We start from the raw sequence: 90678 nt of genomic DNA, 5'->3' as shown, positions 1-90678 counted from the left end.
TAGATATTCGTCGAACGAAGATTCCCAGTCCATCACTTCCTCATGCAAAGGATGAAGAAGTACCTATAATGACATGAATTTTATGACACAGTAAGACTATGCATCAGTCAACAAATCCTTCGATCCAAATTATTCGTATGGGCGCTTAAATAGTCAATCTAATATTCTGGCAAACCTTGCCCAAAGACATTACTCATAACATTTGCTCATTTTTTAATCACACGGCCGACGCGATCACGCCTAGATCACTTCGCACCACGCGAATGATTAGTAGGTCAAGACAATTATCGAAAGACTCTGTTGAAGGGATCCGGTTGAAGCACCGAATTGGGGATCACTCGAAAGCATTGCAGCCGAGAGCCAGCGGGCGAGGGCTGACTTTTCCTAACCGCTAAATGATGCGCTTACCCGGAAGGCGTGCAGACTATATATTTAGCGTGCGTGGTTTACCACGAAGCAAGCGAAGACTGAAACGAATTGCGTCGCGTCGTCAACGAAAGGGGACTAGACCTTCTTGCGAAGACTATCGTCGTCAGTATCCGTGGTCAGATGGCTGACATCCCCCCACGAAACAACGGTCGCACCGCCGCCCTCATACTCCACCACATTGACGCTGCAATTGAGCAGCGGCCACATGCGCGGTTCCTGCAGCGACAGCTTCATCGCGAATCTATAGATGCAATCGAGCACGCCGCCATGCGCGACGAGCGCGATACGCCCGCCCGGATGCGCGGCAACGATCGGTTCCATCGCATGCACGACGCGGTGATAAAACACGCGCTGCGATTCGCCGTCGCCGGGCGGTGAAAAACCGGGATCGCGCGTCTGCCATTCGACGTATTCAGCGGGAAATTTATCGTTGATTTCGTCGCTGTCGTGGCCTTGAAACGCGCCGTAAAATCGCTCGCGCAATTTTTCCGACAAACGCAATTCGAGCCCCAAAGCATCCGCGAAAGGACGCGCCGTTTGCTGCGCGCGTTGCAGATCGCTCGAATAAACCGCGTCGATACGGTTTTCGCGAGCAAGGCGCGCTCCGAGCTGTTCGGCTTGCAGGAAGCCGTGCTCGGACAACGGAATGTCGATATGCCCCTGAATGCGCTTGATGCGATTCCAGTCGGTCTCGCCGTGCCGGATGAAAAGGACCTGAGTCGTCATGGACGCACCTGAAGCCAGAAAGTAACCGGCCCGTCATTGACGAGCGACACCTGCATCTCCGCACCGAATTCGCCCGTCTCGACGATCGGATGCTTCGCGCGCGCCTGCTCGACGAAGTAATCGAAAAGCCGCTTGCCTTCGTCGGGCGGAGCGGCGGGCGTGAAACTCGGGCGCAGGCCGCTCGACGTATCCGCGGCAAGCGTGAATTGCGAGACCAGCAACACGCCGCCCGCGCGGCCCGCGCCATCCATGTTCTGCACCGGGAGGTTCATCTTGCCCGCGGCATCGCTGAACACGCGATACGCAAGCATCTTGGCGAGGAGCTTGTCGGCGGCGGCTTCGTTGTCGCCCCGTTCGGCGCAGACCAGCGCGAGCAAGCCCGCGTCGATCGCGCCGGTCACGCGCTCGCCCACGCGCACATCGGCGCGCTTCACACGCTGTATGAGCGCAATCATCGGCTTAAGCGGTCAGCGTGACGCGCGCGAAACGGCGCTTGCCCACTTGCACCACGAACTCGCCCGCCTCGATCTTCAGGCCCTTGTCGGAGACGGTCGCGCCGTCGATCTTCACGCCGCCCTGCTCGATGTTGCGCAGCGCCTCGCTCGTCGACGGCACGAGGCCCGCCTGCTTCAGCAACTGGCCGATCGCGAGCGGCGCGCCCGCGAGCGTCACCGTCGGAATGTCGTCCGGCACGCCGCCCTTCGCGCGATGGTTGAAGTCGTCGAGCGCGCGTTCCGCATCCGACGAAGAGTGAAAGCGCGTCACGAGCTCCTGCGCGAGCATCACCTTGAAGTCGCGCGGATTGCGGCCGCCCTCGGCCTCTTTCCTGAAACGCGCGATTTCCTCGATGCTGCGGAACGACAGCAACTCGAAGTAACGCCACATCAGCACATCCGAAATGCTCATCAGCTTGCCGAACATCTCGGTCGGCTTTTCGCTGATGCCGATGTAGTTGTTCTTCGACTTCGACATCTTCTCGACGCCGTCGAGACCTTCGAGCAGCGGCATCGTCAGGATGCACTGCTGTTCCTGGCCGTACTGCTTCTGCAATTCGCGGCCGACAAGCAGGTTGAACTTCTGGTCGGTGCCGCCGAGTTCGAGATCCGCGTTCAGCGCGACGGAGTCGTAACCCTGCATGAGCGGATACAGGAATTCGTGGATGGAAATGGGCACGCCGCCCTGAAAGCGCTTCGTGAAATCCTCGCGTTCGAGAATGCGCGCGACCGTGTAACGCGACGCGAGCTTGATCATGCCGTCGGCGCCGAGCGGCATCGACCATTCGCTGTTGTAGCGGATTTCGGTCTTCTCGCGATCCAGCACGAGCGCAGCCTGCTCGAAATACGTCTTCGCGTTGCTTTCGATCTGCTCGCGCGTGAGCGGCGGGCGCGTCGCGTTGCGGCCGGACGGATCGCCGATCAGCGAAGTGAAATCGCCGATCAGGAAAATGACCTGATGGCCGAGATCCTGCAACTGGCGCATCTTGTTCAGCACGACCGTATGGCCGATGTGGATGTCGGGCGCCGTCGGATCGAGACCGAGCTTGATGCGCAGCGGCTTGCCCGTCGCCGCGCTCCTTGCGAGCTTCTGCGCGAATTCGTCTTCGATCAGCAGTTCGTCGCAGCCACGTTTGGCGATGGCAAGCGCGTTTTTCACATCGTCGGTGATCGGAAAGCTCTGCGCGGCGGCGGGCGCGGAAGAAGCGTTGGAATCTGTGGTCATGCTTGCGGCTTGTGAAGTCAAAAGGGTTCGATGACTGGCGAACGGCGGCGCGATCTGGCCTCGATGCCGTCGCAGCGGTCCGGCGTGGCCGGATGGGACGCCGCGCGTCGAAACGCGGCGCGCGCGGAAAATGACGAAATCTCGCGCAATTGCTTGTTCAGGCTCAGGATTTTACGCGATGACGCGGTCATCCGCGCCGTTTCATGTCTGATGAGGCGTGTTTGACGCGGTCATCGGCGTGTCGGAATGCATTCATCGATCCAAGGCGGCGGCAGACGCGTCTTAACGATTCGACCCATAACGCGGATAATCGCCGCTTGAGCGAAACCCGGCAACATGGCATCGAAGAGGAGAGCAGCGTGCCCAAGAAAACCGAAGCAATCGAAACCGGCAAGGCGGATGGCGTGTACTTCGGTTTGATGTCCGGAACCAGCATGGATGGCGTGGACGGCGTCGCGGTGCAATTCGCGACGGGCAAGCCGCCTGTCGTGATCGGCGAAGCGCATGTGTCCTTTTCGAAAGGCTTGCGCGATGCGCTCTTCGAACTTCAATCGCCCGGCGACAACGAGCTCGAACGCGAGGCGCTCGCCGCCAATGCGCTCGCGACGCGTTACGCCGTCTGCTGTCACGAATTGCAGAGCATGAGCGGCTGTTCGGCGGCAAAGGTGCGCGCGATCGGGGTTCACGGCCAGACGGTGCGGCATCGGCCGGAGAAGGGCTACACGCGGCAGATCAACAATCCGGCGCTGCTCGCGGAGATGACCAGCATCGACGTGATCGCCGATTTCCGCAGCCGCGATGTCGCCGCGGGCGGTCAGGGCGCGCCGCTCGTGCCGGCGTTTCACGCGACGCTCTTCGGCGAAAAGAACGAGACGCGCGTCGTGTGCAATCTGGGCGGCATCAGCAATATCACGATTCTTGCGGCAAGCGGCGAAGTGCGGGGCTTCGATTGCGGACCGGCGAACGCGTTGATCGACGAATGGGCGTTGCGTCATCTGCAACGAGCCTACGACGATGGCGGGCAATTCGCGGCGCAAGGCGCGGTCCATCCGGCGCTGCTCGATGCACTTCTCGACGAGCCGTTTTTCGAGCTGCCTCCGCCGAAAAGCACGGGCCGCGATCTGTTCAACCCGGCATGGATGGACGCGAAGCTCGCCGCCTTCGCGAGCCTCGCTCCCGCCGACGTTCAGGCGACACTCACCGCGCTCACCGCATCCACTGTCGCCCGTGAGATCGCGCGTCACGCGTCGGATGTGCGCGCCGTGTACGTGTGCGGCGGCGGCGCGCGCAATCCGGTTTTGATGAAGATGCTCCAGCAGGCACTGGAAGACGGCGGCGTCGCGGGCGTGCCCGTCATGACGACCGAGGCGCTCGGCGTGCCGCCGCAGCAAGTCGAAGCATTCGCGTTCGCGTGGCTCGCGATGCGCTGTGTCGCGCGCGAGCCGGGCAATCTGCCCACGGTGACGGGTGCGTCGGGTTCGCGGGTGCTCGGCGCGATCTATCCGCACTGAAGCGCGCCCGCAAACAAAAACGGAGCCCGAAGGCTCCGTTTCGCTCACATCGATTGATTCGTGCTCAGACCGAGAACGACGAACCGCAACCGCAAGTCGTGGTGGCGTTGGGGTTCTTGATGACGAACTGCGCGCCGTTGATGTCGTCCTTATAGTCGATTTCCGCGCCGACGAGATACTGATAGCTCATCGAGTCGACCAGCAACTGCACGCCTGCCTTGTCCATCACGGTGTCGTCTTCGTTGACTTCTTCGTCGAACGTGAAACCGTACTGGAAACCCGAGCATCCGCCGCCTTGCACGAACACGCGCAGCTTCAGATCCGGATTGCCCTCTTCATCGATCAATTGCTTGACCTTGTCTGCAGCCGCGTCGGTGAAGACGAACGGCAACGGCATTTCGGTCGTGGGGGTGTCGCTGACAGCGCTCATTCGAACTCTCCAATTAAGCTTCTAACCGCTATTGTAGGGCTGATCTCAATATCGTGCCGAATGTCCATGAAATCAATGGGCTATATGCAAATTCGACATGATCCTGTTTTCGCGCGCCAAAACGAAAAAGCCGCCGGCACCAAGGTGCAGACGGCTTTTGCAGCAGTTTCGCCAGGAGCCGGTGTCCGACAACGGCGAAACGCCGAAGCGCTTAACGCTTCGAGAATTGCTTCCTGCGGCGTGCCTTGTGGAAACCGACCTTCTTACGTTCCACTTCACGCGCGTCGCGGGTGACGAAGCCTGCGTTCGACAGTTGCGACTTGAGCGTTGCGTCGTAGTCCATCAGCGCACGCGTGATGCCGTGGCGAACCGCGCCCGCTTGACCCGTCTCGCCGCCGCCATTCACGTTGACCTTGATGTCGAACGTGGTGCCGTGGTTCGTGAGTTCGAGCGGCTGACGCACGATCATCAGCGACGTTTCACGCGAGAAATAGTCGGCGATGGGCTTGCCATTGACGATGATCTCGCCCTTGCCCGACTTGATGAAGACGCGAGCGACGGCGCTCTTGCGGCGGCCCGTACCGTAGTTCCAGTTACCGATCATGTGGGCTCCCCTTAGATCTCGAGCGCTTTAGGCTGTTGAGCCGTATGCGGATGCGTTGCTTCGGCGTAGACCTTCAGCTTCTTGATCATCGCGTAGCCGAGCGGACCCTTCGGAAGCATGCCCTTGACAGCCTTCTCGAGCGCGCGGCCCGGGAAACGCTCTTGCATCTTGCCGAACGTCGTTTCGTAGATGCCGCCCGGGTAACCCGAGTGACGATAGTACTTCTTGTCCGTGGTCTTGTTGCCGGTGACCTTCAGCTTGCCGGCATTGACGACGATGATGAAATCACCGGTGTCGACGTGCGGGGTGAATTCAGGCTTATGCTTGCCGCGAAGACGGCGTGCCACTTCGCTGGCGACACGGCCGAGAACCTTATCCGTCGCGTCAATCACGTACCATTCGCGCGTCACCTCTTCGGCTTTTGCGGAAAACGTCTTCATGATCGATCCAAAAAATTGATCTGCCCTTGAACTTTGCGTTGTTCGGCCCTGCTTATATGAGTGCGTTCGAGACGCGTGCAGGCTCTCACAAGCCTCTCTCCGCGGGCGTGTAGCGAAGAGAACTTTGAATTATAAAGGGAATTTGGCTGCTACGTCAAAGATTTGCTTTGCGCGACGCGAGGACGAAAAAAAGCCCGGGCAGCTGAGGCTCGGGCTTAATCCACCAAGGAGGAGGTGGAGGAGACAGAACCGAGTATAGGCACGGTCATGCTGCAAAGCAAGAAGATTTGCATCGTGAAAGCGAATTTCACTATTTGAAATATAAAGAAGATGAATGTCGCACAGGATTCTCTCTAATTTTCATATACTTACGAAAGTTTCGCCTCGATCATCCGGCATGTTTCGACTTTAGAGGCCATCCTCAACTTGAAATCTTGTCGTCGACCGACGAACCGCCTCGCCGATTTTCGCTTCGTCAACCCGTGGATGCTCGTAAGCAGTGACCCGTCGAGAATCCCTGAACCGCTACAATAAAGTCTCTGTAACGACGCGCTGAGCAGCTGGAGCCTGAGCATGGAATGCAAAGTTAGCTGGATGGGACAAGACGGCATGGCCTTCGCCGCCGAAGCGGGAAGCGGCCATCTCGTCAATATGGATGGCGCACCGGAAGGCGGCGGCCGCAATCTCGCGCCGCGCCCGATGGAAATGGTGCTGCTCGGCACCGGCGGCTGCACGGCCTACGACGTCGTGATGATTCTGAAGAAGAGCCGCCAGGAAATCCAGGGCTGCTCGGTCACGCTCAAGGCGGATCGCGCGAGCGAAGATCCGAAGGTCTTCACGAAGATTCATTTTCATTTCACCGTGACCGGCAAGAACCTGAACCCGGCGACGGTCGAGCGCGCGATCAATCTGTCGCACGACAAATATTGCTCGGCGTCGATCATGCTGGCGAAGACCGCGGAGCTCACGCATTCGTTCGAGATCGTCGAAGCGTAAGTCCAAGCGCAAGCCGAAACGAAAAGAGCCGACGTCGCGAGACGCCGGCTCTTCTCTTTTGAATGACGACAAAGCGGGCCGATAAGCCGGATTCTGTGCACGCGCCGACCGAAACCGAACGCGCGTGGCAATCATTCCTCTAGACGCGCCATTGCTGACGCGCTCAAGCTTCCTACCCGCAGACGGACGGGGGCCCCGTCCTGCATCGCGTGGATGCGCGCCTGCCTATTTGGAATTGCTCCGGGTGGAGGTTACCGTGCCGGATCGTCTCGCGACGTCCGCGGTGCGCTCTTACCGCACCGTTTCACCCTTACCTGATCTCCGGACTTGCGCCCGGAGCCATCGGCGGTTTGCTTTCTGTTGCCCTGTTCCGCGTGTTGCCACGGATGGCCGTTAGCCATCACCCTGCCCTGTGGAGTCCGGACTTTCCTCGCCCTCTTCGGCCGAAGCCGTCGAAGCCGCGATTGCCTGGCCCGCTTTGCGGCATCGATTCTAACATTGGCGATTACGGCGGCCCGGGCGAAACACGGAGACATCGTCGTAGAAATCGGGCGATGCGTTCGCCGTCCACCAGCCCGGCACGCCCAGCACCGGCAGCGGCGCGAACGCGCGGCTATCCAGCGGCCCTGCGTTCAGGCCCCGCGCCACACGTTCGTCGATCAGTGCGCGGCGCGCGGCATCGTCGAGCGTGAAATAGTCGGCGGGAACGTCGACGATCCACGCGTGCCCCGTGCACGCCTTGTACGGCGCGACGAGCTTCTCCAGCAACGCGTGCCCGAAGATGCGCGCCTCGCAGCGCCTACCCCACGCCGCGCGCTCGTCGACGAATAGCTTGCGCCAGCCGAAGCCGCGCAGCGCATCCGCGAGCGATGCATCGGCGCAGGCGAAGAGCACTGCGTTTTCGTCGAAGAGCGTGAGCGCGTCGCGCACGCCGCCGCGCGTCGGACCGACGCCGAGCGCATCGATTTGCTGCGCCTGTCGCGCGTTGAGCGTCGCCTTGATGCGCGGATACGCGAACCACATCGAGGCGTTGAAGAAATCGTGGAGATTGTGGCGGGTGGGCACGCGGCCGGTCTGCGCGATATGCCCTTCGTACGAAGCGCCGATTGGCAGCTCTTCCTGTGCGATGAACGCGAGCGGCTCGCCGCGCCCGGTCACGAGCGAGGCCGACGCCGCGTCTTCGTTGAGCGTCGCGAGGTATTCGTCGTAACCGGCGAGCGCCGCCGCCTGCCAGCGCCTGCCGCGCGCTTCGATCGACGCGAGCCAGGGTCGCGCCCAGTCGATATCCGCGAAACCCGCGCTCACGTTCGCGGCGTCAATGCGCGTCGGAGAAGCGCCAGTTGATCGAGTCACCGCCGCGCAACGGCACGATGGTCGAGTCGCCGGCGGTGAATTCGGCGGGCAGCGTCCAGGAGCCGCGTTCCAGCGTCACCGTTTCCGCACTGCGCGGCAGGCCGTAGAAGTCCGCGCCGTGGAAGCTCGCGAAGCCTTCGAGCTTGTCGAGTGCGCCGGCCTTGTCGAAGGTTTCGGCGTAGAGTTCGAGCGCGTGCAGCGCCGTGTAGCAGCCCGCGCAGCCGCACGCGTGTTCCTTCAGGCCTTTCGGATGCGGCGCGCTGTCCGTGCCGAGGAAATAGCGCGCATTGCCGGACGTCGCCGCTTCGACGAGCGCCACGCGATGTGTCTCGCGCTTGAGCACCGGCAGGCAGTAGTAATGCGGCCGCATGCCGCCGACCAGCATGATGTTGCGGTTGTAAAGCAGATGATGCGCGGTGATCGTCGCCCCGATCGGACCTTCGGCCTCGCGCACGTAATCCGCGGCGTCCTTCGTCGTGATGTGCTCGAACACGACCTTCAACGCCGGAAAATCGCGGCGCAGCGGCGTCATCACGCGGTCGATGAAGACCTTCTCGCGATCGAATACGTCGATGTCGCCATCGGTCACTTCGCCGTGCACCAGGAGCGGCATGCCGGTTTCCTGCATCGCTTCGAGCGTCTTCGCGCACTTTCCGAGGTCCGTCACGCCCGCGTCGGAATTGGTCGTCGCGCCCGCCGGATACAGCTTCACGCCATGCACGAAGCCGCTGTCTTTCGCGCGACGGATCTCGTCGGGCGGCGTGTTGTCGGTGAGATAGAGCGTCATCAGCGGCTCGAAGCGCGCGGCCGCGCCCTCTTTCGGCAACGCCGCCAGGATGCGCTCGCGGTACGCCGCGGCCAACGCGGTCGTCGTCACGGGCGGCTTCAGGTTCGGCATGATGATCGCGCGGCCGAACTGGCGCGCCGTGTGCGGCAGGACGGCCGCGAGCGTCGCGCCGTCGCGCACGTGCAGATGCCAGTCGTCGGGACGCGCGATCGTGAGCGAATTGGGCGAGGATGAGTTAGCGGACATGGCGTGATGACGGGGAACGTTGGAATGGCGCAAGTCCACGCGAGGAGGAAAAAAAACCGCCGTGGGAATTCCACAACGCGCGCCGTTATGAGCGGTTGCGCGATTTTTTCGGCCCGACCTCGGTGATATGCTTGTCGTACGTATTGTAACAACAGGCCATAAGCCGCCCGCCCCAGCATCATGTGCCAACTTCTCGGAATGAATTGCGCCGAACCGACCGACGTGACGTTCTCGTTCACCGGTTTCGCGGCGCGCGGCGGCGTCACGGATCATCATGCCGACGGCTGGGGTATCGCGTTCTTCGAGGACAAGGCCTGCCGGCTCTTCATCGATCATCAGTCGTCGGCCAGCTCGCCGCTCGCCGATATGGTGAAGCGTTATCCGATCAAATCGAAGAACACGATCGCGCATATCCGCAAGGCGACGCAGGGGCATATCCTGCTCGAGAACTGCCATCCGTTCATGCGCGAATTGTGGGGCCGTCACTGGATCTTCGCGCACAACGGCGATCTGAAAGGCCATTCGCCCGAACTCACCGGCGTGTACCAGCCGGTCGGCACAACCGATAGCGAGCTCGCGTTCTGTGCGCTGCTGCAAGGCCTGCGCCGCGCGTTTCCGTGCTCGCAGCCGCCGCTCGACGAACTCTTCGACGCGCTCGCCGGGCTCACCCGCGACATCACGCAATACGGCGTCTTCAATTTCCTGATGTCGAACGGACAGGCGCTCTTCTCGCACTGTTCGACGCATTTGTACTATCTGGTGCGTAGCTGGCCGTTCTCGACGGCGCATCTGATCGACGCGGACATGTCGATCGACTTCGCCAAATACACGACGCCGGAAGACCGCGTCGCCGTGATCGCCACGTCGCCGCTCACCGACAATGAAACCTGGACGCGCTTCGCCCCCGGCGATCTCGCGATGTTCCAGAAAGGCGATCTCTCGCGCACGGTGAATATTCCCGTGCCGGAGGAGATCGCGAAGAAGGCGGCGGAGCCGCTCGCGAAGGCGTGCGTCGGGTCGGCGCTGAAAATCGGTGAGATTCAGACGACAGCGGCGGTGGAATCGGAACTCGGAATCGAATAAAAAAACGGCGCTTCTTTTCGGAAGCGCCGTTTTTCTTTCACGACAGGGTCAGTGCAGGATCTTCGCCAAGAAGTCCTTCGCGCGATCCGACCGCGGATTCGCGAAGAACGCTTCCTTCTGATCATCCTCGACGATCAATCCCTTGTCCATGAAGATCACGCGGTTCGCCACCTTCTTCGCGAAGCCCATTTCGTGCGTCACGCACATCATGGTCATGCCTTCCTGCGCGAGTTCGACCATCACGTCGAGCACTTCGTTGATCATCTCCGGATCGAGCGCGGACGTCGGCTCGTCGAAGAGCATCGCGATCGGGTCCATCGACAACGCCCGCGCAATCGCCACGCGCTGCTGCTGACCGCCGGAAAGCTGACCCGGAAACTTGTCGGCGTGCGCACGCAGGCCGACGCGATCCAGCAGCTTCAAACCCTTCTGCATCGCTTCGTCGTTCGAGCGGCCGAGCACCTTGATCTGCGCGAGCGTCAGGTTCTGCGTGATCGTCAGATGCGGAAACAGCTCGAAGTGCTGAAACACCATGCCGACCTTCGAGCGCAGCTTCGACAAGTTGGTCTTCTTGTCCGTGAGCGATTGCCCGTTGATCGTGATCTCGCCCTTCTGGAACGGTTCGAGGCCGTTCACGGTCTTGATGAGCGTCGACTTGCCCGAACCCGACGGGCCGCACACCACGACGACCTCGCCCTTCTTCACTTCGGTCGTGCAGTCCGTCAACACCTGGAACTGCCCGTACCACTTGGAAACATTCTTGATAGAGATCATCTTGCGACCTTTTTCTGAAGACTTTTGACGAGGGCCGACGCCACCACGCAGATCACGAAATAGCACGCACCCGCGAACAGGACCATTTCGACGGACGTGCCGTCGCGATCCCCGATGTTCGTCGCCGTGCGGAAGAAGTCCGCGAGACTGATGACGTAGACGAGCGACGTATCCTGAAACAGCACGATCGCCTGCGTGAGCAGCAGCGGCACCATCGCACGGAACGCCTGCGGCAGCACGACGAGCTGCATCGCCTGGCCGTACGTCATGCCGAGCGCGAAGGCCGCGTTCACCTGACCGCGCGGCACCGCCTGAATGCCCGCGCGAATGATTTCCGAATAGTACGCGGCCTCGAAGAGCGAGAACGCGACCATCGCCGAAGCGAGACGAATGTCGATGTCCGCCGACAGCCCGAGCACGTTCTGCAGCAGTTGCGGCACGATCAGGAAGAACCACAGCAGCACCATCACGAGCGGGATCGAGCGGAACAGCGTGACGTACGCGCTCGCGAACCATTGCAGCGGCTTCACGCCCGAGAGACGGAACAGCGCGAGCACGGTGCCCCACACGATGCCGACGACGATCGCGAGCACCGTGATCTGCAACGTGATCTTGGCGCCCGTCATCAGCGTGGGCCACTGCGCAAGAATGTCACTCCAGTTGAACTGATGCATCACTTGCCTCCGATGTAGCCAGGCAGCCGCGTCTTCGCTTCGACCCAGCGCATCAACTGCATCACGACCAGATTGATGAGCATGTAAGCGACCGTCACCGCGATGAACGACTCATAGGTCTGCGCCGTGTAGTCGACGAGCTGGCGCGCCTGTGCGGACAGATCCAGCAGACCGATGGTCGACGCCACCGCCGAATTCTTGAAGACGTTGAGAAATTCCGACGTGAGCGGCGGCACGATGATGCGGTACGCGACCGGCATCAGCACGTAACGATACGTCTGCCATTGCGTGAAGCCCATCGCGAGACCCGCGTTGCGCTGTCCGCGCGGCAGCGCGTTGATGCCCGAGCGCACCTGCTCGCATACGCGCGCGCCGGTGAAGAGCCCGAGACAGATGATCGACGACGAGAAGAACTGCGCGCTGGGCGGCAGTTGCTTGAACCAGTTGCCCATGGAAGGCGGCAGCAACTCCGGTATCACGAGATACCAGACGAAGAATTGCACGATCAGCGGAATATTGCGGAAGATCGCGACGTAGACGGTGCCGATGCCCGCCAGCGTGCGATTCGGGACCGTGCGCAAGATGCCGAACAACGAGCCGACCACGAGCGCGATCACCCAGGCCGCGAGCGACACGGTAATCGTCACCCAGAAGCCGGAGATCAGCCAGCCGAGATAGGTCGTGGGCTCGCCGGTCGAAACCGGACTCAGCAGGACGCCCCAGTTCCAGTGATAAGACATGGACTCACTCCAAAAAGAAACGGAAGAAGCAAGCTCCTTCCGTTTCGTTCGTTCGAGACTCGAACCGGTTAGTCGATTGCCTTGTCATTCGGGCTCTTGTAGAGAGCCTTCATGTCTTCACTTTCGGGGAAGTTGAGGTTGAGACCCTTCGGCGGGATCGGGCTTTCGAACCACTTCTTGTAGATCTTGTCCGCGTCGCCCGACGTTTCGACCTTGGCGATCGCGTCGTCGACGACCTTCTTGAACTCCGGATCGTTCTTGCGGATCATGCAGCCGTACGCTTCATGCGATTGCGGCGCGCCGACGATCACGAAATCGTTCGGGTTGTTCGACTTGGCGCGCTCGCCGGCGAGCAGTGCATCGTCCATCATGAACGCGACCGCGCGGCCCGTCGACAGCGTCAGGAACGACTCGCCGTGGTCCTTCGCGCTGATGATGTTCATGCCCATGTTCTTGTCCTGATTCATCTTGCGAAGCAGGCGCTCGGACGTGGTGCCGGCCGTGGTCACGACGGTCTTGCCCTTCAGATCGGCCCAGTCCTTCACGCCCGAATCCTTCTTGGTCATGAGGCGCGTGCCGATCACGAAGATCGTGTTCGAGAAGGAGACTTGCTGCTGGCGTTCGGCGTTGTTCGTGGTCGAGCCGCACTCGATATCGACGGTGCCGTTCTGCACGAGCGGAATGCGGTTCTGCGACGTGATCGGCGTGAGCTTGACCTTCAGGTCCTGCATGCCCAGCTTCTGCTTGACGGCTTCGACGACCTTCAGCGCGAACTCGTGCGAGTAGCCGACGACGTTCTGCTTGTCGTCATAGTAGGAAAAGGGAATGGACGATTCGCGATGCCCCAGCGAGATCACGCCCGTGTCCTTGATCTTCTTCAGCGTGCCGGCGTCTTGCGCATACGCGCCGGTTGCGAGAAACCCGAGCGCGGCGACGAGCAGCGCAGCCTTTTTAACCTTCATGTGTTCGATCTCCTGTGGCGAAAAACCGGGGCAAGTTTAGCAGGGTAATTATTCTGAAAGAATGATTGTTAACCCAAGCCGTCTTATTTGTGAGACGCCCGATTGCAGTAGGGTTGCAACTGGTTGCGACCGCGCATATTACTGTCGTTTTCGCGCGGATGCTTGACCGAATACAACTAGCCGGTCGACTTGTAGCTTTCATGCAAATGCGGGCGGCATTTCCGACGAAATGCCGCCCGCATCGTTCAAAGGGCGCGAACGCCGTCCGCATCTCGCGGACCGTTGTGACGAACGCGCCGTCGCATCGGATCAGGGATAGAGGCCGCGCATCTCGCGCGCCTGCAGAATCCGCGTACACGCGACGATAAACGCCGCCGTGCGCACCGACACCTTGTGCTCGCTCGCGACCTGCCACACGCCGGCGAACGCTTCGCGCATCACGCGTTCGAGACGCTGATTGATCTCGTCCTCGGTCCAGAAGAAGCTCGAGAAGTCCTGCACCCACTCGAAGTACGAAACCGTCACGCCGCCCGCGTTCGCGATGACGTCCGGAATCACGAGCACGCCCTTGTCGGTCAGGATGTCATCGGCCGCGGTCGTGGTCGGGCCGTTCGCGCCTTCGACGACGATCTTCGTGCGAATCTTCGATGCGTTCTTCTCGGTGATCTGGTTTTCCAGCGCGGCCGGAATCAGGATGTCGCTTTCGATCATCCAGAACTCTTCGGCCTGCACGGGATCCGCGCCCGCGAAGCCGCCGACGCCGCCGTTCTTCGCGACGTGATCGAGCAGCGCGACCGCATCGATGCCTTTCGAGTTGTGAATCGTGCCCGTGTGATCCTGCACGGCGATCACGCGCGCGCCCGCTTCCTGGAACAGCTTGGCCGCGATGCCGCCCACGTTGCCGAAGCCCTGCACCGCGATTCGCGCGCCTTCGATATCCATGCCGATGCGCCGCGCCGCCTCCGTGCCGACGACGAACACGCCGCGGCCCGTCGCTTCCTTGCGGCCGAGCGAGCCGCCGAGCGAGATCGGCTTGCCGGTCACGACGCCCGTTGCCGTCTGGCCCTGGTTCATGGAGTACGTGTCCATCATCCACGCCATGATCTGCTCGTTCGTGTTGACGTCCGGCGCGGGAATGTCCGTGTTCGGCCCGATGATGATGCCGATCTCGCTGGTGTACCGGCGCGTTACGCGCTCGAGCTCGCCGCGCGACAGCGTGCGCGGATCGACGCGGATACCGCCCTTCGCGCCGCCGTACGGCACGTTCACGGCCGCGTTCTTCACCGACATCCACGCGGACAGCGCCATCACTTCGGAGAGCGTCACGTCCTGGTGATAACGAACGCCGCCCTTGCCCGGGCCGCGCGACGTGTTGTGCTGCACGCGATAGCCTTCGAAGTGCGCGACGGTGCCGTTATCGAGTTCGATCGGGCAATCGACGATGAGGATGCGCTTCGGGCGCTTGAGCGTTTCGAGCCAGCGGGAGAGAGAACCGAGATACGGGGCGACGCGATCGACCTGGCGAAGATAGTTTCCCCAGGGACCGAGATCATCGGCATGGAGATACGACGGGATGGCGTGTTTTGCGTCCGGCGCTTGCACAGGTTGCTTCGAGGCAGACATTGATGCTCCAGCGGTGAAGGGATGGGCACATTGTCGAAAAACGCCGATTCCAAATCCAATGCCGTTTCCTTATCCCATCATGCAATTTCTGCATAACGTCGCCGAGCCTTACACCACGGGCTTCCCGGGCGATGCCTTCAACAGTTCTTCACCGACCGCGTCCCATAGCGCGCGCATCAGCGCCTGGCGCGGCTCCTCGCCTTGGGCTGCGAGCTTGTCGCGATAGAGGCGGATTTCCATCGTCAGCGTGAACTGGCCGGCGGGCGTGCCGCGCGTGCCGCGATCGAGGCGGATGAGCCGCCCTTCCTCCACCGCGTCTTCCACGGCGCTGTGCGGCAGGAACGCGACGCCGTGCCCGGCCAGCGCCATCGCCTTGAGACCTTCGGCCATGTCGGTTTCATAGACCTTGTCGAGATAGAGCCGCGTCGGCGCGGTCGCAATGATGACTTCGGTCATGCGTCCGAGATACGCATTAGGCGTGTACGACAGATAAGGAACCGGCGATTCGGCGGTCGCGGGCAGCGTGAAGCGCGCGCGTACGCCCTTGGTGACCGCGGAGAACGGACTGATCGGTTCGGCGCCGAGTGTGAGCATGTCGTAGCGCGCGGGATCGAGCGCGACCGGATGGCTCGGATGGTGATAGCCCATCACGAGATCGCAGCCGCCTTCGACGAGCGAGAGCACCGCATCGTGAACGTTGAGCGCGCGCAGTCGTGTGCGGATGCGCCCGAGCCGCGCCTCGATATGTTCGAGCCAGCGCGGAAAGTACGTGAGCGAAAGCGTGTGCGGCACAGCGAACTCGATGGTCGCCGAGGGCACGCCGCCCTGTCCGCGCAGCAGCGTGCGCGCTTCGTGGAACTGCGAGAGCATCGCGAGCGCCTGCTCGTAGAACACGTTGCCGGCTTGCGTGAGCCGCGTCGGATACACGGACCGGTCGATGAGCTCCGTGCCGAGCCACGCCTCCAGCGCCTGGATGCGCCGCGAGAAAGCGGGCTGCGTGATGTGCCGAAGCTCGGCCGAGCGGCTAAAGCTGCGCGTCTCCGCTAGCGAAACGAAGTCTTCCAGCCATTTCAGTTCCATTCGATTTCGGGCGCGAGGCGCGTGTTCTGCGAAGAACGCATTCTAGCGGGCGCATGAACCGCGCGAAGGCGCAGCGCACCATTCGCATGCGGTCGCGCACGGACGCGGTGCCGTCGGCTTGTGGGCCGGGCCGCGCCGACGTTCCTGTGTGCGCCCGAATTCCGCGTCCACATTCGCTCTGCGCGATGCATCGATTAAACATGCACACGATTGGCATGATGCTTGCAATTTCCGGGGCCGTCGCGTGCTCATCCGACAGCACGCGCGTACACGGAACCCGCAATGTCCAATCTGATCGCGTCGCTCAGGAGCGGCAACTGGCGCTCGCTGCTCGCCTGCTTCCTTTACTTCGATACGGGTTTCACCGTCTGGGTGCTCTACGGACCGCTCGCGCCGTTCATCGGCCGCGACGTGACGATGTCCGCCGCGCAACAAGGCTTTCTCGTCGCGGTGCCGGTGCTGGCCGCGGCCATCCTGCGCGTGACGCTCGGCAATCTCTATCAGTCGACCGATGGAAGACGCGTCGCGCTGATGGGCGTCGTGCTCTCGTCGATTCCGTCGATCGTGCTGCCGCTGCTGCCCGGCGTGCCGTCGTATGCGCTGCTGCTCGTGCTCGGCGTGTTCCTCGGCATGGGCGGCGCGAGCTTCGCGGTCGCGTTGCCGATGGCCGGCAGCAACTATCCGCCGAAGGTGCAAGGGCTCGTGCTGGGTCTCGCCGCCGCGGGCAATATCGGCGCGGTGCTCGACGGCTTCCTGTTCCCGCATCTCGCCGATGCCTTCGGCTGGCAGATGTCGACCGCCGCCGCGCTGCCGCTGCTCGCGATCACGGCGGTCGCGCTTTTCGCATGGGCCTCCGATGCGGGCCAGAAAGCCGGCAGCACGATGCGCGCGCTGGGGAGTTTCGTGGTGACGCTCGTCAGCCTGATCGTGCTGGTGCTCGCGGTGAACGGCGGCGTGTTCGGCGGCGGCAGGACCGGCGTGCTGCTATTGCCGGTGATCGGCGCGCTGATCGCGATCGCGGTGCTGCCGCGACATTATCGATCGGTGCTCGGCGAGCGCGACACGTGGATCATCATGCTGATCTACAGCATCACGTTCGGTGGGTTCGTCGGCATGTCGTCGTATGTGACGCTGCTGCTCACGTCGCTTTATCAGATGCCCAAGCTCGAAGCGGGGCTTTTCATGTCGCTGCTCGCGTTTCTCGGCGCGATCGTGCGGCCGTTCGGCGGCTATGTCGCGGATCGCGTGACCGGCGTGCGCGCGTTGCTCGTGCTGCTCGCGGCCATCGCCATCGGCGACTTCGCGTTCGCGATCTGGATGCCGCCGGTGGCCGGCGGTCTCGCGATTCTGATCTGCCTGTACATCGCGTTCGGTCTCGGCAACGGCTCGACGTTCCAGCTCGTGCCGCATCGGTGGAAGGGCAAGACGGGACTGCTGTCGGGGATCGTCGGCGCGGCGGGCGGCATCGGCGGGTTTTATCTGCCGGTGATCATGGGCATCGCGAAAGAAAGCACGGGCAGCTATCAGATGGGCTTCGCGACCTTCGGCGTGCTCGCGACCTGCGCGTTCGGCGCGTTGTTCCTGCTGCGGGGGCAGTGGCTGCGGTGGTCGTCCACCGCATCGCAGACGCATGATGGCATCGCGATCGGTGGCGCTCACGCGATTGAGTGACGGCAGCGGATTATGGCCGGCGGTCGCCGTCGAGCGCCGGCCATCGCACGAATGCGAAAGCCCACAACATGGCCAAGTTGAGCACTGGAATGACCCCTGCAAGAATCCACCAGCCCGAATGGCCGGTACGTTGAATGATCCTCACATAAGGATAGATCGTGACGATCGCAATCACGATGACGACGAGCCAATGAAATATGCTGAGACTTCCCATTTCTGCCTCTAATTGCTTCTTGTTGTCTAACGAAACTACAGTACCGGAGTACGCACGTAACCAAGGCATTTAACAAGTTATCCTTATTAAATGACACTAGAGAGTATAACTACTCGGCTAATGCAAGGCGGCGTAAGTCGGTACCAAACCTCTCAGCTCATTCCACTTTAGGAATTTTCTTCGTCAAACCCCCGCCGTATCCCGCTGATCCACCGCCGACTCTTCCGCCCGCTGCTGCTGCAACGCCCACATCTGCGCAAACAGCCCGCCCGCACGCAGCAACTCGGCATGCGTCCCCCGCTCCACGATGCGCCCGTGATCCATCACGATGATCTGCTGCGCATGCACGACCGTCGACAGCCGATGCGCGATGATAAGCGTCGTCCTCTCACGCGCGATCGAATCGAGTTCGCGCTGAATCGCGCGTTCGGACTTCGAATCGAGCGCCGACGTGGCTTCGTCGAAAATCAAGATCGGCGGGTCCTTCAAAAGCGTGCGCGCGATTGCGACGCGCTGCTTCTCGCCGCCCGAAAGCTTGAGTCCCCGCTCGCCGACAGGCGTGTCATAACCCGCCGGCAACGTCTCGATGAACTCGTGGATATGCGCCGCGCGCGCCGCCGCGATCACTTCGTCGCGGCTCGCGGAAGGACGCCCGTACGCGATGTTGTAGTAGATCGAATCGTTGAAGAGCACGGTGTCCTGCGGCACGATGCCGATCGCCGCGCGCAATGAATCCTGCGTCACGTCGCGAATGTCCTGTCCGTCGATCCTGATGCCGCCGCCCTGCGCGTGATCCAGATCGTAGAAGCGGAACAGCAGCCGCCCGAGCGTCGATTTGCCCGATCCGCTGTGCCCGACCACGGCCGTCGTCGTGCCTGCCGGAATCGTGAAATCGACGTCATGCAGAATCGGCCGCGCCTTCTCGTACGCGAAGCTGACGTTCTCGAAATGCACTTCGCCGCCGCGCACGGCGAGCGGCTGCGCGTTCGGCGCATCGGGAACTTCGCGGCCCGCGCCGAGCAGCGTGAACATGCGGTCCATATCGGTCAGCGCCTGCTTCAGCTCGCGGTACACGACGCCGAGAAAATTCAGCGGGATATAAAGCTGCAGCATGAACGTGTTGATGAGCACGAGGTCGCCGAGCGTGAGCCGTCCGGCCATCACGCCCTGGGTCGCGCGCCACAGAATGAACACGAGCCCGATGCCGATGATCATCTGCTGCCCGAAGTTGAGCATCGACAACGAGCGCTGCGACTTGATCGCGGCCGCGCGATAGCGCTGCAAATTCTCATCGTAGCGACGCGTCTCCCATTCTTCGTTGCCGAAGTACTTCACGGTCTCGTAGTTGAGCAGCGAATCGATTGCACGCGAGTTCGCCTTCGAATCGAGATCGTTCATCGTGCGACGAAAATGCGTGCGCCACTCGGTGACCTTCACCGTGAACACGATATACGTGGCGAGCGCGACGAGCGTGACGATCGCGTAATACGCCTCGTACTTCGTCACGAAGAACGCGAGCACGAGACCGACTTCGACGAGCGTCGGCAGGATGCTGTAGAGCGAATACGAAACGAGTTGCTGGATGCCGCGCGTGCCGCGTTCGATATCGCGCGACATGCCGCCCGTCTGCCGCTCCAGATGAAAACGCAGCGACAGCGAATGCAGATGCCGGAACACTTGCAGCGCGAGTTGCCGCACGGCGCTCTCGGTGACCTTCGCAAAAAGCAGTTCGCGAAGTTCGGTGAAGAGCGAGGTCGAAAGCCGCGCGCCCGCATAGGCGATCACCAGCAGGCCGATGCCACCGATCAGCACGATGCCCGGCGCGTCGTCCGCGCGTCCGAGTGCGGTGAGATGCTGCACGGAAGCGAGGCTATCGACGATGCGCTTCATCACGATCGGCACGCCGAGGTTCGCGACCTTAGCGCCGATCAGGCACGTCAGCGCGAACGCGACCCGCCATTTGTACGTGGTGAGATAGGGCAGCAACGAGCGAATCGTCTGCCAGTCGTTGCGCGGACCCTGGGCCATCGGGCCGGGCTCGCTGCTGGAATAGCGGCGCATGAGTCGTATCGTGTGAGCGCGTCGCTTGGGCGCGGCGTGGGGACGCTGTTATCGGCGAAACGGGCGCACGTCTCTCGCATGCTTTCCCGTACAATTTACTGCAAGCCCCGGCGTAATCGAGGTTTCCGCTCGCGCGCGGTGGGCTCATTCATAAATATGCATTGTCGCAGAAGGTTCAAGGGGCCGCTCGCGCCCGCCAGCCTTCCCGCCCCATTGCAAACCGGAACGCCTTCCATGACCGACCATTCCAGTCTTCCCGAGAAGCACGTCGCGCTGCGCGTCGTGCCGCAGCCCGCCGACGCCAACGTCCACGGCGACGTCTTCGGCGGATGGATCATGGCGCAGGTGGACATCGCCGGCTCCATTCCGGCGAGCCGCCGCGCGAACGGCCGCGTCGCGACCGTCGCGGTGAATTCGTTCCTGTTCAAGCACCCGGTGTTCGTCGGCGACCTGCTGAGCTTCTACGCCGATATCGTCAAGACCGGCAATACGTCGGTCACGGTGTCGGTCGAGGTCTGGGCGCAGCGCATGAACCTCGCCGAAGAAGTCGTCAAGGTCACGGAAGCGACGCTCACCTACGTCGCGACCGACCGCGATCGCCGTCCGCGCGTGCTGCCGTCGCGCGACTAGACACGCGACGCGATCAGTGGGGCAGCACGCCCTGCCGCAGCAAGCCCGGAATCGCTTCGTGCGGCATCGGACGCGAGAACAGGTAACCCTGCATTTCGTCGCAATCGCGCTCGCGCAGGAAGTCGTGCTGCGCGTGCGTTTCGACGCCTTCCGCGATCACCTGCAATTCCAGCGAATGCGCGAGCGCGATGATCGCCGACGTGATCGTTTCGTCATCGCCCGACGAGCCGATATCCGCGACGAACGAGCGATCGATCTTCAAACGATGCACCGGAAAGCGCTTGAGATACGACAGGCTCGAATAGCCGGTGCCGAAGTCGTCGATCGCAATGCCGATGCCGAGCGCCGATAGCTCCGAGAGCATCGTGATCGCTTCCTCGGCGTTGCGCATGATCGCGCTTTCCGTGAGTTCGAGTTCGAGATAGCGCGGTTCCAGTCCGGTCTCTTCGAGCACGGACGTCACGAGCCGCGCAATGTCGCGTTGCTGAAAATGCCGCGCCGACAGATTCACCGACACGCGCGCCGGCGGCAAACCGGCATCCTGCCACGCCTTGTTCTGCCGGCATGCTTCGCGCAACACCCACTCCGACAGCGGCCCGATCAACCCGCTCTCTTCCGCCACCGGAATGAACGATGCCGGCGACACGAGCCCCTGCTCCGGATCGCTCCAGCGCACGAGCGCCTCGATGCCGACGATCGCGCGCGTCGTCATGTCCACCTGCGGCTGATAGTGCAGCAGGAACTCGCCGTCGCGCAGCGCGCGTCGCAAACGGCGTTCGAGATTCATGCGCGCGCCGACGCTCGCGTTCATCTCCGGCTGATAGAACTGGTAGTTGTTGCGGCCCATGTCCTTCGCGCGATACATCGCGAGATCGGCCTTCTTCATCACGGTTTCGGCGTCGTCGCCATCTTGCGGATAGAGACTCGCGCCCATGCTGCAGCCGACATAAAGCTCGGTGTCGTCGAGCCATACCGGCTCCGAAATCGCCGCGCGCGTGCGCTCCATCCACGCGATCAGCCCGGCTTCGTCGGTGAGATCGGGCAGCACGACCACGAACTCGTCGCCGCCGTGACGCGCGACCGTATCGCTCGATCGCGCCGAACGCGCGAGGCGCTCCGCGATCACCGCGAGCAGGCGGTCGCCGACGCTGTGACCGAGACTGTCGTTGACGTTCTTGAAGCCATCGAGATCCATGAAGACGACGGCGATCTTCGTCTCGCGCCGCCGCGCCGTCTCGATCGCGTGCTGCAAGCGGTCGCGCAGCAGATTGCGGTTCGGCAGGCGCGTGAGCGTGTCGTAATTCGCCTGATATTCGAGCTCTTCCTGATAGCGCATCAGATCGGTCACGTCGTTGATGATGCCGATGTGATGCGTGGTCATGCCCTGCGCGTTCGGCACCGGCGCGACGAAGAGCTGATTCCAGAAGAGCGCGCCGTCCTTGCGATAGTTGCGCACCACGACGCTCGCCTCCATGTTCACGGCGAGCGCGCGGCGGATCGCGGTGAGACCGTCCTGATCGCCGTCCGGGCCGTGCAGGAAGCGGCAGTCCTGGCCGATCACCTCGCTCGGGTCGTAGCCCGTGATGCGCTTAAACGCCGGATTCGCATACTCGATCACGTTCGCGCCGTCCACGACGCCCGTGATCAGAATCGCGTTCACGCTCGCGTCGAGCGCGCGGCTTTGCAGACGCAGCGCGAGTTCGGCGCGCTTGTGATCGGTGACATCGTGATACGAGCCGAGCACGCCGATCGTCTGCCCTTCGCCGTCGAGCAAAGGCAGCTTGCTCGTGACCACGGTGCGCAATTGCTCGCCCATCACGATGTCGCGCTCGTGATGCATCTTCGGCACCGTCGTGACGATGACTTCCTCGTCGTCCGCGCGCACGATGTCCGCGAGCGCGCTCCACGGCAGGTCGAAATCCGTCTTGCCGATCACCTGTTCGTTGTAGGCGAGACCCGCATCGCGCGCGAACGCGTTGTTGCAGCCGAGATAGCGCAAGTCGCGGTCTTTCCAGAAGACGCGCTGCGGAATGTTGTCGATGACCGCTTCGAGCATCTCGTTCGATCTTCTCGCTTCGGCTTCCGCGTTGATGCGGTCGGTCACGTCGTTCGCCAGCATGAAGATGCCCGGACGATTCGAATACGTGAGCGAGTGATGCGAGACATCCGCGCCGACGATCGCGCCATCCTTGCGCCGATAACGCCACACGCCCGCCGATCCCTGCCCCGAGGCGGCACGCTCGCCGCTCTCGCCGACGCTGCGCGCGAGCCGTGCGGCGAAGCTGTCGAAGTCGTCCGCATGGTGCAGATCGCGCAGCGTCATGTTCATGAACTCCGGCTCGTTGAAACCGAAGTGTTCGATTGCGGCCTGATTCACGGCGACGAAGCGCATCGTCTCGCGATCGACGATCCACATCGGCACAGGATGCGCCTCGAACATGCCGCGAAAGCGTTCGTTGCTGCGCTGTCTCGCGCGCACGACGCCGAGCTTCTCGCGCGGTTGCCGCTCATGGCTCGCGAACAGATAGATCAGCACGGCGCTGCCGGCGAGCATCGTGAACACGAGCAGCAGCATCGCGCCGCTCGATGCCTGCGCGGACTGATCGAGCGCGATGATCGTCGCGTTATCGATGCGCGAGCGCACGAAGTCGAGTTCATCATCGACGCTCTGCTGATCTTCGCCGAGCGTGACGAACGCGGCGTCGGCCCATGCGCGGGATTCGTCGGGCGCGGCGTGTTTCGCGCGCTCGAACGCGAGATCGGCGTCGCGGCGCATTTCGGCGGCGCGCGCGGCGAGCGCATCGAAGGCGCCCGTCATGCCCGGCTCCATCGCGATCTGCGCGCGCAGTCCGCTTTCGAGCGCGTCGAGATGGGCTTCGCGCTCCTGATGGCGTGCGTCGGTTTCGGCGATGCCGGTGGCTTCGAAACGGCTCAGTTGCGTGAGCGATTCGCCGAGCGCGCCGCGCCAGGCCGCGAGATCGCGCAGGAGGCTCATCGAGCGCAGCGTGCGCGCGTCGCTTTCGCGCAGCCCGCCGATGCGCTCGCAGGCGACGAACGCATTCGCGCCGAGCGCGGCCAATACCACGGCGATATTGACGAGCAAACCTCTGGAGAGGAATCGGGTCATGAGCGGCGGGCTGAATCCTTGAATGCGCGTCGGATGCGCATCGAGGCAACGCGCGTCCACGCGAATGCGCGGCGTGAAACACGTACACGCCGCGATTAATGGATAACGCCCAATAACGGCACCGCTCGCCCTATATTTAGGGCTTGTCCGCAAATAATCCGATTAAAGCGCGCGCTTAACGTTTGCGCGCGCCTAGCCTTCAGTCGACCAGGCCGAATTCCTTCATCGCAGGCAGGAAATCGTGATTCACCTTGTCGGTGTTGCGCGAGAGTTTTGCGAGCGCATAACGCTGGAAACGGTCGAGCGCGCCCCAGCGATCGAGACTCGGCGCGCTCACGCCCGACAGGCTGCTTTGCCGGATCACCGTTTCGGGCACGGCATCGGCATGCATCCACACGGGGTCTGGGTCGCGTCCGATCTTCTCGGGCGCAGCGTTCGCGTGGGTCTTCATCATCTCGTCGAGCGCGAGGTCGAAGTTCTTCTCGAGTTCGGCATCGTCCTCGACGGGAAAGCGTGCGAGTAGCGCGCGATCGTCGTAGGGAAGCTGCTGCCATTGATCGAGCGTGATGCGCATGCCGAAGCGATCGAGATTGAAGCGCACCGCAAGCGGAATGAAGCGCAGATTGTCAGAGGATTCGACTTCGAATCCGAAGAGACGGGCGGCGTCGTAAAGTCCCATGGCGAAGCCTCGTTGGATTGAGCGGAGGTGCGCGACGCGCATCGCCCGCTTAAGTTATTGTAGGGCCTTGGATCTGGCTGGAACCATTGCAATCTAGCCGCTGTTCGCGTCGCAAAGCGTGCGAACAGCAACGATAGGCAGCAAATCACATACCCGACTTTACTCGAAGTGAGCGGTCAGGAGCATTGAAGTGAATCAACTCGAAACCGACGACCAACCGGGCTTCGTCGAGCGTCAGGTGCGCAGGCATCGCAGAAACGAGAGCGTGATCGCCGCGGACAACGTCGGTCAGGAATGGCCCGTCGCGCTCGTTTTCAACGGCATCTCGCACGCGGTGATGATGTGCACGCCGCGCGATCTCGAAGCGTTCGCCGTGGGCTTCTCGCTGACGGAAGGTATCGTCGAGCGTGGCAGCGACATTCACGACATCGAGGTCTACTTTCGCGATGACGGCGTCGCGTTGCCGCATGCCGAAGTGCATCTCCAGGTCGTGCAGCAGGCGTTCGCGTCGCTCAAGGACAAGCGCCGTGCGCTCGCCGGGCGCACGGGCTGCGGCGTGTGCGGCATCGAAAGTATCGAGTTGCTCGATCTTCAGCCCGAGCAGGTGCCGGATACGGGCTTTCTTGCGCGTCTTGCGCCCGACGCGACCGAGCGCGCCGCACGGGAATTGCCCGCGCATCAGCGGTTGACGAAGCTGACGGGCGGACTGCACGCCGCCGCGTGGTGCGACGAAACCGGCGCCGTGCGCTACGCCTTCGAGGACGTCGGGCGGCACAACGCGCTCGACAAGCTCATCGGCCATCTGATCCTGCGCCGCGAGGACACGACGCAAGGTTTCGTGTTTCTGTCGAGCCGCGCGAGCTATGAACTCGTGCGCAAGTCGGCGCGCGTCGGAATTCCGATGGTCGCGACGATTTCCGCGCCGACATCCCTCGCCATCTCGATCGCGAAGCAGGCGGGCTTGCGGCTCGTCAGCTTCGCGCGCGAAAACAGCTTCGTCGAATACGACGTCGAGTGAAGCGTCTTATTCGAACTGGCTGAAGTTCGGCTTGCGTTTCTCGAAGAACGCCTGAAAGGCTTCGCGTGCTTCGTGCGCGACCAGCATCCGCGCGAAGTGCGCAGCTTCGTCTTCCATGCGCGCGCTCACTTCATGCGTTTGCGCGCCCTTCATCAACGACTTGGTCACGCGCAGCGACGATGCCGGCAGCATCGCCAGCCGCTTCGCCTTGTCGAACGCGTAGGCGTCGAGCTCGGCGGCATCGATCGCGCCGTTCACGAATCCCATGCCGATCGCCTCGTTCACGTCGAACGCTTCGCCGAGCAGGAGCTTTTCCGCGGCACGCTGATAACCCGCCGTGCGCGGCAGCAGCAGACTCGACGCCGCTTCGGGACACAATCCGAGTTGCGAGAACGGCAGCGAGAACTTCGCGTTCGTGCTCGCGTAGACGATGTCGCAGTGCAGGAGCATCGTCGTGCCGATGCCCACCGCCGTGCCCGCGACCGCCGCCACGATCGGCTTCGGAAAGGCGCTGATGCGGCGCAGGAACTGGAACACGGGCGCATCGAGGCCTTTGGGCGGATCGTTCAGAAAATCGTCGAGATCGTTGCCCGCGCTGAACGTGCTGCCCACCGCGCGAATCAGCACGGCCCGCACGGTCGGGTCCATCTCGGCTTCGTAGAGGCCGTCGGCCATTTCCTGATACATCGCCGCGGTGATCGCGTTTTTCTTCTCCGGACGATTGAGCACGATGCTCAGCACGCCGTCCGCGCGTTCGATCTGAATTTCCATCCGCTGTCTCCTTCATGTCGGTCCGCGAGAAACGACACTCGCGGACCATTCGCGATCAAAGGCGTTCGATGATGCCCGCCGCGCCCATGCCGGTGCCGACGCACATCGTCACCATGCCGTACTTCAGGTTGCGCCGGCGCAGACCGTGCACGACCGTCGATGCGCGGATCGCGCCCGTCGCGCCGAGCGGATGGCCGAGCGCGATCGCGCCGCCGAGCGGATTGACCTTCGACGGATCGAGGCCGAGATCGCCCATCACCGCGAGCGCCTGCGCCGCGAAGGCTTCGTTCAGCTCGATCCAGTCGATGTCGTCCTGCTTCAGGCCCGCTGCCTTCAACGCGGCCGGAATCGCTTCCTTCGGCCCGATGCCCATGATCTCCGGCGGCACGCCGCGCACCGCGAAGCTCACGAAACGCGCGAGCGGCGTGAGGTTGAACTGCTTCAGGACCTTTTCCGACACGACGATCAGCGCGCCCGCGCCGTCCGACGTCTGCGAACTGTTGCCGGCCGTGACCGAGCCCTTGTTCGCGAACACGGGACGCAGCTTCGCCAGCCCTTCCAGGTTCGTTTCGCGCGGGCCTTCGTCGAACCGGATTTCGCGATTGTTCGTGCGCACTTCACCCGATGCGAGGTCCGGAAAGCGCTCGTTCAGCGTGTAGGCCGCGATTTCATCGGCGAATTCGCCCGCCTGCTGCGCGGCCAGCGCACGGCGATGCGACTCCACCGCGAATGCGTCCTGCGCCTCGCGGCTCACCTTCCAGCGCTCCGCGACCTTCTCCGCCGTCAGGCCCATGCCGTAGGCGATGCCCACGTCCTCGTTGCGATCGAAGATATGCGGCGACAGCGACGGCTTGTTGCCCATCATCGGCACCATGCTCATCGATTCGCAGCCGCCCGCGATCATCGCCTCGGCTTCACCGACGCGAATGCGGTCCGCCGCCATCGCGAGCGCGGTCAGACCCGACGCGCAGAAGCGGTTCACCGTCACGCCGCCGACCGTGTTCGGCAGGCCCGACAGCAACGCGCCCATGCGCGCGTCGTACAGACCTTGCTCCGCTTCGGGAATCGCGCAGCCGACGATCGCATCTTCGATCACGCTCGTGTCGAGTCCCGGCACTTGCGCGACCGCGGATTTGATCGCGTGAACGAGCAGTTCGTCGGGGCGCGTGTTTTTGAACACGCCACGCGGCGCCTTGCCGATCGGCGTGCGGCTCGCGGCGACGATGTATGCGTCTTGAAGTTGTTTGCTCATTGATTGCTCCGCGATTAGTTGCGAACCGGCTTGCCGGTCTGCAGCATGCCCATGATTCGCTCTTGCGTCTTCTGCGTGCCGAGCAGTTCGACGAACGCGCGGCGCTCCAGCGCCAGCAGCCATTCTTCGTCGACGAGACTGCCCGCTTCGACGTCGCCGCCGCACACCGCTTCCGCGATGCGGCTCGCGATCAGATAGTCGTGATCGCTGATGAAGCGCCCGTCGCGCATGTTCACGAGCGACGCCTTGATCGTCGAGATCGCCGAGCGCCCCGCCACCGGCACCTGCTTCACGCGCAACGGCGGACGATAGCCCGACGCGCTCAATGCACGCGCCTCGTTCTTCGCGATGTCGAGCAGTTCGTGCACGTTGAAGACGATCGTGTCGGACGGCTTCAGATAACCCATCGCGCGGGCATCGAATGCGGACGACGAGACTTTCGCCATCGCCGCGCTTTCGAAGGACTTCTGCAGGAACTTGAGCAGATCAGTCGTCGCATTGACCGCGCTGGCCGCTTCCGCCGCGCGCAACGCGGCTTCCTTCAGACCGCCGCCCGCCGGCACCAGACCCACGCCCACTTCCACGAGACCGAGATAGCTCTCGACATGCGCGACACGCTTCGCCGAATGCAGCAGCAGTTCGCAGCCGCCGCCGAGCGCGATGCCCGACACCGCCGACACCACCGGCACGTTCGCGTACTTCACGCGCAGCATGCCTTGCTGGAACTTCTTCACGAACGGATCGACGCCTTTCGCGCCGCCCATCATGAACGCGGGCATTGCTTCTTCGAGGTTCGCGCCCGCCGAGAACGGGCCGCCCGGCGCGCCGAGTTGCAGCGACGTCGGTTGCCAGATCACGATGCCGCGATACGACTTCTCGGCAAGCTCGATGGCTTGCGTGAGGCCGTCGATCACGCCAGCGCCGATCGTGTTCAGCTTCGTCTTGAACGAGACGATCACGATGTCGCCGTCGTCGCGATCGAGCCAGGCGCGCACGCTCTCGGTTTCGAACAGCGTCTTGCCGAAGGTCTTCGGATCGGCGCCCGTCTCACCGACGAGCGGCGCGCGGAACACCTGCTTCTCGTAGACGGGCAGCGTCGAGCGCGGCTCGAAGCGCTTCGATTTCGGCGACCACGAACCTTCGTTCGTGTGCACGCCGTTCTTCTCGGCGACCGGGCCGTCGAGCACCCACGCGGGCAGCGGCGCGTTCGATAGCGCCTTGCCTGCATCGATATCTTCCTGCACCCACTTCGCGATTTGCTGCCAGCCCGCCGCCTGCCAGCTTTCGAACGGCCCCTGGTTCCAGCCGAAGCCCCAGCGGATCGCGAGATCGACATCGCGCGCGTTGTCCGCGATCGATTCGAGATGCACCGCGATGTAGTGGAACACGTCGCGGAAAATCGCCCACAGGAACTGCGCCTGCTTGTTGTCGGTTTCGCGCAGGAGCTTGAAGCGCTCGGCGGGCGGACGCTTCAGAATGCGTCCGATGAGTTCGTCGGCCTTCGCGCCGCCATCGACATACGAAGCCGTCTTCGGGTCGAGCACCTTGATCGCTTTTCCTTCCTTGCGATAGAAACCCGCGCCCGTCTTCTGGCCGAGCGCGCCGTTCTTCACCAGTGCGTCGAGCACGGGCGGCGTCTTGTAGACGGAGAAGAACGGATCGTCGGGCAGGTTGTCCTGCATCGTCTTGATGACGTGCGCCATCGTGTCGAGACCGACGACATCCGCCGTGCGGAACGTCGCGGACTTCGCGCGGCCGAGGCGCGCGCCGGTGAGGTCATCGACTTCGTCGAAGCGCAGGCCGAACTTTTCGGCTTCCGCGATGACCGCGAGAATCGAAAATACGCCGACGCGGTTCGCGATGAAGTTCGGCGTGTCTTTCGCGCGCACGACGCCCTTGCCGATCACGCTCGTCAGGAAGGTTTCGAGCTGGTCGAGGATTTCGGGCTTCGTGGATTCGGTCGGAATCAGCTCGACCAGATGCATGTAGCGCGGCGGATTGAAGAAGTGCACGCCGCAGAAGCGCGATTTCAGTTCGTCGGAGAAGCCGTGCGACAACTCGGTGATCGACAGGCCCGACGTGTTGCTCGCGAAGATTGCTTGCGGCGCGATGTGCGGCGATACCTTCTTGTAGAGATCGTGCTTCCAGTCCATGCGCTCGGCGATGGCTTCGATCACGAGGTCGCATTCGGCGAGCTTCGCGATGTCGTCGTCGTAGTTCGCGGGCTCGATGTATTGCGCGTCGTCCTTCACGCCGAAGGGCGCGGGCGACAGCTTCTTCAGGTTCTCGATGGCCTTCAGCGCGATGCCGTTCTTCGGACCTTCCTTCGCGGGAAGATCGAAGAGCAGGACAGGGACGCGGGCGTTGATCAGATGCGCGGCGATCTGCGCGCCCATCACGCCCGCGCCGAGCACGGCGACTTTTTTGATGTTCAGGGTGCTCACAGGTTTGTCACTCCGGGGTTGGGTTGTTCGGTTGCTTTTGCTGCTTTTTTTTTGTGGAATCCTGAGTTCGTGTCGGTCTATTTGCTCTGCCCCTCCCCGGGGCGGGGGTCACTTTCTTTGCTGCTGCAAAGAAAGTAACCAAAGAAACAGCTTTCCCCAGCCGAAGCACTTCACACCGGCCGCGGCACAGGCGATTGGCCTAATGGCCCGGCAATAGCGAGTGCCCCCACAAGCAGAAAAGGGCTTGGACCGCGCACGGTCTGGCACATCGCGTCGCCTGCTTCACTGGTTCAGCACCAAATAGCTCCGGCCCGCTTCGCGGCCGATGGGTCAATCGGGCGCGCGCGCCCCCCTCTTCGGTTTCCCTTGCATACCCAACGGCAGCGCGAAGCGCTGTGCCGAAGCTATTTGGTGCTGAACCAGCGCCCTAAAACTTCTAGCTCGTCAGACCGTGCGCGATCCAAGCCCGATTGGGCCTTTGGGGGCGACACTTAGGCGAGTGCCACCGCGGGCTGGCAAGCATGGCCAACGTGCGTGTGACCGCGGGCCTGAACGAGCTGCTTTCTTTGGTTACTTTCTTTGCAGCAGCAAAGAAAGTGACTGCCGCCCCGCACAGGGGCAGTGCTAATAGACCACCACGAAAACGGGATCCGGCGGCGCACAAGCCAAAAAAATCAGAAAAGCGCTTCGTCGAAATCCATCATCGGCTTGGCTCCGGCACGAGCGGCACGAATCGTCGAAGCGGTCTCAGGCAGCAGCTTGGCAAAGTAAAACCGCGCGGTGCCGAGCTTGGCCTTGTAGAAGGCATCGTCGGAAGCGGCATTGTCCAAAGCAACCCGCGCCATCCGCGCCCAGAAATACGAAAACACCAGATGTCCGACCGTACGCAAATACGGCACGGCCGCAGCGCCGACCTCATCAGGATTCTGCATGGCCTTCATGCCGATCTCCATCGTGAGCTTCTGCACCTTGTCGCCGATATCGGCAAGCGGATTGATGAACTCCTGCATCTCCGGCTTCACGCCTTCCTGCTCGACAAAATCGGCAACGAGCTTGCCGAAGCGCTTCAGCTTCGCGCCCATGTCGCCGAGAATCTTGCGGCCCAGCAGATCGAGCGCCTGAATGGAGTTCGTGCCCTCGTAGATCATGTTGATGCGCGCATCGCGGACGTGCTGCTCCATGCCCCACTCGGAGATGAAGCCGTGGCCGCCGTAGATCTGCATCGCCATATTGGTGCCTTCGAACGCGTTGTCCGTCAGGAATGCCTTGATGACCGGCGTGAGCAGCGCGACGAAATCGGCGGCCTCCTGACGCACGGATTCGTCCGCGTGCGAGAGTTCCTTGTCGATGTTGAGCGCCGCCCAGTACGTGAACGCGCGGCCCGCTTCGGCATAGGCCTTCTGCGTGAGCAACATGCGGCGCACGTCCGGATGCACGATGATCGGATCGGCAGCCTTCTCCGGCGCCTTCGGGCCCGTGAGCGAGCGCATCTGCAGACGCTCTTTCGCATACACGAGCGAGTTCTGATACGCGACTTCGGTCAGGCCGAGTCCCTGCATGCCGACGCCCAGGCGCGCCGCGTTCATCATCACGAACATCGCGTTCAAGCCCTTGTTCGCCTCGCCGACGAGCCAGCCCGTGGCGCCGTCGAGATTCATCACGCAGGTCGCGTTGCCGTGGATACCCATCTTGTGCTCGATCGAGCCGCACTTGATGCCGTTGCGCTCACCGATCGCACCGTTTGCATCGGGGACGAACTTCGGCACGATGAAAAGCGAGATGCCCTTCGTTCCCATCGGCGCGCCCGGCAGACGCGCGAGCACCAGATGAACGATGTTCTCGGCCATGTCGTGCTCGCCGCTCGAGATGAAGATCTTCGTGCCGGTGAGCGCGTACGAACCGTCGGAATTCGGTTCGGCCTTCGTGCGCAGGATGCCGAGGTCCGTTCCGCAATGCGGCTCGGTCAGGCACATCGTGCCGGTCCACTCGCCCGAGACGAGTTTCGAAAGATAGGTCGACTTCTGCTCCGGCGTGCCATGCGCATGCAGACACTCGTACGCGCCGTGCGAGAGCCCGGGATACATCGTCCAGGCCTGATTCGCCGAATTGAGCATTTCGTACAGCGCGTTGTTCACGAACGCAGGCAGACCCTGACCGCCGTACTCGGGATCGCAACCGAGCGCGGGCCAGCCCGCATCGATGTACTGGCGGTACGCCTCTTTGAAGCCGGCCGGCGTTTTCACGACGCCATCGCCTGCGTAGGTGCAGCCTTCGCGGTCGCCGCTCTGGTTGAGCGGGAACACGACCTCGGAGCAGAACTTGCCGGCTTCCTCGAGCACCTGATTGATGGTGTCGGCATCGAGATCGGCATGCTTCGGCATGCTCTTCAATTCGGCTTCGACGTTCAGCACTTCGTGCAGCACGAACTGCATGTCGCGAAGGGGGGCGGCGTACTGTCCCATGAATCTCTCCAGTTTCTTCAAGCGTCTGGTTGCGCGCCGCCGAACCACCTTCGATTCGACGGCGCCGCTAACGGCTGTCGGTGTGTTGCGATGTCAGGTTCGTCGCCGCATTCGGCGTCGGCTGAGGGATGGCCGTTGCGGGTCCCGCATTCGACGTCTGATACGACACGATCGTCTTGTCCAGCGCGTCCCGCGTCAGTTGCACGGCTTCCGGAAGATGCAGGAAGCGGGCATCGTGATGCAGGCCGAGCGTAAAGCTGTACAGCTCGAACAGCATCAGATGCGGGTCCGTCTCCGCCTTCAGATGCCCTTCGTCCTTCGATTGGCGGATCGCGCGCAACAGCGCCTCGCGCCACATGCTCACGCTGTGCACGAGCTGCTCGCGCACAGCGCTCGCGGCGCGGTCGTCGTACTCCACCGCTCCGCTGATGTAGATGCAACCCGTGGTCACTTCCTGGATGCGCTTCTCCATCCAGCGATTCATCATCGCGCGCAATCGCGGCAGGCCGCGCGCTTCGCGCAGGCTCGGAAAGAACACTTCATCTTCGAAGCGCCGGTGGTACTCGCGCACCACCTCCACCTGCAAATCCTCTCGCGACCCGAAATGCGCAAACACACCGCTCTTGCTCATTTGCATCCGCTCGGCCAACAGGCCGATCGTCAGCCCTTCCAGCCCGTCCCGACTTGCCAACTCCAGCGCTGCGTCGAGAATCGCGGCCCGCGTCTGTTCGCCTTTTCGCATGATGTCCCTACCGTTCTTATGTGACCCGTAAAATCGAACGGCCGTTCTATTATTATGGCCGAACGCTGGTGATACAAGCAGATTTTTAGATATGCGTTTCTAAAACGCCAAGACTCGTCTATAGGATAAATCTCAACGATGTCCGCGCCCATTGTCGCGTTTTATGTACGGACTGCCTGTAAGTGACTGCCCGAGTTCCCGATTCGTGGGAACCTTTCTCTAATGATGCCTGCTGACCAGCATTTTTACGCAATCGATGCGAATTGGCAGGTTAATCGTACTGACCGATGGTGATCATTTTCATCATCACGCGGTAAGTGTTGTAGGCCAGCCAATTAAGCGCTCGCTCCGTAACAGGCCGCGATGCGTAGTGTTTTTCATCGATCGGGCGGCCTTCGTCAAACGCCTGAAGAATGGCGTCGTGTAATCCGGCGATTTCGGGATGATTCACGAGCACCATGTTGGCCTCGTTGTTGAGCACGAGCGAAAGCGCGTCGAGGTTCGATGAACCGATCGTCGCCCAGTCCGCATCCACGACCGCGACCTTGCCGTGAAGCATCGTCTTCTCGTACTCCGCGATCCTCACGCCGTGCTTCAGCAGGTTGCCGTAGAGAAACGGCGTCGCGTAATCCAATGCTACGAATTCCTTACGACCGATGACGAGCGACACGCGCACGCCGCGCCCGGCCGCGTTGACCAGCGCGCGTCGCAACCTGCGCCCCGGCATGAAGTAAGGATTCGCGAGCAACACCTCGCTCTCTGCGTGCGCGATTGCACGAAGATACGCCTTTTCGATCGCGCGCCGATTGAGCAGGTTATCGCGCGCGACGAACGCAACGCACGGCTGATCGACCGCGTGAATTTCACCGAGCCGCGCGCGCCGGCGCGCCAGCATCGCGCGGCGGGCGTTCCATCGGCCGGGCGCGCGTGCGCTTTCGCTTTCCTGCTGCTCGCAGCTTGGCTGCGTCGGCTGACGCGGCTTCACGCCGAGCCGAATCCGCTGCCATTGCAGGTCGAACGCTTCGCGCACGTCCTTGACGACGGGGCCTTGCGCCTCCATCGCGAAATCCCAGCGCGGCCGTTCGAGACGCGTGCCGTTCTGATCGTAGTCATCGACGATATTGATGCCGCCGCAAAACGCGTAGGTTTCATCGATCAGCGCGAGCTTGCGATGCGTGCGCGAGAAGCCGAGCGGCCCGAACAGCAGATGCGGGTTGTAGATGCGATGATCGACGCCGCGCTCCTGCCAGAGCTTGAACATCGGCAGATTGCTGTCCGTGCCGATGCCATCCGTGATCACACGCACCTTGAGGCCGCGTTCGGCCGCGCGCACGAGCGCATCGGAGACGGCGCGACCGATATCGTCGTTGGCGAAGATGTAGGTTTCCAGCGACACCGACTTGCGCGCGTTGTCGATCCGCTCGATCAGCGCCGGGAAAAATTGCACGCCGCCCTTGAAGAGCCGCACGTGATTGCCCGACGTGAAGCAAAAGCGCGGCGGGCGGCGGCCCGAGAACAGCGCCTGGCGCAACCGCTTGAAACTGCGCCGCGGACGCAGTCCGATCATCGGCTATGCGCCGCGAGGCGCTCGGGCAATTGCAGGATGGCTTCCCGGTTCGACCACGAGAAGCATCGGTCGGCTGCCTCGCGAAACGGCAGCCACAAGTGTGCGGTGTGTTCGCGCGGCGCGAGTGTCACTTCGAGACAATGTGGCACGAGCAGGCTGAACTGATGTTCGGTGTTGCGCGTGATGCCTTCCGCGTAGCGATGCCGCCATTGCGGATAGATCTCGTACTCGATGGTGTGATGCCAGTCGAGCAGCGCGTTCTCGGGCACGAGCGCGCTGCCGATCACGATGCCCGTCTCTTCCTGCACTTCGCGCGCGGCGGTCTCGACGAGCGGTTCGTCGATGCGATCCTTCGAGCCCGTCACCGATTGCCAGAAGCCTTTGTGATCCACGCGTTCGATGATGAGCACATCGAGCTCCGGCGTATGAATGACGACCAGCACGGATTCGGGGATTTTTGGCGGCTTCTGCATGTCTTGGTGAACGCGCGTTTCATTATTTGTCGGTGCCCAAAGACTGTAACGCAAAAAACGAAAAAGGCGCACTCGGCGCCTTTTTCATCACATCGACAACGAAAGCTGCTTAGTGCGCCTTCTGCTCCGGCTGACGCAGACGGATGTGCAACTCGCGCAACTGGCGCTCGTCCACTTCGCTCGGCGCCTGCGTGAGCAGATCCTGCGCGCGCTGCGTCTTCGGGAACGCGATCGTGTCGCGGATCGAATCGGCGCCGGACATCAGCGTGACGATGCGGTCCAGACCGAACGCGATACCGCCGTGCGGCGGCGCGCCGTACTGGAGCGCGTCGAGCAGGAAGCCGAACTTCAGACGCGCTTCTTCCGCGCCGATCTTCAGCGCGCGGAACACCTTGCTCTGCACGTCTTCCTGGAAGATACGCACCGAACCGCCGCCGATTTCCCAGCCGTTCAGCACCATGTCGTAGGCCTTCGCGAGGCAACGGCCCGGATCGGTTTCGAGATATTCGAGGTGCTCGTCCTTCGGGCTCGTGAACGGATGATGCGCGGCCACGTGACGGTTCTCTTCCTCGTCGTACTCGAACATCGGGAAGTCGATGACCCACAGCGGCTTCCAGCCGGTTTCGAGCAGACCGGTCGTCTTGCCGAATTCCGAATGGCCGATCTTCAGACGCAGCGCGCCGAGGCTGTCGTTCACGACCTTCGCGCGATCCGCCGCGAAGAAGATGATGTCGCCGTCTTGCGCCGCCGTGCGCTCCATGATCGCCGCGAGCGCCGCGTCATGCAGGTTCTTGACGATCGGGCTTTGCAGGCCGTCGCGGCCACGGGACTTGTCGTTGACCTTGATCCACGCGAGGCCCTTCGCGCCGTAAATGCGCACGAATTCCGTGTAACCGTCGATGTCGCCGCGCGACAGCTCGCCGCCCTTCGGCACGCGCAGCGCAGCGACACGGCCGTCCTTCGAGTTGGCCGGCATGCTGAACACCTTGAAGTCGACGTCCTTCACGGCATCCGTGAGATCGGCGAATTCGAGCTTCACGCGCAGATCGGGCTTGTCCGAACCGAAGCGGCGCATCGCTTCCGAATACAGCATGACCGGGAATTTCGCGGGCAGCGTGACGTCCATCGTCTCCTTGAAGACGTGGCGGATCATCTCTTCGAACAGATCGCGGATTTCCTGCTCGGTCAGGAACGAGGTTTCGCAGTCGATCTGCGTGAATTCCGGCTGACGGTCGGCGCGCAGGTCTTCGTCGCGGAAGCACTTGGTGATCTGGTAGTAACGGTCGAAGTTCGCGACCATCAGCAGCTGCTTGAACAACTGCGGCGACTGCGGCAGCGCGAAGAACTGACCCGCGTTCACGCGCGACGGCACGAGGTAATCGCGCGCGCCTTCCGGCGTGCTCTTGGTCAGCATCGGCGTTTCGATGTCGATGAATCCTTGCGCGTCGAGATACTTGCGCACTTCCATCGCGACGCGATAGCGCAGGCGCAGATTCTTCTGCATTTGCGGACGGCGCAGGTCGAGCACGCGATGCGTGAGACGCGTCGTCTCCGACAAATTGTCGTCGTCGAGCTGGAACGGCGGCGTGACCGATGCGTTCAGCACGGTCAGTTCGTGGCACAGCACTTCGATCTTGCCGCTCGTGAGGTTCGCGTTGACCGTGCCTTCGGGACGGTCGCGCACGACGCCTTTCACCTGCACGCAAAACTCGTTGCGCACGCCTTCGGCCACCTTGAACATCTCGGCGCGGTCCGGATCGCAGACGACCTGAACGAGCCCTTCGCGATCGCGCAAGTCGATGAAGATAACGCCACCGTGGTCGCGGCGGCGATGCACCCAGCCGCACAGCGAAACGGTTTGGCCCAGGCGGGCCTCGGTCACCAGACCGCAGTATTCAGATCGCATCGACATGATGTTGTGTCTTTCGTTGTTCGTTGATCAACGGCTCGCGCGTTCGGGCCTCGCTCTTTGGTTCGGCGGACTCCTGGCTCGCGCGCGCCGGCATTACATCGGCGGCTCGGTGGGGCGGCGTGCGGGCGCGACCGGCGCCGGCGCGCTCGGGGCGGGAGCCACCACGCCCATCGAGACGATGTACTTCAGTGCGGCGTCGACGGTCATGTCCAGTTCGACGACTTCGCTTTTCGGCATCATCAGGAAGAAGCCGGATGTCGGGTTCGGCGTCGTCGGCACGTAGACGCTCACGTGCTCTTCGTCGAGGTGGTTCAGCACGTCGCCGCCCGGAATGCCTGTCAGAAAGCCAATGGTATACGAGCCCTTGCGCGGATATTCGATCAGGAGCGCCTTGCGGAACGCGTTACCGCTCGAAGAGAGCAACGTGTCCGACACCTGTTTGACGCTCGTGTACAGCGGCCCGACCACCGGAATGTGCCTCAGGATGGCGTCCCACCATTTCACGAGCTTCTGGCCGACGAAGTTCTGGGTCAGCAGTCCGACGATGAAAATGAATGCGATCGTCAGCACGGCGCCGACGCCCGGCAGATGGAAGCCCACGACGCGCTCGGGTTGCCACGATTCCGGCAGGAGCAGGAGCGTCTGGTCCATCGTCCCGATGACGAGGCCCAGCACCCACAAGGTGATCGCGAGCGGCACCAGCACGAGCAGGCCGGTGAGGAACACGGATTTCAGCGTAGTCTTTTTTGTCGTCATTTCCACGGGGCGGAGGCTGCGCCGGCTCGACTGTGTCGAAGATCCGGCTTGGCAGGCGAGCCGCGCCCAATTGCGCGGTCGGCGAGGTCATCTACGCGACATATGGCCAGGCGGACGTGGCGACCCGGCGTTTCAGGCTGCGTCCGACGATGCGGACGCGCCCGCCGCAGGCTTGGCGGCATCCGACGATGACGTAGTACTGGCCGGGGTTGCGTCGCCCGAATTCGAGCTGCCGGAGCCAGACGAAGAAGCGTCATCCGATTTCGCTGCCGGCGCGTTTGCCGCGTTGCCCTTCGCGCCGGTGTTGCCGCTTCGAAAATCGGTGACATACCAGCCGGAGCCTTTCAACTGGAATCCGGCGGCGGTCACCTGCTTCGAGAAAGCGTCCTTTCCGCAGGCGGGACATTGCGTGAGCGGCGCATCGCTCAGTTTCTGAAGCACGTCTTTTTCGTGGCCGCAGTGTGCGCAGCGGTACGCGTAAATCGGCATGGCACTCTTCCTACAATGATCTGTCGACGCTTGCAAAGCCTTGAATTATAGCCGCAAACTCGACCCGCCAATCTCGGGACGACGCGCGCAAGCTTGAGCCCCCTATATCGGGGCGCTGTCGAAGGATTTCAAGCCGGTCGGTTCAGATACGTCGCCAGGTCATCCAACGTTCGCGGCCGGCGAATACGGGAATCGAGCCGCTCACCTCGCGGTCTTCGATCAATTCGAAGTGCGGCGTCAGGAGCGCGCCCAGTTCGCCGCGCTCGATGCCGAACGGCGGCCCTTTCGGGGTCGATCCGATGAAAAAGAAACCGGCGAGCAGCGCGCCCGGTTTCAGCAACGCGGCCATCCGGGTGGCGTAATCCTGCCAGCGGACTTTCGGCAGTGCGCACAGAAACGCCCGCTCGTAGATCCAATCAGGCGAAAAAGGCGGCTCATAGGCAAAAAAATCCGCCTCTTCGACAACGCCCGCATGCGCGCCGAGTTGGGCGCGCGCCGCCTCGACGGCGCCTGCGGAGAAGTCGATCGCGCGCACCGGCCAGCCGCGCTCGGCCAGATAGAGCGCTTCGTACGCGCTGCCGCAGCCGGGAATCAGCACATTCTGCGCATTCCGCGGCGCGACGAAGGTCTTGAACGCCTCCGGCACGCCAGCCTGATCCCACGGCGTGAACTGCTGGCCGAAACGCTCGTCCCAGAAGCCCGGCGAATTCGGATCGCGGTTTTCGAAATCGGGAACATCGGGATTCGTCGGATCGCTCATGATGTCGGCCTTCAGGGATGAAGAAAGAACTGCGCGACGACGACACCCGCGCCCGCCATCGCGACCAGACCAGCGACGAGCAGCGTCACGAGCAGGCGGTTCGTGCGCTTCTGCTCGGCGAGAAGCATCCGCATGAGTTCGTCGCTGCCGCTCTTCGGCGAATCGTGCTGCTCCGCCAGGATATGGTGAATCAGCCGCGGCAACTGCGGAATGGTCTTGCTCCACTGCGGCGCTTCCATTTGCAGGCGCTCGTACCAGCCGCGCCAGCCGATCTGCTCGTTCATCCAGCGTTCGAGATACGGTTTGGCCGTCTTCCACAGATCGAGTTCGGGATCGAGGGAGCGCCCGAGCCCTTCGACGTTGAGCATCGTCTTTTGCAACAGCACGAGTTGCGGCTGGATCTCGACATTGAAGCGGCGCGAGGTCGAGAACAGGCGCATCAGCACCTGCCCGAGCGAGATGTCCTTCAGCGCGCGATCGAAATACGGCTCGCAAACCGCGCGAATCGCGCTCTCCAGTTCCTCGACGCGCGTACTCGGTGGCACCCAGCCGGATTCGAGGTGCAGCGTCGCGACACGGTGATAGTCGCGCTTGAAGAACGCGAGAAAGTTCTGGGCGAGATAGTTCTTGTCGAAGTCCGACAGCGCCCCGACGATACCGAAGTCCAGCGCGATATAACGCCCGAAGGTCGCCGGATCGAGGCTCACCTGAATGTTGCCGGGGTGCATGTCGGCGTGGAAGAAGCCGTCGCGGAACACCTGCGTGAAGAAAATCTCGACGCCTTCGCGCGCGAGCTTCGGAATATCGACGCCGGCCGCGCGCAAGGTCTCCACCTGGCTGATCGGCACGCCGACCATGCGCTCCATGACGAGCACCGTCGGCGCCGACAAATCCCAGTACATCTCCGGCACGAGCAGCAGATCGAGTCCCTGAAAGTTTCGGCGCAACTGGCTGCCATTGGCGGCCTCGCGCATCAGGTCGAGCTCGTCGTGCAGATATTTGTCGAATTCCGCCACCACTTCGCGTGGCTTGAGGCGCCGGCCGTCCGCCCACAGACGCTCGGCCCACGTCGCGATATCGCGCAGCAGCGCGAGGTCGGAGTCGATCACGGGAAGCATGCCCGGGCGCAGCACTTTCACCGCGACGGCCTTTCCCGCATGCTCGCCGTTCCTGATCTTCGCGAAATGCACCTGCGCGATCGACGCGCTCGCCACCGGCACGCGCTCGAAATCGTCGAACAATTCGTCGATCGGCGCACCGAGCGACTTTTCGATGATGGACACCGCCACCGCCGAATCGAACGGCGGGACCTGATCCTGAAGTTTGGCGAGTTCATCGGCGACATCGACGGGCAAAAGATCGCGCCGCGTCGACAGCACCTGCCCGAACTTCACGAAGATGGGTCCGAGGCTCTCCAGCGCGAGCCGCAGGCGGATGCCGCGCTCGATGTCGAACCTGCGGCCAAAGGTCGTGATGCGCATGAGAAAGCGCACGCGACGATCGTCGATGCCGCTCATCACCAGCTCATCGAGCCCGAAGCGGACGATCGTGAAAAAAATCTTGAGAAAACGCAGAAAACGCATGGTTCGAATTCGCTTCAGCTCGTTATTCGTGCGAGTCGCGCACTGACTCGCCGCCGGATCGCGCTGAGGCGCCGCTCGCCGGCCGTGATTGTCCGGATGGTTGTCCGGTTTGTTGTTCGATCCTCTCGATGCGCTTTTCGACGCGCGCAAGCGCATCGCGCGCTCTCGAAAGCTCGGCGTTGAACGCGTCGAGCGCGCCCTTGCGCACGAGTTGCGGGCGCTCGTCGAGGAAATATTCGGTGAAAGTGTCCAGCAGATTCCGCCCGGTGCGCTGCGCCTGCTCCTGCACCGCCCGCGCGACGAGTCCCACGCGATGCGCGGGTGCGTCACCGATCACGCGCGCCAGGTCTTCTTCGGGATCCCAGCGCAGATGCTCCGCGAGTTTTGCAAGAGTCGTGGCGAACTCCGCGTCGCCTTCGATGCGGACATGCTTCATCACTGCCGCCTGGCCGCCCTGCAGAAACACAGGCAGAGCATCGATCGGCACGGCGATCGTCACATCGAATGCGCCTGCCTCGGCGTCGGTGGTTGCCGCGAAGAGGCCGTCGGGTTGCACCACGAGCGCGATCGAAACCGGCGTGCACGACAATTTCACTCGCTTGCCTGCATACGGCTTAAGGCGCTCGAGCGCCCACGGCTCGCGCACGAGCAGATGATTCACGGCGGCCGCGAATCCTCTGGACACGGTCTTCAAGGCGGGATTTGCTGCGGGACGGGCGGATTCGTCTGCGTTCGTCATCGGCTGTGAGATGAAAAAACCCGCGCGAGACGCTTCTCGCGCGGGTTTCTATTCTACCGCCGCAACCGGCAAACACACTGACGGTTGCCGGCACCCTGCCATTCGGCCAAGGGCGCGGTCAGGCTCAACTGACCTGCTGAATTCCTGCCAGCAGCCAGCCTTCGTTGCCGGACTTCTGCTTCGACAGGTTCCATACCTCGACGAACGGCTCGGCCGCCGCACCTTCCGACTCGCGGATGAGCCCGTGGAAGCGCACGCTCGCGAGATACTCGTTCGCGCGATCCTCGACGCCGAGCAGATCGGCGTTGAGCTGCACCACATCCGTACGATTCGGCGCACTGCCGCGGGCATCGACGTCGAGCTTCACTTCGGCGAACATTTCGGGCGTCGTGAATTCGCGGATGTCGTTGACGTTGCCGCGATCCCACGCGTCCTGCAGCCGCACGAAGTAGACCTTCGCGTTGCGCACGAATGCGTCGGTGTCGAAGCCAGCCGGCACGTTCGGATTCACGGCCTGTTGCTGCACCGGAGATTCGATGTAATTCGCGCCGAAGCCGGTCGGCTGCTGCGGCACTTGCGGCGGATCCTGATTCAGGCTCGTGCGCGTGGTCGCGCCGTACGGCGAACCGGAAGTCGCGCCGGCGCCAGCGTATGCAGGCGTGTTATTGCCCTGACGCTTGCGCATGATGAAGCGGAACAGCATGACGGCCGCCAGCACGATCAAGGCGATCATGATCATGTTGGCCATCGCGCCGGCGAACGCCTCGCCCAGCCCGAAGTGCGACAGCAGCGCCGCGATACCCAGACCCGCCGCGAGACCGGCGATCGGCCCCAGCCAGCGGTTACGCGCGGGTTGCGCGGCTGCCGGCGCAGCCGGTGCGGGTTGCGCGCGCTGAGCCTGCGCCGCCTGACCGGCCTGCCCCTGCTGCATGGATTGCGACGGCGGCGTCGCCTGATGCTGCTGGGTCGCCGTGGCCGACTGCCGGCCCATGCTGCGGCCAGCGCCCATGCGCTTGGCTTCCGCCGTTTCCGCGAAGATTGCGCCGGCCGCAATAACGCCAGCCAGCGCCAAGATTCCGGCCTTCCTGAAGAAGAGGTTCAGGAAACCCCGGGATTGGGGTTTGCGCGAATCGAACATATCGAATCCTTTTGAGAGTGGAACATCAAAATTTTGTCCCGACGTGTAACGCTACCACGCCACCTGACAAATTGTAATATTCGACTCGATCCAGGCCCGCTTGTTCCATCATTGTTTTCAAAGTTTCCTGGTCCGGGTGCATGCGAATAGACTCCGCCAGGTACCGGTAGCTGTCCGCATCTTTGGCCACTTTTTCGCCAAGCCACGGCAAAATCTTGAAACTGTAGATATCGTACGGCTTTTTGAGCGGTTCCCACACTTTCGAGAATTCCAAAACCAGCAATCTTCCGCCCGGCTTTAGGACGCGCGTCATTTCTGCCAACGCACGATCCTTGTGCGTCATATTACGAAGCCCGAAAGCAACCGTAACGACATTGAAATAATTGTTCGGGAACGGGATCTTCTCGGCGTCGCACAGCAGCGCGGGCGTCAGCACGCCTTTGTCGATCAGCCTGTCGCGGCCCACGCGCAGCATCGATTCGTTGATGTCCGTATGCCAGACTTCGCCCGTCTCGCCTGCCTGCTTTGCGAAGGCCATCGCCAGATCGCCCGTGCCGCCCGCGATATCCAGCACCTTGTAGCCCGGCCGCACCTTGGCCTGCCCGATCGTGAAATGCTTCCAGATCCGATGCAGTCCGCCGGACATCAGGTCGTTCATCAAGTCGTAGTTGCCCGCCACGGAGTGGAACACGCCCGCCACTTTCTTCGCCTTGTCCTGCTCGTCGACCGTTTCGTATCCGAAGTGGGTCTTGCTCATCGCGCTCTTTCCTCGCCTGTTGTTCGTTCTATGTATGCGCAATCGTCGCGCCGGCCGTGCGGCGTTATGCCGCGGCGTTGATGCTCAATGGCAGTGGCCGCCGGACGGCTTGGCGGCCATCGGCGTGTCGCGGTCCACGCCCGCGGCTTCCAGTTTCGCCAGATACTCGCGCCACAAGTCTTCCTGCCGCGTCGCCAGGTCGTGCAGGATGTCCCAAGAATAGATGCCCGTATTGTGACCGTCCGAAAAATTCAATTGCAGCGCGTAATGCCCGACCGGATCGATGCCGATGATCGTCACCTCGCGCTTGCCGGTCTGCAGCGTTTCCTGGCCCGGTCCGTGGCCCTGGACTTCGGCGGAAGGCGAGTAGACACGCAACAGCTCGAACGGCACGCGATACGACTCGTCGCCGTATTGCAGTTCGAGCACGCGGGATTTCGAATGCACGACGACGCCGGTGGGAATCGGCGTCGTTGAAGTGAGTCCGCTCATGGTCTTGCCTTATTGATGGCCGAACGCCTGGTTCAGTTCGTTGCGCACCTGCTCGCGCAACAACGTCGCCTGCGCGCGGCGCTTCGATAGCTGCGATTCGGAGACCGTGCGCTGGCGCGGCGCCCAGATCGGCAGAGGGAAGCGGGAATCGTTGGAAAAGCGTGGAATGATGTGCCAGTGGACATGCGGCACCTGATTGCCGAGGCTTGCGAGATTGATCTTCTCCGGCACCAGCACGCGGCGCATCGCGCGCTCGACGCCGTTCACGGCCGTCATCACGCGCGCGCGGTCGCCATCCGACAAATCGGACATTTCGGCGACATGCGCACCCCAGATCACGCGGCACAGGCCCGGCCAGTCGGGCTCATCGGCGAGGACGACGCGCAACGCGTCGTCCGACCAGAGTACCTCGCCGCCGTCTTCACGACAAAACACACAGTCCATCTCAAACCTCTAGCGAATCAACCTCGATTTCGCTATTACACCAGCACGCGCTCGATACCGCCATTGTTCGCGTGTTCGACATACTGTTCCATCCAGTTCTCGCCGAGCACCTTGCGCGCCATTTCCACGACGATATAGTCCGCCTCGATGTTGGCGTCCTCGTTGTAGCGCGACAGGCCTTGCAGGCACGACGGGCAGCTCGTGAGAATTTTCACGTCCTGACCATTCGGCTGCGGACCGTCGCCGGCCTTGAGCACCGAACCCGGTTGCGCGCCCGCCGCGCCGGCCGCTGCGTTCGACATGTTGATCGCGTTCGCGCCCGCTTCCGCGACGAGCGGAATGCCGCGCAGCCTCGCCGCGCCCTTGCGGATCTCTTCTTCCTTGCGGAAACGCACCTGCGTCGAAATATCGGGCCGCGTGACCGCGAGCGTCCCCGACTCGCCGCAGCAGCGATCGTTCTTCTCGATCTTGTAGCCGTCGTTTTGCGAACCCATCAGATCGTTGACGAGCTTGACCGGGTCCATCGTCTTGATCGGCGAGTGACACGGGTCGTGGTACATGTAGCGTGTGCCCGTCACTCCGTCGAGCTTGATGTTCTTCTCGAGCAGGAATTCGTGAATGTCGATGATCCGGCAGCCCGGGAAGATCTTCTCGAATTCATAGCCCGCGAGCTGGTCGTAGCAGGTTCCGCACGACACGACCACGGTCTTGATATCGAGATAGTTCAGCGTGTTCGCGACCCGATGGAACAGCACGCGATTGTCCGTGACGATCTTCTCGGCCTTGTCGTATTGCCCGGAGCCGCGCTGCGGATAACCGCAGCACAGATAGCCCGGCGGCAACACGGTCTGTACGCCCGCTTCCCACAGCATGGCCTGCGTCGCGAGCCCGACTTGCGAGAACAGACGCTCCGAACCGCAGCCGGGGAAATAGAACACGGCTTCCGAATCGACGGTGGTCGTCTTCGGATTGCGGATGATCGGGACGATCTTGTTGTCTTCGATATCCAGCAGCGCGCGCGCCGTCTTCTTCGGCAGATTGCCCGGCATCTTCTTGTTCATGAAGTGGATCACCTGCGTGACCACGGGCGGCTTGCCGACCGTCGCGGGCGGTTTCGCCGTCTGCTTCTTCGTGAATTTCTTCAGCACGTCGTTGCCGAAACGCTGCGCCTTGTAGCCGACACCCATCATCGCGGTGCGCGCGAGATTGATGGTCTGCGGATTGGTCGCATTGAGGAAGAACATGCCCGCCGCGTTGCCCGCGTTGAACTTCTTCTTGCCCATCTTGCGCAGCAGATTGCGCATATTCATCGTGACATCGCCGAAGTCGATCTTCACCGGGCACGGCGTCACGCACTTGTGGCAGACGGTGCAGTGATCGGCGACGTCGTTGAACTCGTCCCAATGCTTGATCGATACACCGCGGCGCGTCTGCTCTTCGTACAGGAACGCCTCGACCAGCAGCGAAGTCGCGAGAATCTTGTTGCGCGGGCTATACAGCAGGTTCGCGCGCGGCACGTGCGTCGCGCAGACCGGCTTGCACTTGCCGCAGCGCAGGCAGTCCTTGATCGAATCGGAGATCGCGCCGATATCCGACTGCTGCATGATGAGCGACTCGTAGCCCATCAGCCCGAAGCTCGGCGTGTACGCGTTGCGCAAGTCCGCGCCTTCGAACAGCTTGCCCTTGTTGAAACGTCCGTGCGGATCGACGCGCTGCTTGTACGCGCGGAAATCGCCGATTTCCTCTTCGGTCAGAAACTCCAGCTTGGTGATGCCGATGCCGTGCTCGCCCGAGATCACGCCGTCGAGCGAACGCGCGAGCTTCATGATGCGCGCCACCGCGTGATGCGCGTCCTGCAGCATCGCGTAGTTGTCGGAATTGACGGGGATGTTGGTGTGCACGTTGCCATCGCCCGCGTGCATGTGCAGCGCGACGAACACACGGCCGCGCAACACCTGCTTGTGGATGGCCTGCGCTTCGTCGAGGATCGGCTTGAATTCGCCGCCGTTGAAGATCTGGCGCAGTTCCCCGCGAATCTCCTGCTTCCACGAGATGCGCACCGTGCGGTCCTGCGCAACGTGGAAGATGTTCGCGTCCGGCTGCACGTCGACGCGATCCGCAAATTTCTCCGCAAGCGCCGCGTAGCCGAGATTGACGAGATAGTGCTGCGCCTCGCGCAAAGGCATGTCGAGCTTTTCGCCGACGAAGGTCCAGCGCTCGCGCACGCGCTTCAACAGATCGAGCGCCTGTTGCACGCGGTCTTCGAGCAGCTCGGCGCTAGGAATTTCGTTCGCGTCGTCGGTCTTGCCGAGCGGCAGCTTGCCGGTGCGGAAAAACGCTTCGAGCGCATCGACGAGTTGCAGCTTGTTCTTGATCGACAGCTCGATATTGATGCGCTCGATGCCGTCCGTGTACTCGCCCATGCGATTGAGCGGAATCACGACGTCTTCGTTGATCTTGAACGCGTTCGTGTGCTTGGCGATCGCCGCCGTGCGCGAGCGGTCGAGCCAGAAACGCTTGCGCGCCTCGGCGTTCACCGCGACGAAGCCTTCGCCGCTCTTGCCGTTCGCCATGCGCACGACTTCGGAGGTCGCGGCGGCGACGGCATCGGCGTCATTGCCGACGATATCGCCGATCAGCACCATCTTCGGGAAAGCGTTGCGCTTGCTCTTGGTCGCATAGCCGACCGCGCGCAGATAGCGTTCGTCGAGATGCTCCAGACCGGCCAGGATCGCGCCGCCCTCTTTCGACGTTTCGAACAGATAGTCCTTGATCTCGACGATGCTCGGAATCGCGTCCCGCGCCTGGCCGAAGAATTCGAGGCAGACGGTGCGCGTGTGCGCGGGCATCTTGTGCAAGATCCAGCGCGCGGACGTGATCAGCCCGTCGCAGCCTTCCTTCTGCACGCCGGGAAGACCGGCGAGGAATTTATCGGTGACGTCCTTGCCGAGCCCTTCCTTGCGGAACGTGCGGCCGGTGATGTCGAGGTTTTCGCTGCGTAGCAGCTTCTCGCCCGGCGGACGATTGCCGTCGAACCAGTCGAGCCGGAAGCGCGCCACTTCGACGTCGTGAATCTTGCCGCAGTTGTGATCCAGACGCGTGACTTCGAGCCAGTTGCCTTCCGGATCGACCATGCGCCACCAGGCGAGGTTGTCGAGCGCCGTGCCCCACAGCACGGCCTTCTTGCCGCCCGCGTTCATCGCGACATTGCCGCCAACGCAGGATGCATCGAGCGAAGTCGGATCGACGGCGAACACGAAGCCCGCCTGCTCCGCCGCTTCCGTGACGCGCCGCGTGACGACGCCCGCGCCAGAGAAAATCGTCGCGACCTTGTGATCGACGCCCGGCAGATCGGTCATTTCGACGGGACCGAGCTGTTCGAGCTTTTCCGTATTGATGACAGCGGAGAACGGCGTGAGCGGAATCGCGCCGCCGGTATAGCCGGTGCCGCCGCCGCGCGGAATCACGGTCAGGCCCAGTTCGAAGCACGCCTTGATCAGACCGGCGATTTCACCTTCGGTGTCCGGCGTCAGCACGACGAAGGGATATTCGACGCGCCAGTCGGTCGCGTCGGTGACGTGCGAGACGCGCGACAGGCCGTCGAACTTGATGTTGTCCTTCTGCGTTTCGCGGCCCAATACCCGCGACGCGCGGCGGCGCAAGTCGGCCATGCGGCCGAACTCGGCGGCGAAATCATCGACGGCGCGGCGCGCGGCGGCAATCAGCAACTGCACGCGCCCGGCGCGCTCGCGGCTGCCGGCTTCGTCGCTGTGGGCGGTGAGATCGGCGCTGCGGCGCTTTTCGATTTCCGCGAGCCGGTGATTCAGCGCCTCGACCAGCAGCGCGCGGCGCTTCGGATTGTCGAGCAGGTCGTCCTGAAGATACGGATTGCGGCGCACGACCCAGATATCGCCGAGCACTTCGTACAGCATGCGCGCCGAGCGGCCCGTGCGGCGCTCGTTGCGCAGTTCGTCGAGCACGGCCCAGGCTTCGTCGCCGAGGAGCCGCATCACGATTTCACGATCGGAAAACGACGTGTAGTTATAGGGAATTTCGCGCAGACGGGGCTCGGCATCGAGCGCCAAGGCGGCATGGGCGCCGTTCGGATCGAAGGCTTGAGGTGCGTTCATGTTCGACGGTTCGGTGTGCCGACGCTCGCGCTTCGAAAAGCGGAAACGCCGACGATGCGCGTGGGGGCGCAAATTTTCGAATGAAACTTATCTTGGCGAAGGCCGCCGGGTCACGCAGCGCGGAACTCAGCGAGGTGAACTCCAATCACGGCGCCTTCGATGTGCCCTGGATCAACGCCACGATCGCGCGTGGCGCGCATGCCGCTCGGCCGCCGGGTGCGACGCGCGGGAGACATGCGCCCAAAAATCGATCCGAAGCTGCCGGTGCATCTGCCGATCCTGATTGCTGATTCGTAAAAGGAAATTCTAACCCATCGCGGTGGTTGACGTTCGCGGTAGCTAGCAGCGAGAAGGGGCTTTTGCATGCGCATTCGCGACGCGTTCGTGTCATTTTCGACGCTGTTTTGCACGACCGTCCGGACGGTCGAAACGCATGGCGTGCCCGGAAAGCGCGCGGTTGGCGCTATGATTGATGCTTTCGCCCTCAAAAACCCGCGCGCACCATTGCCGCGTGACGATTCCTCGCATGACACATCCCGACTACCTGAAGAAAGTGCTGACCGCGCGCGTGTACGACGTCGCGCGGGAGAGCGAGCTCGAACCCGCGCGCATCCTGTCGGCGCGTCTGCGCAATTCCGTGTTCCTGAAGCGCGAGGACAACCAGCCGGTGTTCTCCTTCAAGATTCGCGGCGCGTACAACAAGATGGCGAATCTGTCGGCGGACGAGCTTGCGCGCGGCGTGATCACGGCGTCGGCGGGCAATCATGCGCAGGGCGTGGCGCTGTCGGCGGCGCGTCTCGGCTGCCGCGCGGTGATCGCCGTGCCGACCACGACACCGCAAGTCAAGATCGACGCGATCCGCGCGCACGGCGGACCGACGGTCGAAGTGGTGCTCGCGGGCGAGTCGTACAGCGACGCATACGCGCGCGCCGTGCAGCTTCAGGAAGAGCGCGGCCTGACCTTCGTGCATCCGTTCGACGATCCGGATGTGATCGCCGGACAAGGCACCATCGCGATGGAAATCCTGCGCCAGCACCAGGCTCCGATTCACGCGATCTTCGTGCCGATCGGCGGAGGCGGGCTCGCGGCGGGCGTCGCGGCCTACATCAAGGCGGTGCGGCCGGAGATCAAGGTGATCGGCGTGCAGACCGAGGATTCCTGCGCGATGGCGAAGTCGATCGAAGCGGGCGAGCGCATCACGCTGAGCGAAGTCGGCCTGTTTTCGGACGGCACGGCGGTGAAGCTCGTCGGCGAGGAAACCTTCCGGCTGTGCAACGAACTGCTCGATGAAGTCGTCACTGTGGATTCCGACGCTCTCTGCGCCGCGATCAAGGACGTGTTCCAGGACACGCGCAGCGTGCTGGAACCGGCCGGTTCGCTCGCCGTCGCGGGCGCGAAGCTCTATGCGGAGCGCGAAGGCATCGAGGGCAAGACGCTCGTCGCGGTGACGTCGGGCGCGAACATGAATTTCGACCGCATGCGCTTCGTCGCGGAGCGCGCGGAAGTCGGCGAGGCGCGCGAAGCCGTGTTCGCCGTGACGATTCCCGAAGAGCGCGGCAGCTTCCGGCGCTTCTGCGAGCTCGTCGGCACACGCAGCGTAACCGAGTTCAACTACCGTATCGCCGATCAGAGCGCGGCGCATATCTTCGTCGGCGTGCAGATCAAGTCGCGCAAGGAAACGGCGCAGATGATGACGTCGTTCATCGAGCATGGTTTTGCGACCGTCGATCTGTCCCACGACGAACTCTCGAAGCAGCACATCCGCTACATGGTCGGCGGCCGGTCGCCGCTCGCGCAGGACGAACGCCTGCTGCGCTTCGAATTCCCGGAGCGCCCGGGCGCGCTGATGAAATTCCTGTCGTCGATGGCGCCGGAGTGGAACATCAGTCTGTTCCACTATCGCAATCAGGGCGCGGACTATAGCTCGATTCTCGTCGGCATTCAGGTGCCGCAGTCGGACAACGCGGAGTTCGAGCGCTTCCTCGCGACGCTCGGCTATCCGTGGTGGGACGAAGGCGCGAACCCCGTGTACAAGCTGTTCCTGGCGTAAGCGGCAATGCCGAAGTTCACGCTCGAAGACAAGCTCGTCGTCGCGATTTCGTCGCGCGCGCTCTTCGATTTCGAGGAAGAGAACCGCGTCTTCGAGACGGGCGATCTCGCGCAATACGAAGCGTTGCAACGCTCGCGGCTGGAGACGCCCGCGAAGCCGGGCGTCGCGTTCGGGCTGATCCGCAAGCTGCTCGCGCTGAACGCGGACGAGCAGCGCGTCGAAGTGGTGATACTTTCGCGCAGCGATCCGATCAGCGGTCTGCGCGCGTTTCATTCGTGCCGCGAGCATGGTCTCGCGATCGAGCGTGGCGTGTTCACGCGCGGCCGTTCGCCGTTCGCGTATCTGAAGCCGCTGCGTGCGTCGCTGTTCTTGTCGGCGAATCCGGACGATGTGCGCGACGCGCTCACCGCCGGTTTTCCCGCCGCGCGCGTGCTGCCGGAAACGCCGCGCGCAGCGAGCCGTTATGCGGACGAGATTCGCATCGCGTTCGATGGCGACGCCGTTCTGTTCTCCGACGAAGCCGAGCGCATATTTCAGAGCGAGGGGCTCGGTGCGTTCGTCGGCCACGAAACGCAGAAGAAGGATTCGCCGCTTCCTGGCGGACCGTTGAAGCCGCTGCTGGCGGCGTTGAACAAGCTGCAGCGCATCGCCGACGACAACGAAAGCCGCTCGCCGATGCACATCCGCACCGCGCTCGTCACCGCGCGCTCCGCGCCCGCACACGAACGCGCGATCCGGACGCTGATGGCCTGGGACATCGAAATCGACGAAGCGATGTTCCTGGGTGGCCTCGACAAGGGCGAATTCCTGCGTGAATTCGAGCCCGACTTTTTCTTCGACGATCAAATTCGCCACTGCGAATCGGCTCGCGTCGTCACTGCGACGGGGCACGTTCTCAGCGGCATTGCGAACGCATCATGACACCCGACCAATCTCCGCTCGGCAAGCCCGTCCACTACACCGAACAGTACGACGCATCGCTGCTGTTTCCGATCGACCGCAAGCGCGCGCGCGATTCGATCGGCGTGCCCGAGCGGCTGCCGTTCTTCGGCACGGATATCTGGAACGCCTATGAATTGTCGTGGCTGAACCGGCGCGGCAAGCCGCAGATCGCGGTCGCAACGTTCTTCGTGCCGGCGGACTCGCCGAATATCGTGGAGTCGAAGTCGTTCAAGCTGTATCTCGGCTCGTTCGCGCAGACGCCGTTCGATTCCATCGACGATGTGCGCGCCGCCATCAAGCGCGATGTGTCCGCGATCTGCGGCGCGACGGTGTCGGTGCAGCTCGCGGCGCCGGGCGACTTCGGCAAGCTGGCGATGGAGGAATTCGAGGGTTTGTCTCTGGACAGGCTCGATCTCGATTGCGATGTTTTCTCGCCGGATCCTTCTTTGCTGAAGGCGACTCATGACGAAGCGCCGACGGATGAGACGCTGTTCTCGAATCTGTTGAAATCGAATTGTCCGGTGACGGGACAGCCGGATTGGGGCAGCGTGCAAATCCGCTATTACGGCGGGCAGATCGATCACGCGGGGTTGTTGCGGTATATCGTTTCTTACCGCGGACATACCGGGTTCCATGAGCAATGCGTGGAGCGCATCTTCATGGACATCATGCGGGAGTGCAAGCCGGAGCGGCTTGCGGTGTATGCGCGTTATACGCGGCGCGGTGGGCTGGATATCAATCCGTTTCGGACGAACTTCAATTTGCCGATGCCGGATAATGCGCGGCTCGCGCGGCAGTAATTCTGCGACGGGTACGACGCAAATCGGCTTTCGCCGGATCCCGTTAGCGTGTTGGTTTATTGGCGTTGCCCCTCCCCGGGGCGGGGGTCACTTTCTTTGCTGCTGCAAAGAAAGTGACTGCCGCCCCGCACAGGGGCAGTGCTAATAGACCGACACGAACACGGGATCCGGCCCAAAAACCCCGGCTCGCGTCGATGCGCTTTCGCCATAAAAAAACGCAGCGATCGCCCTCACCCCTTCTTATAAGCCACGCAATCCACCTCGACCTTGCAGTCGATCACCATCGACGACACCACACAAGCCCGCGCCGGCGGATTCGCGCCGAAGTACTCCTTGAACACCTTGTTGAACGACGCGAAATCGCGCGGATCGTCCAGCCACACGCCGCAGCGCACGACATCTTCCGTGCCGTAGCCCGCTTCCTTCAAAATCGCGAGCACGTTCTGAATCGCCTTGTGCGATTGCTCGACGATGCCGCCGTTGATCACCTCGCCGTTTTCCATCGGCGTCTGGCCCGACACGAACAGCCAGCCATCCGCCTGAACCGCGCGTGCGAACGGCATGTGCGCGCCGCCTTGTCCCTTGCCACCTTCCACGCCATAACGCTTCATCGTCCTGCTCCTTTTTCAATAACCCAAGAATTCAAAACGCGCCCTGCGCATCGAGCTTCGATGCCGCCCCGCGCGCCACGAAACGTCCCGCGCGCGCGCCGGTCACGGCTTGCTCGCGATACGTCAAAACGCCATTCACCCAAACCGCGTCGATGCCGTCCGCCGCCTGCTGCGGCTTCGCAAACGTCGCGGCATCGCGCACACGCTCCGGATCGAACACGACCAGATCCGCGTGATATCCGACCTTCACCTCGCCGCGCTCGGCAAGACTGAAACGCCGCGCCGTCAGACTCGTCATCTTGCGCACCGCTTCTTCGAGCGGCATCAACGCCGTATCGCGCGCGTAATGGCCGAGCACGCGCGGAAACGCGCCCCACAAACGCGGATGCGGCAGCGGATCGTTCGGCAAGCCGTCGGAGCCGATCATCGTCGCGGGATGCGAGAGAATGCGCCGCACGTCGTCTTCCGACATGTTGTGATACACCGCGCCCGCCGGCTGCAGGCGCTTCGCCGCTTCCTGCTGGCTGACTTTCCATTCGTCGGCGACTTCGCGGATCAGCTTGCCCGCCATTTCCGGATGCGGCGTCGACCACGTGATCGTGATGTCGATGTCGCCGGTCACCTGCTTCAGATCGAGCGTCGACGAACTCCGGTTGTACGGATAACAATCGCAGCCGACCGGCTGTCCATCGCGCGTAGCTTCGATCGACTTCAGCACTTCCGTGCTGCGCCCCCAGTTCGATGGCCCCGCGCACTTCAGATGCGAAATCACCACCGGCACGCGCGCATGACGGCCGACGCGGTACGCCTCGTCCATCGCGTCGAGAATCGCGTCGAATTCGGTGCGCATGTGCGTCGTGTAGAGCGCGCCCGCCTTGGCCAGCGGCTCGGCCAGCGCCTGCACTTCCTCCGGCGGCGCGCTGAACGCCGATCCGTACGCGAGCCCGCTCGACAAGCCGAGTGCGCCGTTATCCAGCGCTTCTTCGAGCTGCGCGCGCATACCCGCGACTTCATCCCCGCTCGCCGCGCGATCAAGCCGGTCCATATGATTGTTGCGCAGCGCCGTATGCCCGATCAGCGCGCCGACATTCACCGCCGGACGCGCTTCGTTGACCGCATCTACATAGGCGGCAAAGGTCGGATACTTGAACGCGGCGGCGTCGCCGAGCAGGTTCATCGGATCGGGCGGATCGCCCTTCAGCGTCACCGGCGACGCGCTGATCCCGCAATTGCCCACGATCACCGTCGTCACGCCCTGCGTGATCTTCGGCATCATCTGCGGCGAGCGGATCACGTGCGTGTCGTCGTGCGTGTGGACGTCGATGAAACCGGGCGCGAGTACTTTGCCCGCGGCGTCGAAGGTTTCGTCGGCGTTCCAGCCGGACAAGCCGCCCGGCGCCTCGATCGCGACGATGCGCCCGTCGCGCACGGCGACATCGCGCTCGACGGCGGGCGCGCCCGTGCCGTCGATCAGGCGCGCGCCGACGATCAGCGTGTCGGCTTTCAACGATTCCATGATCAGTCTCCCAAGGGTTGACGCTCGCCGCCGCCGCGATGCGAATCGAGCGCGTGTTTCATGCGGCGCAACAGTTCGCGGCTGTGGTCGGCCTGCTTGACCGCCAGTTCGGTGACGAGCAAATCGAGCGCCATCATCATCGCGTAGCGGGACGACGACGGTTTGTAAATGAAGTCGGATTCGATCGCGATGACCGGAATCAGCCAGTCCGCGAGCGCGCCCAGTGGCGACGCGGGCGCGGTCAGCGCGATCACGCGCGCGCCGTACTGTTTCGCGAGCTGACAGCTTTCGACCATCTCAGGCGTCTGTCCCGTCACCGATAACGCAACCACGACATGTTCCTTCGATAACGTCGACGCGACCATCCGCTGCAACAGCCCATCCTGATACGACGCAACCGGCCGGCCGAGTCGCACGAGGCGAAAGCGCATCTCGTCGGCGAGCGCAGTCGAGCCGCCGCCCATGCCGAACACGTAGATCATCGATGCCGCGGCAAGCGCGTCTGCGGCTTCGGCGATCGGCGACGCGGCAAGCGCGCCCTGATTCTGCGCCAGCGTCGCCTGCACTTCCTCGAAGATGCGCGCGGCGAGCGAATCGGGCACGGCATCGGGTTCGCGCTTCAGGAAGCGCTGACCGACCGCGGCCGCCTGCGCGAGCCGGAGCTTCAGTTCGCGCACGTCCACGCAGCCGACCGCCTTCGCGAAACGCGTCACGGTGGCGATGCTCACTTCCGCCTTGTCGGCCAGCGCGCCGATGCTCGCGCGCGAAGCGCCCGTCAGGTCGTCGAGAATCAGCGCGGCGACCTTGCGCTCGGCGCTGCGCAACTCGGGCGCGCGCTCTGCGATGCGTGCGACGATGTCGAAACTGAGCATGTCGGCGTGGCCGTTCATATCGAATTGCGGGTTTACGTGATGGTCGTGTTACTAAATAACATTTCCATCGCGGATGCTACTTTGGTTAACATAGCACCGTCAACTCTGATGCGCATCGAGTCGTGCACAGGGCTTATTTAAACGGACGATGGAGTAGTAGCACATGAAAGTTACAAACTATCAGAACGCGACGATCGACCCGTTCGGCAAGGGTCTCGGCATGGTGCCGGGCACGAGCATCCAGTTGAACGACGCGCAGCGTCTGCAATGGAGTCTGCTCGAAGAGGACGTGAGCCTGCCCGCCGCCGTGCTCTATTCCGATCGCATCGAGCACAACCTGAAGTGGATGCAGGCATTCGTCGGCGAGTACGGCGTGAAGCTCGCGCCGCACGGCAAGACGACGATGGCCCCGCAACTCTTTCGCCGTCAGCTCGACGCCGGCGCGTGGGGCATCACGCTCGCGACCGCGCATCAGGTGCGCGCGGCGTATCGCGGCGGCGTGCATCGCATCCTGATGGCGAATCAGCTCGTCGGCAAACGCAACATGGGCATGATCGCCGAGCTGCTCACCGATCCGAATTTCGAGTTTTTCTGTCTGGTCGATTCAGCCGATGGCGTCGATCAGCTCGGCGAATTCTTCAACTCGGTGCGCAAGAAGCTGAACGTGCTGATCGAGCTCGGCGTGCCGGGCGGACGCACCGGCGTGCGCGACGACACGCAACGCGATGCGGTGCTCGCCGCGATCGCGCGCTGGCAGGGCACGATCGAACTTGCGGGCATCGAATTGTATGAAGGCGTGCTGCAGGACGAAACGAAAGTTCGCGAGTTCCTGCAAAGCGCCGTCGATACGACGCGCAAGCTGATCGCGGAAGGCAAGATCGCGCGCAAGCCCGCGATTCTCTCGGGCGCGGGATCGGCGTGGTATGACGTCGTCGCAGACGAATTCGCGAAGGCCAACAGCGACGCGATCGAAGTCGTGCTGCGTCCGGGCTGCTATCTGACGCATGACGTCGGGATCTACAAGAAGGCGCAGAACGAGATCTTCGCGCGCAATCCGATCGCGAAGAAGATGGGGCAAGGTTTGAAGCCGGCGCTGCAATTGTGGGCGTATGTGCAGTCGATTCCGGAGCCGGATCGCGCGATCATCGGGCTCGGCAAGCGCGATTCCGCGTTCGACGCGGGCATGCCCGAGCCGGCGAAGCATTATCGTCCCGGCAACGAAGCGCCGCGCGATGTTTCGCCCGACGAAGGCTGGGAGATTTTCGGGCTGATGGACCAGCACGCGTACTTGCGGATCAAGCCGGGCGACGACGTGAAGGTCGGCGACATGATCGCGTTCGACATCTCGCACCCGTGCCTGACCTTCGACAAGTGGCGTCAGGTGCTCGTCGTCGATCCGAAGTATCGCGTCACCGAAGTGATCGAAACGTTCTTTTAAGCTTTTTCTTCGACGGCGGCCGCTTGTGACGCATTCGCGGCCGCGACTTCCTGAAGGCGTCGCTCGAACATGTGAAGCGCGCTCGACAACGCTTCGATCGCCTCATCGGGCAGCGAGGCCATCGTGTCGTGCAGAAACGCGTTGCGACGCGGCAGGCTTTCTTCGGCCATCGCGCGCCCTTGCGCCGTCAGCGTGACATTCGATACGCGATTGTCGCGTGCATCGACACTGCGCACGATCCAGCCGAGTCCTTCCAGCGTCTTCAGTTGCCGCGTCAGCGCGCCCGGGTCCACCTTCAGACGCTCGACGAGTCGCTTCTGCGACAGCACGCCAGCGTGCTCGTGCAACGCGAGCAGAATGCGCCAGCGCGGCATCGGCTGGCCGACGGCGGCCTCGAACGCCGACATGAACGCGCGATACGTGCGCCCGAACTGCTGCACCACGGCGATACGGTCCTGTTCATTCATGCTTTCGATTTCCGTAGTCATTCGGCGAGGATGACGGGTTCCTGCGGCCCTTTCAGCCGCACCGGCGGCACGCGGCGCGACTGCCACAGCGACACCACCGCGACCAGCGCCGCCAGCGCCAGGCCGATGTGAATCGCCGCGACGAGCGCCTCGCGCGCGGCTTCGAGCAACATCGCGCCGTTATGGCCAGCGGCCGTCAGTTGCGAAAGCAGCGCCTGTTGTCCTTCGCGGTTGATGAGAATCTGCGGATCGGAGAGATCGCCGGCCCATCGCAGCGCGTGATCTCGTTCGAGCGCGAGATTCACACCGCTCGCGTACAGGTGGCTCACGAGCGTACCCGTGAGCGCGGTGCCGATCATCCCGCCGATCATGCGCAGCGATTGCAGCAACGCGGTCGCGATGCCCAGATGCGCGCGCCCTGCCGTCTGCTGCGCGAACACGGTGAGATTCGGCATCACGAAGCCGAGCCCCAGACCGCCGAGCACCATGATCGCGAGCAACATCGAGCGCGGCATGTTGTGCGTGGCGACGACGATGCCCAGACACGACACGGCGAGCAACGCGAAGCCGACATACAGCATCAGATTGGCGTTCTTCAGGCGCGTGACGATGCGCCCGTTCACGATGCTGCCGATCGTGATGAACACGACGAGCGGCGTGATCACGATGCCCGCGTCCTTCGGCGACATGCCGAAGCCGCCCTGGAAAAGCAACGGCGCATAGAACAGCAGCGAGAACATCGTGAAACCGCCGAGAATCGCGAGCGTGAAGAGCGCGGCGAGCGCCTTGTTGCGGAACATGTCGACGGGCAGAATCGCGTAGTCGCAACGCATTTCCCACTTCCACAGCGCGATGCCGGCAGCGACGCTCATCACGAGCAGCGCGACGCTCTCGGCGCCGACGCCGTGCTTCGGCAGCATTTCGACGAACAACTGCAATGCGCCGAGCGCCACCGCGATGAGCACGGCGCCGGGCCAGTCGAGGCGCATCTTGCCTTCATGCGCAACGTGGCGCAGATGCGGCAGAAAGCGCCACACGAAAAAGAGCGAGACCACGCCCACCGGCAGATTCACGTAAAACACCGAGCGCCAGCCGTAGTATTGCGTGAGAAAACCGCCGAGCGTCGGCCCGACCGCGTTGGCGATGCCGAACGCCGAGCTCATCAGCACTTGCCAGCGCAGGCGCACGACGTTGTCCGGAAAGAGATCGGCGATGCACGCGAACGCAGTGCCGACGAGCATCCCGCCGCCGATGCCCTGCAACCCGCGCGCGAGCACGAGGAACATCATGCTGTTGGCGAGACCGCAGAGCACGGACGCGACGGTGAACACGACAATCGACGCAATCACGAACGGCTTGCGGCCGTAGTAATCGCCGAGCCGGCCGAAAATCGGCACAGTGATGACGGAAGTCAGAAGATACGACGTGGCGACCCACGCGTAGAGATCGAAGCCTTTAAGCTCGGCGACGATCGTTGGCAGCGCGGTGCCGACCACGGTTTGATCGAGCGCGACGAGCATCGTGACGAACGAGACGCCCAGCATCGCCATGAGGGATTCGCGGAAAGGCAGAACCTGTCCGCTGGAATGATGCGCGGCTGTGTGAACGGCCATTTTTTGTAAGCGCAATGATTGACTAGTCAACGGAAATGGAATCATAGCACGGTGACGCACTCTAATTTTCGTGGCAATTCACCATTTACGGGACAGAAGACATCGCATGGAACCGACGCCGATCATTACCTCGCCGCTCACGACCGAAGATTTCGCGGCCCTGACCCGCGCGAAGGAAGCCTTGGAAAGCCCGTCGCTGACGATGAAGCTGGCGAGCGTCGTCGGCGCGCCCATCGAAAAGCTGATGGGCCGCATGCCGGCCGCCGCGCAGGACAAAGTCGATGAAGCGACGCAACTCGCGCTGAAAAAGTGCCTTCAGCTCGCGTTGCGCACGATCGGCAAGAGCGCGCCGTCCGATTCGCTGCTCGCGCCGCCGCCCGACAAGCCGCACAACCTGATGCACAAGCTGGCCGTCGCGACGACCGGCGCGGCGGGCGGCGCGTTCGGGCTGTTCGCATTGCCGGTCGAATTGCCGGTGACTACCACGCTGATGTTCCGCTCGATCTGCGATATCGCGCGTAGCGAGGGCGAGGACGTGCATCGCGTCGAAACTCAATTGCAATGCATGATGGTGCTCGGCATGGGCGGCGCCAAAGCCAGCGACGACACCGCCGATATCGGCTACTTCATCGTGCGCGGCGCGCTCGCGCAGTCGGTTTCGCGTGCGACGAACGAAATTGCCGCGAAGGGACTCAGCAGTCATGGATCGACGGCGCTGCTCAAGTTCTTGCAGACGATCGCGTCGAGGTTCTCGGTGCAGGTCAGCGAACAGGTGGCCGCGAAGTCGATTCCGGCGATCGGCGCAGTGCTCGGCGCGATGGTCAACACGGTGTTCATCGACCACTTTCAGCAGATGGCGCATGGCCACTTCACCGTGCGCAGGCTGGAGCGGCGCTATGGCGCATCGGCCGTCGAGCGGGCGTATCAGACGATCGAGGTCATGGGCGGAAGATGAGTCCGGGACGCCGAGATTGCGCCGTCGATGAACGCGGCGGCGTGCGCGAGCGCATCGCGTGCTTCGGGCATGAACGGCGTCCAAATCTGGAAGATATGCGGAACGTTGCGCCAGATCTCCAACTCGACGCGCACGCCGGCCGCGCGGGCTTTCGTCGCGATTCGAGTCGAATCATCCAGCAAGAGTTCGGTGTCGCCGACCTGGATCAACAGCGGCGGCAAGCCTTCGAACTCGCCGAATACCGGCGAGGCGTAGGGATTTCGCGCATCGGCCGAGCCGAGATACTGCGCGGCCACCCGAGGAAATATCGACGCGTGATACATCGGATCGCGACCGTCGTTGGTTCGCATCGACTCGCCGCTACAGGCCAAATCGGTCCACGGAGAAAACAGCACGGCGGCTGCGGGAAGCGGATCGCCCGCATCGCGTAGCGCGAGAAGCGTCGCGAGCGCGAGGCCGCCGCCGGCCGAGTCTCCTGCTATCGCGATCGACTGCGCGGGAACGCCGTCTCCGAGCAAGCGACGGTATGCGGCGACGCTATCATCGAGCGCCGCGGGAAAGCGATGTTCTGGCGCGAGACGGTAATCGAGCGAGAAGACGCGCGCATTTGACCGCGTGGCCAATCCGAACGCGATCGCGCGATGACTGCGCGGCGAACAGAAGTAATAGCCGCCGCCATGCAGATAGAGAATGGTTGCGCGTGGATTCATCGGCGGTGTGAGCCATTCGCCGCGTGGCGCGCCTTTGTCGCTCGTCTCGCGGATATCGAGCCGCCAGCCTTTCGGCACGCGTGGCGACCAGATTCGACGGGATGCGTAACTTCGCGCCAATTCGACATCGAGTTCGGGCTTCGCGCTGTGTGGACGCATGCGCATACGTACTGCCCAGCAAGCGAGGGCGCTTTGCCAGCTCATCGTCGGTCGATCCCGCCTGCGCGCGTCAATTCGCCGGCATTACCTGACCACGGATCTCGCCGGTCGGATTTTCCTGCGTGTGGATGTTGAAGTACCACTGCCCGGTCATCAGATCGCCGACTTGTTGATCCGATAGCGTCGCCTGTCCTTTCATGGGGCTCGCGAGCGCTTTCTTGTCGATAGGCACCTGCACTTTCGCGTTCTGGCCGACCGGCGCGGGACCGTGGAAATGAGCCATCGTCACGGGGCCCGATAATTCGGCGTAGGTTGCGGTCCAGGTGAACTCTTTGGTGTCGGTGTCGAAGGTCGCGTCCACGGTGCCGTGGCCTTTGCTTACGCGCGGCGGAACTTCGCTCGAAGGCTGGAGATTGGCTTTCAGGGCGACGGTGTCGGCTCGAGCGGCGCCCGAGGCGAGAATCGCGAGCATCAGAACGGTCGTCCAGCGTACATGTGGTCTGCATGTCGAGGTCATTGTTCCTCTCCTGTTTTGGCGGACGGCGCGTCTTTCAGTGCGATGAGCGCATCGCCATGGTAGAGCATCCGGATGCGGGGTGCATTTCGCCTGGGTTGCGAGAGGCACACATGCGAAAAGGGCGCCTCGCGGCACCCTTTTCTGACTAGCTAAAGCTCGGTACTGATCCGATGGCTTTAGAAGCGGTGACGGATACCCGTCGACACGACGACCTGGCGGCTGCTCGAGGACGGGCCAACGCCGTTGATAGCAGCCGGTACTCCGCGACCCGTCACTTGCAAGACACCTTCAGCGTAGACGTCGGTGCGCTTGGACAGTGCGTAGTCCGTCTGGAGGCCGAACTGGTGCACATGCTCCTTACCAGATTCACCCGAGACGTTCAGACGGTAGTCGCTGTACGTGTACGCAGCGCCGAGCGACAGTGCCGGCGTGATGGCGTAGCGACCGTTGACTTCGTAGTTGTTGTTGATGAACGAGACGCTGTCAAACGTATTGCTGTCCTGGCGCGTTTGCGTCCAGAGCAGGCCGAACGTCAGCGCACCGGTCGAGTAGCTGCCGCCCGCGCCGAACGTACGCTGACGCGAGTCGTTCGTCGCATCGCCGAAGATCGTCTGAGGACCGACAATTGCGCCGAAGGAGGTGCTACCAATGCCGTTGCCTTGCATGTAAGCCGCGCCAAACTTCAGGCCGCCATTCGCATAGCCGGCACCAACGCTGTAAGCGCGGTTAGCTGCAAAGCTGGTTGCGTTCGAGAAGGCGTACAGACCGCTGAACGAAAAGCCGCCGTAGTTGGCGCTCTGGAACTTGACCGAGTTGTTTTCGTGGAACGCGTCGCCGTTCAGGTTATCGACATTGCCCGGATGCGCGAAGTACGTGCCGCCCCAGGTTCCGGCCGCGCTCAGCGGGCCGAGGTAGTCGACCACGGAGTCGCTCTGGCGACCCAGCGTCACCGTTCCTGCATTCGTCGACAGGCCAACAAATGCCTGGCGGCTGAAGCCGCTGCCGCTGCTCGAACCATTCGCCACGTCGAAGCCATTCTCCAACGTGAAGATGGCCTTCATGCCGTTGCCGAGATCTTCAGCGCCGCGCAGACCCCAGCGACTCATGTTGACGTTGCCGCTCGTCACGCCCCATGCGCTTCCCTTCTGATGGTCGGCGCCGTCGACCTGCACATTGTTCACGTACGTGAAACCTGCGTCGATCAAACCATACAGCGTGACGCTGCTCTGCGCGTTGGCAGCGCCTGCAAACGATGCGGCCAAAGCTGCGATGGCCGTGACGATCAAATTCTTTTTCATGCGTATTCCTTTGCTGAGTCGTAAGACTCGATGGGTTGCTTCAGGCCGAACGCCTGTCGAGCTTAATTTGCCTCTTCGCTCGTTTAGCTCAGCACCGATATTCGGCACGACAAAGTTTATTGCCCGGTCTTTTTGAGAAACCGCCAAAGGAAACACAAAAGCCTTTTCGAATAATTCAAAAAGTAGAATTTCAATATGGATTAACGCTTAGGCCGCGAGGACTTACAGACCGCATCACTCGCGTACCGCCTGCGCCCCGGGACCATTCAGTTGCATACATGCGACAGTGGTTACATTGAGACATCGGGCTCGGATCAGAACCCTCCGATTTTCGGGCGTGTCACGGCGCTCTAAGATCGCGCACGCGAGACTGCGATCCAGCCGCTTGCATCGATTCACATACTCGAAGCGTCGAAAGGCGCTTCCCACATCGCTCTCTCAATGAATCAACTTCAAGCGATGCGCGTCTTTCTGAAGGTGTCGGAAACCGAGTCGTTCGGCCGCGCCGCCGCCGCGCTCGATCTCTCCAACGCCGTGATATCGCGCTACGTCTCGCTGCTCGAAGTGCATCTCAACACGCGCTTGCTGAACCGGACGACACGCAGCGTCTCATTGACCGAGGCCGGGCGCGCGTACGCAGAAGGCTGCCGCGCGGTATTCGAGCAAATCGAGGCGATAGAAGCATCGGTGGGGACCAGTTCCGTCGATCCCACGGGCACGCTCAAGCTGGTGGCATCGGCATCCTTCTCATTGCTCGGACTCACACCGATGCTGCGCGAATTCATGGAGCGCTACTCGAACGTGAAACTGCGTCTGACGCTACTGCATCGTCCGGTCGATCTCGTTGCGGAAGGCTTCGACGTCGGCATCGTCGTGCCGCATCTCGTCAACAGCGGCATGCTGATCAACCGCCCGTTGGTCAAAGTGGCGTCGGTGCTCGTCGCAGCGCCGGCGTATCTCTCGCGGTGCGGCGCGCCCGTCCGGCCGGCACTGCTGGCATCGCACGAGTTTCTTGCGCCGTCCGCGGACATACACGGATCGACGTGGTCCTTTCTGGGACCATCAGGTGTGGAGGAAAGCGTCGCGCTCGATCCGGCATACACCGTGAACAGCTCGCACATGTTGCGGCAAGCGGCGCTTTCCGGAATGGGCATTGCAGTACTGCCGGAGAGCTATGTGGCGCAGGACATCGAAACCGGAACACTCCTGCGCCTGCTGCCGGGCTACACGCTCAAGGACGCAGACAAGGAAGTTTCGATCGTCTACCCGGGACGCCGACATGTGCCGGCCAAGACGCGCTCATTTGTGGATTTCGCGCTGGCTTATTTCCGCGACCGCGAATCGGTCGAGGCAGATTCCGTAGTATTTTCGAAATAGGAAGAACGCAAACGCGGCGCCGTCACGCCGCGTGGTCCGATCAAAGAATCGCAACGCCTTGCGCGTGAATACGCTCGACGAGTTCTTCGCATCGCGCGATCAGCGCAAATCCCTCGTGACGGCGCGTGTCGCGAGTCTTCACATGCAGATCGCGACGAAACTCCTCCAGCGCGCCAAGCAGCGGCCGATATTGCAAAACGCTGGCCGCGCCGACGACACGATGATGCCAATCCCGCAGATCATCTACCGTGCAACGGTCGAGCAACGTCCTAAGCGCCACGAGATCTTCGCGGAACGACGATACGAACGCGTCCAACAACGCCTTCACCGTCGCTTCACTGCCCCACAGTTGAGCCATCGCGCGCAGATCGAGTTCGTCGTCATCGCGCGGCGGGACGACGGCAACTTGCGATGAATGCGAGCCAAACTCGGACTCTGCGCTGTCGGTCACCCACCAGCGGTTCAGATGCTCGCGCAAGGTGGCAAGCCGGGTCGGCTTCACCAGACGGTCATCCATGCCCGCATCGCGACACTTCTGCAGCTCGTCGGGCGCGGTGCTCGCCGTGATGCCGAGGATCGGCAGGCGACGCGCCGTGCCGACTTCATCGGCGCGGATGCGACGCGCGAGTTCGTAACCCGTCATGTTCGGCATGTGGCAGTCCGTGATCAGGAAGCCATAGCGCGTGTCTGCCAGCGCGGCGAACGCCTCGGCACCATCGTGCACGACGTCGCAGGCAAATCCGAGCAGCGAAAGCTGATGGCGGATCAGTTCCTGGTTCACTGGATGATCCTCGGCCACGAGCACGAGTTGGCCGCTGCGCAGTGCGTCTTCCCGGTCCGGCGCTGCCATCTTCGTTTCGTGGCAGAGCGTGAGTCCCGATGCGATCTGCGGCATGCCGGTCAATGCCGCGACACAAGCCGCGCCGAGTCCGTGCCATGAAATCGGATTAACGCTCACGCGGATATCGTCTTCGAGGATTCGGTATCCGGTCGGCTTCGGCTTTTCGGTGACGTGAATCACGCGCGATCCGAGCGGAGAGGCGAGCGTGTACGTATCGCTCAGAAACACGATCTCGATATATTTGAGCGACTCAGGTGCCGATCGCGCGAGTTCATCGGGCGTATAACGCTGAAACTCCAGACCGAGCGCCTCGCCGTAATGCATGAGCGCTGCCGCCACGCGGTCGTCTTCGATCGCGACGATTCCGCGCTTGCCACGCAATCCGTCGATCTGATACCGCAAGGTTTCGACGGGCATCGTGAGACGAACCGTCATCGCCGTCCCGACGCCGACCGCGCTTTCGAGACTCATCGTGCCACCCATCAACGCGACAAGACGATTGCAGATCGTCAGTCCGAGCCCGGTGCCGCCGAAACGGCGCGTCGTTGACGTCTCCGCTTGCACGAACGGCTCGAACAGGCTCTGCTGAGCCTCCGCGGCAATTCCGATGCCGGTGTCCTTCACACACAGTTCGATGACCTGTTCCGACGCGCGTTGCTCGACCGCGCGCACGTGAAGCGCGACATCGCCCTTGATCGTGAACTTGATCGCGTTGCTCATCAGGTTGAAGAGAACCTGCCTCAGACGCACGCTATCGCCTCTGACCGTCGCCGCCACTTCCGGCGCCACGTCGACACGCACGCGCAGCCCCTTTTCATGCGCCCTTCCGGCCAGCAGACCGACCGCGCTATCCACGAGTTCGCGCAAGTCGATCGGAGTCGATTCGATCGTCAGCCGGTTGGCCTCGATCTTCGAATAGTCGAGGAGATCGTCCAGGATCTGCAGGAGCGCACTCGCGGAATCCTGAATCATGCCGAGCATCTGAGACTGGTCGGAATTCAGCGACGTGTTCTCGAGTACTTCGACGAGCCCGAGAACGCCGTTCATCGGCGTGCGGATCTCGTGACTCATCATGGCCAGGAAGTCGTCCTTCGCGCGCGATGCCGCTTCGGCGATATCCCGCGCGCGAGCGAGTTCGTCTGCACGGGCATGCTCCACGCTGGCATCGGCCCAATAGCCGCTCCATACGACGGCTCCGTCGTCTTCACGATGTGCGACGAGGTCCGCGCGAATCCAGCGCGTAATGCCTTCCACGGTCGAGCGGAACTCGGTATGCAGCGGCTCGAGCGTGCGCGCCGACATTTCGATTTCCTCGAGCAGACGCGCGCTGTCCTCGGCGTGAATGCGCGTCAATGCGTGAATCGGATCATCGGCCAGAGCGAGGACGTCCAAAGCGAGCAACTGCCGGGTATCGCCGTCGATATAGGGAAGGCTGTAGGTGCCGTCGCTTGCGCGACGCAACTGGAACACGACGGCTGGCAGCGATCGCGTCACGTCGTGAAGTCGGCGCTCGGTCTGCCGCGCGCGAGTTTCGGCATCGCGGATATCGGTGATGTCGATCATCGTGCCGACGACACCCGCTCGCTCCCCGTTCAACGCCGTGAATGCGCCGGTCCAGAAAAGGCCGCAGCGCGGCTGGTCCTGTTTGTCAGTGAATTCCGCTTCGACTTCATGTCGTTTGCCGGTGGCGAGCGTCATGCTGGTCAGTTCGTGGAGCACGCGGCTATGTGCGTCGCCCCACGCCGTGACTTCGAGACTCGTGCGCCCTATAACGTCTTCGCGCCGCACCCCGAGCGCCTCCTCGAAGGCACGATTCACCGTGATATAGCGGTTTTGCATGTCCTTCGCAACGAGCGGATACGGAACCACCTCCATCATCGTTTGCTGGAAACTGAGTTGCATACCGAGACGCTGCTCCGTTTCCACGCGCCGGTTCATTTCCTGCTGCAATCGAATGAAGGCGCGCAGCGTGACAAACAACACTGCCGCAATGCCGATGAGCGCCGGCATCAGACGCAATGCCGTGATGCTCCAGACGGCTGATTCAGCCGGCTGCGCGGTGGCTGATTGCGTCGCCGAGGCTTGCGCCGACGCTCGCCTGATCAGCAGGTCGAGCGGCTGCAACTCGGCGCGCATGGCGTAGTTCAGCTTTCCCGGCGCGCTCGACGCGACGATCATATCGATCTCGCCACGTTGAAATGCCGACGCGGCCTCTGCCCAATCGTTGAAGTGCTGCGGTTTGAACGTGACGCCGAGCAATTTCTCGATTGCCTGCAGCGGCGCTTCTGGCCGCTGAAGCGACTCATCGGCGGACTCGCCCGACGCTTCGACCAATCCGACGACGATCGGCTCCAGCGCCCGTAAGTAAATGCGCTCCGGTTCATCGAGTATGAACGTGACTGCCGCGTTCTCCGATTCAGCGCGGACGTCAGGGGCTACCTGCGTCGTGCTGGTGTGACTACGCGGCTCGGCCGCTTGGCTGGACAGCGGTGCGACCAGGCCCATCAGGCTGAGAAGAAGCAAACAACGCGCGATCAGAAATCTCAATTCAAACCCCTCGGTACGGGCGACACCGGCCACAAAAAGTTTCCTGGCCGGCTGGGCAAGCCCACGAAGAAGTCAGTTCGCCGCTCTTAACGGATGAGTACCCCTGCGCTTCGCGCTTGCCTGTCAAACCAAATGAGTCGAGTCTGACCCGCAACAGGTAAGAATCGAATCAGAACCGTCCCAATTTGCTTCAAGATTAGGCACGATCGGTGGTCGCGCCGTCTCAGATCAGGCAGACCTTCTGCATATATGCAACCAGTTCCTCTTCGCTTTCGAGGCCCAGCTTGCGCATGCCGCTTCGCTTTTGCGTCGCGATCGTCTTGCGACTTCGCCCGAAGTGATCCGCGATTTCTTGAATCAGAAGGCCGCGCGCATAGAGCTGGAACACTTCCCACTCGCGTCGGCTCAATACGCCCGCGCGCGCCGGCGACGTCCCCGACATATGACTGACCGCCGCCTCCACGCAAGGTGAAAGGAAGCAGCCGCCCGCCTCGACCACCGATACCGCGTCAAGCAAATATTCGAGTCCGTCGCGCTTGTCGATCACGCCGTCCACGCCGAGTTGAATGAGGCCCGCCAGCATTCGCGTATGTGAAATCATCGTAAGGACGATGACCTTCGGGCGACTTTCCTGCCACGCCAAACGCCGGAGAAAGCCGATTGAACTGCTCTCGCCATCGATGCCGCGCATGCCGATATCCGAGAAAATGAAGTCGCACGGGGTCGTATCGACTGCTTCTGCAAGCTCCTGTGTGTCCCGAGCAGTGGCGACTACGCGTATCGCGCCGTCGCGCTCCAGGAAGCTTTGAATGCCTTTGATGACAACCGGATGGTCGTCCGCAACAATCGCTCTTTTTAGCGTTTTTGTTCTCATTGTTTGTGCGTTCTATCGAGATTGTCCGGCGCGCAACAGTCGTCAATCGACTGGAGCGCTGTCTCTTTGCCGGCCTCTATTGATTACGCGGCTATCACGCTGCGCAATCCACCTAGATCAATCCGCTGTCTGAGATAAATCGATACAAATCAGCATCGGTCGATAAATCGAGCTTTCGCATGGCCGCACACTTTTGTGCGCTGATCGTCTTCACGCTTCGGCCGAGCTCCTTGGCGATCTCTGTGACGTTCGCGCCTCGTGCATAACGTTCAATCACTTCCAATTCGCGACTCGTTAGTTTCTGACGAATGAAACGTGCGTGGCTTTCGGCGTCAGCGAGCGCCAGCGTTCTGCGAATTCCCGGTCCGAGGTACGCCTCATTGGCGATGACCGAAACGATGGCCACGTAAATGAGGTCGAGCCTGTCCTCTTTGCTCAGGAACGCATGCGCGCCCGCTTCCAGTGCGCGTTTGACGACCGTGGCGTCGTCGTTGCGAGACAGGACGACAATGCGAACCTCGGGATATCTGTTCGCAACATGCTGTATCAACTCAATGCCGTCACCGTAGCGCCCGCCCGGCATGAAGAAATCGATAATCGCCACGTCACATTCGCCGCGAGCGAGCGACTCTTCGAGCTGTGTTGAATTTGCGTGGCGACTTACAACTTCCACACTGGGAAAATTCCCAGCAAAGCGCTCGATTGCAAGAATGACGAGCGGATGGTCATCCGCTATCGCCAGCCTTATCCGTTTAGCGTGCGAGAACACTTGGCTCCCGTTCCCCAACTCCATTGCTTCAAACCTCTTCTCGTACTGCGGACTCAACTCAGAATCCGAAAATGAAATATAAGCATCGGATACCGAAACATTTATAAACATAAGACGCATCCGAAATGAAATGCAAAACGAAATAATCATCCCAGTCCGCGTGCGCGAACAAATGCGAACAATCCAGGGTCATTCTTTACACCGAGCTTATTCATCGCATCGCGCTTCTGACGACTAACGGTGCGGACATCGCGCTCGAGTTCTCTCGCGATCTCCGTAATTGATTGACCTTTGGCAAACAAGCGGACGACTTCGATTTCTCGCGGAGACAGGCGCGGCTCCTCGTCGGAAAAGTCGGTCTCCGTGCCCGCCTCCGCGAGCGCGGCGACGAACGACGCGCTGACGAAGCGACGTCCGACGCTCGCATGCCGCACGGCCGTCCCTACGAGTTCGATCGGCTCGGCCTTGCTGACGAGGCTCATGGCGCCGGCGTTCAGGATGGAGCGCAGAATCGCGACGTTGCTTACGCTCGTGAGCACGACGATGCTGATGTTTGCAAAATCCTGACGCACCTTGCGGATGAGACGAAGGCCGTCATTTGCATCGGCTCCCGGCTCGGGCATGGCGAAGTCTGTGACCAAAACATCGCATGGCGTGACGGAGAGCTCGGCCAGCAAAGTGCTCGCATTATTTGCCTCGCCGACGACCTCCATTCCATGGTCCGCGGCAAAAAGCCCTTTCATCCCTAGGAGTACGAAAGGATGATCGTCAGCCAATACGATTCGAAGCTTCAAGGGGCCCCCGTTCAGGTTGTTGGTCTCGGTGAATTTGCCTGGATTGGCCTTGCTCGGGGATTAATCCGAGCCGGTAGACATAGGCATGATTCGTCCGAATTTGTGTTTAGTTAAATAAAACGAACAAATCGGCTTACAAATACCTAAATCAATGACAACAAGCAAATAATTACTACTCTTTTATTCTCTCGAAAAAGCCACTTCAAAATAGATTGCGATTATTTAACAGACCATAGGAGAAGTCCGATTAGGCTTTGAAGCCTTTCGGTTCCAATCCGGGCGCACCCGTCGTCCATGCGATTCCGAGAGATTAATATGCGCCGGCGGGAAAAGGGTGAGCGGGCACCGTAATTCAGAAAACGCCCTGCCGGGACGAAAAAAATGGGCCTCCGGCGATCTCAGCCGGAGGCCCATCTTTCGATGCGCGAATCGTTATCGGTCGGTCAGAACGGGATATCGTCGTCCATGTCGTCGAAACCGCCGCCTGCCGGCGCACTCGGACGGCTCGAACCGCCGCCGGCGCCACCAGCACCGCCCGCGCCGCCGCTCGGGCGTCCGCCCGCGGGTGCGCGCCCGCCGCCGCCGGAACGCTCCATCGGCGCGCTGCGGCTATAGCCGCCGTCATCGCCACCGCCGGCCGCGCCGCCACGGCCGCCGAGCATCTGCATCTGATCCGCGACGATCTCGGTCGAATAGCGTTCCTGGCCCGATTGGTCGGTCCATTTGCGCGTGCGGATACGCCCTTCGATATACACCGACGAGCCCTTCTTCAGATATTCGTTCACGATCTCCGCGAGTCGGCCGAAGAACGCCACGCGATGCCACTCCGTGAGCTCCTTGAACTCGTTGGAGGCCTTGTCCTTGTATCGGTCCGTCGTCGCGAGACGAATGTTCGCCACGGCGTCGCCGCTCGGGAGGTAGCGGGTTTCCGGGTCGGCGCCCAGATTGCCCACGAGAATGACCTTGTTGACTGATGCCATGATTTCTCCGGTAGATTCCTTGCTAACTTTCAGCCGAATGTTGCGATCGGACCGATTCCGTCTTCAGACGTAATTCGTCCACACCATGCCGGCTTGATTCGATGATTCAAATATCTCTCAGGCGGCGCGCCCGGTTCTGCGCGGCGGCGGTTTCATCCATGCCGCGACGAGGAGCCACGCGAGCACCAGCGCCGAACAAGCGTAGAAGACCGCGCTCGGCCCGTCGAGCTTCAGCAGCCAGCCGCCGATCACCCCGCCAAGCGCAAGGCCGATCGACTGTGTCGTGTTGTACACGCCCGCCGCCGCGCCCTTTCTCGTGCCCGGTGCGAGCTTCGACACCAGCGACGGCTGCGACGCCTCCAGCACGTTGAAGCCGAGAAAGTACACGAACAGAATTGCGGCCACGGACCACAGCGTATGGGGAGCGGCGCCCAATAACAACTGACCGATCAGGATAAGTCCGATCGCACTCAGCATGACGCTCTTCATTTTTCCACGTTTCTCGGCTGCGATGATCGCCGGAACCATCATCACGAAAGCGAGCGCCATCACGGGCAGGTAAATCTTCCAGTGCGACGCGACCGGCAGTCCACCTTCCTCCAGAATTCGCGGCACGACGAGAAACAGTGCCGTCTGGGTGGCGTGCAGCACGAGCACGCCGAAATTCAGACGGAGCAACTCGACGTTGTGCAGCACCTCCGCGAACGGTGCCTTGACGTGGACCGGATGCGCCGGCGGATCCGGCACGATCCAGAACACCACGCCGATCGCGAGGATCGACAGCACGCCGATGACCGTGAACAGCCCGCTCATGCCGACCCAGTGAAACACGATCGGCGCGCCGACGATCGCCACCGCGAACGACACGCCGATGCTGCCGCCGACCATCGCCATCGCCTTGGTGCGGTTTTCCTCGTGGGTCAGATCGGCGATGAACGCGATCACCGCCGACGACACCGCCCCCATGCCCTGAATCACGCGCCCGGCGATGATCCACGCCATCGAATGCCCGATAGCCGCGACAAAGCTCCCGATTGCGAACACCAGCAAGCCGAACGCGATGACCGGCTTGCGCCCGAACTTGTCGGAAACCCAGCCGTAGAAGATATAGAGCATGGACTGCGTGACGCCGTACGCGCCGAGCGCGATGCCGACGAGCAGCACGTTGTCGCCGCCGGGGATGGTTTTCGCATAGATGGAAAACACCGGCATGATCATGAAAAGACCGAGCATCCGCAGCGCGAAGATGGCGGCGAGCGACACGGTCGCCCGCAGTTCCGGCGCGGAGAGACGTGTAGACGTGGCAGACGGATTGGACATCAGAAACGGGAAAAGGATGAGGGTCGCGTATGGCCTGGCCTGCGGCGCAGCCAGGCGCGGTCGCCTTGTTCTTGCTCGAAACGGCACTATATGGAACGCATCGTGTGCGCGTACAGCTCGTCGCGCCGGCGCTCGCCCCGCAGATGGCCGGCAAGTCCCCGCGCCGGCCGATTGGCGTGCATCCGGCCCTTGGGCCCGGGAGCTGCGCCCTTTAAAAGTCGTTATAGTAGCAGGTTTGGCCCTCTCTCTTTCCGCCCGGCAATGGCTGTATGGCCCGTCCGTGCAGATGAAAGCGCCGCTGAAAACATCCGAAAGCACCCGAAAAACGCCGGAACGAACTCGTGGAAGAAATTCGTATTCGTGGGGCTCGCACCCACAATCTGAAGAACGTCAATCTCGACTTGCCGCGCCACAAGCTGATCGTGATCACGGGGCTGTCCGGGTCGGGCAAGTCGTCGCTCGCGTTCGACACCCTTTATGCGGAAGGCCAGCGCCGTTACGTGGAAAGCCTTTCGGCGTATGCGCGGCAATTTTTGCAGTTGATGGAAAAACCGGACGTCGATCTGATCGAAGGTTTGTCGCCCGCCATTTCGATCGAGCAGAAAGCCACGTCGCACAATCCGCGCTCGACCGTCGGCACCGTCACGGAAATCCACGACTATTTGCGTCTTTTGTACGCGCGCGTCGGTACGCCTTACTGCCCGGATCATCTGATTCCGCTGGAAGCGCAAAGCGTCTCGCAAATGGTCGATGCCGCGCTCGCGCTGCCCGAAGAAACCAAGCTGATGATCCTCGCGCCGGTGGTCGCGGACCGCAAGGGCGAGCACGTCGAATTGTTCGAGGAAATGCAGGCGCAGGGTTTCATCCGTTTTCGCATCCGCTCAGGCGGCGGCACGGCGAACGAGGGCGTCGCGAAAATCTACGAAGTCGATTCGCTGCCGAAGCTCAAGAAGAACGACAAACACACGATCGACATCGTGATCGACCGGCTGAAGGTGCGGCCGGACATGAAGCAGCGCCTCGCGGAATCGTTCGAAACCGCGCTGCGTCTGGCCGATGGCCGCGCGATCGCGCTCGAAATGGACACGGACAAGGAAAAGCTCTTCAGCTCGAAGTTCGCGTGCCCGATCTGCTCGTACTCGCTGCCGGAACTGGAGCCGCGTCTTTTCTCGTTCAACAATCCGATGGGCGCGTGCCCCGAGTGCGATGGCCTCGGCCAGATCACGTTCTTCGATCCGAAGCGCGTGGTCGCGCATCCGTCGCTGTCGCTCGCGGCGGGCGCGGTGAAGGGCTGGGACCGGCGCAACCAGTTCTATTTCCAGATGCTGCAGAGTCTCGCGGCGTTCTATGAATTCGAGATCGACGCGCCATTCGAAGACCTGCCCGAGAAAGTGCGCAAGATCCTCCTGTACGGCTCGGGCAAGCAGGCGATTCCCTTCTCGTACATCAACGAGCGCGGGCGCGCGTCGGTTCGTGAGCATGCGTTCGAAGGCATCATCCCGAATCTGGAGCGGCGCTATCGCGAGACGGATTCGGCCGCCGTGCGCGAGGAACTCGCGAAATACCAGAACAATCAGCCCTGCCCGGCCTGCGAAGGCACGCGTCTGCGCCGCGAGGCGCGCTTCGTGAAAGTCGGCGCCGACGATCAGGCGCGCGGCATCTACGAAATCAGCGGCTGGCCGCTGCGCGATGCGCTCGGCTATTTCCAGACGCTGCGCCTCGAAGGCGCGAAGGGCGAAATCGCCGACAAGGTGATCAAGGAAATCGTCGCGAGACTCTCGTTCCTGAACAACGTCGGGCTGGATTATCTGTCGCTGGAACGCAGCGCCGAAACGCTTTCCGGCGGCGAGGCGCAGCGCATCCGGCTCGCGTCGCAGATCGGCTCCGGGCTCACCGGCGTGATGTACGTGCTCGACGAGCCGTCCATCGGGCTGCATCAGCGCGATAACGACCGGCTCATCGACACGCTCAAGCATCTGCGCGATATCGGCAATTCGGTGATCGTGGTGGAGCACGACGAGGACATGATCCGCATGGCGGATTACGTCGTCGATATGGGACCGGGCGCGGGCGTGCATGGCGGCGTGATCGTCGCGCAGGGCACGCCGGTTCAGGTGCAGAAAGACGCGAACTCGATCACCGGCCAGTATTTGTCCGGCAAGCGCACGATCAGTTACCCCGCCGAGCGCACCGCGCCGGACGAGCGCATGCTGCGCATCGTCGAGGCGCACGGCAACAATCTGAAACGCGTGACGCTGGATCTGCCTGTCGGACTTTTGACCTGCGTGACGGGCGTGTCCGGCTCGGGCAAGTCGACGCTCATCAACGACACCCTTCAGCACGCGGTCGCGCAGCATCTGTACGGCTCGGCGACGGAGCCTGCGCCGTACGAGTCGATCGAAGGTCTGGAGCATTTCGACAAGGTGATCGCCGTCGATCAATCGCCCATCGGCCGGACGCCGCGCTCGAATCCGGCCACCTACACAGGCCTCTTCACACCGATCCGCGAACTCTTCGCGGGCGTGCCGGCCGCCAAGGAGCGCGGCTACGATCCGGGCCGCTTCTCGTTCAACGTGAAGGGCGGACGCTGCGAAGCCTGTCAGGGCGACGGCGTGCTGAAGGTGGAAATGCACTTCCTGCCGGACGTCTACGTGCCCTGCGACGTATGCCACGGCAAGCGCTACAACCGCGAAACGCTCGAAGTCCAGTACAAGGGCAAAAACATCAGCGAAGTGCTGGATCTGACGGTCGAGGCGGCGCACGAGTTCTTCAAGGCGGTGCCGGTAGTCGCGCGCAAGCTGAGAACGCTGCTCGATGTCGGTCTCGGCTACATCAGGCTCGGCCAGTCCGCGACCACGCTGTCGGGCGGCGAAGCCCAGCGGGTGAAGCTTTCGCTGGAACTGAGCAAGCGCGATACCGGTCGGACGCTATATATCCTCGATGAACCGACGACCGGATTGCACTTCCACGATATCGCGTTGCTGCTCGAAGTGATCCATCGGCTGCGAGATCAGGGCAACACGGTCGTCATCATCGAGCATAATCTCGACGTGATCAAAACCGCCGACTGGGTGATCGACCTCGGTCCGGAAGGCGGTGCAGGCGGCGGCCAGATCATCGCGCAGGGCACGCCGGAGCAGGTCGCGAAGTCAAAAGCGAGTTTTACCGGCAGATATCTGGCACCCTTGCTGCAACGGGCCAAATCGGCGGCCTGAACTACGGCGCCGGGCCTCGTGGCCGGGCGCCGCCAGCCGGACTGTTGGAATGCGCCGCGCGTCGCGGCACGAATAACCGTCGTACGCAGCAGGGGAAAGGAACGCAGTCATGCCGAAGCGCAACGAAGCTGCCAACGAGGAGGCGCGGGTACGGGACCTGCCCACACGCCACGTCAGGCTGACGAGCGACATGAGCTTGCCGAAGCTGTCCGCGGTGGAAATCGGCAGCTATATCCTCGCGCTCTTCGCGATGTGGCTGGTCCTCGATCTGAAACTGCTGGGCGGTCTTCTCGCCGGCATGCTCGTGTTCCAGCTCGTCCACATGATTTCGCCGGTCATCGAACGTCACGTGGTGAGCAAGGGCGCCCGGCTCATTGCGGTCGGGCTGATTTCCGCGATCATCGTCGGCGGGCTGACGGGCGCCACCGTCGCTACCATCGAGCATTTCGAGCACGACGTGCCGAGCCTGCAAAAGCTGCTCGACCAGTTGATGACCATCACGTCGAGCGCGCGCCTGCGCGTGCCCGACTGGATCGCGAACTATCTGCCGGTCGATGCCGGCCAGATGAAGGACAAAGCTACCGAGTTGATGCACCGGCACGCCGAGATGCTCCAGCAAGGCGGCAAGGAGATGGCGCGCGGCTTCGGGCATATCGTGATCGGCATGATCATCGGCGCGATCATCGCGGTCAGCGCGCCGCGGCCGTCGCATCATCGCTTGCCGCTGTCCACGGCGCTCATCGCGCGCGTATCGCGCTTCGCCGATGCGTTTCGCCGCATCGTATTCGCGCAGATCAAGATTTCGGCGATCAACGCCGTCTTCACCGCGCTTTATCTGCTCGTCGCGCTGCCGGTCTTTCACGAGCGATTGCCGCTCTCCAAGACGCTCGTACTGGTGACGTTCATCGTCGGGCTGCTGCCGGTGATCGGCAATCTGATCTCCAATACGATCATCGTCGGGATTTCGCTGTCGGTGTCGTTCGGCACGGCGGTCGCGTCGCTCGCGTTCCTGATTGTCATCCACAAGCTCGAATACTTCCTGAATGCGCGCATCATCGGCGGCCAGATCGAGGCGCGCGCGTGGGAACTGCTTCTCGCGATGCTCGCAATGGAAGCCGCATTCGGCATTCCGGGCGTGATCGCCGCGCCGATTTTCTACGCGTATATCAAGCGTGAGCTGATTTATCTGCGGCTCGTCTGATTCGATTCGGCCGCCATAAACGAAAACGCCCGCAATTCCTTGCGGGCGTTTCTGCATTCGAAGGGCGATTAACGGAACACGACCGTTTTGTGCCCGTTCAACAGAATGCGATGCTCCGCATGCCATTTCACCGCGCGCGCGAGCGTCACGCACTCGACGTCGCGGCCGATCGCCGTCAGTTGATCCGGCGTCATGTTGTGATCGACGCGCTCCACTTCCTGCTCGATGATCGGGCCTTCGTCGAGATCGGACGTGACATAGTGCGCGGTCGCGCCGATCAGCTTCACGCCGCGATCGAACGCCTGATAGTACGGCTTCGCGCCCTTGAAGCTCGGCAGGAACGAGTGATGGATGTTGATCGCGCGGCCTGCGAGCTTCTCGCACATGTTCGCCGACAGAATCTGCATGTAGCGCGCGAGCACGACGAGATCCGTGTCGTGCTGATCGACGATTTCCAGCACGCGCGCTTCCTGCGCGGCCTTTGCATCCGGCGTCGCCTTCAGCAGCGGCAGATGATGGAACGGAATGTCGTAGCTCGCGGCGAGTTGATAGAAATCCTTGTGATTCGAGATGATCGCCGGAATCTCGATCTGCAACTGGCCGGTGCGATAGCGGAACAGCAGATCGTTCAGGCAGTGCCCGATCTTCGACACCATGATGACGACGCGCGGCTTCACCGACGCGTCATGCAGCTCCCAGCGCATGCCGAATTCGTCGGCGAGGTCGCTGAACGACTTGCGCAGCGCGTCGATACCGGGATCGCCGCCGACCTGCTGAAAATGCACGCGCATGAAGAACTCGCCCGTGCGGCTGTCGCCGAACTGCGCGGAGTCGAGGATATTGGCGCCGAGGTTGAACAGGAAACCCGACACGGCATGCACGATTCCCGGCCGGTCCGGGCACGACAACTTCAGATAGAAACTATGTTCGGTCGACATGACCTTTCCTCGTTCGTTTGATTCTTGATGTTCAGAGCGGCGGCGGATCGAAGAGCGCGACGATGCCTTCGCACGCGTCTTCGTCGATCCACTGGCGGCGCAGCATGCAATCGAGCGTCGCGAGACTGGCGTCGACGGTGAGCTTGCCTTCCTCGATCCAGCGCGCGACCTCTTCGATGCGTGCCAGACGATGCTCGCCGACTTCGCCGTCCTGGTTGCGCGGCGCGAAATCGGGCGGCAGCGAGACGTCGTACACGAAGATCTGCTCGGCCTGCGTGCCCTCGGGCAAGGATTGCAGCACATGGAACGTGCGGCCGCGCTCGGCGGTTTGCGCGAGCCCGGCGCTCATGCCCGCCTCTTCCCAGCATTCCTTCACGAGCGTCGGCATCAGTTCGAAGCCCCAGCCGATGCCGCCCGCCACGATGTTGTCGAGCATGCCGGGATCGGTCGCCTTCGTCTCGCTGCGGCGCGCGATCCACAACTGCGGCGGTTTATCGCGATATTTTACGATGCCGTTCAGATGCACCGCGTAGGTCATCGTGCCGAAGAAGCGCGACGCCGCACGCTCGATGAACGCGAGCGGCGGCGCGTCGAAGTCGTTGCGGATCGCGTAGGTTTCGTCGCGCCAGCCGGGAATCCGGCCTTCCGCGTACAACGCGCCGATGACCGCGCCGAGCGCGGCGCTGCGCGTATTCACATCGGCGAGCGATGCGTTCAGCCGAACCGATGTCTCGTCGATCTCGAAGACGTCGGGCCAGCGCCGCAGCGCGTCGACGTCGGTGCGGCGAATCCAGCCGACGCGTTCATCGTCGATGAAAAACGGCGCGTGCGCGGCGGCATCGAAATGGCGCGCGGAAGTAATGGCAGGCAGCGTCATGCACAAACCCCGGTCAGCGCAAGGCGACGCGAACGCCGAGCAGGATGAACGTCGCGCCCGCGAGCCGGTCGAGCCACACGCCGACGCGCGGACGGCGCTTAAGCCACGCGCCGATCATCCCGGCACCAATGCCGAAGAGCGAGAACACGACGACCGTCTGCAACATGAACAGTCCGCCAAGCTCGAACATCTTAAGCATCACGCTTTGCGCGCCGTGCGGATCGACGAATTGCGGCAGGAACACGATGAAGAACAGCGTGACTTTCGGATTCAGCATGTTGCCGATCACGCTCTGGCGGAACACCGTCGAAAGCGGCTGGCTCGGGCGCGCGTGCGCCGTCGAGAGACCGTGACTGCGCAGCGCCTTGATGCCGATCCAGACGAGATACGCCGCGCCCGCGAGCTTCACCGCCTGAAACGCGACCGGCGACGAACGCAGCAGCGCCGCGATGCCGAGCGCGGCGAGCGTCGTATGGAAGATCACGCCGAACGCAAAGCCAAGCGCGGCGACGACGCCCGCGAGGCGCCCTTGCGAAATGCCGCGCGCGAGCACTTGCAGATTGTCGGGACCGGGCGCAACGGTGATCGCGACCGATGCGGCGAGAAAGAGCAGGAAGTTGGGCATCTCAATGTCCGCCGAATTCGCACACGGTATAGAGCGGCACGCCGTTCGCGCGCAGCAGCTTCGAGCCGCCGAGATCGGGCAGATCGATGATCGCGGCCGCCTCCACCACTTCCGCGCCGAGCCGCTCCAGCAGAATCTTGCCGGCCATCATCGTGCCGCCTGTCGCGACCAGATCATCGACGATCACCACGCGATCGCCCGGCTTGCACGCATCCTCGTGAATCTCGACGGTCGCGCTGCCGTATTCGAGGTCGTAGGACTGCGAGAGCGTCTTGTACGGCAGCTTGCCCTTCTTGCGGATCGGCACGAAGCCGAGACTCAGTTCATACGCGAGAATCGGCCCGATGATGAAGCCGCGCGCATCCATGCCGGCGATCACATTGACGTTCTCGTCGATATAGCGCTGCACGAACAGATCGATGAGCATGCGCAGCGCGCGTCGGTCTTGCAGGATCGTCGTGATGTCGCGGAACTGCACGCCGGGCTGCGGCCAGTTCTCGACGGTGCGCACGCGCTCCTTGATGAAACGCGCGGCGTCGAGCTGTGCGTTCGAAGGGGTAATGGACATGACTTCTCCGGAGTCCGCGCCGTGAGGCCGCGCGTTCGCCTTGGTGACAAAAGAGGATGACTACGCCGCCCGGCGGTTGCGCGAGAGCCGTTCCTCGGCTTGCGCAAGCACTTCGGGCAGGCCGCGCAGCACGACGATATCGTTCGCGCGCAGCTTGGTTTCGGGGTCGGGTTCGACGCCCCGGATGCCGTGGCGCCGGATCGCGGTCACCTCGACTCCATTGCCGACGAGTCCGAGATCGTCGAGCGAATGCCCGACGGCTTCGGAATTCGCGTCGATCGGTACGGATTGTAGCCGCACCTGCTCGTGGCCATCGTCGTCGTCGACATCGTCGGCGCCGTGGAAGTAGCCGCGCAAGAGGCTGTAGCGCGCGTCGCGCATTTCCTCGACGCGCCGCACGACGCGCCGCATCGGCACGCCCATCAGCACGAGCGTGTGCGACGCGAGCATCAGACTGCCTTCGACGATCTCCGGAATCACTTCCGTCGCACCGGCGGCGGTGAGCTTTTCGAGATCGGCGTCATCGACCGTGCGCACGATCACGGGCAAGGTCGGCGCGAGTTCGTGGATGTTGTGCAGCACGCGCAGCGCGGACGGCGTGTTCGCGTAGGTGATCGCAACGGTCGCCGCGCGATGCAGCCCCGCCGCGAGCAGCGACTCGCGCCGCCCGGCATCGCCGAACACGACCGATTCGCCCGCCGCCGCGGCCGCCGCGACGCGATCCGGGTCCAGATCCAGCGCGACATAGGAAATGCCTTCCTGCTCCAGCATGCGCGCGAGGTTCTGCCCCGCGCGGCCGTAGCCGCAGATGATCACGTGGCCGCTTTGCTTGAGACTCTGCGTTGCGATCTTCGTCATCTGCAGCGATTGCAGCATCCATTCCGTCGACGACAGGCGCAGCACGATCCGGTCCGCGTTCTGGATGATGAACGGCGCGGCGAGCATCGAGAGCAGCATCGCGGAGAGAATCGCCTGCAGGATGGTCGAGTTGACGAGATGCGAATCGAGGATCAGGTTCAGCAGCACGAAACCGAATTCGCCCGCCTGGGCGAGGCCGAGGCCCGTGCGCATCGCGACGCCCGGCGCCGCGCCGAACGCACGCGCGAGACCGGTGATCATCACGGCCTTGAGCAGGATCGGCACGACGAAAAAGCCGAGCACGAGCAGCGGATGTTCCCAGATCACGCGCGGATTCAGCAGCATGCCGGTGGTCACGAAGAAAAGACCGAGCAGCACGTCGCGAAACGGCTTGATGTCCTCTTCCACCTGATGCCGATACGGCGTCTCGGCGATCAGCATGCCCGCGATGAACGCGCCGAGCGCGAGCGACAGACCGAACTTGTCGGTGATGAACGCCGCGCCCAGAGTCACGAGCAGCAGGTTCAGCATGAACAGCTCTTGCGAGCGGCGCCGCGCGACGAGATCGAACCAGCGCGTCATGAACTTCTGGCCGATGAAGAGCAGGACCGTCAACGCGACGACGATCTTCACTGCCGCGATGCCGAGCCACATCGCGAGCTGCGACGAATTGCCGTTACCGAACGCCGCGATGATGATGAGCAGCGGCACGACCGCCAGATCCTGGAACAGCAGCACGCCGAAGATGTTGCGGCCATGCTCCGATTCGAGTTCGAGCCGCTCCGCGAGCAGCTTGCTGACGATTGCGGTGGAGGACATGGACATCGCGCCGCCGAGCGCGAAGCTCGCCTGCCACGACATTTCCATCCAGAAATTGGCGATCCAGCCGAAGATCAGCGCGAGCGCGATGGTCGCCGCGACCTGACTCGCGCCGAGCCCGAACACGATGCGCCGCATCGAGCGCAGCTTGGAAAGCGAAAATTCGAGCCCGATGGAGAACATCAGGAAGACGACGCCGAATTCGGCGAGATGCTGCGCGCGGTCGGAATCCGGCGCGATGCCCGCTGCGTGCGGTCCCACGATGATGCCGACCGTCAGATAGCCGAGCATCGGCGGCAGGTTGAAATAGCGAAATACGACGACGCCTGCCACGGAGCAGAGCAGCAGCAACAGCGTCATTTCGAGCGGAGAGGTCATCCGGCTAGCGTCCTCGTTCGTCAGTGTTCCGAGGCGCGTAGTTCTGGCGCTCCGGCATCTTAAAAAGGCCCCTGACGACAGGGCTTGCGGGGGCGGATAGGCGGCGGCGCGCCGCGCTCCCGGCGGGGCGGCTCAGAAACGCCTTTGCTATACTCCGCGCATGATAGCGAAAATCAATGGCGACCGGGCACTGGCGCTGGCTCGCAACGTAATCCAGATCGAAGCCGACGCCGTTCGCGGGCTTTCCGAACTTCTCGACGAAAACTTCACGAGCGCGGTCGAAACGCTGCTCGCCTGTCGCGGCCGCGTGGTCGTATCGGGCATCGGCAAGTCGGGCCATGTCGCGCGCAAATTCGCCGCGACGCTCGCGAGCACCGGCACGCCCGCGTTCTTCGTGCATCCCGCCGAAGCGAGCCACGGCGACCTCGGCATGGTCACCGCCGACGACATCTTCATCGCGCTGTCCAACTCGGGCGAAACCGAGGAGCTCGTTGCCATTCTGCCGCTCATCAAGCGGCTCGGGGCGAAGCTGATCGCGATCACCGGCCGTCCCGAATCGAGTCTCGCGCAATTGGCCGACATGCACCTCAACGCGCGCGTCGAAAAGGAAGCGTGCCCGATGAATCTCGCGCCCACGGCCAGCACGACCGCCGCGATGGCGCTTGGCGACGCGCTCGCCGTCGCCGTGCTCGATGCGCGCGGTTTCGGTCCCGACGACTTCGCGCGCTCGCATCCGGGCGGCGCGCTCGGGCGACGTCTTCTCACCTACGTGCGCGACGTCATGCGCGTGGGCGACGAAGTGCCGGTCGTATCGCTCGACGCGACTGTTTCGGACGCGCTCTTCCAGATCACCGACAAGCGCATGGGCATGACGGCTGTCATCGACGCAAACCGTCACGTCCACGGTATTTTCACCGACGGCGACCTGCGCCGCATCCTGCAGCGCGACGGCGATTTCCGCGCGCTGAAGCTCGTCGATGTCATGACGCGTAATCCGCGCACGATCGCGCCGGATCATCTCGCGGTCGAAGCCGTGGAACTGATGGAGCGCTATCGCATCAATCAGATGCTGGTCGTGGACGCCGATGCCACTTTGATCGGCGCACTGAACATGCACGACCTCTTCTCCAAGAAGGTGATCTGATGGCGCAGAAGCCTCCCACCGCCGCCGAACGCGCGAGCCGCCTCAAGCTGATGGTCTTCGACGTCGATGGCGTTTTCACCGACGGCAGCCTCTTCTTCACCGCCGACGGCGACGCGATGAAGTCGTTCAATTCGCTCGACGGCCACGGGGTGAAGATGCTGCAGTCCGTCGGCGTGCAGACGGCCATCATCACGGGCCGGCAATCGGGCATCGTCGCGGCGCGTGCGCGCGAACTGGGCATCACGCATCTCTATCAGGGCGTCGCCGATAAAACCGTCGCGCTCGCCGAATTGCTCGATGCGACCGGCATCGCCGCCGACGAATGCGGCTACATGGGCGACGACTGGCCCGACCTCGCGGTGATGCGCCGCTGCGGCTTCGCCGCCGCGCCCGCGAACGCGCATCCCGAAGTGATCCAGCGCGTGCACTGGGTCGCGGAAGCGCGCGGCGGCCACGGCGCCGTGCGCGAAGTCTGCGACGCGATCCTGCGCGCGCAACATCGCTACGACGAACTGCTCGCCGCGGCGCTCGGAGGCTGAAGCCCATGCAACGCCCCGGAAAGCTCGCCTCGCTCCTGCCGCTCGTCGCGATGGCGGCGCTGGCCGGCATCACCTACTGGCTGCTGCAAGCCACGCTGCCGCCAGCGCAGCAGGCGCCCGCACCGGAGAAGCGCCACACGCCCGACTACTTCGCCAACAACTTTTCCGTTTCCGAGCTCGACGCCACCGGCACGACGCAATATCGTCTGACGGCGAAATCGATGGTGCATTACGAAGACGACGAGATCAGCGACCTCACGCTGCCCGCAATGCGCATGTTCCAGCCGCTGAAGCCGACCGTCACGGCGACGGCCCTGCGCGGCACGGTCAACGGCGACGTCTCGATCGTCGATCTTTACGACGACGCGCGCATCGTGCGCGCGGCCGGCTACGGAGATCCGCAGATGCAGGCCGATTCGCAGCATTTTCGCGTGCTGGTGAACGACGATGTCATCGAGACGGAAAAACCGGTTAGACTTCAGCGCGGCCCGTCCGTGATGACGGCCTCTGGCATGAACTACAACAACGTGACCCGGGTAATGAAGCTCTTCGGTAACGTGCGCGGTGCAATCGCCGCCACGGATATCAACGGCGGCTCGTCCAAGTAATCCCGGCACTCCCATCCGAATTGTGACTGCATGAACGAAAGGTACCCTCGTCCCGATGGCGGCCATGCGCGCGCAACGTCCGCGCGCCGCGCGGTGCACGCCGCGCGGGCCGGGCTCGCCGCCGCGCTGACCATCGCCGTTGCGCTGGCCGCGCTGCCCGCGCACGCCGAAAAGGCCGACCGCGACAAACCGCTCAACATCGAAGCGGACAACATGTCCTACGACGATCTCGGCCAGAAGAACATCTTCACCGGCCACGTCGTCGCGACCAAAGGCACGATCGTCATCAAGGCCGACCGTGTGGAAGTCACGCAGGACCCGCAGGGCTATCAGTACGCGACCGGCACGTCGAGCGGCAACAATCTCTCGTACTTCCGCCAGAAGCGTGACGGCCTCGACGAGTACATCGACGGCAACGCGGTCCGCATCGACTACGACGGCAAGAACGACTTCACGAAGCTCACGACACGCGCTGTCGTGCGCCGCCTGCAAGGCCTGACGAAAGTTCAGGACGAAGTGCACGGCAGCGTGATCACCTACGACGGCCAGAAGGACTTCTATACGGCGACCGCGGGCAAGGACCAGGCCGGTCCCGGCAATCCGAACGGCCGGGTGCGCGCGATGCTCGCGCCGCGTTCGGGCGGCGCCGCGCCGCTGAACGGATCGCCCGCCACGCTTTCTCCGTCGAACACCATTCAAGGAAACCCGCAGCAGTGAATTCGACCTCCATGCCCCACCGCAAGCCGGAAGGCCAATCGAGTTCGCTCGTCGTCCGCAATCTGAAGAAGCGATACGGGTCGCGCACCGTGGTGAAGGACGTGTCGCTCGATGTAAAGAGCGGCGAAGTGGTCGGCCTGCTCGGTCCGAACGGCGCGGGCAAGACCACGTCGTTCTATATGATCGTCGGTCTCGTGCCGCTCGATGCCGGTGAAATCGACCTCGACGGCAACTCGATCAGCCTTTTGCCGATTCATCAGCGCGCGCACCTCGGCTTGTCGTATCTGCCGCAGGAAGCCTCGGTGTTTCGCAAGCTCACCGTCGAGCAGAACATTCGCGCAGTGCTGGAACTGCAGACCGACGAAGCGGGCAAACGCCTGTCAAAAGACGCCATAACACAGCGCGCAGAAGCCTTGCTCGACGAGTTGCAGATCGCGCATCTGCGCGAGAATCCGGCGCTGTCGTTGTCGGGCGGCGAGCGCCGTCGCGTCGAGATTGCACGCGCGCTCGCGACCAATCCGAGCTTCATTCTGCTCGACGAACCGTTCGCGGGCGTCGATCCGATCGCCGTGCTGGAAATTCAGAAGATCGTGAAGTTTCTGAAGCAGCGCAACATCGGCGTTTTGATCACCGACCACAACGTGCGCGAGACGCTCGGCATCTGCGATCACGCGTACATCATCAGCGATGGCAGCGTGCTCGCGGCAGGCGCGCCGGGCGAAATCATCGAAAACGAGAGCGTTCGCCGCGTCTATCTCGGCGAGCATTTCCGCATGTGAAACACGCTCGCAAAAACGGCGTGCATCGTGCGCCGCATCATGCGAAAGCAGCAAAACTTACGTGCCGCCCCTTCGGGCGGCATGCGCTTTTTTGGAATCCCCGCGAGGTTTCGCGCGCGTGGCAAACTCTCTACAATGAAATAAAACCTTGCCATGAAAGCCAGCCTCCAACTTCGCCTCTCGCAGCATCTTGCGCTCACTCCGCAACTTCAGCAGTCGATCCGGCTGCTGCAGTTGTCGACGCTCGAACTGCAGCAGGAAGTCGCGATGGCCGTCGCTCAGAATCCGCTGCTCGAAAATGACGACGACTGGATCACGAGCCCGCTGCGCGTCGCCTCGGACGGCTCGCTGATCGCGGCGCCGAACACGCCGAGCACGCCGCCCGATTCGATGATGAGCAACGGCTCGTCATCGAGCAGTTCCAGTTCCGAACGTTCGGAAAATAGCGAACCGCAGGGCGTCGACGAATACAACGGAATGGGTTCGGACAGCGCTCAGGATTCCAGTTCGTGGAACCTCGAAGACTACGGGCGTTCGAACAACGCGTCCGACGACGACGATCTCCCGCCGCTGCAAATCCACGAATCGACCACGACGCTGCGCGACCATCTGACCTCGCAGTTGCGCATGACCGCGGCGAATCAGCGCGATCGTGCGCTCGTCACGTTTCTGATCGAATCGCTGGACGAGGACGGGTATCTGACGTCGTCGCTCGATGAAGTCCAGACCGATCTTCCCGAAGAGCTCGAAGTCGATCTCGACGAGTTGAGCGCGGCGCTCGCGTTGCTGCAAAGCTTCGATCCGCCCGGCGTGGGCGGACGTTCGGCATCGGAATGCCTGAAGCTGCAGTTGCTGCGGCTCGACGGCTCGCCCACGCGCACGCTCGCGCTCGATATCGTCACGAATCATCTGGAACTGCTCGCGGCGCGCGACTTCACGCGTCTGCGCAAGCAACTGAAGGCCAACGACGACGCGCTGCGCGACGCGCATGTGCTGATCAAATCGCTCGAACCCTTTCCGGGCGCGGCGTACGGCAAGAGCGAAGCGGACTATGTCGTGCCGGACATTCTCGTGCGCAAGGCAGCAAGCGGATGGACGGCGGAACTGAATCCGGAGATCGTGCCGAAGCTGCGGATCAATCATCTGTACGCGAACATCCTGCGCAACAATCGCGGCGATCCGGGCAGCGGCTCGCTGCGTCAGCAACTCCAGGAAGCACGCTGGCTCATCAAGAATATTCAGCAGAGGTTTGAGACGATTCTGCGTGTCGCGCAGGCGATCGTGGAGCGTCAGAAGAACTTTTTTGCACATGGCGAAATCGCCATGCGGCCCTTGGTTTTGCGGGAGATTGCTGATACGCTGGGATTACACGAATCGACGGTTTCTCGTGTGACCACTGGCAAGTACATGCTCACCCCATTCGGGACGCTTGAATTTAAGTACTTCTTTGGATCGCACGTCTCGACCGACACAGGAGGCGCGGCATCGTCAACGGCGATCCGGGCCCTCATCAAGCAACTGATAGGAGCGGAAGACCCCAAAACTCCTCTTTCAGACAGCCGCATCGCCGAACTGCTGGCGGAACAAGGATTCGTGGTCGCGCGGCGCACCGTCGCCAAGTACCGCGAAGCCCTCAAGATCCCGGCAGTGAATCTGCGCAAGTCTCTATGACCCGTCTCTGTAGTCCATCGCGTGTTGTGATGGGCGTTTACCGGCCGCATCGCGAGAGCGCGGACGTGCCGGCCGATGCACCCCGTTTTTCAGTCGCGCCAGAATGACGCGCTGACGGGAGGCATCGCCGCCCGGTTTCGGACGAGCCGACGTGATCTCACGGCCATTAGCTTGGAGAGCAACTATGAATCTGAAGATCAGTGGACACCACCTCGAATTGACGCCTGCGTTGCGCGAGTACGTGATCACGAAACTGGACAGGGTGCTCCGTCATTTCGATCAAGTGATCGACGGCAACGTTGTCCTCTCGGTCGACAATCATAGGGAAAAGGAAAAGAGGCAGAAGGCGGAAATCAACCTGCATCTGAAGGGCAAGGACATTTTTATCGAGAGTTGTGACGCTGATATGTACGCCGCCATCGATCTGATGGTCGACAAGCTGGATCGGCAGGTCATCAAGCACAAGGACAAGATTCAGGGCCACGCGCACGAATCGGTGAAGTATCGTGGCGAGCCGCAGGAACTGGAAGCGCCGTCGCCCTGAGCGCACATTGCGCGCACGCTCGCCGACTGATCCGCGGATGACAGCGACACCCGCCGCCACAGGACGGCTGGCATGATTCGAGGAAGTCCTCGACTATCCGGAGACGATCGATCCGGGCATGCACCAAACCGAAGCCGCCTCCGACTGGCGGCTTTTTTGTTGGATTTTCGCCGTAGAGAGCCGCAAGACATTGATTTTCAGGGCTTTGTCCTGCACATTGGATCGCGAATCGGTGCAATTGCGCGGCGCACCATCGGGCAGTACCCTGTTCTATAATGATCCGGTTATTTTCGGGGTCGCACGACAGGCACGCTGCAGGGAACGCCGCCAGCGCACTTTCCGTATCACCATCGCCGTGAGCGCTTTCAGACAGCGGCCACGATGAGGAGCTATCAGGCCACGCATCAGCCTGCCAACATGAATCGTTTAGCCAAATTTCTTCCCATCGAGAACGTGGTTCTCGGATTGTCCGTTACCAGCAAGAAACGCGTATTCGAGCAAGCGGGCCTGATTTTCGAGAACCAGAACGGCATCGCCCGCAGTACCGTCACCGACAATCTCTTCGCGCGTGAGCGTCTCGGCTCGACCGGCCTCGGCGAAGGCGTCGCGATTCCGCACGGCCGCATCAAGGGGCTGAAGCAACCGCTCGCCGCCTTCGTGCGCCTCGCCGAACCCGTCGCGTTCGAATCGCCCGACGGCCAGCCGGTCTCTCTGCTCATTTTCCTGCTCGTGCCCGAGCAGGCAACGCAGCAGCATCTTGAAATTCTCTCGGAGATCGCGCAACTGCTCTCCGACAGCGAGGCGCGCGAGCGCCTGCACAAGGAAGAAAATCGTGAGGCGCTTTATCAAGTGCTCACGCAATGGCAACCGTAACAGCCACCCGAATCTAGCGATACGCGTCCGAGGCGCGTCCGTGCACCTTTCGCGCCGGGCGCGCCTCGCTTACGTAGAGCTTCTGGGGCACAATCGGTCAAACGCGGCGCCATGCGGCGTACTGAAGCGACCCGCTTCGTCGTTACGCAAAGGCTGCTCCCGGCTTCCAACGGAGTTCCGGTCTCATGGATACGTCCAGCATCAACGCTCAAAGCATTTTTGACGACAACGCAGCCGCTCTGAAGCTCAGTTGGCTCACCGGGCACGAAGGCTGGGAACGCGGCTTCTCGAGCGAGACGGTCGCAAACGCGACGTCGAGCGCCGACCTCGTCGGCCACCTGAACCTGATTCACCCGAACCGTATCCAGGTGCTCGGCGACGCCGAGATCAACTACTATCAACGCCAGTCCGACGAAGACCGTTCGCGTCACATGGCCGAACTGATCGCGCTCGAACCGCCGTTTCTGGTCGTCGCAGGCGAAGTCGGCGCGCCGCCGGAACTCGTTCTGCGCTGCACGCGTTCGTCGACGCCGCTTTTCACGACGCGCATGTCCGCGGCGGCCGTGATCGACAGCCTGCGCGCGTACATGTCGCGCATTCTCGCGCCGCGCGCGACGCTGCATGGCGTGTTCATCGATATTCTCGGCATGGGCGTGCTGCTCACCGGCGATTCCGGTCTCGGCAAGAGCGAGCTCGGGCTGGAACTCATCAGCCGCGGCCACGGTCTCGTGGCGGATGACGCGGTCGATTTTGTGCGCCTCGGCCCCGATTTCGTCGAAGGGCGCTGCCCGCCCCTCTTGCAGAATCTGCTCGAAGTGCGCGGTCTGGGTCTGCTCGACATCAAGACGATCTTCGGTGAAACCGCCGTGCGCCGGAAGATGAAGCTCAAACTGATCGTGCAACTAGTGCGGCGGCCGGATGGCGAATTCCAGCGCCTGCCGCTCGAAAGTCAGACCGTCGATGTGCTCGGCCTGCCGATCAGCAAGGTGACGATTCAGGTCGCGGCGGGCCGCAACCTCGCCGTGCTGGTCGAGGCGGCGGTGCGCAACACGATCCTGCAACTGCGCGGCATCGATACCTTGCGCGACTTCATGGACCGTCAGCGCCTCGCGATGCAGGACCCCGACAGCCAGTTTCCCGGCAAGCTGATCTGACCGCGCATCGCGGAACGTCGCGCGTGCCGAAATGAATCGGGCGCAGGTGCTAAGCTAAGAGAAAGCGAATCCCTCGAGACCCATGCGTATCATCCTGATCACCGGCATCTCCGGTTCCGGCAAGTCCGTCGCGCTGAACGCCCTGGAAGACGGCGGATACTACTGCGTCGACAACCTGCCGCCGCGCTTTCTTCCCGAACTCGCCGGCTATCTGGCGAAAGAAGGCCAGACGCGTCTCGCCGTCGCGATCGACGCGCGTTCGAGCCACTCCCTCGACGACGTGCCCGCCATCATCCGCACGCTCTCGGACGATTACGACCTGCGCGTGCTGTTCCTCAACGCGAGCACGCAGTCGCTGATTCAGCGCTTCTCCGAGACACGCCGGCGTCACCCGCTGTCCGGCCCGCCGATGCGCGAAGCCGATGTCGGCGTGCTGAACTCGCTCGCCGAAGCAATCGAGCGCGAGCGCGAACTGGTCGCGGGCCTCGCGGAGTACGGCCATCAAATCGACACCAGCAACCTGCGCGCGAACGTGCTGCGCGCATGGGTCAAGCGCTTCGTCGAAACGGACGCCGCCGATCTCACGCTGATGTTCGAATCGTTCGGTTTCAAGCGCGGTGTGCCGCTCGACGCCGATCTCGTGTTCGACGTGCGCACGCTGCCCAACCCGTATTACGACCGCGAGTTGCGCCCGTTCACGGGCCTCGACAAACCGATCATCGATTTTCTTTCCGCGCAGCCGCTCGTGGGCGAGATGATCGACGACATCGGCGCGTTCGTCGGCAAATGGCTGCCGCGTTTTCGCGACGACAACCGCAGCTATCTCACTGTCGCGATCGGCTGCACGGGCGGGCAGCATCGCTCGGTGTTCATCGCGGAGGCGCTCGCCGCGCGCTTTTGCGAGACGGCAAACGTGATCGTGCGGCATCGTGACGCGCCCATCCCGGCTGGGTGACAGCGCGCCTCACACGCGAACCCGATCGCCGCGCCGGCGGTCCACCCTGGAGGGGCGCGATGTCTTCGAATCCCATTCTGGCTGACTTGCCGCTGTTTCCGCTTCACACCGTGCTGTTTCCCGGCGGCCTGCTGCCGCTCAAGATTTTCGAAGCGCGCTATCTCGACATGGCGCGCGAGTGTCTGCGCGAGAAAACGCCGTTCGGCGTATGCCTGCTGAAGAGCGGGCACGAAGTCGCGTCGCCGGGCGATCCGTCGGTGCCGGAGAACATCGGCTG

81 protein-coding genes and 1 other RNA gene (1 of these 82 only partly in view) are annotated in these 90678 nt (G+C 62.5%); 26 read left to right on the top strand and 56 right to left on the bottom strand.

Annotated features, from left to right (window positions below; translation table 11 throughout):
* Window positions 1-504: 504 nt before the first annotated feature.
* From QCE73_RS01865 to tyrS, 3 genes are read right to left on the bottom strand one after another with little or no spacing between them, the layout of a single operon-like run.
* Window positions 505-1155 carry a histidine phosphatase family protein gene (locus QCE73_RS01865; RefSeq protein ID WP_309879546.1) on the bottom strand — a complete coding sequence of 217 codons (651 nt, stop codon included), beginning with the start codon at window positions 1153-1155 and terminating at the stop codon, window positions 505-507.
* Window positions 1152-1610, bottom strand: a complete 459-nt coding sequence (gene dtd, locus QCE73_RS01860) for a D-aminoacyl-tRNA deacylase (protein ID WP_035497684.1) — start codon at window positions 1608-1610, stop codon at window positions 1152-1154. Before dtd ends, QCE73_RS01865 begins: the two co-directional genes overlap by 4 nt.
* A 4-nt stretch (window positions 1611-1614) precedes the next feature.
* Entirely contained in the window at window positions 1615-2874 is a 1260-nt protein-coding gene (tyrS, locus tag QCE73_RS01855; protein WP_309879545.1) for a tyrosine--tRNA ligase, read from the bottom strand.
* A 380-nt stretch (window positions 2875-3254) separates the two neighbouring features.
* On the opposite strand from tyrS, the gene QCE73_RS01850 reads away from it, so the two are divergent.
* On the top strand, window positions 3255-4385 hold the full coding sequence (locus QCE73_RS01850) for an anhydro-N-acetylmuramic acid kinase (protein ID WP_404989757.1): 1131 nt from the start codon (window positions 3255-3257) through the stop codon (window positions 4383-4385).
* Window positions 4386-4449: 64 nt separating this feature from the next.
* Here the strand turns inward: QCE73_RS01850 and erpA are convergent, their stop codons facing one another.
* The 3 genes from erpA to rplM form a co-directional block, all read right to left on the bottom strand.
* Entirely contained in the window at window positions 4450-4815 is a 366-nt protein-coding gene (gene erpA, locus QCE73_RS01845; RefSeq protein WP_035497680.1) for an iron-sulfur cluster insertion protein ErpA, read from the bottom strand.
* Window positions 4816-5026: 211 nt separating this feature from the next.
* Complete coding sequence (gene rpsI, locus QCE73_RS01840) at window positions 5027-5419, bottom strand: 30S ribosomal protein S9 (RefSeq protein ID WP_035497678.1); 393 nt, start codon at window positions 5417-5419, stop codon at window positions 5027-5029.
* An 11-nt stretch (window positions 5420-5430) separates the two neighbouring features.
* Window positions 5431-5859, bottom strand: a complete 429-nt coding sequence (gene rplM, locus QCE73_RS01835; protein ID WP_008351572.1) for a 50S ribosomal protein L13 — start codon at window positions 5857-5859, stop codon at window positions 5431-5433.
* 573 nt (window positions 5860-6432) lie between these two features.
* Between rplM and QCE73_RS01830 the strand changes: the two genes are divergently transcribed.
* Entirely contained in the window at window positions 6433-6855 is a 423-nt protein-coding gene (locus tag QCE73_RS01830; protein WP_309879544.1) for an OsmC family protein, read from the top strand.
* 66 nt (window positions 6856-6921) lie between these two features.
* Here the strand turns inward: QCE73_RS01830 and rnpB are convergent.
* The 3 genes from rnpB to pyrC form a co-directional block, all read right to left on the bottom strand.
* Window positions 6922-7335: RNase P RNA component class A (rnpB, locus tag QCE73_RS01825), an RNA gene on the bottom strand.
* 12 nt (window positions 7336-7347) lie between these two features.
* A complete protein-coding gene (locus tag QCE73_RS01820; protein ID WP_309879542.1) occupies window positions 7348-8160 on the bottom strand; it encodes a DUF3025 domain-containing protein in 813 nt (270 codons plus the stop codon).
* Between the two features lie 10 nt (window positions 8161-8170).
* Entirely contained in the window at window positions 8171-9241 is a 1071-nt protein-coding gene (pyrC, locus tag QCE73_RS01815; RefSeq protein WP_309879541.1) for a dihydroorotase, read from the bottom strand.
* A gap of 180 nt (window positions 9242-9421) precedes the next feature.
* Here pyrC and QCE73_RS01810 point away from each other — a divergent pair, with 180 nt between their 5' ends.
* A complete protein-coding gene (locus QCE73_RS01810) occupies window positions 9422-10324 on the top strand; it encodes a class II glutamine amidotransferase (protein WP_309879540.1) in 903 nt (300 codons plus the stop codon).
* 48 nt (window positions 10325-10372) lie between these two features.
* Here the strand turns inward: QCE73_RS01810 and QCE73_RS01805 are convergent, their stop codons facing one another.
* From QCE73_RS01805 to QCE73_RS01780, 6 genes are all read right to left on the bottom strand, one after another.
* Window positions 10373-11098 carry an amino acid ABC transporter ATP-binding protein gene (locus QCE73_RS01805; protein WP_035497667.1) on the bottom strand — a complete coding sequence of 242 codons (726 nt, stop codon included), beginning with the start codon at window positions 11096-11098 and terminating at the stop codon, window positions 10373-10375.
* The gene (gltK, locus tag QCE73_RS01800) at window positions 11095-11772 is read right to left on the bottom strand and encodes a glutamate/aspartate ABC transporter permease GltK (RefSeq protein WP_035497665.1); all 678 of its coding nucleotides are present in this window, start codon (window positions 11770-11772) and stop codon (window positions 11095-11097) included. The genes QCE73_RS01805 and gltK overlap by 4 nt, the downstream gene beginning before the upstream one ends.
* On the bottom strand, window positions 11772-12512 hold the full coding sequence (locus QCE73_RS01795) for an amino acid ABC transporter permease (protein ID WP_035497664.1): 741 nt from the start codon (window positions 12510-12512) through the stop codon (window positions 11772-11774). Before QCE73_RS01795 ends, gltK begins: the two co-directional genes overlap by 1 nt.
* A 68-nt stretch (window positions 12513-12580) precedes the next feature.
* Window positions 12581-13474 (bottom strand): glutamate/aspartate ABC transporter substrate-binding protein, encoded by an 894-nt coding sequence (locus QCE73_RS01790; RefSeq protein WP_035497662.1) that lies wholly within the window; start codon window positions 13472-13474, stop codon window positions 12581-12583.
* A 309-nt stretch (window positions 13475-13783) separates the two neighbouring features.
* Complete coding sequence (locus QCE73_RS01785) at window positions 13784-15097, bottom strand: Glu/Leu/Phe/Val dehydrogenase (protein WP_035497661.1); 1314 nt, start codon at window positions 15095-15097, stop codon at window positions 13784-13786.
* A gap of 108 nt (window positions 15098-15205) precedes the next feature.
* Complete coding sequence (locus QCE73_RS01780) at window positions 15206-16177, bottom strand: LysR family transcriptional regulator (RefSeq protein ID WP_309879539.1); 972 nt, start codon at window positions 16175-16177, stop codon at window positions 15206-15208.
* A gap of 282 nt (window positions 16178-16459) precedes the next feature.
* On the opposite strand from QCE73_RS01780, the gene QCE73_RS01775 reads away from it, so the two are divergent.
* Window positions 16460-17848, top strand: a complete 1389-nt coding sequence (locus QCE73_RS01775) for an MFS transporter (RefSeq protein WP_309879538.1) — start codon at window positions 16460-16462, stop codon at window positions 17846-17848.
* A gap of 10 nt (window positions 17849-17858) precedes the next feature.
* On the opposite strand, the gene QCE73_RS01770 is transcribed toward QCE73_RS01775, so the two are convergent.
* Window positions 17859-18062, bottom strand: coding sequence for a hypothetical protein (locus QCE73_RS01770; RefSeq protein ID WP_309881879.1), 204 nt, complete (start codon window positions 18060-18062; stop codon window positions 17859-17861).
* Window positions 18063-18245: 183 nt separating this feature from the next.
* Window positions 18246-20123 carry an ABC transporter ATP-binding protein/permease gene (locus QCE73_RS01765; protein WP_309879537.1) on the bottom strand — a complete coding sequence of 626 codons (1878 nt, stop codon included), beginning with the start codon at window positions 20121-20123 and terminating at the stop codon, window positions 18246-18248.
* Between the two features lie 234 nt (window positions 20124-20357).
* Here QCE73_RS01765 and QCE73_RS01760 point away from each other — a divergent pair, with 234 nt between their 5' ends.
* The gene (locus QCE73_RS01760) at window positions 20358-20753 is read left to right on the top strand and encodes an acyl-CoA thioesterase (RefSeq protein WP_035497655.1); all 396 of its coding nucleotides are present in this window, start codon (window positions 20358-20360) and stop codon (window positions 20751-20753) included.
* Between the two features lie 13 nt (window positions 20754-20766).
* Here the strand turns inward: QCE73_RS01760 and QCE73_RS01755 are convergent, their stop codons facing one another.
* Both QCE73_RS01755 and QCE73_RS01750 read right to left on the bottom strand, forming a co-directional pair.
* The gene (locus tag QCE73_RS01755; RefSeq protein ID WP_309879536.1) at window positions 20767-23880 is read right to left on the bottom strand and encodes an EAL domain-containing protein; all 3114 of its coding nucleotides are present in this window, start codon (window positions 23878-23880) and stop codon (window positions 20767-20769) included.
* A 199-nt stretch (window positions 23881-24079) separates the two neighbouring features.
* Window positions 24080-24559, bottom strand: coding sequence for a nitrate reductase associated protein (locus QCE73_RS01750; protein ID WP_309879535.1), 480 nt, complete (start codon window positions 24557-24559; stop codon window positions 24080-24082).
* Between the two features lie 190 nt (window positions 24560-24749).
* Here QCE73_RS01750 and fdhD point away from each other — a divergent pair, with 190 nt between their 5' ends.
* Entirely contained in the window at window positions 24750-25577 is an 828-nt protein-coding gene (gene fdhD / locus QCE73_RS01745; RefSeq protein WP_309879534.1) for a formate dehydrogenase accessory sulfurtransferase FdhD, read from the top strand.
* Between the two features lie 6 nt (window positions 25578-25583).
* On the opposite strand, the gene QCE73_RS01740 is transcribed toward fdhD, so the two are convergent.
* The 18 genes from QCE73_RS01740 to QCE73_RS01655 form a co-directional block, all read right to left on the bottom strand.
* Window positions 25584-26348, bottom strand: coding sequence for an enoyl-CoA hydratase (locus QCE73_RS01740; protein ID WP_309879533.1), 765 nt, complete (start codon window positions 26346-26348; stop codon window positions 25584-25586).
* A gap of 55 nt (window positions 26349-26403) precedes the next feature.
* The gene (locus QCE73_RS01735) at window positions 26404-27600 is read right to left on the bottom strand and encodes an acetyl-CoA C-acyltransferase (RefSeq protein WP_309879532.1); all 1197 of its coding nucleotides are present in this window, start codon (window positions 27598-27600) and stop codon (window positions 26404-26406) included.
* A gap of 14 nt (window positions 27601-27614) precedes the next feature.
* A complete protein-coding gene (locus QCE73_RS01730; RefSeq protein WP_309879531.1) occupies window positions 27615-30044 on the bottom strand; it encodes a 3-hydroxyacyl-CoA dehydrogenase/enoyl-CoA hydratase family protein in 2430 nt (809 codons plus the stop codon).
* Window positions 30045-30718: 674 nt separating this feature from the next.
* Window positions 30719-32506 (bottom strand): acyl-CoA dehydrogenase C-terminal domain-containing protein, encoded by a 1788-nt coding sequence (locus QCE73_RS01725; RefSeq protein ID WP_309879530.1) that lies wholly within the window; start codon window positions 32504-32506, stop codon window positions 30719-30721.
* 67 nt (window positions 32507-32573) lie between these two features.
* Complete coding sequence (locus QCE73_RS01720) at window positions 32574-33248, bottom strand: TetR/AcrR family transcriptional regulator (protein ID WP_035497647.1); 675 nt, start codon at window positions 33246-33248, stop codon at window positions 32574-32576.
* Between the two features lie 271 nt (window positions 33249-33519).
* The gene (locus QCE73_RS01715) at window positions 33520-34815 is read right to left on the bottom strand and encodes a phospholipase D-like domain-containing protein (RefSeq protein ID WP_309879528.1); all 1296 of its coding nucleotides are present in this window, start codon (window positions 34813-34815) and stop codon (window positions 33520-33522) included.
* A complete protein-coding gene (gene nudB, locus QCE73_RS01710) occupies window positions 34812-35288 on the bottom strand; it encodes a dihydroneopterin triphosphate diphosphatase (RefSeq protein ID WP_309879527.1) in 477 nt (158 codons plus the stop codon). Before nudB ends, QCE73_RS01715 begins: the two co-directional genes overlap by 4 nt.
* A gap of 109 nt (window positions 35289-35397) precedes the next feature.
* Window positions 35398-37200, bottom strand: a complete 1803-nt coding sequence (gene aspS, locus QCE73_RS01705; protein ID WP_035497643.1) for an aspartate--tRNA ligase — start codon at window positions 37198-37200, stop codon at window positions 35398-35400.
* A 93-nt stretch (window positions 37201-37293) separates the two neighbouring features.
* Window positions 37294-37956, bottom strand: coding sequence for a DUF502 domain-containing protein (locus tag QCE73_RS01700; protein ID WP_035497641.1), 663 nt, complete (start codon window positions 37954-37956; stop codon window positions 37294-37296).
* Between the two features lie 132 nt (window positions 37957-38088).
* On the bottom strand, window positions 38089-38445 hold the full coding sequence (locus tag QCE73_RS01695; protein WP_309879526.1) for an FmdB family zinc ribbon protein: 357 nt from the start codon (window positions 38443-38445) through the stop codon (window positions 38089-38091).
* A gap of 142 nt (window positions 38446-38587) precedes the next feature.
* Window positions 38588-39205 (bottom strand): methyltransferase domain-containing protein, encoded by a 618-nt coding sequence (locus QCE73_RS01690; protein ID WP_309879525.1) that lies wholly within the window; start codon window positions 39203-39205, stop codon window positions 38588-38590.
* Window positions 39206-39216: 11 nt separating this feature from the next.
* On the bottom strand, window positions 39217-40788 hold the full coding sequence (gene ubiB / locus QCE73_RS01685) for a ubiquinone biosynthesis regulatory protein kinase UbiB (RefSeq protein WP_035497638.1): 1572 nt from the start codon (window positions 40786-40788) through the stop codon (window positions 39217-39219).
* Between the two features lie 22 nt (window positions 40789-40810).
* Window positions 40811-41482 carry an SCP2 sterol-binding domain-containing protein gene (locus QCE73_RS01680; protein ID WP_309879524.1) on the bottom strand — a complete coding sequence of 224 codons (672 nt, stop codon included), beginning with the start codon at window positions 41480-41482 and terminating at the stop codon, window positions 40811-40813.
* Window positions 41483-41651: 169 nt separating this feature from the next.
* Window positions 41652-42665, bottom strand: coding sequence for a Tim44-like domain-containing protein (locus QCE73_RS01675; RefSeq protein WP_309879523.1), 1014 nt, complete (start codon window positions 42663-42665; stop codon window positions 41652-41654).
* Between the two features lie 25 nt (window positions 42666-42690).
* The gene (gene ubiE, locus QCE73_RS01670; protein ID WP_309879522.1) at window positions 42691-43422 is read right to left on the bottom strand and encodes a bifunctional demethylmenaquinone methyltransferase/2-methoxy-6-polyprenyl-1,4-benzoquinol methylase UbiE; all 732 of its coding nucleotides are present in this window, start codon (window positions 43420-43422) and stop codon (window positions 42691-42693) included.
* Window positions 43423-43506: 84 nt separating this feature from the next.
* Window positions 43507-43914, bottom strand: a complete 408-nt coding sequence (locus tag QCE73_RS01665; RefSeq protein WP_309879521.1) for a DUF971 domain-containing protein — start codon at window positions 43912-43914, stop codon at window positions 43507-43509.
* 9 nt (window positions 43915-43923) lie between these two features.
* A complete protein-coding gene (locus QCE73_RS01660) occupies window positions 43924-44358 on the bottom strand; it encodes an HIT family protein (protein ID WP_035497633.1) in 435 nt (144 codons plus the stop codon).
* Between the two features lie 35 nt (window positions 44359-44393).
* The gene (locus QCE73_RS01655; protein ID WP_309879520.1) at window positions 44394-48488 is read right to left on the bottom strand and encodes an FAD/FMN-binding oxidoreductase; all 4095 of its coding nucleotides are present in this window, start codon (window positions 48486-48488) and stop codon (window positions 44394-44396) included.
* 526 nt (window positions 48489-49014) lie between these two features.
* Here QCE73_RS01655 and ilvA point away from each other — a divergent pair.
* The 3 genes from ilvA to queF are packed head-to-tail and all read left to right on the top strand — an operon-like array spanning window position 49015 to window position 52280.
* Window positions 49015-50538: a threonine ammonia-lyase, biosynthetic gene (gene ilvA, locus QCE73_RS01650; protein WP_035497941.1), complete on the top strand. Its 1524-nt coding sequence runs from the start codon at window positions 49015-49017 to the stop codon at window positions 50536-50538.
* 6 nt (window positions 50539-50544) lie between these two features.
* Window positions 50545-51459, top strand: coding sequence for a 5'-nucleotidase (locus QCE73_RS01645; RefSeq protein WP_035497631.1), 915 nt, complete (start codon window positions 50545-50547; stop codon window positions 51457-51459).
* On the top strand, window positions 51456-52280 hold the full coding sequence (queF, locus tag QCE73_RS01640) for an NADPH-dependent 7-cyano-7-deazaguanine reductase QueF (protein ID WP_035497630.1): 825 nt from the start codon (window positions 51456-51458) through the stop codon (window positions 52278-52280). The genes QCE73_RS01645 and queF overlap by 4 nt, the downstream gene beginning before the upstream one ends.
* 230 nt (window positions 52281-52510) lie before the next feature.
* Here the strand turns inward: queF and QCE73_RS01635 are convergent, their stop codons facing one another.
* From QCE73_RS01635 to QCE73_RS01625, 3 genes are read right to left on the bottom strand one after another with little or no spacing between them, the layout of a single operon-like run.
* The gene (locus tag QCE73_RS01635; RefSeq protein ID WP_035497629.1) at window positions 52511-52891 is read right to left on the bottom strand and encodes a RidA family protein; all 381 of its coding nucleotides are present in this window, start codon (window positions 52889-52891) and stop codon (window positions 52511-52513) included.
* A 31-nt stretch (window positions 52892-52922) separates the two neighbouring features.
* On the bottom strand, window positions 52923-54407 hold the full coding sequence (locus tag QCE73_RS01630) for a D-aminoacylase (RefSeq protein WP_309879518.1): 1485 nt from the start codon (window positions 54405-54407) through the stop codon (window positions 52923-52925).
* 2 nt (window positions 54408-54409) lie between these two features.
* Window positions 54410-55297: a MurR/RpiR family transcriptional regulator gene (locus tag QCE73_RS01625; protein WP_035497626.1), complete on the bottom strand. Its 888-nt coding sequence runs from the start codon at window positions 55295-55297 to the stop codon at window positions 54410-54412.
* 145 nt (window positions 55298-55442) lie between these two features.
* Between QCE73_RS01625 and QCE73_RS01620 the strand changes: the two genes are divergently transcribed.
* Complete coding sequence (locus QCE73_RS01620; RefSeq protein WP_309879516.1) at window positions 55443-56717, top strand: amino acid deaminase; 1275 nt, start codon at window positions 55443-55445, stop codon at window positions 56715-56717.
* Here QCE73_RS01620 and QCE73_RS01615 read toward each other — a convergent pair.
* Window positions 56714-57184 carry a MarR family winged helix-turn-helix transcriptional regulator gene (locus tag QCE73_RS01615; RefSeq protein WP_035497940.1) on the bottom strand — a complete coding sequence of 157 codons (471 nt, stop codon included), beginning with the start codon at window positions 57182-57184 and terminating at the stop codon, window positions 56714-56716. The two genes, QCE73_RS01620 and QCE73_RS01615, sit on opposite strands and share 4 nt — an antisense overlap.
* 17 nt (window positions 57185-57201) lie before the next feature.
* A complete protein-coding gene (locus QCE73_RS01610; RefSeq protein ID WP_309879515.1) occupies window positions 57202-58797 on the bottom strand; it encodes an MDR family MFS transporter in 1596 nt (531 codons plus the stop codon).
* Window positions 58798-58903: 106 nt separating this feature from the next.
* Here QCE73_RS01610 and QCE73_RS01605 point away from each other — a divergent pair, with 106 nt between their 5' ends.
* Entirely contained in the window at window positions 58904-59752 is an 849-nt protein-coding gene (locus QCE73_RS01605) for an EcsC family protein (RefSeq protein ID WP_309879514.1), read from the top strand.
* Here the strand turns inward: QCE73_RS01605 and QCE73_RS01600 are convergent.
* The 3 genes from QCE73_RS01600 to QCE73_RS01590 all read right to left on the bottom strand — a co-directional run bounded on the left by QCE73_RS01600 (window position 59722) and on the right by QCE73_RS01590 (window position 62436).
* Window positions 59722-60666: an alpha/beta hydrolase gene (locus QCE73_RS01600; protein ID WP_309879513.1), complete on the bottom strand. Its 945-nt coding sequence runs from the start codon at window positions 60664-60666 to the stop codon at window positions 59722-59724. The genes QCE73_RS01605 and QCE73_RS01600 overlap by 31 nt on opposite strands.
* Before the next feature lie 25 nt (window positions 60667-60691).
* A complete protein-coding gene (locus QCE73_RS01595) occupies window positions 60692-61093 on the bottom strand; it encodes a CHRD domain-containing protein (protein WP_309879512.1) in 402 nt (133 codons plus the stop codon).
* Window positions 61094-61314: 221 nt separating this feature from the next.
* Window positions 61315-62436: a porin gene (locus QCE73_RS01590; RefSeq protein ID WP_309879510.1), complete on the bottom strand. Its 1122-nt coding sequence runs from the start codon at window positions 62434-62436 to the stop codon at window positions 61315-61317.
* A gap of 441 nt (window positions 62437-62877) precedes the next feature.
* Between QCE73_RS01590 and QCE73_RS01585 the strand changes: the two genes are divergently transcribed.
* On the top strand, window positions 62878-63813 hold the full coding sequence (locus tag QCE73_RS01585; RefSeq protein ID WP_309879509.1) for a LysR family transcriptional regulator: 936 nt from the start codon (window positions 62878-62880) through the stop codon (window positions 63811-63813).
* A 40-nt stretch (window positions 63814-63853) separates the two neighbouring features.
* Here the strand turns inward: QCE73_RS01585 and QCE73_RS01580 are convergent, their stop codons facing one another.
* The 6 genes from QCE73_RS01580 to QCE73_RS01555 form a co-directional block, all read right to left on the bottom strand.
* Window positions 63854-67177 carry an ATP-binding protein gene (locus QCE73_RS01580; RefSeq protein WP_309879508.1) on the bottom strand — a complete coding sequence of 1108 codons (3324 nt, stop codon included), beginning with the start codon at window positions 67175-67177 and terminating at the stop codon, window positions 63854-63856.
* Window positions 67178-67424: 247 nt separating this feature from the next.
* Window positions 67425-68075, bottom strand: a complete 651-nt coding sequence (locus tag QCE73_RS01575; protein ID WP_309879507.1) for a response regulator transcription factor — start codon at window positions 68073-68075, stop codon at window positions 67425-67427.
* Between the two features lie 112 nt (window positions 68076-68187).
* Window positions 68188-68994, bottom strand: coding sequence for a response regulator transcription factor (locus QCE73_RS01570; RefSeq protein WP_309879506.1), 807 nt, complete (start codon window positions 68992-68994; stop codon window positions 68188-68190).
* Complete coding sequence (locus tag QCE73_RS01565; RefSeq protein ID WP_035497612.1) at window positions 68991-69638, bottom strand: response regulator transcription factor; 648 nt, start codon at window positions 69636-69638, stop codon at window positions 68991-68993. Before QCE73_RS01565 ends, QCE73_RS01570 begins: the two co-directional genes overlap by 4 nt.
* Window positions 69639-70081: 443 nt before the next feature.
* Window positions 70082-70618 (bottom strand): single-stranded DNA-binding protein, encoded by a 537-nt coding sequence (locus QCE73_RS01560; protein ID WP_035497611.1) that lies wholly within the window; start codon window positions 70616-70618, stop codon window positions 70082-70084.
* A 117-nt stretch (window positions 70619-70735) separates the two neighbouring features.
* Complete coding sequence (locus QCE73_RS01555; protein ID WP_035497610.1) at window positions 70736-71938, bottom strand: MFS transporter; 1203 nt, start codon at window positions 71936-71938, stop codon at window positions 70736-70738.
* 341 nt (window positions 71939-72279) lie between these two features.
* On the opposite strand from QCE73_RS01555, the gene uvrA reads away from it, so the two are divergent.
* Entirely contained in the window at window positions 72280-75153 is a 2874-nt protein-coding gene (gene uvrA, locus QCE73_RS01550) for an excinuclease ABC subunit UvrA (RefSeq protein WP_309879505.1), read from the top strand.
* 109 nt (window positions 75154-75262) lie between these two features.
* On the top strand, window positions 75263-76354 hold the full coding sequence (locus QCE73_RS01545) for an AI-2E family transporter (RefSeq protein WP_035497605.1): 1092 nt from the start codon (window positions 75263-75265) through the stop codon (window positions 76352-76354).
* A gap of 68 nt (window positions 76355-76422) precedes the next feature.
* On the opposite strand, the gene purU is transcribed toward QCE73_RS01545, so the two are convergent.
* Genes purU through QCE73_RS01520 form a run of 5 tightly spaced genes read right to left on the bottom strand, consistent with a single transcriptional unit; the run spans window position 76423 to window position 81417 of the window.
* Window positions 76423-77292 carry a formyltetrahydrofolate deformylase gene (purU, locus tag QCE73_RS01540; protein ID WP_035497603.1) on the bottom strand — a complete coding sequence of 290 codons (870 nt, stop codon included), beginning with the start codon at window positions 77290-77292 and terminating at the stop codon, window positions 76423-76425.
* A gap of 31 nt (window positions 77293-77323) precedes the next feature.
* Window positions 77324-78169: a DUF4743 domain-containing protein gene (locus QCE73_RS01535; protein WP_309879504.1), complete on the bottom strand. Its 846-nt coding sequence runs from the start codon at window positions 78167-78169 to the stop codon at window positions 77324-77326.
* Window positions 78170-78182: 13 nt separating this feature from the next.
* The gene (locus tag QCE73_RS01530) at window positions 78183-78794 is read right to left on the bottom strand and encodes a LysE family translocator (RefSeq protein ID WP_309879503.1); all 612 of its coding nucleotides are present in this window, start codon (window positions 78792-78794) and stop codon (window positions 78183-78185) included.
* Between the two features lies 1 nt (window position 78795).
* The gene (locus QCE73_RS01525; RefSeq protein ID WP_035497600.1) at window positions 78796-79362 is read right to left on the bottom strand and encodes an adenine phosphoribosyltransferase; all 567 of its coding nucleotides are present in this window, start codon (window positions 79360-79362) and stop codon (window positions 78796-78798) included.
* A gap of 60 nt (window positions 79363-79422) precedes the next feature.
* Window positions 79423-81417 carry a monovalent cation:proton antiporter family protein gene (locus tag QCE73_RS01520; RefSeq protein WP_035497599.1) on the bottom strand — a complete coding sequence of 665 codons (1995 nt, stop codon included), beginning with the start codon at window positions 81415-81417 and terminating at the stop codon, window positions 79423-79425.
* A 160-nt stretch (window positions 81418-81577) separates the two neighbouring features.
* On the opposite strand from QCE73_RS01520, the gene kdsD reads away from it, so the two are divergent.
* The 12 genes from kdsD to QCE73_RS01460 form a co-directional block, all read left to right on the top strand.
* Window positions 81578-82561, top strand: a complete 984-nt coding sequence (kdsD, locus tag QCE73_RS01515) for an arabinose 5-phosphate isomerase KdsD (protein WP_238209680.1) — start codon at window positions 81578-81580, stop codon at window positions 82559-82561.
* On the top strand, window positions 82561-83100 hold the full coding sequence (locus tag QCE73_RS01510; protein ID WP_309879502.1) for an HAD family hydrolase: 540 nt from the start codon (window positions 82561-82563) through the stop codon (window positions 83098-83100). The genes kdsD and QCE73_RS01510 overlap by 1 nt, the downstream gene beginning before the upstream one ends.
* A gap of 5 nt (window positions 83101-83105) precedes the next feature.
* Window positions 83106-83708, top strand: a complete 603-nt coding sequence (gene lptC, locus QCE73_RS01505) for an LPS export ABC transporter periplasmic protein LptC (RefSeq protein ID WP_035497595.1) — start codon at window positions 83106-83108, stop codon at window positions 83706-83708.
* Window positions 83709-83738: 30 nt separating this feature from the next.
* The gene (gene lptA / locus QCE73_RS01500; RefSeq protein WP_035497594.1) at window positions 83739-84425 is read left to right on the top strand and encodes a lipopolysaccharide transport periplasmic protein LptA; all 687 of its coding nucleotides are present in this window, start codon (window positions 83739-83741) and stop codon (window positions 84423-84425) included.
* An 11-nt stretch (window positions 84426-84436) separates the two neighbouring features.
* Complete coding sequence (lptB, locus tag QCE73_RS01495; RefSeq protein WP_309881877.1) at window positions 84437-85204, top strand: LPS export ABC transporter ATP-binding protein; 768 nt, start codon at window positions 84437-84439, stop codon at window positions 85202-85204.
* 153 nt (window positions 85205-85357) lie between these two features.
* Complete coding sequence (locus QCE73_RS01490) at window positions 85358-86875, top strand: RNA polymerase factor sigma-54 (protein ID WP_309879501.1); 1518 nt, start codon at window positions 85358-85360, stop codon at window positions 86873-86875.
* A gap of 184 nt (window positions 86876-87059) precedes the next feature.
* Window positions 87060-87419 (top strand): ribosome hibernation-promoting factor, HPF/YfiA family, encoded by a 360-nt coding sequence (gene hpf, locus QCE73_RS01485; RefSeq protein ID WP_014190335.1) that lies wholly within the window; start codon window positions 87060-87062, stop codon window positions 87417-87419.
* A gap of 118 nt (window positions 87420-87537) precedes the next feature.
* Entirely contained in the window at window positions 87538-87804 is a 267-nt protein-coding gene (locus QCE73_RS01480) for a hypothetical protein (protein ID WP_309879500.1), read from the top strand.
* Between the two features lie 32 nt (window positions 87805-87836).
* The gene (gene ptsN, locus QCE73_RS01475) at window positions 87837-88292 is read left to right on the top strand and encodes a PTS IIA-like nitrogen regulatory protein PtsN (RefSeq protein WP_035497938.1); all 456 of its coding nucleotides are present in this window, start codon (window positions 87837-87839) and stop codon (window positions 88290-88292) included.
* Between the two features lie 185 nt (window positions 88293-88477).
* Entirely contained in the window at window positions 88478-89446 is a 969-nt protein-coding gene (gene hprK, locus QCE73_RS01470; protein WP_008351692.1) for an HPr(Ser) kinase/phosphatase, read from the top strand.
* Window positions 89447-89528: 82 nt separating this feature from the next.
* A complete protein-coding gene (gene rapZ / locus QCE73_RS01465; RefSeq protein ID WP_035497591.1) occupies window positions 89529-90401 on the top strand; it encodes an RNase adapter RapZ in 873 nt (290 codons plus the stop codon).
* 59 nt (window positions 90402-90460) lie between these two features.
* Window positions 90461-90678, top strand: partial view of an LON peptidase substrate-binding domain-containing protein gene (locus tag QCE73_RS01460; RefSeq protein ID WP_035497589.1) — the beginning only. 415 nt of this gene lie beyond the right edge of the window; the window shows 218 of its 633 coding nt (coding positions 1-218); it begins with the start codon at window positions 90461-90463; its stop codon lies off the right edge, out of view.

Origin of the sequence: Caballeronia sp. LZ029 (assembly GCF_031451275.1) — a bacterium.
In the GTDB taxonomy this organism is placed as follows: Bacteria; Pseudomonadota; Gammaproteobacteria; order Burkholderiales; family Burkholderiaceae; genus Caballeronia; species Caballeronia jiangsuensis.
This window is presented reverse-complemented; position numbering and strand designations above follow the sequence as displayed.

Coding starts and splice junctions, on each gene's coding strand:
- QCE73_RS01865 (WP_309879546.1), bottom strand. CDS start 1,155: ATGACGACTCAGGTCCTTTTCATCCGGCACGGCGAGACCGACTGGAAT.
- dtd (WP_035497684.1), bottom strand. CDS start 1,610: ATGATTGCGCTCATACAGCGTGTGAAGCGCGCCGATGTGCGCGTGGGC.
- tyrS (WP_309879545.1), bottom strand. CDS start 2,874: ATGACCACAGATTCCAACGCTTCTTCCGCGCCCGCCGCCGCGCAGAGC.
- erpA (WP_035497680.1), bottom strand. CDS start 4,815: ATGAGCGCTGTCAGCGACACCCCCACGACCGAAATGCCGTTGCCGTTC.
- rpsI (WP_035497678.1), bottom strand. CDS start 5,419: ATGATCGGTAACTGGAACTACGGTACGGGCCGCCGCAAGAGCGCCGTC.
- rplM (WP_008351572.1), bottom strand. CDS start 5,859: ATGAAGACGTTTTCCGCAAAAGCCGAAGAGGTGACGCGCGAATGGTAC.
- QCE73_RS01830 (WP_309879544.1), top strand. CDS start 6,433: ATGGAATGCAAAGTTAGCTGGATGGGACAAGACGGCATGGCCTTCGCC.
- pyrC (WP_309879541.1), bottom strand. CDS start 9,241: ATGTCCGCTAACTCATCCTCGCCCAATTCGCTCACGATCGCGCGTCCC.
- QCE73_RS01810 (WP_309879540.1), top strand. CDS start 9,422: ATGTGCCAACTTCTCGGAATGAATTGCGCCGAACCGACCGACGTGACG.
- QCE73_RS01805 (WP_035497667.1), bottom strand. CDS start 11,098: ATGATCTCTATCAAGAATGTTTCCAAGTGGTACGGGCAGTTCCAGGTG.
- gltK (WP_035497665.1), bottom strand. CDS start 11,772: ATGCATCAGTTCAACTGGAGTGACATTCTTGCGCAGTGGCCCACGCTG.
- QCE73_RS01795 (WP_035497664.1), bottom strand. CDS start 12,512: ATGTCTTATCACTGGAACTGGGGCGTCCTGCTGAGTCCGGTTTCGACC.
- QCE73_RS01790 (WP_035497662.1), bottom strand. CDS start 13,474: ATGAAGGTTAAAAAGGCTGCGCTGCTCGTCGCCGCGCTCGGGTTTCTC.
- QCE73_RS01785 (WP_035497661.1), bottom strand. CDS start 15,097: ATGTCTGCCTCGAAGCAACCTGTGCAAGCGCCGGACGCAAAACACGCC.
- QCE73_RS01780 (WP_309879539.1), bottom strand. CDS start 16,177: ATGGAACTGAAATGGCTGGAAGACTTCGTTTCGCTAGCGGAGACGCGC.
- QCE73_RS01775 (WP_309879538.1), top strand. CDS start 16,460: ATGTCCAATCTGATCGCGTCGCTCAGGAGCGGCAACTGGCGCTCGCTG.
- QCE73_RS01770 (WP_309881879.1), bottom strand. CDS start 18,062: ATGGGAAGTCTCAGCATATTTCATTGGCTCGTCGTCATCGTGATTGCG.
- QCE73_RS01765 (WP_309879537.1), bottom strand. CDS start 20,123: ATGCGCCGCTATTCCAGCAGCGAGCCCGGCCCGATGGCCCAGGGTCCG.
- QCE73_RS01760 (WP_035497655.1), top strand. CDS start 20,358: ATGACCGACCATTCCAGTCTTCCCGAGAAGCACGTCGCGCTGCGCGTC.
- QCE73_RS01755 (WP_309879536.1), bottom strand. CDS start 23,880: ATGACCCGATTCCTCTCCAGAGGTTTGCTCGTCAATATCGCCGTGGTA.
- QCE73_RS01750 (WP_309879535.1), bottom strand. CDS start 24,559: ATGGGACTTTACGACGCCGCCCGTCTCTTCGGATTCGAAGTCGAATCC.
- QCE73_RS01740 (WP_309879533.1), bottom strand. CDS start 26,348: ATGGAAATTCAGATCGAACGCGCGGACGGCGTGCTGAGCATCGTGCTC.
- QCE73_RS01735 (WP_309879532.1), bottom strand. CDS start 27,600: ATGAGCAAACAACTTCAAGACGCATACATCGTCGCCGCGAGCCGCACG.
- QCE73_RS01725 (WP_309879530.1), bottom strand. CDS start 32,506: ATGGGACAGTACGCCGCCCCCCTTCGCGACATGCAGTTCGTGCTGCAC.
- QCE73_RS01720 (WP_035497647.1), bottom strand. CDS start 33,248: ATGCGAAAAGGCGAACAGACGCGGGCCGCGATTCTCGACGCAGCGCTG.
- QCE73_RS01715 (WP_309879528.1), bottom strand. CDS start 34,815: ATGATCGGACTGCGTCCGCGGCGCAGTTTCAAGCGGTTGCGCCAGGCG.
- nudB (WP_309879527.1), bottom strand. CDS start 35,288: ATGCAGAAGCCGCCAAAAATCCCCGAATCCGTGCTGGTCGTCATTCAT.
- aspS (WP_035497643.1), bottom strand. CDS start 37,200: ATGTCGATGCGATCTGAATACTGCGGTCTGGTGACCGAGGCCCGCCTG.
- QCE73_RS01700 (WP_035497641.1), bottom strand. CDS start 37,956: ATGACGACAAAAAAGACTACGCTGAAATCCGTGTTCCTCACCGGCCTG.
- QCE73_RS01695 (WP_309879526.1), bottom strand. CDS start 38,445: ATGCCGATTTACGCGTACCGCTGCGCACACTGCGGCCACGAAAAAGAC.
- QCE73_RS01690 (WP_309879525.1), bottom strand. CDS start 39,205: ATGAGCGATCCGACGAATCCCGATGTTCCCGATTTCGAAAACCGCGAT.
- ubiB (WP_035497638.1), bottom strand. CDS start 40,788: ATGCGTTTTCTGCGTTTTCTCAAGATTTTTTTCACGATCGTCCGCTTC.
- QCE73_RS01675 (WP_309879523.1), bottom strand. CDS start 42,665: ATGTTCGATTCGCGCAAACCCCAATCCCGGGGTTTCCTGAACCTCTTC.
- ubiE (WP_309879522.1), bottom strand. CDS start 43,422: ATGAGCAAGACCCACTTCGGATACGAAACGGTCGACGAGCAGGACAAG.
- QCE73_RS01665 (WP_309879521.1), bottom strand. CDS start 43,914: ATGAGCGGACTCACTTCAACGACGCCGATTCCCACCGGCGTCGTCGTG.
- QCE73_RS01660 (WP_035497633.1), bottom strand. CDS start 44,358: ATGGACTGTGTGTTTTGTCGTGAAGACGGCGGCGAGGTACTCTGGTCG.
- QCE73_RS01655 (WP_309879520.1), bottom strand. CDS start 48,488: ATGAACGCACCTCAAGCCTTCGATCCGAACGGCGCCCATGCCGCCTTG.
- ilvA (WP_035497941.1), top strand. CDS start 49,015: ATGACACATCCCGACTACCTGAAGAAAGTGCTGACCGCGCGCGTGTAC.
- QCE73_RS01645 (WP_035497631.1), top strand. CDS start 50,545: ATGCCGAAGTTCACGCTCGAAGACAAGCTCGTCGTCGCGATTTCGTCG.
- queF (WP_035497630.1), top strand. CDS start 51,456: ATGACACCCGACCAATCTCCGCTCGGCAAGCCCGTCCACTACACCGAA.
- QCE73_RS01635 (WP_035497629.1), bottom strand. CDS start 52,891: ATGAAGCGTTATGGCGTGGAAGGTGGCAAGGGACAAGGCGGCGCGCAC.
- QCE73_RS01630 (WP_309879518.1), bottom strand. CDS start 54,407: ATGGAATCGTTGAAAGCCGACACGCTGATCGTCGGCGCGCGCCTGATC.
- QCE73_RS01625 (WP_035497626.1), bottom strand. CDS start 55,297: ATGAACGGCCACGCCGACATGCTCAGTTTCGACATCGTCGCACGCATC.
- QCE73_RS01620 (WP_309879516.1), top strand. CDS start 55,443: ATGAAAGTTACAAACTATCAGAACGCGACGATCGACCCGTTCGGCAAG.
- QCE73_RS01615 (WP_035497940.1), bottom strand. CDS start 57,184: ATGAATGAACAGGACCGTATCGCCGTGGTGCAGCAGTTCGGGCGCACG.
- QCE73_RS01610 (WP_309879515.1), bottom strand. CDS start 58,797: ATGGCCGTTCACACAGCCGCGCATCATTCCAGCGGACAGGTTCTGCCT.
- QCE73_RS01605 (WP_309879514.1), top strand. CDS start 58,904: ATGGAACCGACGCCGATCATTACCTCGCCGCTCACGACCGAAGATTTC.
- QCE73_RS01600 (WP_309879513.1), bottom strand. CDS start 60,666: ATGAGCTGGCAAAGCGCCCTCGCTTGCTGGGCAGTACGTATGCGCATG.
- QCE73_RS01595 (WP_309879512.1), bottom strand. CDS start 61,093: ATGCTCGCGATTCTCGCCTCGGGCGCCGCTCGAGCCGACACCGTCGCC.
- QCE73_RS01590 (WP_309879510.1), bottom strand. CDS start 62,436: ATGAAAAAGAATTTGATCGTCACGGCCATCGCAGCTTTGGCCGCATCG.
- QCE73_RS01585 (WP_309879509.1), top strand. CDS start 62,878: ATGAATCAACTTCAAGCGATGCGCGTCTTTCTGAAGGTGTCGGAAACC.
- QCE73_RS01575 (WP_309879507.1), bottom strand. CDS start 68,075: ATGAGAACAAAAACGCTAAAAAGAGCGATTGTTGCGGACGACCATCCG.
- QCE73_RS01570 (WP_309879506.1), bottom strand. CDS start 68,994: ATGATTATTTCGTTTTGCATTTCATTTCGGATGCGTCTTATGTTTATA.
- QCE73_RS01560 (WP_035497611.1), bottom strand. CDS start 70,618: ATGGCATCAGTCAACAAGGTCATTCTCGTGGGCAATCTGGGCGCCGAC.
- QCE73_RS01555 (WP_035497610.1), bottom strand. CDS start 71,938: ATGTCCAATCCGTCTGCCACGTCTACACGTCTCTCCGCGCCGGAACTG.
- QCE73_RS01545 (WP_035497605.1), top strand. CDS start 75,263: ATGCCGAAGCGCAACGAAGCTGCCAACGAGGAGGCGCGGGTACGGGAC.
- purU (WP_035497603.1), bottom strand. CDS start 77,292: ATGTCGACCGAACATAGTTTCTATCTGAAGTTGTCGTGCCCGGACCGG.
- QCE73_RS01535 (WP_309879504.1), bottom strand. CDS start 78,169: ATGACGCTGCCTGCCATTACTTCCGCGCGCCATTTCGATGCCGCCGCG.
- QCE73_RS01530 (WP_309879503.1), bottom strand. CDS start 78,794: ATGCCCAACTTCCTGCTCTTTCTCGCCGCATCGGTCGCGATCACCGTT.
- QCE73_RS01525 (WP_035497600.1), bottom strand. CDS start 79,362: ATGTCCATTACCCCTTCGAACGCACAGCTCGACGCCGCGCGTTTCATC.
- QCE73_RS01520 (WP_035497599.1), bottom strand. CDS start 81,417: ATGACCTCTCCGCTCGAAATGACGCTGTTGCTGCTGCTCTGCTCCGTG.
- kdsD (WP_238209680.1), top strand. CDS start 81,578: ATGATAGCGAAAATCAATGGCGACCGGGCACTGGCGCTGGCTCGCAAC.
- QCE73_RS01510 (WP_309879502.1), top strand. CDS start 82,561: ATGGCGCAGAAGCCTCCCACCGCCGCCGAACGCGCGAGCCGCCTCAAG.
- lptC (WP_035497595.1), top strand. CDS start 83,106: ATGCAACGCCCCGGAAAGCTCGCCTCGCTCCTGCCGCTCGTCGCGATG.
- lptA (WP_035497594.1), top strand. CDS start 83,739: ATGAACGAAAGGTACCCTCGTCCCGATGGCGGCCATGCGCGCGCAACG.
- lptB (WP_309881877.1), top strand. CDS start 84,437: ATGCCCCACCGCAAGCCGGAAGGCCAATCGAGTTCGCTCGTCGTCCGC.
- QCE73_RS01490 (WP_309879501.1), top strand. CDS start 85,358: ATGAAAGCCAGCCTCCAACTTCGCCTCTCGCAGCATCTTGCGCTCACT.
- hpf (WP_014190335.1), top strand. CDS start 87,060: ATGAATCTGAAGATCAGTGGACACCACCTCGAATTGACGCCTGCGTTG.
- QCE73_RS01480 (WP_309879500.1), top strand. CDS start 87,538: ATGCACCAAACCGAAGCCGCCTCCGACTGGCGGCTTTTTTGTTGGATT.
- ptsN (WP_035497938.1), top strand. CDS start 87,837: ATGAATCGTTTAGCCAAATTTCTTCCCATCGAGAACGTGGTTCTCGGA.
- hprK (WP_008351692.1), top strand. CDS start 88,478: ATGGATACGTCCAGCATCAACGCTCAAAGCATTTTTGACGACAACGCA.
- rapZ (WP_035497591.1), top strand. CDS start 89,529: ATGCGTATCATCCTGATCACCGGCATCTCCGGTTCCGGCAAGTCCGTC.